Raw genomic sequence first — 114,364 nt, forward strand, 5'->3', positions numbered from 1 at the left:
GAGCAGCGGCGCTGCCCGCAAGATCAGCTTCACCGGATCCACGGCAGTGGGCAAGATTCTGCTCGAACAAGCGGCGGAGACGGTGATGCGGACGTCGATGGAGCTGGGCGGGAATGCACCCTTCGTCGTCATGGACGATGCAGACCTCGACCGCGCCGTCGACGGGGCCATGGTCGCCAAGATGCGCAACATGGGTGAGGCATGTACCGCTGCGAACCGGTTCTTCGTCCACCGCAGTGTGGCACAACGATTTTCGGATGCTCTGGCCGACCGAATGGGCGCGCTGAGGGTGGGCGCGGGTGCTTCTCACGGAACCGAGGTGGGGCCGCTGATCGACGACGCAGGTCGCGGCAAGGTACAGGCGCTGGTCGACGATGCTCTCGCGCGCGGTGCCCGCGCCATTGTCGGAGGTGCGGCTCCGGACGGGCCGGGCTACTTCTACCCACCGACCGTCCTGACCGATGTCGATACCGAATCGGATCTGATGTCGCAGGAAATATTCGGACCGGTGGCCGCCATCGTTCCCTTCGACACCGAGGACGAGGTCGTCGCGCTGGCCAACGACACCGAGTGGGGACTGGTCGGATACGTGTTCACCCAGGACATCGACCGGGCACTGCGAATGGGGGAGCGCCTCGAGGTGGGCATGGTGGGGCTCAACACCGGGCTGGTGTCGAATCCGGCAGCTCCGTTCGGTGGTGTCAAACAATCGGGACTCGGCCGCGAGGGCGGGAAGGTCGGAATAGACGAGTTTCTGGAGTACAAATACTTCGCGATTCCCCGCAGCTGAGGAAGGTTCTGATCATGCCCGGTTCGAGACGCCTGACACCGATCGACGCACGCAACACGTCGATGGTGATCGCGGATCAGATTCGCGATCGCATCATCGACGGGTCCTACGCGCCCGGAGAACAGATCAACGAGGCGAATGTCGCTGCGGAGCTGGAGATTTCACGTGGCCCCGTGCGAGAGGCGTTGCAGCGTCTGAATCAGGAGGGACTGCTCGTCAGCTACCGCAACCGCGGTGTGTTCGTCGTCGAGCTCAGCAGCGGCGACGTCGCCGAGATCTACCAGTCGCGCGCAGCGATCGAGGTCGGTGCGGCATGGACTCTGGTACATGGAGATCGTGCGCAGCTGATCAAGACCGCTGACGAACTCTCGGCCATCGTGATGCAGATGCAGCCGTTCATCGATCGGGCGGATTGGCGTGGCCTCGCCGAACGCGACCTTGCCTTTCACACTGCACTGGTAGCGGCCACGAGAAACAGCCGGATGTCGCGTATGTACGCCACGCTGGCGGCCGAGGCACGCATCTGCATGGCAAATCTCGAAACTGCCTACTACCGTCCCGAGGCCCTGGTCGAGGAACATCAGCTGATCGTCGATCTGCTGCTGGGATCGGATTGGGATGCGCTCGAGAAGGGCGTCCACGAACACATGGACACCGCCGTGCACGATCTGACGCGAGCCATGGTCGACGAACAGGCCGAGCAATCCGTACTCGCAACACCCGGGTAGAGCCTTCGGGCGCAACACAGCTTTAACACGGCAGCCCTTGCTCGCCGCCGGCACCAGCGGATAGCCTGATTGTCAACAATCTACTAAAAGACCTCCCGAAGGGGGTGCCCGTGAACGCCTCATCCGACGATGCCTACGTCACCGCAATCGGACCCGCACAGACTCCAGGACGGGCTGCTCCCGGCCTGGCTCGCTACCCGGACGTACCGAACAGCACGCCCATCACGTTCACCGACGAGGAATATGCCGACCGGCTCGCAGCCGTCCGTCAGCGCATGGCGTCGCAGAACCTGACTGCGCTGATCGTCACCGACCCCGCGAATCTCTACTATCTGCTGGGCTACAACGCACTCTCGTTCTACACCCCGCAAATGCTGTACGTGCCGCTGGACGGCGAGCTGTACTTCTTCGCTCGCGAGATGGATGCCAACGGTGCGTTCCGTACGTCGTGGTTGCCGCAGGACCACACCTTCGGATACCCGGAGACGTTCGTTCAGCGCAGAGACACCCACCCCTTCGTCTGGGTAGCCGCCAAGCTACGAGAGTTGGGGCTGGTGAACAACTTCGAGCACGGTCAAGTGGGACTGGAGATGGACTCGTACTACTTCAGCCCCAAGGCCTTCGAAGCGCTCGTCAAATCGCTACCCGAGTACCGGTTCACCGACTCGTACGAGTTGGTCAATTGGATCCGCGTGGTCAAGTCGCCGGCCGAGATCGCGTTGATGCGCGGTGCGGCGACGGTGTGCGAGGCCGCGATGTCGGCTGCGCACCAAGCGATTTCGGTGGGGGAGCGGCAGTGTGATGCCGCTGCCGCCATTATGAACGCACAGGTCCGCGGCACTGCCGACTTCGGCGGCGATCACCCTGCCATCGTGCCCATGCTGCCGACCGGAGCAGGTGCGGACACTCCGCACCTGACGTGGTCGGATCAACGGTTCGTCCGCGGCGAGACCACCGTCGTCGAGCTGGCCGGCGTGTTCCGGCGGTACCACGTTCCGATGGCTCGGACAATCGTGCTGGGCAAGCCGAGTCCGCGTCTGAAATATCTGGCGGAATCCACCGGTGAAGCGCTGAACGAGGTACTGGCAACGGTCCGCCCCGGGGTCACCGCAACCGAGCTGGCCCAGGTATGGAACGCCAGCCTGGCCAAGCACGGCCTCCACAAGCCGTCGCGCATCGGCTACTCGATCGGCGTTGCGTACGCCCCCGACTGGGGCGAGCGCACGGTGAGCCTACGCACCGACGACGAGACCGTCCTGGCCGAGAACATGACCTTCCACATCATCGGCGGCATGTGGATGGACGACTATGGATACGAGGTGTCCGAAGCAATCCGAGTCACAGACACCGGCGTCGAAACCTTCACCACATACCCCCGAGAACTACTGACGAAGGAGTGAGACATGACCACCTCCACCGCAGGCTCCACTCCTGACCAAAAGGGTCGTTCCGCAGGCTCCACTCCTGCAATTTCGGGTCGTTCCGCAGGCTCCACTCCTGCCATTCCCTGGGCCCTGCGCACCGACCAACTGGTGGGATCGGTGATCGACTCGTCTACATCGCTTCTCGCCGCCCAGAAACACGACATCGTCAGGTTCGCGATGGGATCTCCTGCAGCCGAGACGGTTCCGGCTGCGGCGTTCACCGAGATCGCCGGCAGTGTGCTCACAGCGGATGCTTTCGATTACGGTGCCACCGAGGGTGATCCGGGTCTGCTCGACGCGTTGTTGGCGTATCTCGAGTCCGTCGGCGAACCCACGTCCGAGGATCGGGTCGTCATCACCTCGGGCGGCATGCAGGGTCTCGACATCGCCTGCAAGCTGTTCGTCGATCCCGGTGATCTGGTCATCGTCGAAAGTCCCACGTACACCAACGGAACTGCCACCGTGCTGAGCTACGGCGGCGACATTCTCGAGGCACCGATGGACAGTGACGGTCTGATCGTCGAGGCGTTACCCGAACTCGTCGAGCGAGCCGGGCGTCTACCGAAGATGATCTACGTGATTCCGAACTTTCAGAATCCGTCCGGGGTCACGCTGTCACTCGAGCGTCGACTGTTGTTGATCGAGTTGGCACACCGATGGGGCTCGGTGATTCTCGACGACGATCCGTATGGCCTGCTGCGTTTCTCGGGGGACCCGATCCCGAGTTTCGGGGCTCTGAGTCCGGACGATCCGCTGATCTTCTCGGTGCGGACCTTCTCGAAGATGATCGCTCCCGGTCTGCGCGTGGGGTGGGTGGACGCGGCCCCCGAAGCGCGTCGGTTGATCGTCAACGCCAAGCAGGCGATGGACACCTGTACGAATCTTCCGGCACAGAGGATGGTGGCCGAATACATCCGGCGCGGGCTGCTCGAGGAGCACCTGAGGTCGCTGGCTGCGGTGTACCTACCGCGAAAGATCGCGATGCAGAACAGCATTGCGACACACTTCGGTGACGCGATGTCCACCACGGATCCCGACGGGGGCTTCTTCCTGTGGGCGACATTGCGTGGAAACGACCACGATTTCTCGACGCAGGATCTGTTCGAAACCGCACTGGCCGAGGGTGTTGCCTACATTCCAGGACCGGCGTTGTCGGTGGGCGGCAAGTTTCACGATTCGCTACGGCTGTGCTTCGCGTCGTCGACACCCGAACGCATCGAGGAAGGCATCAGGCGGTTGGCCGTCGCGGTGGACAAATCGAAGCATCTGCTCGCCTCCGACCCCACGCGATGACCGTCCCGAGTACCCAGGAGTCTCTGCTCGACACCATCGACGAGAACGAGATCGTCTCTCTCACAGCCGCGTTGATCGAGGCGGGCGGTGAAAATCCCGGCGACACCGAAGAAAAGTGCGCGAACATACTCGCGGAGCGATGTCGCGCACTGGGGTTCGACGTTCGCACGGTCGAGGTCGCTCCCGGCAGACCGAACGTGATCGCCTCGATCGGACCCGATGACGCCCCCGGGGTCCTGTTCGTCGGCCACTCCGACGTCGTTCCGGCGGGCACCGGCTGGACGACGGATCCGTTCACCGCGGTCGTGCGAGAGGGGCGCATGGTCGGGCGGGGAGCATGCGACATGAAGGGTGGAGTGGCCGCAGTGGTGGCCGCTATGGATGCGGTGAACCGTGCCGGTCTTGCAGATCGCTTCCCGATGACGTTGGCGTGTCTGGTGGACGAGGAAGACACGGGCTTGGGTATTCGAGCATTCGTGGCCGACCCGGGACCCCGTCGTTTCCAGTGTTGCGTGGTGGCCGAGCCGACGGACCTGGTGACCATCGTCGGTTGCCGAGGAGCCGCGAATATCGAGATCGACGTGCGCGGGCGTTCGGCTCATGCAGGTCGGCCGCGTAACGGTGCCAATGCGATATCCGCTGCCGCCCGCATCGTTGCCGTCATCGAGGACTGGCAGGTCGAATTGAACGAGAATCCACACGCCGAGCTCGGGCCCGCTACCTGGAACGTGGGAACCGTGACGGGAGGCACCGGTACGTCGATGGTTGCCGACCGGTGCGTGCTCACGGTCGACCGACGGTTGCTACCCGATGAGAGCGCTGCAGAGGTGGTGGACGACCTCCGAACGCGGATCGACGCGGCAGGCATCATCGGTTCGGGAATCGAGGTACATCTCGAGGTGTCGATGGAAATGCCGGGCTTTCTGACTGCTGCCGACGATGGATTGGTCACCACTGCAATGCAATCGGTTCGCGACATCGGATCTGCCGGTTTCACTGACATCTGGACGGCTTCGTGCGATGGTGGTTTCGTGGCACAGCAGATGGGTATCCGCACCGTCGTGCTCGGTCCCGGGGAGATCGAAATCCAGGCGCACCGGCCGGACGAATCCGTCGCCGTGCAGCAATTGACCGACAGCGCAAAGGCGTACGCATTGATCGCCACCAGAATTGCTGCGCCACCTGGTCTTTAGTTTTCCAAGAGGGGGTTGTTCGAGACGTGCGTCCGGCGTCGACGTAAAGTCGGACGCTGCGAAGTACCAAACCGACGCTCCACGTTGTCTTAAAGCGAGAGGTATTGGACCGTGACCGAAACTTCAGGGTCGGCAGCTTCGCCGACCGGATATCCGCCGAGTACCGACACACTCAGCGCGAACGAAACCAAAATTCTCCATCGCGCGATCGGCGGGTCCGCACTGGGCAACGCCGTGGAGTGGTTCGACTACGCGGTGTACGGCTATCTCGCCGTCTACATTGCCGCCAACTTCTTCCCGTCCGAGGACGGGGGAGCGAGCCTGCTCTCCACATTCGCGGTGCTGGCCGCGTCGTTCATCATTCGCCCGATCGGCGGCATCGTGCTCGGCCCACTCGGCGACCGCATCGGTCGTCAGAAGGTCCTCGTCCTGACCGTCTCGATGATGACGCTGGCCACGGCGGCGATCGGTGTGCTGCCGACATTCGACACCATCGGCATCGCAGCACCGTTGCTGCTGCTTGTTTGCCGATTGGTACAGGGCTTCTCCACCGGTGGTGAGTACGGCGGCGCAGCAGTGTTCATGGCCGAGTACGCGCCCGACAAGCGCCGCGGATTCTTCGGGTCGTTCCTCGAATTCGGAACCCTCGCAGGCACGGTGGGCGGTGCCACCCTGTGCACCCTGCTCAACGTCGGTCTCGGCGACGAGACCATGGAGGCCTGGGGCTGGCGCATCCCGTTCCTGGTGACGCTCCCGTTGGGCATCGTTGCGCTGTGGCTGCGGACTCGGCTCGAGGATTCTCCGGTGTTCGCCGAGGCGAAAGAAGACGGCGGCACGGTCGAAGAAGGTGCAGGCGGAGCCGTCACCTCACTCAAGGCCACCATGACGTACTGGCAGCGGATCCTGATCCTGATGGGATTCGTGCTGCTACTCAACATCGCTTATTACACGGTGCTGACATTCCTGCCCTCGTACCTCAGCGACACATTGGGGCACAGCACGACTCAGTCCAACTTCACTCTCGTGGCCATCATGATCATCATGATGTTGATCATCAACCCCATCGGCGCTCTGTCCGACCGGGTGGGTCGAAAGCCGTTGCTGCTGGTCGCCTGCGTCGGGTACTTCGTGTTCAGCGTTCCGTTGTTCCTGTTGATCATCAACACCGGACTGATCGGTCAGAGCATCGGCCTGCTCGGTCTCGGCGTGTTGCTGGTGATCATGTGCTCCTGCGTGTCGTCGACACTGCCCGCACTGTTCCCCACTCAGGTGCGCTACGGAGCGTTCGCGATCGGATACAACGTCTCGACGGCGCTCTTCGGCGGTACGGCACCGCTGATTCTGACGTTCCTGATCGACCGAACGGGTTCCAACCTGATCCCGGGCTGGTACATGATGATCGCAGCTGCCATCGCGTTCGTGCCGATCCTGCTGATGCCCGAAACCGCGGGCCGGTCGTTGCGCGGCACCCAGTGCCCCGGTGACAACGACGACGAGGTCGCTGCGTCCGGCGTCGAGCTCGTCGGCTACAAGAAGTAGAAGTGGCACCGACTCTCGTCGTTCTGCATGCCGGCGACCTTCCCGACGGACTCGAGTCCGTCGAGGAGGTCGCCGTCGTCAGATATGCCACGGCGGACACGCTGGCGGATGCGGTCGACGGTGCCGACGCGTTGCTGCTGTGGGATTTCTTCTCGCCTGCAGTCCGATCCGCCTGGCCGCGGTGCGATTCGTTGAAGTGGATCCACATCGCCGCTGCCGGCGTGGACTCGTTGATGTTCGACGAGTTGGTCGAATCCGATGTGGTCGTGACCAATTCGCGTGGCGTCTTCGATCGCCCGATCGCAGAGTTCGTGCTGGCTCAGATCCTCGCGTTCGCCAAGGATTCCGAACGCTCACGTGCACTGCAGCATTCGAAGATATGGCAACACCGCGAGACGGAACGTATCGACGGCGCGCACGCGATGATCGTGGGCACCGGAGCGATCGGTCGTGCCATTGCAAGTCTGCTGAGTGCGGTGGGGATGTCGGTCTCGGGCGTGGGTCGAACTGCACGAGAAGGCGATCGAGACTTCGGCACCGTGTACGCCAGTGATGATCTGGCGGTCCAGGTAGCGCGGGTCGACTATCTGGTTCTGGTTGCTCCTTTGACCGAACAGACGAGGGGTCTGGTCGACGCTTCGGTGTTGGCCGCGATGAAGCCCGGCGCGCGGGTGATCAACGTGGGCCGCGGCGAGCTACTCGACACCGATGCACTGCTCACGCATCTCGCTTCCGGACACCTCGCCGGGGCTGCGCTCGACGTCTTCGAGACCGAGCCGCTCCCGACAGATCATCCGCTGTGGGCGGCCGAGAACGTGGTCATCACGCCGCACATGAGCGGCGACGCGTCGGGGTGGAAGAGTCGTCTCGCCGACGTCTTCGTCGACAACGCGCAGCGATACTTCCGCGGCGAACAGCTGCACAATGTCGTCGACAAGAGGCTCGGGTTCGTGGTGTGACCGGTCTTGTGATGTGACTGTCAGTAGGCCCGCTCGTACTGCGGTGCCACGGCCGGAGCCATCTCCACACCGAGTTCGCGGGCAGCGCGCCGTGGCCAGTACGGATCACGCAGTAGCTCGCGCGCCAGCAGCACGGCCGTCGCCTCGCCCAGAGAGACGATGTCCTCCGCCTGCTTGGGCTCGGTGATCATGCCGACCGCAGCGGCGGGCATCGTGGTCTCGTTCTGGATACGCCGTGCGAACGGCACCTGGTAGCCGGGTTCGACGGGAATCTCGGCGCGTACGTTCCCGCCGGTGGACGTATCGACGAGGTCCACGCCGTGCTCGGTGAGTATCTGCGCCAGCGCGACAGTCTGATCAGAGGTCCAACTCGGAGCTTCCAAGTCGGCTGCAGCATCGGACTTCTCGGGCTCGTCGAGCCAGTCCGTCGCCGACAGACGGACGAACACCGGAAGCTCGGCAGGCCACACCTCACGGACCGCGTCGACCACCTCGATCAGCAGGCGGGTCCGTCCCGCGAAGTCGCCGCCGTAGGCGTCGGTGCGGGTGTTGCTGGCAGGCGAGAGGAATTGGTGCAGGAGGTATCCGTGTGCGCCGTGTATCTCGGCCACCTGGAACCCGGCCTTCAGTGCGCGCTGCGCAGCGTTACGAAAATCGTCGACGATCTTCGCGATGTCGTCGGCCGTCGCCTCCCGTGGTGTCGCGTAACGACCGAACGGTACGGCGCTCGGGCCCACGGTCTCCCAGCTCCGGGGATCCTCGGCGGGCAGCGATGTGCCACCGCGCCAGGGAGCCGCAGTCGAGCCCTTGCGGCCCGCGTGTGCCAACTGGATGCCCGGGACGGTACCGAACGACGAGATCTCGGTGACGATCTCGGCCAGTGCATCGGCCTGTGTGTCGTTCCAGATGCCCAGGTCCGACGGGCTGATTCGGCCCTCGGGGCTGACCGCTGTGGCCTCGGTGATGATCAGGCCGGCTCCGCCGATCGCGCGGCTCACCAAATGGGTGCGATGCCAGGCGCCCGCGACGCCGACGTTCTCGCCCGTCTCGTCGGCCGAGTACTGGCACATCGGTGCCATCCATACCCGGTTGGGGAAGGTGAGATCGCGCAATGTCAGGGGCTCGAACAGGGCACTCACAGGTGGTTCCTCCGGTCTGTCGGTCTCGACGTCGGTGACGTCGGCGATGTCCACGCTGTGCTGCAACGACGTGGAGATGCAGCTTCATTCCCAGGCCCTATTAGGGTGTAGCGCATGACTGCTTCCGTCTCGGCCGCATCGGTGCCGTCCACCGCCGACGAGCGCGAGAACGTGCACTCGGCCGCTCGCCGGGCCCGCGTCGCCTCACGTGCACTGGCGTTGCTGACCACTGCGGAGAAGGATTCGTTGCTGCACGCCGCGGCCGACGCCGTGCTGGCCTCGGCGGAGCCGGTGCTCGCGGCGAACGCCGCCGACATCGAGATCGCCCGGGCTGCGGGCACGGACGAGGGGCTGCTCGATCGGTTGCGGTTGACGGCATCGCGCATCGACGGCATTGCCGCCGGGCTGCGGCAGGTGGCGGGTCTACCCGATCCGATCGGCGAGGTCATCCGCGGATCGACGCTCCCCAACGGGCTCGAGATCAGGCAGATGCGGGTTCCGCTGGGCGTGGTGGGGATGGTCTACGAGGCGCGCCCCAACGTGACCGTCGACGCGTTCGGTCTGGCGTTCAAATCCGGCAACGCAGTGCTGCTGCGGGGGTCCTCGTCCGCGGCGCAGTCGAACGCAGCCCTGGTCGAGGCGCTGCAGGGTGCGCTCACGAGCCACGGGCTGCCGGAATCGGCGGTACAACTGCTCGGTAGTGCGGATCGATCGACGGTCACCCACCTCATTCAGGCCCGCGGTCTGGTCGATGTCGTGATCCCGCGTGGGGGAGCGGGTCTGATCGCCGCGGTCGTGCGTGATGCCACCGTTCCCACCATCGAGACCGGGGTGGGTAACTGCCACGTCTATCTGCATTCCTCCGCCGATGCCGAGACGGCCGAGAAGATCGTGCTCAACGCCAAGACCCGCCGGGTGAGCGTGTGCAACGCTGCCGAGACGGTGCTGGTCGATGCCGCGATCGCCGAAACCATGGTGCCGAGGTTGTTGCAGGCGTTCCAGATGCACAGTGTCACCGTGCACGGTGATCTACCGGGGTTGGTTCCCGCAGGCGACGACGATTGGTCGCAGGAATACCTCTCGCTCGACATCGCACTGAAGGTGGTGGACGGCATCGACGAGGCAATCGACCACATCGACCGATACGGCACCGGCCACACCGAGGCGATCGTCGCGTCGGACATCGGTGCTGCGCGCGAATTCACCCGACGAGTCGACGCGGCTGCCGTGATGGTCAACGCCTCCACCGCGTTCACCGACGGCGAGCAGTTCGGCTTCGGTGCCGAGATCGGCATCTCCACCCAGAAGCTGCACGCCCGCGGCCCCATGGGCCTGCCCGAGCTGACCTCGACCAAATGGACGGTGTGGGGCGACGGGCACGTCAGACCCGTCTGACCGGCCTGTAGCCACTCGACCCGCCAGACCCGATCTTCCAGGAGTTGTGACGTGGACCGTGCCCTACCGACGACACCACCGTTGTTCGCGAGCGTGAACGATGTTCAGGCCCGTCTGGCCGAGACGGGGTATCTGGCCGACAAGGCCACGGCCACATCGGTCTTTCTCGCCGATCGCCTCGGCAAGCCGCTGCTGATCGAAGGTCCCGCCGGAGTCGGCAAGACCGAATTGGCGCGGGCGGTCGCGCAGTCGACCGGAGCCGAACTGGTGCGACTGCAGTGCTACGAGGGCGTCGACGAGGCGCGGGCACTGTACGAGTGGAACCACGCCAAACAGATCCTCCGTATCCAATCCGGCTCCGGTACCGACTGGGACTCGACGAAGCTCGACGTGTTCTCCGAGGAGTTTCTGCTGGCACGGCCGCTGCTGCAGGCCATTCGCCGAACCGAGCCGACCGTGCTCCTGATCGACGAGACCGACAAGGCAGACGTCGAGATCGAGGGCCTGCTGCTCGAGGTGCTCAGCGACTTCGCGATCACCATTCCCGAGCTGGGCACGATCACGGCGGAGCGCACCCCGTTCGTCGTGTTGACCTCCAACGCCACGCGCGAACTGTCGGAAGCTCTCAAGCGCCGCTGCCTGTTCCTGCACCTCGACTTCCCCGACGCGGACCTCGAGCGTCGAATCCTGGCCAGCCGGGTTCCCGAACTGCCCGAGGCGATCGCGGAGCAGATGATCAAGACCGTCCGCGTGCTCCGAGGGATGCAGCTCAAGAAGTTGCCGTCGGTGGCCGAGACGATCGACTGGGGCCGCACACTTCTGGCCCTCGGCATGGACACTCTCGACGACGACGCGGTCCGGACGACGCTGGGAGTGGTGCTCAAGCATCAGTCCGATCAGGTGCGCGCCGCCGCCGAACTGCGGCTGAACTGACATGCTCGCCCCGCACGGAATTCCCGGGCATCTCGTCGGCTTCGTCGAGGCGTTACGCAAGCGTGGGATCTCGGTGGGGCCGTCGGAGACCGTCGATGCCGGACGAGTCCTGTCGGTGTTGGATCTGTTGGACAGAGAAGCGGTCCGCGAGGGGCTGGCCTGCGCGCTGCTGAGGCGTCCGACGCACCGCGGGGTGTTCGACGCGTTGTTCGACCTGTGGTTTCCGGTGGCGTCGGGTACCAGGGATTCGGGGCAGATCGACACCGCGCTGCCTCGCACCGAGACGGGCGAGGTCGACATCGATGCGTTGCGTGAACTGATCGTCGAACTGCTCTCGGACGACTCGGCGGAGGCGGCCGAACTGACCCAGATGCTGGCGGCCCAGATGGTCGAAGAGCTCGGTCAGTACAAGTCCTCGAACGGGCCGTCGTTCTCGGCCTATCAGGCGTTGCGTGATGTCGCTCCCGACACGCTGCTCCGCAAGATCCTCGACGGCCTGCTGGGCCGAAGTGACGATACGCCGGATCGGCCCACCGACGACTACGAGTCCGAGGTGGCCAAACGGACTGCAGCGCAACGCATTGCCGACCTACGCAAGATGGTCGAGAGCGAGACGAGGCGACGGTCGGCCGAGAAACTGGGCCGCGACCGGGTAGCGAGCTACGGTGTGCCGAAACTGGCGGAGGAAGTCGATTTCCTGCGTGCCTCGGACGCGGAGATGGTTGCATTGCGGCGTAACGTCGCACCGCTGGCGCGGTTGCTGGCCTCGCGACTTGCGGTGCGCCGCAGTCGAAGCAGGCACGGCTCCATCGATCTGCGACGCACCCTGCGCAAATCCATGTCGACCGGCGGTATTCCCATCGACCTGGTGGAGCGTAAGCCGCGTCGGGCCCGGCCGGAACTGGTTGTGCTGTGCGATGTCTCGGGGTCGGTGGCCGGATTCAGCAACTTCACCCTGCTGCTGGTGCATGCTCTTCGTGAACAGTTCTCCCGAGTGCGAATCTTCGCATTCGTCGATTCCACCGACGAGGTGACTCGGTTCTTCGATTCCGGGGCCGACCTCGGGGCCGCCATGAGCCGGATCGTGCGTGAAGCGGACCTGGTGACCTACGACGGCCATTCCGATTACGGGCATGCCCTGACGACGTTCGACGAGAAGTACGCGCAGGTCGTCACCAGCCGCAGTTCGGTTCTGGTTCTGGGTGATGCCCGGACGAACTATCGCGAACCGAAGCTGCCGGCGTTGGCCCGAATCGTTTCGGTGGCCAAGCACGCGTACTGGCTCAACCCCGAGCCCAAATCCCAGTGGGGATCCGGTGATTCGGCGGCCAAGGTGTATGCGGACGTGATTGCGATGCACGAGTGTCGATCGGCCCAGCAGCTCGCGACGGTGGTCTCACGACTGTTGCCGGTATGAGGCGTGTAACCGGTGTCGCTGCCACGGACGTAGAATCGTCGGTTGTGCAGCACGAATCCGGCCCCGGTGAGGACACGAACACCACGCCGACTCTCCGGTTGGGGGTCATGGGCGGCACTTTCGACCCCATTCACCACGGCCACCTCGTGGCTGCCAGCGAGGTGGCGGCAACGTTCGGTCTGGACGAGGTCATCTTCGTCCCCACCGGGACTCCGTGGCAGAAGGAGGGGCGGTCGGTCAGCCCGGCCGAGGACCGCTACTTGATGACGGTCATCGCCACGGCGTCGAATCCTCGGTTCTCGGTGAGTCGGGTCGACGTCGACCGAGAGAAGTCGACCTACACCGTCGACACCCTGAGGGATCTTCGATCGCAGCACCCCGATGCAGAGTTGTACTTCATCACCGGTGCCGACGCGCTCGAGTCCATCCTGACGTGGCAGAACTGGGAGGAGCTCTTCGAGCTCGCGAAGTTCGTCGGAGTGACGCGGCCGGGGTTCGAGCTCGGCGTCGATCATCTGGCCAACCATCTGCGATCGTTGCCCGCGGACACTCTCACATTGATGGAAATCCCGGCACTCGCGATATCGTCGACGGACTGCCGACGCCGCGCCGGTGAGAATCGGCCGGTCTGGTACCTCGTGCCGGACGGCGTCGTGCAATACATCTCGAAGAGGAATCTCTATCGACCACGAGGCGCGCAGCGCCTCGACGGATCCGTCACCATGTCGGAACCGGCGCCACAGAAGAAGCAACCGGCCGGGTCGGTCACCAGCGCAGTGACCGCAAACCCGAGCCATACGAGTGGGAGTACACCGAAGTGACTGCAACAGCCGAAGCCGCCGAAATGGCGCGTATCGCCGCGCTCGCAGCCGACGACAAACTGGCCAGCGACGTGGTGATCCTGGACGTCTCCGACCAGCTCTACATCACCGATTGCTTCGTGATCGCCTCCGCGCCCAACGAGCGTCAGGTCAACTCCATCGTGGAGAACATCGAGGACCAGCTTCGTGAGGCCGGACACAAGCCGGTCCGTCGCGAGGGCACCAGAGAGGGCCGCTGGGCTCTGCTGGACTACGCCGACATCGTGGTGCACGTCCAGCACAACGAGGAGCGCAACTTTTACGCGCTCGAGCGGCTGTGGAAGGACTGCCCGACGATCGAGGTTCCGGGCCTCGGTCAGCATCCGGCAGCGGAACCGGAGCAATGATCCGACGGCTCATCCTGCTCCGCCACGGTCAGACGGACTACAACGCCACCGACCGCATGCAGGGCCAGCTCGATACCGATCTGTCCGAACTGGGCCGCAGTCAGGCGAAGACGGCTGCCGCCGAACTGGCCGTCCGCGCGCCCATCCGCATCGTCTCGTCCGATCTCAAGCGCGCTCTCGACACCGCGGAAGCTCTCGGAGACGCGGCAGGAGTCCCGGTGTCGACGGACGAGCGGCTGCGGGAGACCCATCTCGGCGACTGGCAGGGACTCACCCACACCGAGGTGGACGACATCGCCCCCGGTGCGCGTCCGGCATGGCGTGCCGACGCAACCGTCGCCCCGCCCGGTGGGGAAAGCCGAATCGACGTCGCCAATCGCAGCGTGCCGCTGGTGCGGGAGCTCCTCGGCGGCGTCCCCGAGTGGGGTGCCGATGGCGACCAGCGGCCACTGGTGCTCGTGGCGCACGGAGGGTTGATCGCTGCCCTGACCGCAGCGTTGCTCGCACTGCCGACCGATCGGTGGCCGGTGCTCGGCGGCCTCGCCAACACCAGCTGGGTGCAGCTCGGTGCGCACGGCCCCGGCGAGAACCCGTCCTGGCGGCTCGACGTCTGGAACGCCTCGGCGCGGGTGGCCAGTGACGTCCTCTGAGGAGGCCGCCGCGCGCCCCGTGCTGCTCGTGCTGGCGGACTCGCTGAGCTATTACGGACCCGAGGGCGGGCTGCCGGTCGACGATCCTCGACTGTGGCCCAATATCGTTGCTGCAGAGCTGGATTGGGATGTCGAGCTGGTAGCCCGCATCGGCTGGACGAGCCGCGATGCGTGGTGGGCTCTGACCCAGGATCCGCGAGTGTGGGCGGTGATACCGCGGGCCGGTGCCGTCGTACTCGGAATCGGCGGCATGGACTCGTTGCCGTCGCCGCTACCGACCGCGTTGCGTGAGCAGATCCGCTACATCCGTCCGCCCGCACTTCGGCGGGTCGTTCGCGCGGGTTATCAAGCGGTGCAGCCGGTTCTGTCACATCTGGGTTGGCCGGTGGCGCTTCCGCCGCGACTGAGTGTCGACTACCTCGAGCAGACCCGCGCCGCATTGGCCTACGTGCGGCCGGAATTGCCCGTCGTCGGTACCTATCCGTCGGTGCATCGGTGCGACGCCTATGGGCGGGTGCATTCGGGGCGCGAGCCCGCGGTACGAGCCCTGCGTGCCTGGAGCGACGAAAATAGTGTTCCCATGGTCGATCTCGCGGAGGCAGTTCGTCCGAACATCGAGTCCGAGAACGCCAACCCCGACGGAATCCACTGGGGTTGGGACGCACACGTGGCTGTGGCCGACGCAATGCTGACGGTGTTGCGACCGGTGGCAGCGGCGGCAGCGATCCGGCACCCATGACCGTCGCCGTCGTCACCGACTCGTCGTCCTGCCTGCCCGCGTCCGTAGCCGCCGAGTGCGGTATCAGGGTGGCACCGCTGCATGTGTTGGTGGACGGCGTCGACCATCGTGAGGGTATCGACGAGATTCCCGAACAATCGACCGACGGAAAGCCGGTGACGACCGCGGGGGCGTCTCCGGGCGAGCTGACCGAGGTCTATGCCGCAGCTCTCGAACGCAGTCGCGGGGCGGGCGTCGTCGCACTACACATCTCCCGGGGCCTGTCGAGCACCTGGGAGGCTGCGCGGCAGGCCGCCGAGCAGATCGGATCGTTGGTGAAGGTGGTCGATTCCGGTTCTGCCGGAATGGGATTGGGCTACCCGGCGCTGGCAGCAGCGTATGCCGCAGCGGGTGGAGCCGGACTCGACGAGGTCTACGACGACGCTGTTCGCAGGTCTGCGTCGTCGAGATGTTTCATCGTCGTCGATCGATTGGATCACCTGCGCCGCGGCGGTCGTATCGGCACTGCCGCAGCCCTGCTCGGTACGGCCCTGGCGATGAAGCCGGTGTTGCACATCAGCGATGGTGCGCTGGTGTTGCGCGAGAAGACGCGAACCTCCTCGAAGGCACTGAGCAAGCTGGTGGACGCGGCAGCTGCCGCGGCAGCCGACATCGGTACGGATTCCGGGGTTGTCGTGGCGGTGCATCATATGCAGTGCGCCGAGCGAGCCGAGGACGTCTCTGGCATGCTAATGGCGCGTATCCCGAACCTGACCAGCGTCGACGTGCTGCCGTTCGGTGCGGTGCTCGGTGCACACGTCGGTCCCGGTGCCGTCGGCGTAGTCGTCGCTCCTGATCATCGGTAGGGCGTATCGAGCCGCGTCATCCACAGACTCTCGGTTGTGCACAGGGCAGTTCGCGACCACTGTTCGCCCCGGTCAGGTCCGTCGGGAGGGCGCTAGCGTCCTGAGACATGGGCGGCGACGACGATCGGGCACACACGGTGGCACGATTGAATTCCGTGCGGAGACAGAGTGATTCCGCGCGCACCGAGCCGCGCCGAGTCGACGAATTCGATGACCCCCAGGGCGAGCCGCCGATCGGGCAACCACAGGACGGCGTCGTGCATCCCGATCCGGAGTGGCTGCTTCCTGCCGCGCAGCGTCCCGAATCACCATGGTCGTCGTTGTTACCGCAGCCGTGGCGATTCGCGCGGGTGGATCCCGGCCGACCCGGTGTGAAGGCGTTGGCGGCGGCGGGTGTGTTCGTGGTCCTCGTCGCCGGCTTCGCGGTGTTTCGAGATGCGCCGACGCCTGCGCCCGCACCACCACTGGCGGTGGTCTCCACCGACGCCGCCGATGTCCGCGCGCCGGACTCGGCGTTGTCCGAATCCGGATCGTCGAGCCGGCCGCCGGACAGAACGGCCGGCACGGCACCGGTCGCGGAAACAGAACTTGTCGTCAGTGTCGTCGGACTCGTCGCGCATCCCGGTCTCGTTCGGCTGCAACCGGGCTCGCGCATCGCCGACGCTTTGGCCGCAGCGGGAGGGGCTGTGGAGGGTGCCGATCTGTTGGCGCTGAACATGGCAGCTCGGGTGTCGGACGGCGATCAGATCGTCGTGGGGTTGGTCCCGGCTCCGGCGGCCCCTCCGGTCAGCGGCACCACGTCGGGTCAGGGCGCAGGGCCCGACAGTGGTGCCGGTTCGACGACGGACCAGGCGGGCCCTGCCGCCGGCGGGGCAGTGGACCTCAATACGGCCACGGTCGCAGAATTGGATGCGCTGCCCGGTGTGGGACCGGTGACGGCAACGTCGATCGTGAGCTGGCGAGACACGAACGGCCGCTTCGTATCGGTCGATCAGCTCGCCGAGGTCGACGGTATCGGCCCGGGCCGGCTCACCAAGATTCGCGACCTGGTCCGAGTCTCGTGACCGGGGTGCCGTCGTCGACGGGCTCCGAGGAACCAGTTCCTTTCGACATCCGCCTGATTCCGGCGGCAGCGGCGTCCTGGTCGATCACTGCGACCGGTATTCTCGCCGGTTCGAGCGCGGCGGTGAAGGCCACGGTGGTGACGTGCGCGATCGTGGTGCTGGGAGCCGTTGTGCTGCAGAGGATCTCGAAGGGTCGAGCGGACACCGCGAGACACGTGTGGTCCGGGGCGGCCGCGGTGATCGTCGTGGCGTTGTGTTTCGGCGGTGCGATCTGGCTCCAGATGCGCTCGGTGGCGGAGCATCCAGTGGCTGCGGCCGCGCAGAATCGGGCATGGATCACGGCAGTGGTCGATCTCGAAGAAGATCCGCGGCGTCTGCCCGCGCCCGGGCCTCCGATGGTGATGTTGCAGGCGGAGATGACCCGCGTCGATGTCGGTGGCGAGGCGCTCTACGTCGGCGGCCGGGTATCGATCGTGGCGCCGGAGTCGCCGTGGTCGACACTGCTTCCGGGGCAACAGATCACGGTTCGGGGCCGGCTCGGGGTGCCCATGAGGTCCGATATGACCGTGGCCGTCATCCGAACGACCGGCCCGCCGGTGGCAGTACGTGAGCCCGGACCGGTCTCGTCGGCGGCGGGCTCGTTTCGCTCGAATCTGGCCGACGTGGCGCAGAATTCGCTGCCGTCGGATCGGGCAGGTCTACTGCCGGGCCTCGTGGTGGGCGATGTCTCGCGACTGGACGAGCAGATCGTCGAGAACTTCCGAGCCGCGGGTCTGACGCATCTGACGGCGGTGTCGGGTGCGAACTTCTCGATCCTGATCGGTGCCGTGCTGTTGGTGTTGCGCGCCATTGGGATCGGGCCTCGCGCGACCGTCGCGATCGCCTTCCTCGTACTGATCGCATTCGTCGTCGTGGCCCGACCGTCCCCGAGCGTGCTGCGCGCCGCGGTGATGGGGTCGATCGGTTTGCTGGCCTTGGTCACCGGCAGACGTAAGCAAGCGGTCCCGGCCTTGTGCGGCGCGGTGGTGGCACTACTCGGGTGGTGGCCGCGGCTGGCGGTCGATGTCGGATTCGTGTTGTCGGTGTTCGCCACCGCGGGGCTGGTGCTGGTGGCACCGATCTGGGTGGACTGGCTGCGGGCCCGGGGATGGCCCCGCGCAGTTGCGGAGGTGGTGGCGGTCGCCGCGGCGGCGCACGTGGTGACGGCTCCCGTCGTCGCGGCAATGGCGGGAACGTTCAGCGTGGTGGGTGTGGTTGCGAACGTACTGGTCTCGCCGGTGGTCGCTCCCATCACCGTGGTGGGCATCGTGACTGCGGTGTTGGCTGTGGTCAGTACCTCGCTCGCCGACATGACGGTGCAACTGGCATCGGCACCGTTGTGGTGGTTGATCACGGTGGCCGAGCGTGCCGCGTCGGTGCCGGCAGCATCGATCGTCGTTCCGGAGGGTGTCCGAGGAATCGCGGCGGCGACCGTCGGCACAGTCGTGCTCCTGGGCGCACTGCGATGGGCGTTGTTCCGCTGGGTGTCGGCCATGCTCGCGATCGCCCTTCTCGCGCTGTGGACCGCCCACGTCGTGTGGTGAGTGACGGGTCGAGCGGATGTCCGCGGTGTCGACGGCGCATGGCACGATCATGGTCGTGACTTCGAGTGTGGCTCCTCTGCATCTGGTACTCGGCGACGAGGAACTTCTGATGGATCGTGCGGTGGCCGCGATCGTCACGCAGGTGCGTGCGAATGCGGCGATCCCGGGGGAGGACCTGCCGGTCACCCGGCTGCGTACCGGTGACGCAAGTGCTCCCGAGCTCGCCGAACTGCTGAGCCCGTCGCTGTTCGCCGAGGATCGGGTCGTCGTACTCGAGGCGGCGGCCGAGGCGGGTAAGGATGCAGTCGCTCTGGTGCTCGATGCGGCTACCGACCCACCCGAGGGTGCCGTCGTGGTGGTCATGCATTCCGGCGGTGGCCGGGCCAAAGCGATGGTCGGTGCCCTGCAGAAATGCGGGGCTCAGGTCCATGAATGCGTCAAGCTCACCAAACCGGCCGAGCGGATCGATTTCGTTCGAGGCGAGTTTCGCGCGGCGGATGTCCGCGTCAGCGGCGAGGTGATCGAGGCTGTCGTCGAGTCCGTGGGCAACGAACTGCGTGAACTGGCATCGGCGTGTTCGCAGTTGGTCTCCGATACCGGAGGCAAAGTCGACCTTGGCGCCGTGCGCCGGTACTACTCGGGCAAGGCAGAGGTGTCAGGATTCGACGTTGCAGACAAGGCCGTGATCGGTGATCGAGCCGGCGCTCTCGAGGCGTTGCGGTGGGCGATGCACCGGGGAGTGGCGCACGTTCTGCTCGCGGATGCGCTTGCCGACGCCGTGCGCACCATCGCGCTCGTCGGCTCTGCCGGTCGCGGTGACCCGTTCCGCATGGCAGGCGAACTGGGAATGCCGCCGTGGAAGATCAAGAAGGCCCAGGGCCAAGCGCGCGGGTGGAACGGCCGTTCGATAGCGCAGGCCCTGCGCGTAGTGGCGCAACTGAACGCCGACGTCAAAGGTCAAGCAGCGGACGCGGACTACGCGGTGGAGCGAGCTGTCGCCGAGGTCGCCTCGTTGGGTGACCGCTAGCGGGGTGCCCCGCGCACGACAAAGCCCGCTGCGTCCTCGTCGGATGCAGCGGGCTCGGTCGAGCTCAGTACGAGATCAGAGCTTGTTGACTGCGAGAGCCAGTGCCGACTTCTTGTTGGCGGCCTGGTTCTTGTGGATGACGCCCTTGCTGGCAGCCTTATCGAGCTTGCGGCCGGCATCGAGGAGAATCTCGGAAGCCTTGTCCTTGTCGCCCGCAGCCTGTGCCTCGCGGAACGAGCGGATGACGGTGCGAAGGGAGGACTTCACCGACTGGTTGCGCAGGCGTGCACGCTCGTTGGTGAGAATCCGCTTCTTCTGGGACTTGATATTGGCCACGCGTAAAATCCTTCTCGTCTTCGTCGGTATTCCGGTCAGGGCGATCCATGCTGGAATGCCCGAAGTCTGCTGCTGAGCGTTGAGCCCAGCGCCGAAGATCGAGAATACCAGCACCGGACGGCAGAACCCAATCCGGAGTCGGGCTCCACAGCCGTTTCAAGAATTTAACGCTTCTACCGCGCCTAACTCCTGTCTCTGTAGCAACATTGGCAGCATGAGTCCGCGATCGGCAACGCATGCCGCCTCCAAGGCCAAAGCGACCAGAACGAAGTCAGCGGATCGTGTCGAACCCGATGCAGACGGGGTGTTCGGGGGGTACTCCGATGTCGGAAAGTACAGCCTCGCCTTCGACGAGATGTTCGACTCGGACGGACGTACCCGAACGCCGTACAAGGGAATCCACACGGCGCTCGCCCCGGCGAACGCAGTGGACCTGGACGCCAGATCGGATGCGCTCGGACGCGCGTTCGTCGACCAGGGCATCACGTTCTCACTGTCCGGCCAAGAACGCCCGTTCCCGCTCGACCAGGTGCCCCGAGTCATCGCAGCAGGGGAATGGTCGCGTCTCGAACGCGGCATCAAGCAACGCGTCAAGGCTCTGGAGATGTTTCTCGCCGACATCTACGGAGACCAGGAAATCCTGCGAGACGGCGTCGTTCCGAAACGGCTGATCACGTCGTGCGAGCACTTCCACCGTGAGGCCGTCGGCATCACCCCGCCCAACGGCGTACGTATCCACGTCGCCGGAATCGACCTCGTCCGCGACGCGCAGGGCACGTTCCGAGTCCTCGAGGACAACCTGCGTTCACCCTCGGGCGTCTCCTACGTCATGGAGAACCGCCGGACCATGGCCCGGGTGTTCCCGGACCTGTTCGCCAGTCACCGCGTGCGTGCCGTCGGCGACTACGCCTCGCACCTGCTGCGGGCACTGCGCGCATCGGCCGCCCTCAACGAGGCCGACCCGACCGTGGTGGTTCTCACTCCGGGCGTGGCGAACTCGGCGTACTTCGAGCACTCGCTGCTCGCTCGGCTGATGGGCGTCGAGCTCGTCGAAGGTCGAGACCTGTTCTGCCGAGACAACATCGTCTACATGCGCACCACCGAGGGTGAGCGTCAGGTCGACGTCATCTACCGACGAATCGACGACGACTATCTCGACCCCATGCAGTTCCGTCCCGACTCGGTGCTGGGAGTGGCAGGTCTGGTCAACGCCGCCCGCGCAGGCAACGTCGTCATCTCGAGTGCCGTCGGAAACGGCGTCGGCGACGACAAGCTCGTCTACACGTACGTACCGACGATCATCGACTACTACATGGGCGAGAAGCCGCTGTTGGCCAACGTCGACACGTTCCGGTGCTGGCTCGACGACGAGTGCGAGGAAGTCCTCGACCGCATCGACGAACTGGTGATCAAGCCGGTGGAAGGTTCTGGCGGATACGGCATCGTCTTCGGACCCGACGCCTCGCCGAAGGAACTCGCCACCATCAGCAAGAAGGTCCGCGCGGATCCGCGCGGCTGGATCGCCCAGCCCGTCGTACAGCTCTCGACGGTGCCGACGAAGATCGGCGATCGCTTGGTGCCCCGCCACGTCGACCTGCGGCCGTTCGCGGTCAACGACGGCGACGACGTCTGGGTGTTGCCCGGCGGTCTGACCCGGGTGGCGTTGCCGGAGGGGTCCCTGGTGGTGAATTCCAGCCAGGGCGGTGGCAGCAAGGACACCTGGGTGCTCGCCACTCGGACCTCTCAGGAGGAGCAGGAACTTGCCGGCGACGAGATCGTCAGCGTTCCGCCGGAGTCACCGATGGCCGAACAAGGCCCGGAGCTGACGATGGACCAACAAATGAATCAGCAGCAGCAGCAGCAACAGCAGCAGGCAACGAACTCGGACTCGAACGGCGGTGGACAGTAAATGCTCGCGCGCAACGCAGAGTCGCTCTACTGGATCGGGCGGTATGTGGAGAGAGCGGACGACACGGCCCGCATTCTCGATGTCACCGTCCACCAGCTTCTCGAAGACGCCACAGTCGATCCCGACCACACTTCGCGAGTGTTGTTACGAGTGCTCGGTTTCCAGCACGAGCCGGACGTCTCGCTCGACGTGTGGTCGCTTACCGAGGTCGTCGCCTTCAGCCGCGACGGATTGGGTTCGATCGTGGACTCACTGTCGAGTGCGCGCGAGAACGCCCGAGGTGCGCGTGAAGTCACGTCCAGTGAGATGTGGGAGTGCTTGAACACCACGTACAACGGATTGAACGAGCGCATCAGGGCGTCCAAGCGCACCGGCCCGGCCGAGTTCTTCAGCTACATCGAGGAGCGCGCCGCGATGTTCGCCGGTCTCGCGGACTCCACCCTCAGCCACGACGACGGCTACCGCTTTCTCCTGCTCGGTCGCTCGGTCGAGCGCATCGACATGATCGTTCGGTTGTTGCTCTCGCGAGCCGGTGACCGGCCGTCGTCGCCCGCTTGGGTCACTGTGCTTCGCTCGGCCGGTGCCCACGACACCTACCTGCGCACCTACCGCGGCGCGCTCGATGCCCAGCGAGTACTGGAATTCATGTTGTTGGACAGGCTCTTTCCGCGTTCGGTGTTCTACGCACTCAACGAGGCGGAACGATCTCTCGATCAGCTCGACCATCAGCCCAACAGTCGAGTCGGTGCGCGCGCAGAGGCTCAGCGTCTACTCGGTCGCGCTCGCAGCGAACTCGAATTCCTCCGTCCCGGTGAAATTCTCGACGATCTGCAGGAGCGCCTGCTCTCCCTGCAGGAAACCTGCCGTGAGCTCGGTGATGCGATCTCCAAGCAGTATTTCCACGCCGCTCCATGGGTGGCGTGGACGGACGCCGGCTCGGGAACATTCGAAGATCAATTGGAAGGTGAACTGTGAGCTGGCGTATGCGTGTCGTGCACACCACGGGCTATCAGTACGACGCACCGGTGACGTCGTCGTACAACGAAGCTCGACTGACGCCGCGAAGTGACAATCGGCAGAACGTGATTCTCAACCGAGTCGAGACCAACCCGGTGACGCGTTCCTACCGCTACACCGACTACTGGGGGACAGCGGTGACGGCGTTCGACCTGCACGCACCGCACACCGAGCTCGAGGTCACCGGATCGTCGGTGGTCGAGACCGATCCCTTCGTCTACCCGGACGAGAGTGCCTCCTGGGAGGAACTTGCGAGCGACCGGGTGATCGACCGCTTCAACGAGGTCCTCGACAACACCGAGTACGTGCCGAAGAACAGGCAACTCGCGTCGGTCGCGAAGAAGCTGTCGAAGGGTCTGCCGCCGCAGGAATCGGTCGTCGAGATCTCCAACTGGGTCAACCAGGAGATGTCGTACGTTCCCGGTACAACCGGTGTGCACACCTCGGCCGTGGAGGCCTGGTCGGAGAAGAAGGGTGTCTGTCAGGACTACGCCCACCTGACGCTGTTGATGCTGCGCAGCGTCGGCATCCCCAGTCGGTACGTCTCGGGCTACCTGCATCCGAAGAAGCAGGCCGCGATCGGTGCGACGGTCGAGGGCCAGTCTCACGCCTGGATCGAGGCCTGGACCGGTGCGTGGTGGGGTTACGACCCGACCAACGCCATCGCCGTCAACGAGCAGCACGTGTCGGTCGGACTCGGCCGTGATTACGCCGACGTCCCGCCGCTCAAGGGCATCTTCTCCGGCGGCGGTTCGACGGCTCTCGACGTGGTCGTGGAGATCACGCGACTGGCCTAGCGTCGTGCGCGTTTTGCGTACCCAGGGATACGCAAAACGCGCACGAGGTCAGTTCCAGCCGTAGTCCCGACGCAACCGATCTGCCACGGACTCGAACTGAGCTCTACCGAGGATTGCGCCTTCGCGACGAATACCGTCCTCGGGCACGTCGAGAACTCGGTCCAGACGAATCCAGCTCGGTCGCCCCTCGGCGTCCCACGCGCCGGATCCGATCGACTGCCAGTCGCGGTCGCCGTCGCGGCTGCTCTGGCTCGACAGCATCAGGCCGAGCAGATCGTTGCCCTCACGCCCGATGACCAGCACCGGGCGGTCCTTGCCCTGAGTGGCGTCCTCCTCGTAGGTGACCCAGGTCCAGACGATCTCACCCGGATCGGCCTTGCCGTCCAGATCGGGGGAGTACTCGACGGTCCGCGCCCGTTGGGCGGTCGGTCTGGTCTGCGACGCCACCGGACGGCCGGGGCGAGGTGCAGGAGCCGGCGTGCGCGACGCGCTTCCGGAGATCGCGTCCTTGCCCTTCTGCAGCGCACCGGAGTTCTGTAGTTGACGCAGTAGTCTCGGGCCCTCGCGCATTGCGATCTTGCCCAGTTCCTTGCCGAATCTGCTCCAGTTGCCAGCCATGCGGCGAGTGTAGCCATGGCGGCACCCCTGCAAACCGCCCTGACTCACCGGGCGACCAGCCACGACGGACAGCCGGGGACGGCGCACCGTTCCGCTCGTGGGACGATAGGAGAACCCGTTCGCTCATTTCGAACACGCCAGCCGAAGGATACGAGTGCCCAGCTTCGCCGACACGACGTTCACCGATCCGTCCAGGATCAGGAACTTCTGCATCATCGCCCACATCGACCACGGAAAGTCGACGCTGGCAGACCGGATGTTGCAGCTCACCGGCGTCGTCGACGACCGGTCGATGCGTGCGCAGTATCTGGACCGGATGGACATCGAGCGCGAACGCGGCATCACCATCAAGGCGCAGAACGTGCGTCTGCCCTGGGTAGTCGACGGCGAAGAATTCGTTCTGCACCTCATCGACACACCCGGCCACGTCGACTTCACGTACGAGGTTTCCCGCGCGCTCGAAGCGTGCGAGGGTGCGGTCTTGCTCGTCGACGCTGCTCAGGGCATCGAGGCGCAGACGCTGGCGAACCTCTACCTGGCTCTCGACAAAGAGCTCACCATCATCCCGGTGCTCAACAAGATCGACCTTCCCGCTGCCGACCCGGATCGCTACGCCGCCGAGATCGCGCACATCATCGGATGCGAGGCCGACGACGTGCTGCGGGTGTCCGGCAAGACCGGAGTGGGTGTCGAGGAACTGCTCAACGAGGTCGTCAAGCTCGTGCCGGCCCCAGTGGGCAATCCCGACGGCCCGGCCCGCGCAATGATCTTCGACTCGGTCTACGACACCTATCGCGGCGTCGTCACCTACGTTCGAGTGGTCGACGGTGCACTGAATCCCCGTGAGAAGGTCACGATGATGTCGACCGGCTCGACGCACGAGTTGCTCGAAGTCGGCATCGTCTCGCCGGATCCGAAGGCCACGAAGGGCCTCGGCGTCGGCGAAGTGGGATACCTGATCACCGGAGTCAAGGACGTCCGTCAGTCCAAGGTCGGCGATACAGTCACCACGTTCCGCAAGGGTGCGACCGAGCCGCTGACCGGCTATCGCGAGCCACGTCCGATGGTCTACTCGGGCCTCTATCCACTCGACGGCTCCGACTACCCGGATCTGCGCGACGCCCTCGAGAAGCTTCAGCTCAACGACGCGGCCCTGACCTACGAGCCGGAGACTTCCGTGGCTCTCGGATTCGGCTTCCGCTGTGGCTTCCTCGGGTTGCTGCACATGGAGATCACCCGCGAGCGGCTCGAGCGTGAATTCAACCTGGACTTGATCTCGACCTCTCCGAACGTCGTCTACCGCGTCGAGATGGAAGACGGTGCCGAGCACATCGTCACCAACCCGTCGTACTGGCCCGAGGGCAAGGCGCGGGAAGTGTTCGAGCCGATGGTCAAGTGCACCATCATTTCGCCGAGTGAGTTCATCGGTTCCATCATGGAACTCTGCCAGGGACGACGCGGAGAACTGGGTGGCATGGACTACCTGTCGGAGACTCGTGTCGAGCTGCGCTACACGATTCCGATGGCCGAGATCATCTTCGACTTCTTCGACATCCTCAAGTCACGTACTCGTGGATACGCCAGCCTCGACTACGAAGAGATCGGCGAGCAGAGCGGTGCGTTGGTGAAGGTCGACATCCTGCTTCAAGGCGAGGCCGTCGACGCCTTCAGTGCGATCGTCCACAAGGACGCCGCTGCGGCCTACGGCAACAAGATGACGACCAAGCTCAAGGAACTGATTCCGCGGCAGCAGTTCGAAGTGCCGATTCAGGCTGCTATCGGATCTCGCATCATTGCCCGTGAGAACATCCGCGCGATCCGTAAGGACGTGCTTGCCAAGTGCTACGGCGGCGACATCAGCCGTAAGCGCAAGCTGCTCGAGAAGCAGAAGGAAGGCAAGAAGCGGATGAAGACCATCGGACGGGTCGAGGTTCCGCAGGAAGCATTCGTGGCGGCACTGTCCTCGGAGTCCTCGTCGGACAAGCCGAAGAAGTAGGGACGGTCTTCCGCTCTCTGAAATCGTTGTAACGCAACCTTTCCAGCCCCGCACCGTGTTCTCGGTGCGGGGCTGGAGTGTTTGTGTGGGCTGGATGTTTGCGCGGGCCTATGCGATGTGGGGGCCTGCTCGGGCGTGGGATTGTCGGGGTTGTCGGTAGGGGTCGACAGTGGCCGGTGGGATGAACCAGGGGTGTTGGTCGGCGGCGATGAACACTTCCCAGCCGCTGTGGTGGATGAGTCGGTGGTGGAATCCGCAGAGGAGGACGAGGTTGTTCATGTCGGTGGGGCCACCATCGGCCCAGTGCCAGATGTGGTGTCCTTCGGTCCAGGCGGCGGGTTTTCCGCAGCCCGGGAAGGCGCAGCCGTGATCCCGGGCGGTCAGTGCGCGTTTCTGTTTCGCGGTGACGGTCCGGGCGGTGCGGGCGAGGTTCAACGGGTTCCCGTTCTCGTCCATGACGATGGCGGTGAGAAGGCAATCGCAGGCCAGTTGGCGGGAAGTGTTGCGCGAGAGCGGTCCCATCCAGGGCAGCCACCCGACCGACGTGCCGTCGCCGAACAGGTCGCGATACGCGCTGCGGTCGGCGGCGACTGGATCGGTGTCGGGTTCTGCTGCGGCGCGGGTGGTTTCGTCGTCGGTGATGTCGCTGTTGTTCTGGCTTTGGAGGTCCTGTAGTCGGATGTGCAGGTTGACGTGCGGCTTTTCGCCGCCTTCGGTGGGGCGGTTATTGGAGGCGAGGTAGCGGTCGAGGATGTGCCCGAATGCGTCGGCTCGTCTCTTTGCGGGGCTGCGGTCGTCTCCGACTTTTGGTGTCTCGGTGCCGTCGGCGGCGGGTCGGGGTTCGGTCAGCGGGGAGAGTGCGGTGAGCAGCTTCTCACCGGTGATCGCATCGAAATCGCCTTTCAACACCAGCCGCCCGTTCAAGGTCTTCGAGGCGAAGAGTTCGTTGCGGTCGGTGTCCTCGGCGGGTGGCTTCTTGCCGCCGAAGGTGTCTACGAGGCGGGTGATCGCTGCACGGATGCGGCCGGTGCGGGCTTCGGGCCCGGTGGCGGCGGCGATCAGAGCCTTACGTGCGACATCGCGCCCCTCTTGCGGCAGGTTCTTCGGGGGTGTTTCGGCGAAGGTGAGGATCAGGGCGGCGTGGTCGACGGTCATGACGGCGGTGTTCACGGCGTCGGCGATGTCGGGGAAGTTCTTCATGCCGCGGGCGAGGGCGACGATCTTGTTTGCTTTGGACGGTGAGAGCAGGGTGGTGGAGGTGAGCCAGCCGGCGGGTCCGGGGAAGCCGAGTTTCTCGCGTGAGACTCGGGTGTCGATGTCGGCGACGAGGGCAATCCGCCGGGCTTCGAGCAGTTGGATTCGGTGGGAGACCGCGGCGGCGTCGGCGAGGAGTTCGCTTTCGCTCAGTTGCCAGATCTCCGTGGTCATGGAAGCAAGTGTATCGAACAGGCGTTCGACGCGCAATGATGGTGCAATCGAAAACTATTGCTGTGCATAAGGATTGGGGATTCGAAGCCTGTCGGTGGTCCGTGATAACGCTCGGAGAGTACATTTCGAATCTGTGACGACGCCGATCTTGAAGAAATTGCGTGTTCCCGTTGTCGGTGCGCCCATGGCGGGCGGTCCGAGTACTCCCGAGCTCGCCCGGGCTGTCTCCGAGGCCGGCGGACTCGGAATGATCGCCGGCGCGCTGTTGACGCCGGATGTCCTTGCTGCGCAGGTGGATTCGATGCGTGGCCTGGTGTTCGGCGTCAATCTTTTCCTACCCGAAGAGCCGTCGGGCGCGGACGTCGACGCATACGCCGAGCACCTGGCACCGTGGTTCGAGCGATTCGACGCCGAACCCGGCGTGCTGAAACGCCGCGACGATTACTACCCGGAAAAATTCGCCTGGCTACTTGCCCATCCGGTGCCGGTGGTGTCGAGTACCTTCGCCACCTTCGATGCCGACGAGGTTGCCGTGCTGCATTCCGTGGGTACCGAAGTGTGGGCGACGGTGGCAACCGCCTCCGACGCGTCGATCGCCACCGCGAACGGTGTGGACGCGCTGGTGGTCCAGGGGCCCGAGGCGGGCGGGCACCGAGGCACGTTCGACGGGTCGGCTCCGGAACAGCCGTTGACGGAGTTGCTGGTCTCTGTGCGTGAGATCTCGGATCTGCCCAGAATCGCGGCCGGCGGGCTCATGGACGGCAACGATATTGCGCCGCTGCTGGATTCGGGTGCTGCCCATGCAGCACAGCTGGGTACCGCGTTTCTGAACACTCCCGAGGCGGGAACCAGGCCCGTGCACCGCGAGCAGCTGGGTAGTGCGTCGGGTACCGCCGTGACGAAGGCGTTTTCGGGCCGTCCTGCGCGAGGCTTGGTGAACGAGTTCATGCGCGAGAACTCCGAAGCTGCTCCGCTCGCGTATCCCGATCTGCATTACCTGACCGCGCCGATGCGCGCGAAGGCCGCAGCAGCGGGCGACCCGTCGGGACTGTCGATGTGGGCCGGGACCGGGTATCGCCGCGCTCAGGCGAAACCGGCGGCCGAGCTGGTCGCCGAATGGGCGAGGCAACTCGGCCGCTGAACCAGACAGCTCAGGGGTTGGCGTGGGCAGGCTGGAAGTGTCCGGACGCCTGAGCCTCCTCGGCTCGGATGACGTGCACCACCGCGTTGATCAATGCCAAGTGCGTGAATGCTTGCGGGAAGTTTCCGAGGTGACGGCCGGTGCGATGGTCGATTTCCTCGGCATAGAGCTTGAGTGGGCTCGCGTAGCCGAGTAGCCGTTCGCAGAGATGCTTCGCACGGGGCAGCTCGCCGATTTCCACCAGGGCAGATACCAGCCAGAACGAGCAGATCGTGAACGTTCCTTCCTCACCGGCCAAGCCGTCGTCGGTGGTGTCGGTTCGGTAGCGCAGAACCAAGCCGTCCTCGGTCAACTCGTCGGCGATGGCGAGTACCGTGGCGCGGATCCGCTCGTCGTCGGCCGGCAGGAATCGCAGCAGCGGTGCCAGTAGCAACGACGCGTCCAGCGACGGGTCGCCGTAGCGTTGCGTGAGTACTCCGCGCGAGTCGGTGCCGTTCTCGAGAATGTCGGCCTTGATCTCGTCCGCGATCTCGTTCCACTGGTCCGAGTAGTCCTTCTCGCCGTGGATATCGGCGAGCTTCGCACCGCGATCGAGCGCAACCCAACACATCAGCTTCGAGGACGTGAAGTGCTGGGGCTCACCGCGTACCTCCCAGATTCCGCGGTCGGGTTTGCGCCAGTTCGCGATCGCTTCCTCGACCTGCCTTTTGAGCAGAGGCCACAGGAATTCCGGGACGTGCTCGCGCGACTTGACGTGTAGGTACACCGAGTCGAGCATGGTGCCCCAGATGTCGTGCTGCTCTTGGTCGTAGGCCCCGTTGCCGATACGTACCGGCCGCGCGCCGTCGTATCCGGACAGGTGCGGAAGCTCGCTCTCGTCGAGGGTCTTCTCGCCGCCGATGCCGTACATCACCTGCAGCGGATTGACCTCGCCGTTCGCCGTCGTCGCCACGTCGGACATGAACGCGAAGAAGTCGTTGGCTTCACGGTCCAGTCCGAGCGTGTAGAGGCCCCACAGTGCGAACGTCGAATCGCGGACCCAGGTGTAGCGGTAGTCCCAGTTGCGTTCTCCGCCCGGCGTTTCCGGGAGTGACGTGGTCGACGCCGCCAGCAGGGCACCGGTGGGCGCGTAGGTCAGGCCCTTGAGTGTCAGCGCACTGCGCTGCAGGTAACCCCGCCACGGGTGATCGGGGAACCGGCCGATGGTGATCCACTGCCGCCAGCACTCGGAGGTGCGCCACATCTTGCTGGCCGCTTCCTCGAACGTCTGCGGTGCGGGGAGATCGGACCACGACAGCGCGACGAAAATGTTGTCGCCCTCCGTCATTCGGGTTCGCGCGCGTGCTTCACGGCCCTCGATACCGATTCGAAGATTGGTGGTCAATTTCAGAGTGGGCTGGTCACCGTCGGCACTCGCCTCGCAGGTTGCGGTGGTCTCCTCGTACACCTTGCCGGTGTACTCCCATGTCGCGGGTGCCCGATGGTAATCGAAGGCGGGCTCGCAGCTCATCTCCAATTCGACTGTGCCGCTGACACATTTGATGGTGCGAAGCAGGATGTGCTCGGCGTCCCAGTCGCTCGGTGCGCGCTTGTGTGTTCGAGAACGCTGATCGGTGTTGTGCCAGGGGCCCATCACCAACGCGTCACGCACGATGAGCCACCCGGTCTCGGTCTGCCAGGTCGTCTCCACGATGAGGCCGCCGGGCAGGTATCGACGAGCGGCGGGTACCGACTGACCGTACGGCCCGACGCGGAAGTGGCCCGCGCTTCGATCGAGGACGGCACCGAAAATACTGGGGGAGTCGGGCCGCGGTACGCACATCCATTCGACGGAGCCGTTTCGGGCGATGAGGCACGTCGTCTCGCAGTCCGAGAGAAACGCGTAGTCGTCGATGGGCGGAAACGCGCTGCGGTAGGAGACCAACGTGGACACCGGCGCATCGGTGCTGCCCAACGCACCTTGGACTTCTGTTCCGCCCAGGCCTGGATGTCCCGAGCCCATGGCCGGCTCCTCGGCGACCGGGGGCACGGGCGAGACCTCATCGAATGCCGTCATGGCGTAATCATCGACCGATACGTGGCAGCCGTCCACTGAGGGGCTGTACTCGGCGTGGCGCGGCTCGGGTAGGGACCTGGTTTAGGCTGCGAGGATGGAATCGTTCGCGCGGTGGTGGGACGGCGTCGAGCTGTGGGTGACGGGCCTGCCGTTCGTTCCGCAGTCGGTGGTCGTTCTCGCGGTGCTCGTTCCTGTTGCGTTCGTCTCGGCTCGGGTGTTCGACCGCGTGTTGGCAGTGATCCTGCGCGTATTGGGCCGTGACGCCAGCGCAGCACGCGAGGCCGAGTTCTCGGCCTCGACGTCTACGACGAAGGATGGACTGTAATGCCGCGGTCTCGGGTGACATGGGCTCTGATCGCACTGCTGGCGTTGGTCGTCATCGCGTGGTTGATCACTCGCTGATACTTACGCGTCGTGCACGTGCGCGACTCCTCTGATTAGAGTCGGTTCGGAACCTCTGCTAGATTCCTGACCGTGTCTTCTGCCGCCGAGTACCGCGTCCGCCACCAGTTGGCGTTGATTGCTGTCGGCATGTTGGCAGTCGCCGATATCGACTGTTGTTGATTCTTTCCTTCGCGAATCGATTTCGTCGATCCACTGTCGCCGCGTAGTGCAGTGCGTCCGCACGACGGACCGTAGTCCGTGCCCCCAGTTCGCTGCTGCTCCGGCCGGGTCCTGACTGCTGCGGTCGTTCAGCGCGAAAATTCTTGCGTGTCTTGTGTTCCTTCCTCATCGTCACACCATCATGAAAGGCCTTCGCAATGAGGCATCGTTCTCGTTATCTGCTCACCACGTTCGCAGCTGTGGGAACTCTTCTGCTCACCGCCTGCGGCGGCGGTTCGAGCGACGTTGTCGGGGGCGGGTCGGACACCGCGAGTGGTCCGGCGCTGACACTCGTCGGCTACGCAGTGCCGAAGAACGGCTGGGACGCAATCGGTCCGGCGTTCGCGGCCACCGAGGATGGAGAGGGCACGGCGATCAACGCCGACTACGGCGCATCGGGAAATCAGTCTCGCAAGGTCGCCGACGGCGCGCCTGCGGACATCGTCAACTTCTCCGTCGAGCCGGATGTCACTCGACTTGTCAAGGCGGGCAAGGTCGACGAGAACTGGAACCAGAATGCGTACGGCGGGGTGCCGTTCGGCTCGGTGGTGACCATCGTCGTCCGTGAGGGCAATCCGAAGAACATCCAGACGTGGGACGACCTCGTCAAGCCGGACGTTCAGGTCATCAGCCCGAGCCCCCTCAGCTCCGGATCGGCGAAGTGGAACCTGCTTGCGCCGTACGCCGCCAAGAGCAACGGCGGCCAGGACAAGCAGGCCGGTCTCGACTTCGTCCGTACGCTCGTCGGTGATCACTTCCCTGTCCAGCCCGAATCAGGCCGCGCCGCAACCGAAGCGTTCCTGCAGGGTCAGGGCGACGCGCTGCTGAGCTACGAGAACGAGGCGCTTCTCATCGAGGAGCAGGGGCAAAAGGTGGAGCACGTGGACGTGCCCGTCACCTTCCGCATCGACAACCCTGTGGCAGTGATCAACAGCAGTGCGAACCTCGAGCGTGCCAATGCCCTGAACGACTTCGTCTACTCCGACGAGGGCCAGAAGATCTGGGCCGAGGCAGGCTTCCGGCCGACCAACCCGGAGATCGCCGCCGAGTACGCGGACAAGTTCTTCACGCCCGAAAAGCTTTACACCATCGACGATCTCGGAGGCTGGACTCAGGTCGACGCCGACCTGTTCGGCGACAACGGCGCAATTGCGACGATCTATCAGGAAAGTACTCGGTAGATGACATCGTCGACCGGTGAACCCGCGGCCCCGGGTTCGATCGTCCCGCACAGTGCGACACCTCGGTTTCGTGCTGGGCGGGAAGGTCGCAAGTTCCGGGGCCCCGGTTCGGTGGGTCCGCTGGGTCTCGGTGTCGCCGTTCTGTGGCTCAGTGTCATCGTGCTGCTGCCGTTGGCGGCGTTGACCGTTCAGTCGTTCGACGGCGGCCTCGGTGGTTTCTGGGATGCGGTCACCGAGACACGTGCCATCGCCACGTTCAAGGTGACTCTGCTGGTGTCCGTGGCCGCCGCCGTGATCAACCTGTTTCTCGGCACTCTGATCGCGTGGGTTCTGGTGCGCGACGAGTTTCCCGGCAAGCGTTTCGTCAATGCCCTGATCGACCTGCCGTTCGCGCTGCCGACCATCGTGGCGAGCTTGGTGTTGCTGTCGCTGTACGGACCGTCGAGTCCGATCGGCATCGTCTTCAACGCCACCAAGCCTGCGGTCGTCGTGGCTCTGCTGTTCGTCACGCTCCCGTTCGTGGTGCGTGCGGTGCAGCCGGTGCTGATAGAACTCGACAAGGATGTCGAAGAGGCGGCCGCATCGCTGGGTGCGAACAACTGGACCATCTTTCGGCGCATCGTGTTGCCGGTGCTGCTTCCAGCTGTGCTCTCGGGTGGCGGGCTCGCGTTCGCCCGTGCCATCGGCGAATTCGGGTCCGTGGTGTTGATCGGCGGCAACATCCCCAACGACACGCAGGTCGCTTCGCAGTACATCCGTGAACTCATCGAGTACGACCGGCCGATCGACGCAGCCGCAATCTCCGTGGTGCTGTTGGCAATCGCCTTCGCTGTGCTGTTCGTGCTCCGCATCATCGGCAACAGGTTGGCCAGACGGGAAGAGCAGATCTCGTGAAAATCGGTCTCCCGGTCAAACTGTCCCTGCGTGCCGTCGCACTGATCTATCTCGCTGTGCTCGTGCTGTTCCCACTCGGTGCCATCCTGTTTCGTACCTTCGAGGACGGGGTGGTGGCGTTCTGGGAGCAGATCACCACTCCCGCCGCGCAATCCGCACTCCAATTGTCGCTGTTGATCGTGGCGATCGTCGTTCCCATCAACGTCGTGTTCGGAATCGTCACGGCGTTGGCATTGGTACGCGGACGATTCCGCGGCAAGGGGATACTCGAAGCGATCGTGGACCTGCCGTTCGCGGTGTCGCCGATCATCACCGGCGTCGCGCTCATCCTGCTGTGGGGTGCCAACGGATGGTTCGGTGGCATCGAAAGCCTCGGTTTCAAGATCATCTTCGCGTTACCCGGCATGGTCATCGCGACGATATTCGTCACCTTGCCGTTCGTCGTTCGCGAAGTGGAACCGGTCCTGTACGAAATCGGTGAAGAGCAGGAGGAGGCTGCCTCGACCCTGGGTGCGAGTACCTGGCAGACGTTCTGGCGAATCACGTTGCCTGCCATCCGTTGGGGACTGACCTACGGCGTGGTGCTCACCGTCGCACGTTCGCTCGGAGAATTCGGCGCGGTCATCATGGTCTCCACCAACCTGCCCGGCATTTCCCAGACGCTCACACTGCTGGTCAATTCACGGTACGAGGACTTCAATCAGCAGGGCGCATATGCGGCGTCCACATTGCTCATGGCGATCGCCGTCATCGTGCTGCTGCTGATGACGGTTCTCGACAAGAAGAGGACGAAGTAATGACCGAGACATCTTCCGAGATCGAGATCTCCGTGGTCGGCGCGAACAAACGCTACGGCGATTTCGCAGCCCTCGACGACGTCAGCATCGACATCCCGAAGGGCTCGTTGACGGCGCTGCTCGGACCCAGTGGCTCGGGCAAGTCCACGCTGCTTCGATCCATCGCAGGCCTCGAGCAGCTCGATACGGGCCGAGTGGTGCTGGCCGGCCAGGACGTCACCTGGGTGAGCCCGCAGCGTCGCGAGATCGGGTTCGTGTTTCAGCACTACGCCGCGTTCAAACACTTGACGGTGCGCGACAACGTCGCGTTCGGCTTGCAGATCCGCAAGCGTCCCAAGGCCGAAATCGCCAAGAAGGTCGACGAACTGCTCGAGATCGTCGGTCTGGCCGGTTTCCAGGGCCGCTACCCGGCGCAGCTGTCCGGAGGGCAGCGCCAACGTATGGCGCTGGCACGTGCACTCGCCGTCGACCCGCAGGTTCTCCTCCTCGACGAGCCCTTCGGGGCCCTCGATGCCAAGGTGCGCGCAGATCTACGGACGTGGCTGCGCCGATTGCACGACGAGGTACACGTCACCACCGTGTTGGTGACCCACGACCAGGAAGAAGCGCTCGACGTCGCCGATCGAATCGCGGTGCTGAACAAGGGCAGAATCGAACAGGTCGGCACCCCGGAGGATCTCTACGATCGCCCTGCCAACAACTTCGTGATGTCGTTCCTCGGTCAGGTGGCCAAGCTGAACGGACTTCTGGTGCGCCCGCACGACATTCGTGTCGGACGCGATCCGTCGTTGGCGCAGGCGCAGGCGAGTGGAACGGCAGAATCTGCCGGGGTGACGCGGGCCGTCGTCGAACGGGTCGTACGCCTCGGCTTCGAGGTGAAGGTCGAGCTGAAGAACGCGGCCACCGGCGAGTTGTTTGCGGCGCAGATCACGCGCGGCGACAGCGAGGCGCTGGGGTTGCACGAGGGCGAAACCGTGTACGTCCGTGCCACCCGGGTTCCGACGATCACGGATACGACCGAATCAGCTCCGGTGCACTGAGCGGACGAGCAGCACTGTTCGTGCTACGCGATCGAGCGAAAGTGTGCGAGAGCTGCGTCGTAGCGCTGGGAGGCGAGCTCGGCGACTGCCGGATGAGGGCCCAGGACGTCGGCGTACGTCACGTTCGGGACGTCGTCCAGCACCTGTGAGATGCGGTCGGTGAGCCTCCCGGGTGCCAGGAACCAGGGAGCCACCACGATCCGGGTGGCTCCCAGCGCGTGCAACTGCGCGACCGCGTCCAGTGGAGACGGATCGACGGACGTGGCGAAACAGGTGACAACTCCCGCCCAGCCGGTGCCGGACAGCAGTTCGTTCGCCACTCCGCGGCTACGGTCGTTCGCCGAGGAATCGCTCGATCCGACGGCAGCCAAGGCGACGCCGACGGTCGAATCGCCGAGCACCGCGCCGGCGTCGAGAACACGATCGCGAACGGCGTCGACGAGAAGTCGGTCGTCGCCCAGCACCTCGGACTGACCGATCGATACGTGCGGATGCCGCACCCGCGCTGCATCCAACAATGCCGGCAGGTCCACCCGGGCGTGGAAAGCACTGCCCAACAGCAGCGGCACCGCGACGATGCGAACATGCCCGGCATCGGCCAGCTCGTCGAGGACCTGCTCGACACCAGGCTCACTGAGATCGAGAAACGCGACGCGGACATCGAGATCCGGGCGCCGTCGACGCAGGACGTCGACGGCGCGGCGGATCGTCTCGCTCGAGCGGGGATCGCGGCTGCCGTGCGCTACCGCGAGCAGAGCCGTCACGCTGGAACTGCCGACCCCAGCTCGACAGCAGCCAGTGCGTTACCCACCAGGCCTGCCGCCAGTGTGTTGCCACCGGCCGGATCGATCAGCAAGAAGCTACCGGTGTGCCTGTTGACGGCGTAGTCGTCGGCCACGATCGGCTCGGCAACGCGAACCGAGATGCGTCCGATCTCGTTGAGCTCCAACGACTCCGGACCTTCGTGTGCAGTGAGGTCCTGCTCGTCGAACCGTTCGATCAGTGTCCCGACGATGGCCTGGGTGGTGCGAGTGCCGTGCTTGAGCAGCAGGCGCGCGCCCGGGCGAAGTGGCTTCTCGGCGAGCCAGCACACAGTGGCCTCGAAGTCGCCGATCGGCTCCGGTGCATCCTGCGGTGAAGCGATGGTGTCGCCGCGGGACACGTCGACGTCGTCGGCGAGGACGAGGGTGACGCTACGGCCCGCATGCGCCGTACGCAGCTCGCCGTCCGCGGTGTCGATGCGCTCGACGGTTGTCCTGGTACCCGAGGGCAGGATGACGACCTCGTCGCCGACGTCGACGGAGCCTGCTGCGACCTGGCCGGCGTATCCGCGGTAGTCCGGGAATTCCGCTGTGCGCGGCCGGATCACGTACTGCACGGGGAAGCGCAGACCTACCCGGTGCGGTTCGGCGTCCACCGGGACCGACTCGAGGTGCTCGATGAGGGTGGGACCGTCGTAGTACGGGGTCTTGTCGGATTTCACTGCCACGTTGTCGCCGTGCAACGCCGAGACGGGGATTTCGATGACGTCTTCGCTGGACCAGCCGAGCGAGGAGGTCAGCGAATTGAATTCGGCCGAGATGTCGGCGAATACCGTCGCGGGGTCTTCGACCAGGTCGATCTTGTTGACGGCGAGCACCAGGCGTGGAACACCGAGAAGTGCGAGAACCGCCGCGTGCCTGCGGGTCTGGGTGATCACACCTTTACGGGCGTCGACGAGCAGGATGACCAGTTGAGCAGTCGACGCACCGGAGACGGTATTGCGGGTGTACTGAACGTGTCCGGGAGTATCGGCGAGAACGAACGAGCGGTGCGGCGTCGCGAAGTAGCGGTAGGCGACATCGATCGTGATGCCCTGTTCGCGTTCCGCGCGTAGGCCGTCGACGAGGAGTGACAGGTCCGGAGTAGCCAGACCCTTGTCCACGGACGCGCGCGTGACGGCATCGATCTGGTCTGCGAGAACGGATTTGGTGTCGTACAACAGGCGTCCGACCAGAGTGGACTTGCCGTCATCGACGCTGCCCGCGGTGGCGAGGCGAAGAAGCTGCGTTCCTGTGCTGCTCATCAGAAGTATCCTTCTCGTTTGCGATCTTCCATGGCAGCCTCGGAGACGCGGTCGTCGCCGCGGGTGGCTCCGCGTTCGGTCAGTCGTGACGCCGCTACCTCGGCGAGGATTGCCTGATTGTCGGCAGCCTCGGACAGGACGGCACCGGTGGTGGATCCGTCGCCGACGGTGCGGTAGCGCACCGACAATGTCTGCAGCTCTTCGCCTTCGGCCGGTCCGCCCCAGACGCCCGGCGTCATCCACATGCCGTCGCGCTGGTACACCGGGCGCTGGTGGGCGTAGTAGATGCTGGCCAACTCCACGTCGTCGCGGGCGATGTAGCGCCAGATGTCGAGTTCGGTGAAGTTGCTGAGCGGGAACACGCGCACCTGCTCGCCGGGGGAGTGCTTGCCGTTGTACAGGTTCCACAGTTCCGGACGCTGCTTCTTCGGCTCCCACTGCCCGAATGCGTTGCGCAGCGAGAAGATTCGCTCTTTGGCGCGGGCGCGCTCCTCGTCGCGTCGGGCACCGCCGAACACGGCGTCGAACCGGTTCTCGGAGATCGCGTCGAGGAGGGGGACGGTCTGGAGCGGGTTGCGGATGCCGTCGGGGCGCTCGGTGAGACGTCCGTCGGCGAGGTACTCCTCGACGCTGGCCACGTGCAGGCGCAAGTTGTACTTCGCGACGACGTGGTCGCGGAAGTCCAGCACCTCCTGCAGGTTGTGACCGGTGTCGACGTGCAGCAGTGCGAACGGCAGGGGAGCGGGCCAGAAGGCCTTGATCGCCAGATGCAGCAGAACCGTCGAGTCCTTGCCACCCGAGAACAGAATGACGGGGCGCTCGAATTCGCCGGCCACCTCTCGGAAGATGTGGATGGCTTCGGATTCGAGTGCGTCGAGGGTGTCGAACCGATCTGCATCGAGATGGGTTCGTCCGACGGTGGCCGTCGTGAGGTCGAGTGTCATGAGGCGTGCAACCCGCATTCGGTCTTGGCCTTGCCGGCCCATCGACCGCTACGTGGGTCGGCGCCGGGGGCTGGTTTGACGGTGCACGGTGCGCACCCGATGGACGGATATCCCTCGTCGACGAGGGGATTGACCAGAATCGAATGTTCGTCGATGTAGGCCTGCATCTGCTCGTCCGACCACGGTGCGATCGGGTTGATCTTCACCAGGCCGAAGGCGTCGTCGAACGAGATGAGCGGGGCGTTGGCCCGGGTGGGGGCCTCGACCCGACGGATGCCGGTGACCCATGCGCTGTAGTTCGCCAGCTCCTTCTTCAAGGGTGCGACCTTGCGCATCGCACAGCAGCGATTGGGCTCGCGGGCGAACAGGTCCTTGCCGTCGATCGCATCCTGTTCTGCGACAGTCTTCTCGGCGCGGGCGTTGACGACGTGAACGCCGTAGACGGCCTCGACGGCGTCGCGCGTTCCGATTGTCTCGGCGAAGTGGTAGCCGGTGTCGAGGAACAACACGTCCACTCCGGGATGAACCTGTGCAGCGAGGTGAACGAGAACCCCGTCCTGCATGTTGGAGGCGACGATGAAGTCGCTACCGAAGGTGTCCTCGGTCCATTGCAACAACTCGAGCGGGCTTGCGCCGTCGAGCTCACTGGCACCGCGCTCGGCGATGTCCTTCAGTTGGTCGACCGTCAAATTCAGTCTGGTACTCATCGCAAATCCGCCTCGTCTGCTCGCACGGCCCATTGAGCGAACCGTTCGCCGTCTTCGCGGTGCTTGTCGAAATTGCGCACCACTCTGTCGATGTAATCTCCCAGCTCGGAGCTGTTGACCTTGTGCTGACGTAATTTTCGGCCGAACGCACTGTCCAGGCCGAGGCTGCCTCCGAGGTGAACCTGGAAACCCTCGATCTGATTCCCGTCCCCGTCGTCGACCAACTGTCCCTTGAACCCGATGTCTGCGATCTGCGACCGCGCGCACGAGTTGGGGCAACCGTTGATGTTGATGGTGATCGGCACATCGAGTCGGCTGTTGATATCGGACAGTCGCTCTTCGAGCTCGGGAACCAGAACCTGTGAGCGCTTGCGGGTTTCGGCGAACGAGAGCTTGCAGAACTCGATGCCACTGCACGCCATCAGATTCTTGCGCCAGTGCGAGGGCCGGGCAGGCAGGCCCAACGCGTCGAGATCGGAGATCAGCTGCTCGAGCGTCTCGTCCGGAACATCCAGCACGATCAGCTTCTGATACGGCGTGAATCGGACGCGATCCGACCCGGCCTTTTCGGCGGCGTCGGCGACGGCCGCGAGGATGGTGCCGGACACGCGACCCGCGATGGGCGCGACACCGACGGCGTTGAGCCCGTTCTTGAGCTTCTGGATCCCGACATGATCGCGGGGCCGAGCGGGCTTCTCGGGAGCCGGGCCGTCGATGAGCTTGCGGTGCAGGTACTCGTCCTCGAGGACCTGTCGGAACTTCTCGATGCCCCAGTCCTTGATGAGGAACTTCAGGCGCGCCTTGGTGCGAAGCCGGCGGTAGCCGTAGTCACGGAAGATCGAGACGACGCCTTCCCAGACGTCGGGAACGTCCGCCAGCGGAACCCAGACGCCGACTCGCTGCGCGAGCATGGGGTTGGTGGACAGGCCGCCGCCGACCCACAGGTCGAGTCCTGGCCCGTGCTCGGGGTGGTTCACGCCGATGAAGGCGACGTCGTTGATCTCGTGCACCACGTCCTGCAGACCCGAGATCGCGGTCTTGAACTTGCGCGGCAGATTCGAGTACTCGGGCTTGCCGATGTAGCGCTCGACGATCTCGTCGATGGCCGACGTCGGGTCCAGAATCTCGTCGACCGCTTCGCCCGCGAGTGGGGAACCGAGCACCACACGCGGGCAGTCTCCGCATGCCTCGGTCGTCTTCAGGCCGACTGCTTCGATTCGACGCCAGATCTCGGGGACGTTCTCGACCTCGATCCAGTGAAACTGGACGTTCTCGCGATCGGAGAGGTCTGCGGTGTCGCGGCCGAACTCCTTCGAGATCTGAGCCAGGGTGCGCAGCTGCTCCAGATTCAATGCACCGGCATCGCACCGGATGCGCATCATGAAGTACTTGGCCTCGAGCAGGTCGATGTTGTCGTCACCGGTGAAGGTGCCGTCGTAGCCCTGTTCACGCTGGGTGTAGAGACCCCACCAGCGGAACCGGCCGCGCAGATCGCCCTTGTCGATGCTGTCGAAACCCTGCTTCGAATAGATGTTCTCGATGCGGGCGCGCACGTTGAGCGGGTTGTCGTCCTTCTTGGACTGCTCGTTGGCGTTGAGTGGCTCTCGGTAGCCCAGAGCCCACTGGCCTTCGGCGCGACGCTTGGTCGGCCGCGGCGCTCGCTCTCGCGGTGTGGCGGAGGCAGCGTCGGTGGTCGCGTCGCTGGTCGACGACATGCAATGCTCCTGCATCTTGGGGTGCGGGCCGGTCCTGATCGTTGCGCAGAAGTGCGCTCACGAGATGGTGCGGAACCGGTGGATCGAATGGACGTGCTCGAAGGAGGCTGGGTCAGCAGCCGGTCGTGTGTCGACACGACGCGCTGCAGACACGGCCGAGATCGACATGGCGGCGCGCCACGAGTCGAATTCCTGAGTCGGTCACGGGTGTCATTGTGCCACGTCATCGACCGGGTGCCGACCGCGGCAGACTATTTACCCCGAAATCTCGGTAAATAGGCTGGCAGGGTGCGAGTCGGGTGTGCACGACGCCGTGGGCGGCGGGTGGATCGGGCCCACGGTGAACTCTGGGACACTGGAGTTCGTGAATACCGTCGTCGATACCTCCTCAGTCTTCGAGCTTCCGTCCGGCGCATTCGACGGAGTGGGGGAACGTGCGTTCGGGATCTATGTGCATGTGCCCTTCTGCGCCACGCGATGCGGGTACTGCGACTTCAACACGTATACGGCCGGTGAGCTGGGCACATCGGCGTCGCCGCAGTCCTGGTTGGAGGGCCTGCGCAGAGAACTCGACGCTGCGGCGAACCTGATCGGAACGGGCACGGGTCGAGTACCGACGGCCGACACCGTGTTCGTCGGGGGTGGGACGCCGTCGTTGCTCGGCGGCGACGGCCTTGCGGACGTACTGGGCGCGGTTCGGTCGAGCTTCGGGCTGTCCGACGATGCGGAAGTGACCACGGAATCGAACCCGGAATCGACGTCGCCTGCCTTCTTCGAGCGGTTGCGCGACGCGGGGTTCACGCGGGTGTCGTTGGGAATGCAGTCCGCGGCGCCGCACGTTCTGGCGGTTCTGGACCGCACCCACACTCCGGGACGAGCGGTGGCCGCGGCGAAGGAAGCGTCCGCAGCCGGCTTCGAGCATGTGAACCTCGACCTGATCTACGGAACGCCGGGCGAGCGAGACAGCGATCTCGACCAATCCCTCGCTGCGGTGCTCGACGCGGGTGTCGACCATGTCTCCGCGTACGCACTGATCGTCGAGGACGGCACCGCCATGGCGCGAAAGGTGCGTCGAGGTGAGTTGCCCGCACCCGACGACGACGTGTTGGCGAGCCGATACGAGCGCATCGACACGGCCATGAACGCGGCGGGCCTGTCCTGGTACGAGGTATCGAACTGGGCCGCCGATGCCGATGCGCGTTGCCGGCACAACATCGGCTACTGGGACGGCGGCGATTGGTGGGGTGCCGGGCCGGGAGCGCACAGCCACATCGGCGGCACGCGATTCTGGAACGTCAAACACCCGGCCACCTACGCCGATCGGCTCGCCGCGGGCGATCTGCCGGTGCAGGGCAGTGAACTGCTCACCGCGCAGGACCGTCATCTCGAAGAACTGATGCTGACCGTGCGTCTGCGCTCAGGAGTGCCGATGAGTCTGCTGGGGCCGACCGAGCTCGCAGCCGCCGAGCAGACCGTGGCGGACGGGTTGATGGTGCAGCGAGGCGATCACCTCGTGCTGACCGACCGCGGCCGGTTGCTCGCCGACGCCGTGGTGCGCACCATCGCCGCGGCCTGAACGACCTGGTTCAGGCTGCAGTGTTCTCGGTGCCCTCGTGTTCTCGGGGCCCTCGTATCGTCAGGCTCCGAGGGCGTCGTAGTCGAACACTCTGGCGTGCAACACCGTTCGACTGCGCAGCGCCGCCCGGACAGCACGATGGAGGCCGTCCTCGAGGTAGATGACGCCTCGAAACTGCACAGCATGGGGGAACAGGTCGCCGTAGAAGGTGGAGTCCTCGGACAACAACCGGTCGAGTTCGAGCACCTTGGTGGTGGTGACGATCTCGTCCAAACGCAGTTGCCGTGGCGGGATTCTCGACCAGTCCCTGATGGACAGGCCGTGCTCCGGGTAGGGCTTTCCGTCTCGTACACCCTTGAAGATCATCGCGAGCCTCGAACCGCTGGACCGAATCGAAAGACAGTTTCCACTCGGACCACAGTAAGGCCTTGCACGAGCATGCGTTCCTCGGCTACTAGACTCGAGCGGCGATTGGCAACGAGAACGGAGGTGGGCACCGATGTCGAGCACCGACGACAGGCGGTTCGAGGTTCTACGAGCGATCGTGGCGGACTACGTGTCCACTCAGGAGCCCGTCGGTTCGCGCGCTCTGGTCGAGCGTCACAACTTGGGTGTGTCGAGTGCGACCGTGCGCAACGACATGGCCGTCCTCGAGGCCGAGGGCTACATCGCTCAACCGCACACCAGCTCCGGGCGAGTGCCGACAGACAAGGGCTACCGCCAGTTCGTGGACCGGATCGCCGACGTCAAACCGTTGTCACCGGCCGAGCGCCGCGCCATTCTGGAGTTCCTCGAGAACGGCGTCGACCTGGACGATGTGCTGCGCCGCGGTGTTCGTCTACTCGCTCAGCTGACTCGGCAGGTAGCCGTTGTTCAGTACCCGACGCTGTCGGCGTCCTCGGTTCGACATCTGGAGGTCGTCGCTCTCACACCGGCTCGGCTGCTGTTGGTGCTCATCACCGACTCGGGCCGGGTCGATCAGCGCATCGTCGAACTCGGTGACGTCATCGACGACGAGAATCTGGCCCAGCTGCGACGGTTGCTCGGCGGCGCACTGGAAGGCAAGCGGCTGGCAGCGGCGTCCGCAGCCGTGGCCGAGCTGGCCGAGAATGCACCTCCCGCCCTGCGTGACGCGATGATTCGTTCGGCCACGGTGCTGGTGGAATCGCTCGTCGAGCATCCCGAGGAGCGGTTGGTTCTCGGCGGGACGGCCAATCTCACGCGCAACGCGGCGGATTTCGCGGGCGATGCAGGGTTTCCGGGATCGCTCCGGGCGGTACTCGAAGCGCTGGAAGAGCAAGTGGTGGTGCTCAAGCTGCTCGCCGTGACGCAGGACACCCGCACCGTCACCGTGCGTATCGGCGAGGAGACGCAGGTCGAGGAGATGCGCGGAACATCGGTGATTTCCACCGGATACGGCTCTGCTGGCATGGTCCTGGGAGGGATGGGCGTTCTCGGCCCCACCCGAATGGACTATCCAGGAACAATCGCGTCGGTCGCGGCGGTTGCCAGGTACATCGGCGAGGTCTTGGCCGAGCGCTGACACGAGCCGAAGACCTATCGTCGGCCGCGGAGCACGGCGGCCGCGACACAGCATCAACGAACGAGATTCATCTTCTAGGACGAAAGAGACGACGTGGCACGGGATTATTACGGGACTTTGGGCGTCGGCCAGCAGGCGACGGACCAGGAGATCAAACGCGCGTACCGCAAACTGGCGCGAGAGTTGCACCCGGACGTGAACCCGGACGAGGCCGCACAGGCCCGGTTCAAGGACATTTCCACCGCATACGAGGTGCTCTCCGATCCGGAGAAGCGTCGAATCGTCGACCTCGGCGGTGATCCTCTGCAGCAGGGCGGCGGCGGTGGTGGCGGCGGATTCGGTGGTGCCGGATTCGGCGGTGGCCTCGGCGACGTATTCGAGGCGTTCTTCGGCGGTGGCGCAGGCGGTGGGCAGCGCGGACCCAAGGGACGCGTGCAACCCGGAGCCGATTCGCTGCTGCGAACCAAACTCACCCTCGACGAATGCGCCACGGGCGTCACCAAGCACATCACCGTCGACACGGCGATTCTGTGCGATCTGTGTACCGGCTCGGGCACCAACGGCGACTCCAAGCCCGTACGGTGCGAGACCTGTGGCGGTGCCGGCGAAGTGCAGTCGGTGCAGCGCTCGTTCCTCGGCCAGGTCATGACCAGCCGTCCGTGCCCCACCTGCCGCGGTGCAGGCGAGACCATTCCGGATCCCTGCCGCAAGTGCGGCGGCGACGGCCGGGTGCGCTCGCGTCGGGACATCTCGGTGAAGGTCCCGGTCGGCGTGAGCAACGGCATGCGCATCAGGTTGGCCTCGCAGGGCGAGGTCGGGCCGGGTGGCGGACCCGCAGGCGATCTCTACGTGGAAATCGTCGAGCAGCAGCACGAGGTGTTCGTCCGTGACGGCGATGATCTGCACTGCACCGTTCGCGTCCCGATGGTCGACGCGGCCCTCGGTACGTCGGTGACGGTCGACGCCATCATCGACGGCCCGACCGAGATCTCGATCGAGCAAGGGACACAACCGAACTCGACGACGGTGCTGCGCGGGCACGGGATGCCCAAGCTCCGTTCCGGTATCCGCGGTGACCTGCACGCCCACCTGGAGGTCATCGTGCCGACCAAGCTGGACAGCAAGCAAACCCATCTGCTCGAACAGCTCAAGACCATGCGCGACCGCGATTCGGCGGAGGTCGTCACCACCGGTTCGGCGCACAGCGGTGGCCTGTTCTCGCGGTTGCGGGAAGCCTTCAGCGGGCGCTGACCCATGGCCCCCACGGTCTTCTATCTCACTCCGCTGCCGGCCGTGGGAGAGCTTGCCGTGCTCGACGGCAAAGAAGGTCATCATGCCGCGACCGTGCGGCGAATCCGAGTCGGCGAGCGGCTGCTGCTCAGTGACGGTGCCGGCGGACTGGCCGACACGGTCGTCGTCGGTGCCGAGAAGAACCGACTCGAACTGACGGTGCAGGCGCGCACGGATATGCCGCGAGCCACTCCGACGGTGACGCTCGTGCAGGCCTTGCCGAAGGCGGACCGCTCGGAACTGGCGATCGAGCTGGCTACCGAGGCCGGGATCGACGCCGTGGTGCCGTGGCAGTCGGCTCGATGCGTCGCTCGCTGGGAAGGGCCCAAGGCGACCAAAGGGGTCGCGCGCTGGCGGAGTACCGCCGCCGAGGCGGCCAAGCAATCGCGTCGCGCATACATCCCCGAGGTTTCCGAGTTACACGATTCACGCTCGGTGTACGCCCTGGTGAACCGCATCGTGGCGAGCGGCGGCATCGTCGCCGTGCTGCACGAAGCGGCCACCTCGGCCTTTCGCGACCTGCCGTTCGATTCGGTGCCCGAGGTCGCGATCGTCGTCGGACCCGAGGGTGGCCTCGACGACCGAGAAATCGCCGCTCTGACCGAGGCAGGCGCGACCCCGGTGGTGCTGGGCCCGACGGTGCTGCGAACCTCGACGGCCGGAGCCGTCGCGTTGGGAGCCCTGGGCGTTCTGACGACCCGGTGGTCCCAACTCCCGCCCGACTTTCCGAACGCATGAGTGCACGCATCAAGATCGCGTACGGAGATCATCCGGAACAATTCGGCCACCTCTATCTTCCGTCCGCGCCGGTCACGCCCGCGACACCGGTGGTCGTGATCGTGCACGGTGGATTCTGGAGTGGGCAGTACGCGTCGAATCTGGGCACCCAGTTCGCCCGAGCTGTCGCCGGAGCCGGTGCGGTGGCCTGGAACATCGAGTACCGACGCGTCGGTGCGGGCGGGCACTGGCCACAGATGCAGGCCGACGTGCGCGCCGCACTCGACGCCGTGGCCGGGGTGGTACAGCACCATGCCCCGGTCGGTGTCGACGATGTCCGCGTCATCGGGCACTCGGCGGGCGGACACCTGGCGGTGTGGCTCGGCGGTGAAACCGACACAACCGTCCGGCCGTCGCGCATCGTCTCGCAGGCAGGTGTCCTCGATCTCGAGCCGCGCGGGGCGTCGGGACGTACCAATCCGGCGGTCGAGTCCCTGCTGCAGGCCCGCCACGAAGACGAGCCCGAGCTGTACCGGTCGGCCTCGCCCCTGGCCCGGCTACCGATCGGCATCCCGACGATCTGTCTACACGGATCCGACGACCTACAGGTCCCGGCTTCGCAGAGCTCCGGATACGTCGAGGCCGCACGGGCCGCGGGTGACGACGTGGAGCTGGCGATCGTGCCGGGCGAAGACCACTTCGCATTCCTGGACCCGGATTCGCGGTGCTGGGCGCTCTCGTTCGAGGCCGTCCTCGGCGAGCGCCGGGGGTAATAGGAATGCGCATCGATCTTGCGGCGCTAAACTTGGTCCGAGCGCGACACTGACGGACGCCGTCGAAAACATCAGCGTCACCAGTCGAAACAAGAGAGCAGGCCATAGCCACCACGTGAGTGAACACAGCGAATTTCCCGCCGAGCGCGACGTTCGGTCCACCCTGGAGCTCGCCCCCGAAGCAGTGATGCCGCTGCTGGGACAATCCGACGAGAACCTCCGGGCGCTCGAGCAGATGCTGACGGCCGACATCCACGTACGAGGAAACGCCGTGACGCTCACCGGGAAGGTGCCCGATGTGGCGTTGGCCGAGCGGGTGATCACCGAATTGGCGGCACTGGCCAAACGCGCTCAGCCACTGACTCCCGATGCGGTGCGCCGGTCGATCGCCATGCTCACCGAGGGGGTGTCGGATTCTCCCGCCGAGGTGCTGAGCCTGGACATTCTGTCGCGTCGAGGCAAGACCATTCGGCCCAAGACGTTGAACCAGAAGCGCTATGTGGACGCGATCGATGCCAACACGATCGTGTTCGGAATAGGTCCTGCCGGAACGGGCAAGACCTACCTGGCCATGGCCAAGGCGGTACAGGCATTGCAGACCAAGCAGGTCAGCCGCATCATCCTGACGCGGCCCGCGGTGGAGGCAGGTGAGCGTCTGGGCTTCCTGCCCGGAACCTTGCACGAGAAGATCGACCCGTATCTGCGTCCACTGCACGACGCCTTGCACGACATGATGGACGACGAGGCCATCCCCAAGCTGATGCAGGCCGGGGTCATCGAGGTCGCGCCGCTCGCCTACATGCGTGGCCGTACCCTCAACGACGCGTTCATCATTCTCGACGAGGCGCAGAACACCACGGCCGAACAGATGAAGATGTTCCTCACGCGGCTGGGATTCGGATCGAAGATCGTCGTCACCGGAGACGTGACACAGGTCGACCTGCCCGGCGGTGCCCGCTCAGGCCTTCGTGCGGCGTCGGAGATTCTCACCGATGTGGACGACATTCATTTCGCGCAACTGACCAGCAGTGACGTGGTGCGTCACCGGCTCGTCTCGGAAATCGTCGACGCCTACGAGCGCTTCGAGTCCGCATCGGAAGGCGTCATCGCGAACCGAGCGCAACGCCGTACGGGTGGGCCGCGTTCGGCGAGAAGATGATTGAGGCGTACGGAAACGGTAATGCAGGCAACGAGAGCGTGGGTAGTAGCTAGATGAGTATCGAAGTGTCCAACGAGTCGGGGATGGACGTCTCCGAGCCCGAACTGGTCTCGGTCGCACGGTTCGCGATCGCCGGCATGGACGTGCACCCCGCTGCAGAACTGTCCATGGTGCTGGTGGATTCGGCGACCATGGCAGATCTGCACATGCGCTGGATGGATCTGCCCGGCCCCACCGACGTCATGTCCTTTCCGATGGACGAGCTCGAGCCGGGCGGTCGTCCCGATGCTCCCGAGCCCGGACCGGCGATGCTCGGGGACATCGTGCTCTGCCCGTCCTTCGCAGCGGACCAGGCCGCCGCAGCAGGGCATTCGCTCGAACACGAGCTCGCACTGCTCACCGTGCACGGCGTGCTGCATCTGCTCGGCTACGACCACGCCGAGCCGGACGAAGAGAAGGAAATGTTCGAGCTGCAGAACCGTCTGCTGGCCGAATGGTACGAGGACGTCAGGCGGGCGGAACAGGCTGCCGAACAGGCCGTTCGAGACGCTCGGCTGCTCGGCAAGGCCGGCTTCGTCGACGGTCTCGACCGATGATGTGCGTGTTCGGACCAGCGGGAGCGCGGGGTCCTAGCGCGTGAGCAGTGCTGCCGCACTCATAGTCTTCGCCGTTCTGCTGGTTCCTCTCGGCGGCTTGTTCGCCGCAGTCGATTCGGCCCTGAACACCGTCTCGCGGGCGCGAATCGAAGACATGGTCAAGGACGAGCGACCGGGTGCCACCGGCCTCGTCGTCGTGGTTGCCGACCGCCCGCGGTACGTCAATCTCATGGTGCTGCTTCGTATTCTGTGCGAAATCGGCGGCACGGTGTTGCTCGCAGGCGGCCTGACCCAATTGATCGACTCGACCACCGCGCTCGTGATCACCGCTGTGGCAATGGTATTGGTCAGTTACGTCGTGATCGGCGTCGGTCCGAGAACGCTGGGTAGGCAGAACGCGTACTCGATCGCGCTCGCCGCAGCGTTGCCGTTGCGCGCCCTCGGCTGGCTCCTCGGGCCGATCAGCAGGCTGCTAATCCTCATCGGTAACGCGATCACCCCGGGCAAGGGATTTCGCAACGGCCCGTTCGCATCCGAGATCGAGCTTCGTGAGCTCGTCGACATGGCTCGCGAGCGCGGAGTCGTAGCCGACGACGAACGCCGAATGATTCAATCGGTGTTCGAGCTGGGCGATACCTCCGCCCGCGAGGTCATGGTGCCGCGGCCCGAGATGGTGTGGATCGAATCCGACAAGTCGGCTGGTCAGGCGACGTCCCTGGCCGTGCGCAGTGGGCACTCCCGCATCCCGGTGATCGGCGAGAACGTCGACGACATCGTCGGGGTCGTCTACCTCAAAGACCTTGTGCAGCAGACGTATTACTCCACCGATGGCGGGCGAGGCGTACAGGTCTCCGAACTGATGCGTCCGGCGGTGTTCGTGCCGGACTCCAAGCCGCTCGACAGTCTTCTCGCCGAGATGCAGCGGGACCGAAACCATATGGCGTTGTTGGTCGACGAGTACGGCGGCATCGCGGGCCTGGTGACCATCGAGGACGTCATCGAGGAGATAGTCGGGGAGATCGCCGACGAATACGACTCGGACGAGGTAGCACCCATCGAGCAACTCGAAGACGGACGGTTCCGGGTGTCCTCGCGGGTACCGCTCGAGGATCTGGGCGAAATATTCGGTATCGACATCGAATCCGAGGAGGTCGATACCGTCGGCGGACTCCTCGGCTACGAGCTCGGCCGCGTGCCGCTGCCCGGTTCCGAAGTGACCACTCACGGGCTGTTGCTGCGCGGCGAGGGTGGAGCCGACCCGAAGGGCCGCGTCCGCATCACCACCGTGCTGGTCGAAAAGCTCGAACCCGACGAAGAATCCACCGAGGACGACGACTCGTCGGACGTCACTCACCAACACTGAAATCTGGAGGTGCTCGATGTCCGAGCAACACACCGAAGAGTTCCGATCCGGATTCGTCTGTTTCGTAGGCCGGCCCAACACCGGCAAGTCCACCCTGACCAATGCACTGGTGGGGTCGAAGATCGCCATCACGTCCTCGCGACCCCAAACCACGCGCCACACGATCCGCGGCATCGTCCACCGTGACCACGCGCAGTTGATCCTGGTCGACACCCCGGGGCTGCACCGACCGAGAACGCTTCTGGGCCAACGCCTCAACGACCTGGTGCAGGACACCTACTCCGAGGTCGACGTCATCGGACTGTGCATCCCCGCCGACGAGAAGATCGGACCGGGCGACCGATGGATCCTCGAACAAGTGCGGCACATCGCGCCGAAGACCACCCTGATCGGCATCGTGACCAAGATCGACAAGGTCAAGAAGGAACGCGTCGTACAGCAGTTGATGTCGTTGTCGAAGTTGCTGGGCGAGAATTCGCACGTGATCCCGGTATCGGCCGAATCCGGTGAGCAGATCGAGAAGCTCGTCGACCTCCTGGCCTCCGAATTGCCGCCGGGTCCCGCCTTCTATCCCGACGGGGAACTGACGGACGAGCCGGAGGAAATCCTCATGGCCGAGCTGATCCGCGAGGCAGCGCTCGAAGGTGTCCGCGACGAGCTCCCGCACTCGCTGGCAGTGGTCATCGAGGAGGTCGTGCCGCGCGAGGGCCACGACAACATGCTCGATGTGCACGCGATCCTGTACGTCGAACGGTCCAGCCAGAAGGCCATCATCATCGGCAAGGGCGGCTCGCGACTCAAAGAGGTCGGCACCGCGTCGCGACTGCAGATCGAGAAGCTGCTCGGTACCCGCATCTACCTGGATCTGCACGTCAAGATCGCCAAGGACTGGCAGACCGACCCCAAGCAGATGGGCAAGCTCGGTTTCTGACGTGCCCTGACGAGCAGGCTACGAGGTGTCGCTCACCCGGTTCCACCACGGCTCGGGGCGTCGGCGATGCCACTGCAGTACGTTCTCGAGTTGAGCGGCGACCGACACCAACAGCGGTTCCGTGGACTCGTGCCCCATCAACTGCAGTCCGATCGGTAGGCCGCTCTTGGTAAGACCCGCGGGCACATTCACGCTCGGCCAACCGAGGACGTTCCACGGCCACGTGTACGGGCAGTGTTCGGTGATCACACGGTCGGTGTCGGCGTTGGAGATGCCGTCGATGGCGTCGAATCTCGGGGGCGGCGTGGCCGTCGTCGGGGCGAGCACGATGTCGTAGTCGTCGAAGAACCGGCCGATGCGGCGGGCTATCCGTGGCTCAGCCGCGCGGGCCGCCCGCAGTGGTGCGCCGGCGAGGGCTCGTCCGCTCCTCGCGTTGGCTCGGGTGCGTGGGTCGGCCAGAGACGGGTCGGGCAGGCGGTCGAGCCAGGCCGCGACCCCGGCCAACGACCGCGGTAAGAAGTTGAGCCCCAACAACATTCCGTACGCTGGATCGTCGACGACAACGCGATGGCCGAGCAACCGCAGCACGGCAGCCATCTCGTACGCCGCAGCCGCGATCTCGGGGTCCAGCGCCGCGGGTGTCGGGATGAACGGCTTGCGCAGACTCAACGCGATGCGCAGGGAACCGGGGTCGCGGCCGACGGCGTCCGAGACGGTCAGCGGAGTCGGCCGGTGCAGATCACCGTCGTGTCCACCGGAGACCACGTCGAGAAGCAGGGCTGCGTCGGCCACTGTTCGGGCGAGCGGTCCGATGACGGTGATGCCGTTGAACGCCTCTGCATCGGGCCAGGTGGAAATCCGGCCGCGCTGCGGCTTGATGCCGACGAGGTTGGTCCACGACGCCGGGATGCGCACCGAACCGGCACCGTCGGAACCCAAAGCGGCGGAGACCAATTCGGCTGCTACCGCGGCAGAACTACCACCGGAGGAGCCGCCCGGAGTCCGGTCTCGATGCCACGGATTTCTCGTGTGGCCGAACGATCCGCCCGTGAACGGCCATTGCCCGAGTTCGGGACTGTTCGTCTTTCCCACGATGATCGCCCCTGCCGCACGCAGTCGGCGGACCACCTCGGAGTCCTCGGTGGCAGGAGGAAACCGGCCCGCGCAGCCGAAGGCGGTCGGTTCGCCGACGATGTCGACGTCGTCCTTGACTGCGATCGGAACGCCGAGCAGGGGAGCAGACGTGCCCGCAGCGATCAGCCGATCGGCTTCGGCAGCTTCGGCGAGTGCGGCATCGCGGCGCACGATCCGGAACGCGTTGAGGGTGGGTTGGCTGCGTTCTATGCGGTCCAGCGCAGCGGTGACCACCTCGACCGAGGTGACGCGTCTCGACGCGAGTTCGGCAGCCTGGGCAGCGAGTGTCGACCGATGGAAATCCACGTGTGCACAGTATCGACTCACTGTCAGCGCGGGAACGATCTTCGTCGACGCCCGCGTGGGACACTGGAGAGCGTGAGGCCATACCGTGACAACGCAGTCGTCCTGCGCCAGCACAAGCTGGGTGAGGCCGATCGCATCGTCACGTTGCTGACCAGGGAGAACGGTATCGTTCGTGCGGTGGCCAAGGGGGTGCGCCGCACCAAGTCGAAGTTCGGCGCACGGCTCGAGCCGTTTGCCCACATCGACGTCCTGCTCTATCCGGGACGCAACCTCGACATCGTCACCCAGGTGCACACGGTCGATGCGTTCGGTGGAGACATCGTCGCCGATTACGGCCGATACACCACCGGCTGTGCAGTCCTCGAAACCGCCGAGCGTCTGGCCGGCGAAGAACACGCACCTGCGCAGCGCCTGCACCAGCTGACCGTCGGCGCGCTGCGTGCCCTTGCGCAGCACGTACGGCCGCCCGAGTTGGTACTCGACGCGTATCTACTGCGCGCGATGGGTTTCGCCGGATGGGCTCCCGCACTGACGGACTGCGCTCGATGCGCTGCGGTGGGGCCGCATCGTGCGTTCCACGTCGCCGCAGGTGGCGCTGTGTGCGTGCATTGCCGACCTCCGGGATCTGCGACGCCATCGACCGGTGTGCTGGATTTGATGGTGGCCCTCGAGCGAGGGGAGTGGGACTACACAGTCACCACCTCCGATGCGGTCCGGAAGCAGGCCAGTGGCCTGGTGGCGGCTCATCTGCAGTGGCATCTCGAACGCCAGCTCCGCACACTTCCGCTCATCGAGCGCTCACACCCGCACCAGGTGCCGCTGGCCCAACCTGACTCCGTGTTCGCCTACACCGTCGGGCAGGATGGGGACCGTGATTCGACGACGCGAGCCGCAACACCGGCCTGACGAACGGCCGGCGGTCCGCCCGCCGGATCCGCACCCCTCGGGTGCGCGGCCGCCGATCTTGCAGCCGGAACTGATTCCTCGTCACGTCGCGCTGGTCATGGACGGTAACGGCCGGTGGGCTCAGGATCGTGGATTGCCGCGAACCGCAGGGCACGAGCAGGGCGAAGCAGTACTGATGGATGCCGTCTGTGGCTGCATCGAAATCGGTGTGCAGTGGTTGTCTGCGTATGCCTTCTCGACCGAGAACTGGAAGCGCAGTCCCGACGAGGTCAAGTTCTTGATGGGCTTCAATCGCGACGTGATCCGGCGTCGACGCGACGAGATGAACGAGATGGGTGTGCGGGTGCGCTGGGCCGGTCGGCGACCGCGACTGTGGGGCAGCGTCATCAAGGAACTCGAAGTGGCCGAGGAGCTGACGAAGCACAACACTGTGATGACGCTGACGATGTGCGTCAACTACGGCGGGCGGGCTGAAATTGCCGATGCCACAAGGGAAATAGCGCGTCAAGTTGCCGCAGGGAAGATCAACCCGGAGAAGATCACCGAGGCGACCGTCGCGAAATATCTCGACGAGGCGGACATGCCCGACGTCGATCTGTTCCTGCGTCCCTCGGGGGAGCAGAGAACCTCGAACTTCCTGCTGTGGCAGTCGGCGTACGCGGAGTTCGTGTTCCAGAAAAAACTGTTCCCCGATTTCGATCGTCGCGACCTGTGGGAGGCCTGCATCGAATTCGCGTCGCGGGACCGACGATTCGGTGGAGTGAAATATGAGTGACGATGTATCGGGCCTGACCTTGCAGACGCGGGCTCAGTTGGCGCTGGCGCAGTTCGCCACGGTGACGGTGGGCGAGGAGGGCTCCCTGGGATTCGACTATGCGGGTGCTCTGTGTTCGCTTCGGGCGGTCCAGCTCTCACCGGAACTGGAGGTGCTCTCGCTCACCGCGGTGCTGGCGTGGGACAGGCCGCTCGAGACCGCACTGCACAAGAAGGTGGCCGATCGCAACGCCGATTCGCAGTTCGGCGCGATTTCGGTCAACACCCACGACAAGTTCGCAGATGTGTTGTTGCGCTACACCTTTCCGGCCAACGGGTTGGACGACGAAGCGATGTTGACGATGTTGATTCTGGTGCTCGCCGGGGTCGAGAAGGCCCGCGAGGGTTTGCTTCCCTGAACGGTCGTCTAAGGTAAGCCTTTACTTACTCACGTGAAGGTGGTTGCAATGGCGGTACGTGTGTCCAGAATGCTGACGACAGTGGTGGCGGTGATGGCCATCGGCGCGTCCGCGACTGCCTGCTCCACAGCAGACCCCGACAACAGCGCGGCCCAGTCTGCGGACGGTGTCTTCCCGGTCGTCATCGACCACATCTACGGCAGCACGACCGTTCCCGAGAAGCCCGCCCGCATCGTCACGCTCGGGGTGTCCGACGCCGACGCCGTCATCGCGCTCGGAACCGTCCCGGTCGGAAACACCGGATACACCTTCTACGAGACCGGACTCGGTCCGTGGACCGACGAGTTGGTGGGCGACGCACCACTGACGCTGCTGGGCTCGGAGTCCGAACCGAACTTCGAGCTGATCGCTTCTCTGCAACCGGATCTGATCACCGGGCTGAACGCCGGCTTCGACGAGGCCACCTACGCGCAACTCAGTGACATCGCCCCGACCGTCGCTCGACCGGCCGGATCGGCGGCATACGCCGTCGATCGCGAGGTGGCCACCGACACCATCGCCCGGGCGATGGGCGAATCCGATCGTGGCAAGGAACTGAACGCCCAGACCACGGCTGCACTCGAACAGGTTCGAGCCGCACATCCGGAGTTTGCGGGTAAGACTGCCGCCGTGGTACTTCCGTACGACGGTCAGTTCGGCGCATATCTGCCCGGGGACGCGCGGGGGACGTTCGTCACGTCATTGGGCTTCGGGATTCCGGCCCCGATCCTGGCCGAGGACAACGGAACCAACTTCTTCGTTCCGGTCTCGGCCGAGAACATTTCCACGCTCGACGCCGATGTGGTGCTCTATCTCGGCACCGGCGACGACATCGACGTCGTGGCCGAGAACCCGATCTTCGGAACGCTGACAGCTGCTCGCAACGACGCGATCGTTCCGTTGTCCACCGATCAGCGCGGGGCGATCACGTACAACTCGGTGCTGTCCATTCCGTTCGCCATCGATTCGGTGGTGCCTCGCCTGGCGGGTGCGGTGGGGTGAGAGCTGTTCAGTGACCGGCCGTGCTGCACTGACTGCAGGTGCCGAATATCTCGATGGTGTGGCTCACGTCGGTGAAACCATTGGACTCGGCGACACTCTGCGACCACTTCTCGACGGTGGGACCCTCGACCTCGACGGTGAATCCGCATGCTCGGCACACCAGGTGGTGATGATGGCCCGAGGAGCAACGCCGGTAGACCGACTCGCCGTTGTCGGTACGCAGGACGTCGACCGTTCCTGCGTCGGCAAGGGTCTGCAGTGTGCGGTACACGGTGGTCAGGCCGATCCCCTCACCGCGCTTGCGCAGCTCGTCGTGCAGATCCTGCGCGGACTTGAACTCCTCGATGGTGTCGAGCAGATCCGAGATCGCACTGCGTTGCTTCGTGGCTCTTACTCCGACTACGACGGGTCGTCTCGGAGTGGCGGTATCGGTTGTCTTCTCGGTCACAGGTTTCGGCCTTCCTCGGCGTGAGCCACGGCGTCGACGACGATGTGGGAGAGGTGGTCGTCGACCAGTCTGTACAGGACCTCGCGGCCGTTGCGTTCTCCGCGCACCACGCCGGCGGCCTTGAGGACCCGCAGATGCTGGCTGATCAACGGCTGCGTCACACCGAGGGCGACGACGAGTTCGTGAACGCAGCGCTCGGATTCTCGAAGCTGCAGCACGATGGCGATCCGAACCGGTGCGGCCAGTGCACGCAGGATGTCACCGGCCGCGGCCAAGGTCTCTTTCGGCGGGAGCAAAGCCGGGGGAGCGGCGGCGAACGGGTCGTCGTGCACTGGGCGTTCCGGATCCTGCAGGTGCGCCGCTGTCTCCATCGACGGATCGGTTCTGTGGGTGTGCACCGTGGACATGGCTGCGGCTCCTTCGGTCACCGGTCGGTTGTCGAATTCTCCCTGCACGGTCGACGTCATGAACTCAGGTTAGTGCAGTCATCGTTATTGCAAATCATATTCATTGTGATATGCACAGGTGCGCATGTCAATTTCGGTGCCCGACCGCTGTTCGGAATCGATGACCGAGCCAGATAGTCTGATCAGGGCGAAAACCGCCCACGTCACCTCTTACACGATGTAACCGAAGATGGAGAGCTCCGCCAGTGGCACCCAAGTCCAAGGTCGAAACCGTCGCCAACCTCGCCAAGCGCAGAGGTCTCGTCTACCCGTGCGGCGAAATCTACGGCGGTACGAAGTCGGCCTGGGACTACGGTCCGCTCGGCGTCGAGCTCAAGGAGAACATCAAGAAGCAGTGGTGGCGCAACATGGTCACCAGCCGCGACGACACCGTCGGGCTCGACTCGTCGGTGATTCTGCCGCGCCAGGTCTGGGAGGCCTCCGGCCACGTCGAGACGTTCTCCGATCCGCTCGTCGAGTCGCTGCACACCCACAAGCGCTACCGTGCCGATCACCTCATCGAGGCCTACGAAGAGAAGCACGGCCACCCGCCCGAGAACGGCCTCGCCGATATCCGCGATCCGGAGACGGGTGAGCCCGGTTCGTGGACCGAGCCGCGCGCATTCTCCGGCCTGCTCAAGACCTTCCTCGGCCCGGTAGACAACGAAGAGGGGCTGCATTACCTGCGCCCCGAGACCGCTCAGGGAATCTTCGTCAACTTCGCCAACGTGCTGACGACCTCACGCAAGAAGCCGCCGTTCGGCATCGGCCAGATCGGCAAGAGCTTCCGCAACGAGATCACTCCCGGAAACTTCATCTTCCGCACGCGCGAGTTCGAGCAGATGGAGATGGAGTTCTTCGTCAAGCCCGGTGAGGACGACGAGTGGCATCAGTACTGGATCGACTACCGCATGAAGTGGTACACCGATCTCGGCATCGACCCGGAGAACCTTCGCCTGTACGAGCACGCCAAGGAGAAGCTGTCGCATTACTCCAAGCGCACCGTCGACATCGAGTACCGCTTCGGTTTCCAGGGCAGCGCGTGGGGTGAGCTCGAAGGCGTCGCGAACCGTACCGATTACGACCTGACGGTGCACTCGAAAGCGTCGGGCCAGGACCTGAGCTACTACGAGCAGGCCACCGACACCCGGTACACCCCGTACGTCATCGAACCGGCGGCAGGCCTGACGCGTTCGCTGATGGCGTTCCTCGTCGACGCGTACACCGAGGACGAGGCTCCCAACGCCAAGGGCGGTGTCGATAAGCGTGTCGTGCTCAAGCTCGATCGCCGTCTTGCCCCCGTCAAGGTAGCGGTGCTCCCGCTCTCGCGTAACGCAGATCTGACGCCGAAGGCGAAAGACCTTGCGCAGCAACTGCGTCAGTACTGGAACGTCGAATTCGACGACGCCGGAGCAATCGGCCGCCGCTACCGTCGTCAGGACGAGATCGGTACCCCGTTCTGCATCACCGTCGACTTCGACACCCTCGACGACCACGCCGTCACCATCCGAGAGCGCGACACGATGGCACAGGAGCGCGTGGCTCTCGATCAGGTCGAGGGCTACATCGCGTCCCGACTGATCGGCGCGTAGAGCTGTAGGCAATCGACAGGGCCCGATCTCTCGATGAGAGATCGGGCCCTGTCGCATGTCTCGGTCGGATTCAGAAGCGGCCGCCGCCTCCGCCGAAGCCGCCGCCTCCGCCGCCTCCGCCGAAGCCCCCGCCACCACCGAAGCCGCCACCGAAGCCGCCTCCGCCGCCGCGCAGCACGCTGTTGATCAGGATCCCGCCGAGTACGGCGCCTGCAACGTTGCCGCCGCTGCTACCGCCGCGTGGGCCGTGCCGATTTTCCCAGTTCTGTACATCGGATTGGGCGATCTGCGATGCGCGCGAAGCCAATTGACTGGCGGCATGCGCGTGCTTGAGAGCCTCGTCGGGATTTTCCGCTTCGAGCTGCCGAGCTGCACCGAGATGCCGTTCGGCTTCGGACAACCGCGTTCGAGCATCGGCACCCACGCCGCCGCGTCGGGTCGAGATGTAGTCCGCAGCAGCAGTGATCTGCGCCTGGGCAGCGGCGATATCGCGTTCCAGACGCGCCCGCAGCTGATCCTCGGCGGCCTTCTCCGCCGACGCTTCGTCGACGATCTTCTCGAGTTCGGAATCTGCTGCGGCAAGGGCGGTGTAACTACCGAGCGGATCGCTCGACTGTGCCGTCTCGGCGTTCTTCAATGCCGTCTGTGCCGCAGTCATCGCCGCCTGCAGTTCGGTGCCGCCGTGTTCGGCCAGTCCGCGAGCCTGCTCGATGTCCCGGCGGACGTCCGCGATGGCGTCGGGCAGGGTGGCTATTGCGTGCCGTATGTCGTCGCGGGCGTGGTCGACTCCGTCGAGCAGTGACTTCGCCTGATCGACGGCTCGTTCCGCGGTCCGAATCGCCGTGACGGCCGGGCCCTGCTTGCCGGGCGGCAGTGCTGCGGCCTTGCGGCCGGCTTCGATGTTCTCCTCGGCCAGCGCAACTCGATCCTTGGCCATCGTGACGTTGTCGGCAATCGATTTCAGTGCGGTCTCGGAGAATTCCGAATGCAGTTGCGCGAGTACGGCTTCGGACTGCGGAATGCGCACCGTCAAGCCGATGATGGCTTGGGTGAGCTCGTCGAGATGCGAACCGGCGTTCATGACGAGGTCGCGGAATCCGTCGAATTCCTCGACCCGTGAGTCGAGCTCGCGATCTGCCTGGCCGCACGAGGAAATGATCTCGACGAGCATCGCCCGGCGCTGATCGGGGGTTTCGGGGATGGCGTCGTCGAGGCGCTGACGGATCTCGAAGGCGGAGGCCAGAGCTTTCTTTGCGTTGTCGTACGCCGTGATGAACGGAGCGGCTGCCGAATCGCCGAATTCGCCTCGGGCCAGGGTCAATTCCTCCTCGCTGGCCCGTACGGCGTTGTCGGTCTCGATCAGAATTTCCTTGGCGCGGGTGTCGAGAACGTCGATCGGGAACTGGGCCAATGCTGCCGGGTCGCTCGGGTCGATCTTCGCCACCGCTTCCACCTCGGCGGCCACTCGAGCCTTCTTGCGCCGTGAGGAGTAGACAACAGCTCCGCCGCCTGCAACGGCCAACACACCGACACCGATCAGCAGCGGTGCCGACGACCCACCTCCACCGCTCGACGCATAGGCCTCGCCGAGAGCGCCGGCCGCAGCTATGGCCGCTCCCGACCAATCTTCTTCGCCCAGTGCAGGTTCGACGTCGTTGACGCGAATGTCGTCCTGCTCGGCGGTGGTGATCTGCGACAGTCCGGTGTTGACGCCGAGGTAGTACGACCGATCGACAGTTGCTACTGCGAGCAGGACGTCACGCTGGCCGAGATCGCTCCGTTGATATGTCTGTTGGGCCCAGTTCGCCGCCGACATGTTGTCGAAATCCGCGACGTAGGTGACCCACAGCCTGACCTGGCTGCCGCCGTACAGGTCGTCGATGGCGGTTTGTACCTCGGCCAGTGAGTCCGGATCGAGTGCCTGCACGTTGTCGGTGATCTGGGTGGCGAGGCGCGAGGGTGCCTCGGCGGAGGCGACGCCGGGGGCGAGGAGAACCGCAGCGAACAAGGTCAGAGCACCTGTTGCGGTGAGGCGACGGAATCGATGGACCGACCTACGGACTGTGGCGCTGGAGTGCCGCCGGTGCTGGACTGCCATGCGCTGAAATCTACCGGCTCCAGCGTGTCCGAAACGAGCAGGTCGATCCATGACAGTTGTCATCGTGCAATCGTGACGCTCGGTCGAGGTGGTCGGGCTCGGATCGCAGCAGAGTAGCTGTCATGACAACAACGAAGGCAGTCGAACTGCGAGGCGTCACGAAGACATACGGATCGGTCCGTGCGGTGGACGGGATCGACCTGTCCATCGAGCCGGGCGAGGTAGTCGCCTTCCTCGGACCGAACGGTGCCGGCAAGACCACGACCATCGACATGATGCTCGGCCTGGCCGCACCCACCACCGGGACGGTATCGGTGTTCGGCGGAACTCCGGCCGACGCCATCGCTCAGGGGCGCATCTCGGCGGTGATGCAGACCGGCGGACTTCTTCGCGACCTGACCGTCCGCGAAACCGTCGAACTGACCGCGGCCCTGTTCGCCCGAACTCGGTCGGTGAAGGAAGTGCTGACTCGGGCCGGCATCGCCGACATCGGCGACCGACGAGTGGCCAAATGCTCCGGCGGCCAGCAACAGCGACTGCGATTCGCGCTTGCACTGTTGCCCGACCCGGATCTGCTGGTGCTGGACGAGCCGACCACCGGCATGGACGTCGAGGGTCGTCGTGACTTCTGGAACGCCATTCGCCAGGACGCGAGTACCGGCCGAACAGTGCTGTTCGCAACGCACTACCTCGACGAGGCCGATGCCTACGCCGACAGAATCGTCCTGGTGCGGCACGGCAAGATCGTCGCCGACGGCAGCGCCGCCGAGGTCAAGAACCTCGCGGCGGGACGTACGGTCACCGCCACTCTGCCCGGTGTCGACCGGTCCACCTTGCTCGCTCTTCCCGGAGTCGACCGGGTCGAGACGCGCGGTGACCGGGTGATCGTGCACGGACGCGACTCCGATTGCGTTGCCCGCTACCTGCTCAACGACGCGCATGCGACCGATCTCGAAATCGTCTCGCGCAACCTCGAGGACGCCTTCCTCGCCCTGACCACCGATGCCGACACCGAACTCGCCGGGAGTATCCGATGACCACGACCTCGCCCCGCCCCACCGCTGCCAGAGCCGTTGCGTACGGCGGATTTTCGCCCACGTTCCTCGGACTCGAAATCCGTCGACTGTTCCGGAACAAGCGCACGTTGGTCTTCACGTTGGTCATGCCGCCGGTGTTCTTCGTCATCTTCGGGACGCAGTCGGACTACCGGACCAACTACCCTTTCGCGCACGGCAACGTCACGGGCTACATCGCCATCAGCATGGCCGTCTACGGAGCGATGCTGGCCACCACCAGTGGGGGAGCGATGGTCTCCGTCGAACGCGCTCAGGGCTGGAGCAGGCAGCTGCGACTTACTCCGCTCAAACCTGTCGCTTACATCGTCACCAAGATGCTCGTCGCCATGACGATGGGTGCTGCAGCGATCGTCGTGGTGTTCGTCGTCGCGGCATTCTTCGGAGCCGACATGCCGATCTGGGTGTGGCTCGCGTGCGGAGTGATCGCGTGGCTCGGATCTGCGGTGTTCGCCGCATTCGGGTTGTTCATGGGGTACCTGCTGCCCTCGGAGAACGTCATGCAGATCCTCGGACCGGTGCTGGCCTTCCTCGCCCTGGCCGGCGGATTGTTCGTCCCGCTCGGTGACAGCGGCTGGTTCCCGATGCTGGCGAAGTTCACCCCGCTGTACGGTCTGGCAACTGTGGCCCGCGCTCCGTTCACCTCGGCCGACGCAGGGATCCTCGCCGTCGCAGTGGTGAACCTGGTGGTGTGGGCGGTGGTGTTCATCGCGGGAGCGGCGCTGCTGTTCCGGAAAGACACCAAGCGTGCCTGACGCGGAAACCACCGATCGTGTCGCCCACGGAGATACCGTGGGCGACATGACCACGTTCACCGCCGACCTGCCGGAGGGGCGGGTCTGGCGATACGGCTGGATGTTCGGAGCCATCTGGCTGATCTACCTGATCTATCCCTTGAACGAGATTCTGTCCTTGGAATCTGTGGCGGCACGGGTCCTCGGTATTGCCGCTATCGTCGGGTTCGGTGTCGTGTTCACGGCCACCTTCTGGCGCTTTCGCAACGGTCACCGTCGCGGACACCCGCTGCCGGTACGGCAGGCATGGATCGCGCTCGCGGCAATGCTGGCCCTGACCGCGGCGATGAGCGCACTGATCGGAACCACCGGTTTCGGCGCAACGATCTACATCGCAGTCCTGGCGATGATGACGCTGCCGGTTCGGCAGGCGTGGACGTTGGTCGCGGTGATGGTGGTCGCGATAGAAGTAGCACCGCGGGTCATCCCGTCCTGGGAGCCCGACAACTTTTTCGCGTTTCAGTTGCTGATCAGCTCGGCCGCTGCGTGGGGTATCACTCAGGTCTTCCAGCGCAACCACGAATTGGCCGTGGCGAGGCAGCAATTGGCGGATCTGGCCATCGTCGCCGAACGTGAGCGGATGAGCCGAGACGTGCACGACATTCTCGGGCATTCCTTGACCGTCATCACTGTCAAGAGCGAACTGGCCGGCAGATTGCTCGAGATCGATGCTGCCCGAGCAGCTGTCGAGATCGCCGAAGTGGAAACTCTTGCAAGGCAAGCACTGGCCGACGTTCGCAGCACTGTCGGCGGCATGCGACAGATCGACATCGGTACCGAACTGGCAAGCGCACGAACAGCTCTGGTGGCCGCCGCCATCGATGCCGAGCTGCCCGCGGATGCCGACGTCGTTCCACTGCGACACCGCGAACTGTTCGGCTGGGTCCTGCGTGAAGCGGTGACCAACGTGGTCAGGCACTCCCACGCACAGCACTGCCGAGTGACGCTGACGCCGTCGAGCATCTCCATCGTCGACGACGGATGCGGGCCGGCCGAGGAGAACTGCGGAGGAAACGGGCTCCGCGGGTTGGGCGAACGCGTGAGCGCTGCCGGTGGTTCACTGACGGTTTCCCGGGTTCCGACCGGCGGATTCAAGGTGGAGGTCTCGGCACCATGAGTATCAGACTGTTGCTGGCCGACGACCAGGCGCTGGTGCGCGGTGCCCTCGCAGCATTGTTGGGGCTCGAACACGACCTCGACATCGTGGCCGAGGTGGGACGAGGCGACGAAGTGGTGGCGGCAGTTCTCGAACACCGACCCGACGTCGTGCTGCTCGACGTGGAAATGCCGGGCAAGAACGGCATCGACGTCACCGCCGAGCTGGCCCAGGTGGTACCCGAGTCGAGAGTGCTGATCGTCACGACGTTCGGCAGGCCCGGATATCTGCGCCGAGCGATCGACGCCGGAGCCTCCGGATTCGTCGTCAAGGACACCCCGGCCAAGCAGTTGGCCGACGCCGTACGACGGGTCCACATGGGTCTGCGCGTCGTCGATCCCGCGCTGGCGACCGAGACGCTCACCGAGGGCGTCTCCCCGCTGACCGCCCGTGAGCAGGAAGTTCTTCGCGCAGCGTCGAAGGGTGGAACGGCCGGTGCCATCGCGGCACAGGTGCACCTGTCGGAGGGGACGGTGCGTAACCACCTGTCGTCGGCGATCGGAAAGACCGGCACCAGCACCCGGGCCGAAGCGGTCCGAGTCGCCGAGGACCGTGGGTGGCTCTGACCTCCCGAGGCGCGCCGTGACCGCCGAAGATGCGCGGGCCTGGCAAACTCGAGGGGTGAATTCAACTCTCGACCGAGATTCGTACGGCGACCCGTACGACGACCGGTATGCCCCGGACCCCGGTCCCGAGCGGCTGGGCTTCTTCGGAACGCTCGGACGCTGGACGGGTCGGTTGGTCGCGGGAGTGATCCTGATGGCCCTCGTCCTGGTGGCAGGCACCGCGGTGCGTGTGTGGCAGGTGGCTCGGATCGACGACCATACTGCGGCGGACGCCATCGTCGTACTCGGTGCGGCGCAGTACAGCGGTACGCCCTCGACGGTGTTCGAGGCACGCTTGGCGCAGGCGGCCTCGTTGTACGAGCAGGGCATCGCTCCCGAGATCGTCACCGTCGGCGGCAAGCAGGAAGGTGACCTGTTCACCGAGGCGGCGTCGGGTCGCAATTACCTGATAGAGCAGGGCGTGCCTGCCGACGCGATCGTCGCCGTCGAAACGGGATCGGACACTCTCGAAAGCATCGAAGCCGTCAGCGCCACGCTACGAGATCAGGGCAAGACATCGGTGGTACTGGTCAGCGATCCGTGGCACTCGCTGCGCACCCGAACCATGGCGCGCGACGCCGATCTCGACGCGTGGACCTCGCCCACCCGCACCGGGCCTGCCGTCTACACCCGCGAGTCGCAGGCGCACGGAATAGCCAGGGAGACAGGCGCTCTGCTGTGGTACCAGTTGACGCACTTCACCGCAGACTTCTCCTACACGGCAGGCCAGTAGATGACCGGCACATACTCCGAGCACGACGTCGAACGATTCGTCACCGAACCCCCGAAGACCGCGGGGCTTCGATCCGGGGCGGACAACGCATCGCATCGCAGTGCGTTCGCGCGAGATCGAGCGCGGGTCTTGCACTGTGCTGCCCTGCGTCGTCTTGCGGACAAAACCCAGGTGACCGGGCCCCGTGACGGCGACACCCCGCGCACCCGGTTGACGCATTCGCTCGAGGTCGCGCAGATCGGGCGGAGCATCGCGGAGGGGCTCGGCAGCGACCCCGATCTGGTCGATCTGGCGGGCTTGGCACACGACATCGGCCATCCTCCCTACGGACACAACGGTGAGCGGGCTCTCGACGAGGTGGCCCAGGACTGCGGCGGATTCGAGGGCAACGCGCAGAACCTGCGCATCCTGACCGGCCTCGAGCCCAAGATCCTCGACTCCGACGGCAACAGCGCGGGACTCAACCTCACCCGCGCCGCCCTCGACGCCGCGATGAAGTACCCGTGGACCAGGCCCGCGCCGGGCGCGAAATTCGGTGCGTACGATGACGACTCGGCCGTTCTCGGCTGGGTACGCGACGGTGCACCGAACCAGCACAAGTGCCTCGAAGCACAGACCATGGATTGGTCCGACGACGTCGCCTACTCGGTGCACGACGTCGAGGACGGCGTCATCGACGCCAGAATCGATCTGCGCGCACTGTCCGATCCGATCGAGCAGCGGGCACTGGCTGAACTCGGTGTCTCGGAATTCCGCGGACTCGACGTCGACGAACTGATCGAGGCGGCGAGCCGATTGTCCAAGATGGACGTCGTCGTCGCGGTCGGCAGATTCGACGGGACCCTCACCGCTTCCGTGGCGCTCAAGCACATGACAAGCGAGCTGGTCGGGCGATTCGCCACGGCTGCCATCGACGGAACTCGCCAGAAGTACGGCACGGCAGCGTTGACGCGATACGACGCCGATCTCGTGGTGCCGTCGATCGTCGCGTCCGAAGTGGCTCTGCTCAAGACGATGGCACTGCGCTACGTCATGTCCGACGCCGGGCACAAGATCCGACAGGAACGCCAACGTGACCGAATCCATCGCGTCGCCGAGTGGTTGATGCGCTCGGCTCCGGGCGAACTGGACCCCATCCTGGTGCCGGCATGGCAGCGGGCCGACAGCGATGCGGAACGGACCCGAGTGGTCGTCGACCAGATCGCGTCGTACACCGAAAGTCGACTCGAACTCATCGACAAGCGGTCGCTCGGAGCTCAGGCCAGCTGGGGCTGACCGCGCCGCCGACCGAATGTGGGTAGGTCCGGATCGGGACTAGACTGCCCTTTGTGGCCGGCCGAATTCCTGAACGTGACATTGCCGCCATTCGCGAACGCACACGGATCGAAGACATAGTCGGCGACTACGTCTCGCTCAAGCGCGCGGGCGGCGATTCCATGAAGGGGTTGTGTCCCTTCCACGACGAGAAGTCCCCGTCGTTCCATGTTCGGCCCAACCACGGTCACTACCATTGCTTCGGCTGCGGCGAAGGTGGTGATGCCTACTCCTTCCTCCAGAAGATCGAGCACATCTCGTTCGTCGAGGCCGTCGAGCAACTTGCCGATCGGCTGAACTACTCGATCTCCTACGAGGGCGGAGGGCCATCGGTCCAACGTGATCGAGGGACCCGCGCGCGCCTGATCGCCGCGAACGCGGCGGCTCAGGAGTTCTACGCCGGCCGGCTCAGCGGGCCCGATGCCCAGGCCGCACGGGACTACCTGACCGAACGCAACTTCGACGGCCACGCCGCGCTGGCCTACGGCTGTGGATACGCACCCGACGGCTGGGACACCCTCACCAAACACTTGCTGGGCAAGGGCTTCGAGGCCAAGGAGATAGTCGACGCCGGCCTGGCGACCCCGGGCAAACGCGGAACACCCATCGACCGTTTCCGGCGTCGGTTGGTGTGGCCGATTCGCAGTCAGAGCGGCGACGTCATCGGCTTCGGCGCACGCAAACTGTTCGACGACGACACGATGCCCGGGAAGTACATCAACACTCCGGAAACGATGCTCTACAAGAAGTCTCAGGTGTTGTTCGGGCTCGACCTGGCCCGCAAGGAGATCGCGAAGTCGCATCAGGCCGTCATCGTCGAGGGCTACACCGACGTCATGGCAATGCACTTGGCCGGCGTCAAGACCGCGGTGGCGTCCTGCGGTACCGCCTTCGGCGAAGATCACCTCGCGATGCTGCGCCGACTGATGATGGACGACAGCTACTTTCGCGGTGAGGTGATCTACACCTTCGACGGCGACGACGCCGGCCAGGCCGCGGCCATGAAGGCATTCGAGGGCGATCAGAAGATTGCCGGGCAGACGTTCGTCGCCGTCGCACCCGACGGAATGGACCCGTGCGACCTACGCCTGAAGTCCGGTGACAACGCCGTTCGCGATCTCGTGGCCAGGCGTACACCGATGTTCGCCTTCGTCGTCAAATCGCTGCTACGGGAGCACGATCTGGACACACCCGAGGGGCGCGTCGAAGCGCTCAAACGCACTGTTCCGGTGGTCGCGCGAATCAAGGACGCCTCACTACGGGACGAGTACGCCAGGCAGCTCGCCGGGTGGACCGGTTGGGACGACACTGCGATGGTGCTCGCTCGCGTGCGCGACGAGGCGAAGAAGGGTGCCCGAGGCGACACGAGCGGTAAGCGCGTGCCCTTCGAGAAGCGGCATGCAGCCCCGGCGGAAGCCCCCGCCGGGCCGCCGCGTCCGAACCCCACCGATCCGACGCTGTGGCCGCAACGAGAGGCCCTCAAAGCGGTGCTGCAGATGCCCGCGGTCGCCGGCACCGTCTTCGATTCGCTGCCGCCCGAGAGCTTTCACCATCCGGCGTACGCGGCGGTGCGTGATGCCGTGGCCGCGGCCGGCGGCACTGCCGCGGGCCTGGGCGGTGGGGAGTGGGTCGACGCGGTCGCGAAGCAGGCCAAAGACGCCGTGGTGGTGTCATTGGTGACGGAGCTGGCCGTCGACCCGATGCGCGTGGCCGACGACGCTCTCACGCGCTACATCTCCGGTGTGCTCGCCCGGCTTCAAGAGGTGTGGGTGGGCCAACAGGTCGCCGAACTGAAGTCCAAGCTTCAGCGAATGTCGCCCGCCGAGAAGCCGGACGACTACAACGCCCTGTTCGGTGATCTCATCGCCCTCGAGCAGTACCGCCGCAGCCTGCTCGAACTCGCCGTCGGAAGCGTTGCCGAGGTCGGTTAGCGCCGCAGCTGATCGCGCGGGACGAAAACCTGGTCTTCGTTGTCGACCGGCTTCATCGGCTCGAGTCTCGGCTGCGTGTTCAGGGAGTCGGACAACTTCTGACGGCCGACCTCGATAGCTTTCTTGGTGGCCGGGCTCGACGCGACGGCGCTGGCCGTCTTGCGAATTGTCTCGTACCTGCCCCGTCCGGCCTTGGCTCCCAGCACATATGCAGCTCCAGCCGCCAGTACCAAACGAATCATCAGTGGGTCCTTCCGTAGAGCGTGCGGCCGTTCTTCCATCTTGCCCGACGAACCTCGAACAGGGCGATTCGGTACTCGGCGGACCCTGCTTCGGCGCTCACGTGGGCCCGATTTGGTACTCACAAGGGGGTGTGCGCTATTGTTTCCAACGGCTCGCACGAGAGTGTGACGCCGCAAGGTAATCCCCCATAGCTCAATTGGCAGAGCATTCGACTGTTAATCGAAGGGTTCCTGGTTCGAGTCCAGGTGGGGGAGCGCAGTCCCCGTCCGGCTTGTCCGGGCGGGGATTTTTGCTGTCCGGGGTCGGCCGCCCCGCGACGTCATCGACCGGCGAGAACGTACCGGACATGTGGTACCGAGAGTTCCGGACAGCTATCAGATCGTGACCGAATCTTCTGTATATCGAACGAATGAATCAGGCCGCCCGATGCCAGTTTTGTCGGTGTCTCGCGACATACTGTTCGAGCGATCCGGGACGCTCGGAAGTGCTGGAAAAAAGCCGGATCGGTCGGGTTCAAAGGGGCTTTGAAGTGAGTTTGAGTTACGCATCAACCGTTCCACGCCAGCTCGTGCATCGCCGCTCTCCGGCGGACGTGCTGTTGACCGACTACGAGACGGTCGACGGTACGCATCGTGCGGCGGTACAGCTGCCGACGTCCCACCGCATGTTCATGCCGGTACGTCGCACCCACGATTCGTTGATGATCGCCGAGGCGCTCCGGCAGGCAGTAAGCCTGTTCTGTCACGTCGAACACGACGTCCCGCTCGATCATGTGGTCTACATCGAGCACTTCAGGTTCGACATTCTCGACCTGCTGTCGGTCGACAACATCGACGATTCGCTTGTCGCCGAGTCGATCACGACCGACCGCACATTCGAGGACGAGTCTCTGGACAACCTGAAGCTGTCGGCTCGACTGCTCAACCGCGGTCAGATCGTCGCCTCCGGAACGGCGTCCGTGCGGCCCATCGGACCGGACGTCTACTCCAAGGTCCGCAAGCCGACCATGGCCGACCCACACTTTCGGTACCTTCCCGCCGGAACCGAGGTGGTGGAACCGGCCGGCGTCGGCCGCCTCGACCCCTCCGATGTCGTACTGGCCCGTCATACGTCGGACGGGACTCTTGTCGTTGCACCCGATCCGCGGAACCTGGCGATGTTCGATCATTCGGTGGAATACCTACCGGGCGTCACCATGCTCGAAGCCGCCCGTCAGGCGTTGCGTTTGGCCACCGGTTGCGTGGAACTGGATTTCACGTCCCTCGAGGTCAGGTTCATGGGGTTCGCCGAATGGGCCAACCCGTGCACGGTCATCGTCGACAGCGACACGACCGACGGCATTCATCGCATCCAGTTCGAGCACGACGGGGTCGTGCTCTCCGCGATGTCCGTCACCGCGACACCCGAACCGTGGCTACCGCTCAGCGATCGTTCCAGTCGATGAGCGGTGCATCGGCTACCGATCGAATCCTGGCCAGTCGTCGGCGAGGGACGACCGACGGTAGAAGCAGGTTCCACATCTCGGTCATTCGAAGCTGTAGGTCGGCGCGTCCGGTGAGCATCTCCGACACGGTCTGAACTCCGGTGAACGATGCGACGATCATCCTGGCGAGTGCCGTCGTGTCCACGTCGTCGACGATGTCGCCCTCGGTCCGGGCGCGCTCGGTCAACGTCGCGATCATTCCGATCCAGTCGTCGAACGATTGCGCATTCGGATTCTGAGCCGTCGTCGATTCCAACGTCAACCGCATGCCGCCACGTGCGATGGCGTCGGTCTGAAGCTGACGCGCCAACTCCTTGGTGATCAGGATCAGGGCATCGATCGCCTTCGGCGTGCTCTCCATGATGGTGACGGTGGCAGCGGTGGCAAGAGCCATCTGTGCCTCGATCACGGCCTGCGCCAGATCTTCCTTCGACGAGAAGTGGAAGTACATCGCACCCTTGCTGACGCCGGCGTTGGCGATGATGGTGCTCAGACTGGCTGTGCCGTAGCCGAACTTGTCGAAGCTCGAGGCGGCTCCCACGAGTACGGCCTGCCTGGTCGATTCTGCGCGCTCTTGCATCGGTAGACAATAGCTGGTACCCGCTTTGACGGCACTCTTCGAGTCAAAAGACGGCTAATCACCGAAAATCGGTGTCGATACCCAAGGGCCGAACCGTGCGGGCCTGCTCGAATGGTGATGCGGGATGACGGTGAGCAAGCGAATCGATGGCACGCTGATCACATGGTCAACAAGAGCGCGGGCATTCTGCTGTTTCGTGTGAACGCCGACGTGGCGGAGGTGCTGATCGCTCATCCCGGCGGCCCGTTCTGGGCGCGGAAGGACGACGGTGCCTGGTCGATAGTCAAGGGGGAGTTCACCGAGGCCGAAGACCCGTGGACCGCGGCTCAGCGCGAATTCCGCGAGGAAGTCGGCGTCGATGTGCCGGCAGGCAATCCCATCGAGCTCGGCACCGTCACACAGCGCGGCGGGAAGATCGTCACCGCGTTCGGGATCGAGTCCGACCTCGATGTCTCCACTGCGATGAGCAACACATTCGAGATCGAATGGCCGCCGAAATCCGGACGGATGCAATCGTTTCCCGAGGTAGACCGCATCGAATGGTTTCCTGTGTCGCTGGCGAGGACAAAGCTCCTGGCCGCACAGCACCCATTTCTCGACGCTGTGGATGCCATTGTGGAGGCGCGCTAGTTTCGGCGTCGAATCCACGGGTATCCGGCGGCCGGAAACGACGGCCGCGGATGCAGGGTGGGAATTGGAACATGACACCGATGGAGACGACCGACGCCGACACGGCTCGCGTGGAAACGGCTCTGCTGGAAGGTCAGTGGGCAGGTCGGATCGTGGCCTCGGGGTTCGTGGCTCTGGCCACCGGCCTGTCCTGGATGTTCGCCGCGTCCGCCATGATCGGCTAGCAATACGAGACCGTTCGGTCGATACTGCTCAGCGACTACTACGAAGGGCAGTGCAGTGACCGACGGAATTGCGTCAGCAACCCCACCGGCGATCGAGGTACCCAAGCGCGCCTGGCAAGCCCTGGTTGTTCTGTTGCTGGGAATGTTCATGGCCCTGCTGGACACCACCATCGTCAACGTCGCACTGCCGACGATCAGCACGACGCTGGAGGCGTCGGAATCGGTTCTGTCGTGGATCATCTCGGGCTACGCGCTCGCATTCGGCCTGGCCCTGATTCCGGCGGGCAAGGTGGGTGATCGGATCGGGCACAAGTGGGTGTTCTTCACCGGTCTCGCTCTGTTCACGGTGGCCAGCTTCGCGTGCGGACTCGCTCAAGACGATCTGCAGCTGGTGGTTGCCCGAGTGGTTCAGGGTCTGGCAGGCGGAATGTTCGTTCCCGCTGTCACAGCGTTCATCCAACTGCTGTTTCCAGGTCCGGTGCGCGGCAAGGCATTCGCGATCATGGGTGCGGTCATCGGAGTATCGACCGCGTTGGGACCGATAGTCGGCGGGTTGATAATCCAGGCTTTCGGTGAGGAGAACGGCTGGCGGTTGGTCTTCTGGGTCAACCTGCCGATCGGCATCGTCGGTCTGATCGCGGCAGCGGTTCTGCTGCCGAAGAAGGATGAGTCCGAGCCGGCTGCGAGGCCTGGCATCGACTGGCTCGGGTTGGTGCTGATCTCCGCCGGCCTCATTGCGCTGCTCGTACCGCTGATCGAAGGTCAGGAACTCGGGTGGCCGTTGTGGACCTACGCGACCATCGCAGCAGGCGTGGGACTGATTGCGGCGTTCGGCTGGTGGGAGGTGATCCACACCGGTCGTGGACACAATCCGCTCGTGCCGCCGCGACTGTTCACCCGACCGGCGTTCACCGGCGGTGTAATTCTCGCGCTGGTGTACTTCGCGGCGTTCACCAGCATCTTTTTCACCATCTCGCTGTTGTGGCAGACCGGGCTCGGCAACACCGCCCTGTCGTCCGGCTTGGTCTCGATACCGTTCGCGATTGGCAGCATCATCGCGTCCTCGCAGAGCAACAAGCTCACGATCCGTCTCGGCCGCACCGTGTTGATCCTCGGCGCTTCGCTGGTGTCGATCGGCTTGATCTGGCTGTGGATCATCTTGGCGACCAGTTCCGCCGACACCATTTCTCATTGGACGTTGCTGGTCCCGTTGTTCATCGCCGGCCTGGGCAACGGCGCGTTCATCGCTCCCAACGCGCAGTTCATCGTCGCAACCGTCGACCGCGACGATGCGGGGGCCGCGAGCGGCGTCATCTCGACCATGCAGCGTGTCGGCTCGGCGATCGGCATTGCGGTCATCGGCAGTGTGCTGTTCGGCTCACTGACCATCACCGGCCCCGACACCGTGGGATCCGGCTTCTTGCACGGTGCCGCGATGGCAATGGCCGTCAGCGCCACGTTCAGCGTCGTTGCGTTGGCGTTGGTGTTCGCTCTACCGAAAAAGGTTCAGAGCGCTCACTGATCTCGGCTCGTTCAGCTCGACAGGCCCTTGCCGTGCCGCTGAACGACCGTCGATGCGAGATCGGCGATCTTGACATTGAGATCTTGCGACGATTTACGGAGCAGTGCGAACGCTTCTTCGTCGGATACTTTGTGCAGCGCCATGATCAGGCCGATCGCCTTGCCGATCTCACGGTTGCTCTCGAGGCCGTCACGCAATGTCGATGCCTCTTGGCCGTTCAGCATGGCCCCGACCGTCACAGATGTGAATGCAGTCAGGATGACGGCTTTGTCGGCGGTGTCGGCATCGAAGGCACCCGCGGTGTCGGTGAACAGATTGAGAGCACCCACCTTCTGCTCGTCGACCTTGAGGCGGAACCCCATCGCTCCCCGGACCGGCGTGCGGTTCAGGACACCCCGAGCCATCGCAGGCCACTGCGTGGGGCTGCGGAAATCCGGCTCGAGTTGGACGGCCTCGGTGGTCAGCGCATCCAAGCACGGTCCCTGACCTGTGGCGCGTTCGATGTCGTCGACGACGCGTGCCACGTCATCCGAGGCCGCGACGGTGACGGCCTTTCCGTGCCGTAACAACATGAGACTGGCGTGATCGCAGTGAGGGACAACCATCGTGGCGGCGTTGCAGATAGCGGTGTAGACATCTTCTGCGCTACTGCCTCGGTACACGATGTCGGCCAGAGCGGCGAATACAGTTGCCGGGTCGGTCGACGGAGCGTCGAACTGTTCGTCGTCGGTCATTGCTTCTCCCGTCGTGTGGCGCATGCCGGGCAAACCGGTTGCGCAGCACATCAACCGTACCGCCCTGCGCCGGGGTCCCTGCACCAACGGGCTGGCAGTAGCCTCATGTCGTGAGCAATGCGCAGGAATCTACGGGGTTCGAGTACGGCCACGACGGCCCGAAGTCCATCGTGGTGGGCGTCGACGGTTCGGATTCGTCCTGGCGGGCCGCCGCATATGCCGGAGGACTGGCCCGTAGGCAACAATCGCTTCTGGTGCTGGTCTACGTGCAGCCCATCGTCACCGCGTCGTGGGGCCAGGCGGGAATCTCGATGGTGGAAACGGGCCGACAGATCGCCGACGAACTCCTCGACTACATCAGAACGTCGGTGGCCCGATTCGGAGAGCGAGAGCAGGTTCGCTGGGAATTCCGCACTGCGCAGGGTGATCCGTACAACGGACTCGTCGCGGTAGCCGATGGACTCCGCACCGACGCGGTCGTGGTGGGGGCCTCCGAACGCGCCGGGCACCGATTGGCGGGCTCTGTGGCAGTGCGACTGGTCAAGGCGGGACGCTGGCCGGTCACAGTGGTGCCGTGAAGGCTCGAATTCCAACCGATCGGCGGTTTTCACTGTAAAAATAGGCAGTCACCTCGTCGGATGCGAGGCGCATGTGGTGCGGTTCTCGGATTCGGGGAGTTCCATGGCTGGTCTGTCGCGTCGTCAATTCGTCACTCGGGTGGGAACCCTCGCCGCGGCTTGGGGAATCGCACCGCAGGTTTTGGGTCACACCCTTGTCGCTCGTGCGCAGCCGGCTTCTGGAGAGACAGATGTCGGCGGAACGCTGGCGCAGACCATCCTGAGATCGTCGACCGGTCCCGGTCGGTACCGTGTGCTCGATGCGGGTCCGGGGGAGCCCTACGTCGCTCGCCTCGACATCCTCGGGCGGGCACCCCGCGCGTCGCGGGTGCAGTCCAGGCGGTCGTTGCTCTACCTGGGGCACCTGTCGGACATGCATGTCATCGATGCGCAATCGCCCGGCCGGATCGAGCCCATGATCGTCTCCGACCATGCAGCGTGGGGCTCGGCGTTTCACCCGCAGGATCCGCTGACCGTGCACGTCACCGCCGCGATGGTGAAGGCCTTTGCGGATGCGCGAATCAGTTCGGTCACCGGCGCTCCCATGGGGGCCGCGGTTGTCACCGGTGACAGCGCCGACATGCATTCTCATCTCGAACTTCATTGGTACATAGACGTTCTCGACGGCGTGGCGGTCCGGCCTACGAGCGGCGCATCCGACGTCTTCGAGGGTGTGCAGGCGTGGCCCGAGGCGCAGTGGGCGTATCGGCCGGGCGACCCGTCCGGAGGATCGTTCGGGGACTACGGATTTCCGACGCTTCCCGATCTGCTGACGCAGGCGACGGCGGGGACCGTCGAATCGGTGGGGCTACCCGTCCCCTGGTACTCGGTCTACGGCAATCACGACACGTTGTTGCTCGGCACGTTCGATCTCTCCTCACAGCTGCATGCCCTCGCGGTCGGCGGACGCAAGGCGTACACACTCGAAGCGACGGCCACCTCGGCATTGGCCGGGTACGCATCGACGGGTAGTCCGCTGCAGAGGATGGTCGATGCGCTCGGTGTCGGATCCGGTGCCCGTCCCGGGTTTCGAGCAGTGTCGGCGGATCCGGCTCGGTACCTCTTCGAGCAGCGTGAGTCCATGCAAGAGCACTTCGAGACGACTCCCACCCCAGGGGCGATCGGGCACGGATTCACCCAGCACAACCTCGACTCGGGTGAAACCTGGTGGGCGGCGGACCCGACTCCGAATGTTCGCACGTTCGGACTCGACACCTGCAACGCCGTCGCCGGCCATCGACGGGGCGGTGCCCGAGGATCAGTTCGACTGGCTCACGCGGCAATTGGAGAAGGCGCAGGCCGAGCGCAAGCTCGTTCTGATCTACACCCACCACAACAGCCTGACCCTGGAGAACCGAGCACAGCGGCCGGGCCAGTCGGTGAAACTGTACGGCGCAGACCAATTGATCGATCTGCTTCTGAAATATCCTGTGGTGATCGGTTGGCTCAACGGTCACACTCACCAGAATCAGATCCTGGCGCATTCGCGAGACGGACGAGGGTTCTGGGAGATCACCACCGCGTCGTGCATCGACTTTCCGCAGCAACAGCAGGTGGTGGAGATCGTCGACAACAGAGACGAGACATTGTCGCTGTTCACCACGGTGCTCGATCACGCGTCGCCGATCACGCCCGGAAACAGTGGCAGCTACCTGGACCTCGCTTCGCGTAGTCGTGAGTTGGCTGCGAACGACTGGGCCGAGAATCCGCTGATGCGACGAGGTTCGCGACTCGATCGCAACACCGAGCTCCTTCTGCCCGCTCCGTTCGACCTGAGCACCATCACCGACGCCGCTCTGGAACAGCAACACCTCGACGAGCACGCCAGACTGATTGCGTACGAGACGAGGCAGGGGCGATGAACGGTGTTCGTAGACAGCTCATCACGGTGGCGGCAGTGCTGGCATGCGCGGGGTGCTCGCAGACCGCTGCGCTCGCGCCGGTCGGGGGAGCGGAACTCGGTAACCTCCGCTACGCGGTGAACGACGTTCTGTTCGAGCAAGGAATCGAGATCCTGGTTGCGCCTGTGTGCTCGGGCACCGGGGCGGACATCGAATGTGCCGGGACGACAACCGGTAACGAGACGATTACCGGTACGGCCACGTCCGACGATGCCAGTACCGTCGAAGTGAAGGTCGGCGCAACCGTTCTCTACTCGGGTTCGGTGCAGGACGTGCTCGATCGCAATTCGACGGTCGGTGCGCCGTGAGAGGGATGCTGCTGCTCGCATCGGTAGCGATCGTCTCGGCTCTGATTCAGGCGCTGACAGTGGTGGGGGATCCGGTTCCCGCCTTATCCCTCGGATTCGCCGCGTTGGTCGTCGTTTCCGCAGCAACGGTGGTGTGCGCCCTGTGGTTCATCGCCTCGATAGCACTCGACGTGGTGGACGGTAATGCGTCGGGCGCATCGAGCCGGACGTGGCGACGACCGCGGGTACTGGCGTGGTGCGTGGTGCTGACCGGGATGGCCGTTGCGCTCGCGATTCTCTTCCCCTTGCTCCCGGCTGTCGTCATAGTCATTGCGCTGCTGATACTTCCAGCGGCAGTGGACGGTGGCCGAAACCCTCTGCGCGCTGCACTACACACCGTGAAGCAATCCCCGTGGCGCTGTACCGCAGCGGCGGTCATCACGATCCTCGCCTACCTACTCGGCTGGGTGGTGGCACTCGTGCTGGGATTCTTCGTCACCGGCGTCGTGGCGGCATTCCTGACGTGGCTGTGGTTCGGGGCCAGTGCTGCTGCGCTGCTGTTGTATTGGTCGGCTTTGTATCGCACGGTGGTAGGGACTTGAGCGGCGCTCGCGAAACGGCTCCACTCAGCCGCGGGCACGTCGACCGATCGAGGCCTCGGCCACGATCTGATCGATTCGACCTGCACGAGTGTCGTCTCGAACGGCGCTGACAATCCACCACAGCATCTGTTTACGGGCGCTGGGAGGGAAGTCGTCCCAGTTGTTACGAGCGTCTGGGTCACGGTCGAGTGCCGTTTTCAGCTCGAGTGGTTCTTCGAGGTTCTCGACCGGATCGGAAATCGTCCACCACCCGTTCGATTGTGCGGCAGCAATTGCACGGCGACCTGCGTCGGCCATGAGGCCGCGTTCTTCCATATCGGCTGCGCGTTCCCGGTTGAGCCCGGTCCACGGGCTCTTGGGTCTGCGCGGTGTGAACAGCTGCAGGCCCCGGTCCTCGTCGAGAATGCTGCTGGTGGAGTCGATCCAACCGAAGCAGATGGCTTCCTCGACAGCCGCGGGATAGGGGCAACGGGGTCGGTCGGTACCGGTGCGCCATGAACAGAGCCACACACCTCGGGACGAGCTGTGATTGTGCGACAACCAGGATCGCCACTGCGCCCGCGTCTCGGCATGGATGATCGGGTAGTCGAACTTCCACGTCGGGGGATGGGCTGACGTGGGCGGCGGCGAATCGGGAGCAGTCATGGCCTCGCGCGATCGGCTCGATCCGGTGTTGCCTCGCTCTGGTTCCACATCGCTACAGTGTGCCCACAATCGAGGACATCCGCTGTCCGCGATGGCTCGCACAGTTCGACGGCCGGCTCGTGGTGGGGCGGGCGGGGCTCGAACCCGCGACCAATGGATTATGAGTCCACGGCTCTAACCGACTGAGCTACCGCCCCAATCCCGTACCAGGTACGAGCCAGCAGAATCGTACAGAATCACGCCGTCTCGTGGTTCCATCGGGGGCGATACTTGGCCCTCACCTGCACCGGAACGCCGTTGAGAATCGCGTTCGCCGAGACCGCGTCGACTCGGGCTGGGTCGGTGATGTCGTTGACGCTCGGTCCGGTGACAGTGGTGGCGACCGAGAGCTGCACGCCCGGGCGCTGATGACCGAATCCGTGCGGCATGCTCACCACCCCGGGCATCATCTTGTCGGATGCCGCAACCTCGATGTCGACGGTACCGGCCGCGGAGGTGACCGACACCATCGAACCGTCCTCGATCCCGCGCTGGAGGAGATCGTTCGGGTGCGCCAGAAGCTGATGTCGCGCTTTGCCTTTGGTGAGTCGAGCGGTGTTGTGCATCCACGAGTTGTTGCTACGTAGATGTCGTCGACCGATCAGCAGGAGCTCGTCGTCCTTGGGAACCGCGCTCGAGTGCATCAGGTCCACCAGGGCGGGCAGTTCACCGACCACGACGTCCTGGATCAATTGAACGCGCTTGCCCTTGGTCTTCAGCTTCTGGGGAAAGCCCGGACGCAGCGGTCCCAGATCGATGCCGTGCGGGTTGGCTCGAAGCTTCCTCAGCGACAACCCTTTTCGTCGGCTACGGAGCAGGATGTCGAGAGTGCGAGCAGGGGACAGGCGCAGACGGGCCTCGCCGATGACGCTCTTCGGAGTCAGTCGTGCCTTCAGACGATCGACGGTGGAACCTGCCATGCGGTTCTTGTAGCGCAGTGACAAGTCTCGGAAGATCTCCCAATCATGCTTGGCATCAACCTGTTTGGGTAGAACTGCAGGCATGTACTTGGCAGTGTTGTGTACCGCGAAGGAATTGAAGATCAGATCGTAATGATCGCGTTCGAGGGACATCGTCGGCGGCAGAATCACGTGAGCGTGACGCGAGGTCTCGTTGATGTAGAAATCGAACGACACCATGAAATCGAGTCCGGCGAAGGCCTCGTCGAGGCGACTGCCGCCGGGCATCGACAGCACCGGATTGCCGGACAGGACGGCCATGGCACGGATTTGGTCCTGACCCTCCGTGGTGATCTCGTCGACGAGCGTCGAACAGGGATACTCGCCGGCGAACTCCGGAAGATCGCGAACACGGCTGCGCCACTTGTCGAAATGGCCACGACCGACGATGCCCTGCGAGATCAGATCGATTGCCGGATCGGTCACCATCGCACCGCCCGGGCGGTCGAGGTTGCCGGTGATGATGTTGAGTACCTGGATCGCCCACTGGCACACCGTGCCGAACTGCTGCGTCGACACCCCCATCCTGCCGTACGCCACCGCGGACTCCGCCGCAGCGAAATCCCGGGCGAGTGCAGAGATGTCGTCTGCCGACATGCCGACGATCGGTGCCACCGCCGCCGGCGTGAATTCGGCGACCAGATCGGCCAGTCGATCGGCACCATCGACGTAGTCGGCGACACGGACGGAGCCGTCGGCGACGATCGTGTGAATCATCGCCAGCAACAGCAGCGCGTCACTGCCGGGACGAACGAAGAAGTGGGTGTCGGCAATATCCGCCGTTTCGGTCTTACGTGGATCGACCACTACCAGTCGGCCACCCCCCTTACGAAGTGCGCGGGCTCTTTTGGCGAAGTCGGGCACCGTCATCATGCTGCCGTTGGAAGCCATCGGATTGCCGCCGAGGACGAGGAAGAAATCGGTTCGATCGATATCCGGAATCGGCAGCAGAAGCTGGTGGCCGTACAGCAGATGGTCGACGAGCTGGTGCGGCAACTGATCCAAGGACGTCGCCGAGTAACGATTGCGAGTGCGCAGCAGCGACGTGAACGGAATGCCGTGGGTCATCGCGCCCATCGAATGCACGTTGGGATTGCCCTGATAGAGGCCGACCGCATTGGATCCGTACTTCTTCCGCGTCGAGACGAGGCCGTCGACGACGAGGTCGTACGCCTCATCCCAGCCGATCTTCTCCCACTTTTCTCCCACCCGCTTGACCGGCGTGGTGAGCCGATCGGTGTCGGCATGAAGGTCGATCAGCGACAGAGCCTTGGGGCAGATATGGCCCCGGGAGAGCGGGTCCTTCTCGTCGCCGCGGATCGAGACCACCGTCTTGTTCTCCACCGTGAATTCGAGACCGCAGATCGCCTCGCACAGATTGCACGATCCATACACAACCGACATCGCATTTCTCCCATTCCTGTCGTCCGAGACTAGCCCGGCGGGGGACCGATCCACCGGCATCGACGGACAATTAGGCTTTGGGGTCGTGACTACCCTCGATCTCACTGCCTCGTGGCCCGTCGACCATGTCAGTGCTGCCGTCATCACCGACGCCGGAGTGCGGGAGGAGGTGGGGGACACCGCGCGCGTCTTCGAGCTGGCGTCGGTCACCAAATTGCTCACCGCCTATGCGGTGTTGGTTGCCGCGGAAGAAGGCGCTGTCGAGCTCGATCAGCCGGCAGGGCCGGAGGGGTCGACTGTGCGGCATCTGCTGGCGCATGCCTCGGGACTGGCGTTCGGCGAGCGGAAGGTGCAGGCTCCTGCCGGCACCAAGCGGATCTACTCGAGCGCCGGATTCGAGGTCTTGGCCGAGCTCATCGAAGAAGAGTCGGGAATTGCCTTCCCCGAGTACTTGAACGAGGCCGTCTGCGGACCGCTCGGGATGGTCGACACGTCGCTGCCCGGGTCGGCCGGTCACGGTGCCCGTTCGTCGGTTGCAGACCTGACCAGGTTCGCCGCGGAAATGTTGCAGCCGAGTCTCCTCGCGTCGCAGACATTCTCTTCGGCCGTCGACGTGCAATTTCCCGGACTGAACGGAATCGTGCCCGGGTACGGATCGCACAAGCCCTGCGACTGGGGTCTGGGGTTCGAGCTGCGCGGTGACAAGACCCCGCACTGGACTGGGGGCAACAACTCGAGGGCCACGTTCGGTCACTTCGGACAGGCCGGGACGTTCCTCTGGGTGGACCCGTCGGTGAGGATCGCGTGCGTGGTGCTGACCGATCGGAACTTCGGAGATTGGGCCAAACCGTTCTGGCCCGAGCTCTCCGACGCCGTCCTGGCCGGGTGAAACACCACCGTTCACAGATTGCACTGGCGCAACAGGGGTAACTCGGGGCACACTAGTACACACACTCGTTGAATCGCTGCAACCAGTTCGAGCATGTCGAGGTCGTTGGGGAAGACGTCCCTCGTCGAAGCTGGAGGTAGTGCAATGCGTGGATCGAACCAATTCGCAGATGCGACGTCGGGTGTTGTGTACATCCACTCGTCGCCCGCTGCGCTGTGCCCGCATGTCGAATGGGCGTTGTCCGACGCCCTCGATTGCCGTGCCAATTTGAAGTGGTCCGCGCAGCCGGCATCCGACGGACAGCTGCGTGCCACCACGGACTGGATCGGGCCCGTAGGCACCGGAGCGAAGCTCGCCGGCATCCTGCGCTCCTGGCAGATGCTGCGTTACGAGGTGACCGAAGACGCCAGCGAAGGCGTCGACGGCGAACGGTTCTCGCACGTACCCGGATTGGGTCTCTGGCGCGGATCGACGAGTGCCAACGGGGACGTGGTGCTCGGCGAGATGCGACTGCGCGCGCTGATGGAGAACAACCAAGGCAACCTCGCCGCCGCAGTGGAGCACGCGCTCGGCTCGGATTGGGATGCCGCGCTCGAGCCGTTCCGCACCGGAGGCGCAGGAGCAGAAGTGACCTGGCTCAGCCGCAACGTCGGTTAGCAGCGGTTGCCGAGGATTCGTCACGGCGGTAGTTTCGCGTTCGTGCCTGGGGTAGGCATGTGGGAACGACCGTGGAGTGGTGAGTTGGATGTTGTCGACCGGAAAAGTGATTCGATTCGACGAGTTCAAGGGGTACGGGTTCGTAGCGCCGGACGAGGGCGGCGAGGACGTGTTCATCCACGTCAACGATCTGGACTTCGACAAACGACTGTTGGCACCGGGAGTACGCGTCGAATACGTTGCCGTCGACGGTGACCGGGGTCTCAAGGCCACCGAAGTTCAGATCATCGACGGGCCGACGTCGACCGCTCTGGTCACCCGGCACAAACCCGACGTCCCGTTCCACAACACCGCACCCGTCAGTGGTCACCAGCGCCACGACGACGCAGGCGCGGACGTCCTGTCCGAGGCGGACTTCACCACCGAGCTGACCGAGCAACTACTGACGTCGAACGGCACGCTGACCGCTGCGCAGATACTCGACGTGCGATCGGCCGTCGTTCGACTGGCCCACGATCACCGATGGATCCAGGGCTGACCGACCTCGTTTGCCCGTCCTTTGACCTCGTTCGCCCGCCCCCTATGTGAATCAATGTGGCTTTCATGCACATGGAGTGCCTGAAAGGCGCATTGATCCCAACCGGGGTGGGTTCCCAACCGGGGTGGGGTCTCGGGGCAGGGCTGACGGACCGCAGGAAGTAGCGGTCGACGTCGATCAGAGTGGGATGTTCTTGTGATTTCCGCGAGCCGCAGGTGCTGCGGCGAGGGCCTTCGCAACCGTGCTTCGGGTCTTGCTGGGCTCGATGACCTCGTCGACGACGCCGATGGCCACGGCGCGATCGACACCGCCTGCGATGCTCTCGTGCTCGACGGTGAGGCGGTCGTGCAGTGCCTCTCGCTCTTCTTCCGGTGCGGCGGCGAGCGCCTTCTTGTGCAGGATGCCGACGGCCGCCTTCGCGCCCATCACGGCGACCTCGGAGCCGGGCCAGGCGTAGACCGCGGTGGCACCGAGTGCGCGGGCATTCATGGCGATGTACGCGCCGCCGTAGATCTTGCGAGTGACCAGCGTGACGCGGGGGACGGTGGCCTCGGCGAACGCGTGCAGCAACTTCGCTCCGCGGCGAACGACGCCTTCCCATTCCATGCTGACACCCGGCAGGTAGCCCGGAACGTCGACGACCACAATGAGCGGAATGCCGAAGGCGTCGCACAGGCGAACGAAACGCGCTGCCTTCTCGGCACTTTCGGAGTTCAGGCAACCTCCGAGTCGGATGGGGTTGTTGGCGATCACGCCCACGGTGCGGCCACTGATGCGGCCGAGCCCGATGACGATGCTGCGAGCCCAGCCACCCTGGAACTCCTCGAACGTCGATTCACCTTCGACGTTGTCGAGCAGTTCGTGAATGATCGGGTGCACGTCGTAGGCACGACGATTGGATTCGGGCATCAGTGCGCGTAGATCGGTGTCGCCGTGTTCCGCGGCGGCGATGTCGAACACGCCCTGCTCGCAGAACATCGACACCAGACGGCGGGCGCGGGTGAACGCGTCCATCTCGCTGTCGGCGACGATGTGGCACACGCCGGACTTCTTGTGGTGCGTGTCGGGGCCGCCGAGCGACTCCATATCGACCTGTTCGCCGGTGACGCTGCGAACGACGTCGGGTCCGGTGACGAATACGCGTCCCTCGGGAGCCATGATGACGACGTCGGTCAAGGCGGGACCGTACGCTGCACCACCGGCTGCGAAACCGAGGACGACGGAAATCTGCGGGACGAGGCCGGACGCTCGAACCATGGCTTCGAACACGAGTCCGACGGCATGGAGAGCCTCGACGCCCTCGGCGAGGCGAGCACCACCCGAGTGCCAGACGCCGACGATCGGGGCGCGCTGTTCGATGGCGGTGTCGATCGCGGCAACGATGTGCTTGCAGCCGTCCACTCCCATGGCACCGCCCATGACGGTGGCGTCGGAGCAGTAGGCGATGGTATGGACGCCGTCGATTTCGCCCGATGCGGCCAGAATTCCCGACTTGTCCCGATCATGCAGGGGGACAGTGGTTCCGGCGTCGAAGAGCTTTTCGAGGCGGGTGAGGGGGTCGCGCGGATCGGTAGAGGTGCCGGATCGTGTGACAGGGGCCAGAATGGTCATCGCGTTGTCCTTCTTCAGGGCCCCTGGCGGGGGCGAGGCCCGAGCCGGGACCGTCCGTCGAAAGAACGGCCCCAGCTCGGATCATGCACTGCGAGAGCGGGATTCGCTGAGTCGAGAAGTCGACTCAGTGGATCACGCCTTACCGAAGGCGAGCGCTACGTTGTGCCCACCGAATCCGAACGAGTTGTTGATCGCGTAGTCGATCTGTCCGACGCGGGGCTCGCCCTTGACGACATCGAGATCGATTTCGGGATCCTGGTTCTCCAAATTCAGTGTGGGAGGGATGATTCCCTCTCGCACTGCCAGCACCGTCAGTACCGACTCGAGGGCACCGACGGCACCGATCGAGTGGCCCAGAGCGGATTTCGGTGCGTACACCGCTGCGTGATTTCCGACTGCCTTGTTGATCGCCAGCGCTTCGGCGGTGTCTCCGATGGGAGTTGCCGTTGCGTGGGCGTTCACGTGGGTGATGTCGGACTTCTGCAGGCCTGCGGTCTCGATGGCGCGCTGCATCGCACGCGCGGCACCCTTGCCCTCGGGGTCGGGGGCCACGAGGTGGAACCCGTCCGAGGTGATTCCGGCACCGAGCAGGCGGGCGTGAATCGTTGCGCCGCGTGCCTTGGCGTGCTCCTCGGTCTCGATGACCATGAGCGCACCCGCTTCACCGAAGACGAAGCCGTCACGATCCTTGTCGAACGGACGTGACGCACCCTTCGGGTTGTCGTTGTTGGTGCTCATCGCCCGCATCATGGAGAAGCTGGCGATCGGAACCGCGTCGATGTATCCCTCGACGCCGCCGGTGACGACCATGTCCGCGTCGCCCATCACGATCATCCGCCATGCATGCGCAATGGCTTCCGATCCCGAGGAGCAGGCGGAGACGGGCGTGATGACGCCGGCTTGTGCTTTGAGCTCGAGCCCGACGACCGCTGCTGGGCCGTTCGGCATGACCATCTGAACGGCGAGCGGGGACACCTTGCGGTAGCCGCCGGCCTTCATCTTGTCGTTGGCGTCGATGAGAGAATCGCCGCCACCGAGTCCGGTGCCGATCGACACGCCGAGGCGAAGGGGATCGACGTCGGGCGAGCCGGCGTTCTTCCAGACCTCACGACCGAGCACCGTGGACAACTGCTCCACGTAGCTCAGGCGACGGATCTCGACCCGCGAGAGCAGACTCTGCGGGTTCACCGCGAGGTGTCCGCCGATCCGCACGGGCAGGTCGTACTCGGTGACGAAATCGTCTTCCAGAGTGCCGATTCCGCTTTCGCCGTTCAGCAGACCCTTCCACGTGGCATCGACGTCACCCGCGAGTGACGTGGTCGCAGCAAGGCTGGTGACGACGACACTGGGGAAGCGTCCGTTGGCGGTGGATGGGTTGGTCATGGGTCGTGTCACTCGCTCGCGGAGTCGTCGAGCTTGGCCTTGATAGCTTCTGCGGCTTCGGGGTTCTCCGCTTCGAGCTTCTGGATGTAGTTGACGGCGTCGCCGACGGTGCGCAGACCTGCGAGGTCTTCGTCGGGGATCTTCACGCCGTACTTGTCCTCGGTCTGCACTGCGATCTCGACCATGGAGAGCGAGTCGATATCGAGGTCGTCCACGAAGGACTTCTCGATGGTCACCTCGGACGGTTCGATGCCCGTGACCTCCTCGATGATCTCTGCAAGTCCGGCGATGAGGTCTTCCTGGCTGGCCACTGTTGTGGCTCCCTTCTCTTCTGTGTCGAACGCCGAAGTCATGTGCTTCGAGACGCGATTGTGCATTTCTGCCACTCGGGGAGTGGAAGTCGATCCGCAGTACCGAGACTGCGGTGTGAAGGTGACCGAGCTATCCGAGCTCGGCCAATGCGGCGATGTCCGCCGGTGTCTTCAGGCCGAGGTTGGGCACGCCGCGCAGTTCACGCTTGGCGATACCGACCAGTGCGCCTGCCGGGGGCAGCTCCGCAAGTCCGGTGACCTGCGCGGTACGCAGGTACGCGCTGCACAGGTCCCACCGCACGGGGCGGGTGACCTGGGCAGCAAGTTTGGTGAGCGCATCGGCACCCGATGCGACCGGCTGACCGTCCGAGTTGGACAGCAAGGTGTGCGTCGGCTCGGACGGGGTGATGGCGGCTGCGGCCGCGGCGACGGTGTCGCCTGCCGATGCCATGTACTTGGTGTGGAAGGCACCTGCGACCGGGAGTGCTCGGACCCGCGCCTTCTCGGGTGCGCTCTCGGCCAGTTCCGCCAGCTTGGTCAGCAGACCTGCGGCAACGATCTGACCGGCTGCGTTGACGTTGGCCGGGGCGAGATCGAGTTCTTCCAGCCGGGCCAGAACTGCGGCTTCGTCGCCGCCGAGCACGGCGGACATGCCGGTGGGTTCGAGGGCGCAGGCCTTGGCCATCGCAGCCCCGCGCACCGCCGCCAGAGATACCGCGTCGTCGGAGGAGATCACGCCGGCAATGGCCGCAGCCGCGAGCTCGCCGACCGAGTGGCCGGCCACGATGGCGTCCTCGGGGAACAGTCCACGCGAGGCAATTTCCTCGAAAGCGAGTAGGGCCGACGCCACGACCAGTGGCTGAGTCACCGCAGTGTCGGTGATTTCCTCGGCGGTGGCGGTGGTGCCGAGTCGCACGAGATCCAGGCCGGAGGCCTTGGACCACAGCGCCAACCGATCGGCCGCGCCCGGGATTTCGAGCCAAGGCAGCAGCATGCCGGGAGTCTGGGAGCCCTGACCGGGCGCAAGCAACGCAATCACAGAGTTAAGGGAACACTGTCGGGCCCCTCATCAGTGATGTCGCGCTCGATGAACTCTCGACAAGCAATTTGTGGGAACCCTACAAATTCCCTCGTGGAGACCCGCTATCGCCGGAAGGCGGTTCGGCGTTACGTAACCACTTCACCAAATGTGACCTGTGTGACATATGGGGCTGGATATGTCGGTTCGTGATGCGTTCGAGCCAACCTACCTACCGTTGCCGCGACCCGAAGGACGTACGCATCGCGTGGGTGAGTGGGATCACGACCGGTCACCTCGGCGATGCGCTTGAGCCGATACCGGACGGTATTTGGATGAACAAACAGCTGCCGAGCGCAGGTTTCCACCGCACCGCCGCAGTCGAGATACGCGTCGAGCGTGTCGGCCAAACCCGAACCTGCCGCGGCCAACGGCACGACGACATGATCGTTGAGAGCCGAGATAGCTGCCCCGTCGTTCAGCAATGCTCGTTCGGGCAGCAACTCGCCGGCGTGAACCGGACGCGGCGCGCCCCGCCAGCCCGCCACGGCCTGCATGCCGGCAAAAGCCTCCACCGCGCTCGAGTGAGCTGCGCCCAGCGTGCGGGTGGTGGGACCGATGACGACCGGGCCGTCGGAGAAGTTCTGCAACATGTCGTCGATGAACGCGTGATGCGCCGCGGTGTCGTCGAGCTGGCCACTGACCACCATCACCAATCGGGTCCCCTGGACCACCGCCAAAGCAGCTCGACCGTGCTTCTGAGCGACGGAGTGCACGGTGCCCACCACGGACACGCCGCGATCCTCCGGGGGAGTGCCCACCAATACCGTCGCAGGCGCAGTGGCGTCCCAATTCAACGTGGCGGCTCGGGAAAGCATGTCCGATCCCGTGTCGCCGCGGACGACGGCGTCGACGACGAGCGCTTCGAGGCGGGTGTCCCATGCCCCTCGTGACTCGGCTGCACTCGCGTACACGGACGCCGCTGCGAACCCCAGCTCGCGTCCGTACCGCAGCACGGCCTCGGTCAGCGCGACCAACTGCTGGTCGTTGCGCGCAAGCGCGGGGAGCCACTGCTCGAAGAACTCCATCGCCACCCGGACCATGTCGACGGTCTGACGCAATGTGAGGCGTCGGGCAAGGTCTTGCGGGATCACTTGGAAGGCGTCGAGGCTGAATCGAATGTCGCTGTTCGGGTTCTTGAGCCATTCGAGGAAGTTGTCGACGGCCGTCTGAATCAGCAGCTGGACGCTGGCCCGTTGGGCGGCGTCGAGGTCCCCGAAGAACGGCAACTGGCCCTGCATCGTGGTCACTGCCTCGGTCGAGAGGCGGCCGGAGAACTGTTTGACGCGTCGCAAGAGGGCGTCGGGCAAGGGATCGCGCTTCTGGCGCGAGGGGGCCAACGAGTTGACCGGAAGGTGGACCTCGTTGTCGGTCGTGAGCGAATCACGGGTGGGGGAGTCACGGGCCGGGGATTCACGAGCCAACGACTCGCGCAACGCCTCACGGTAAGCGTCGCGCCGGGAGACATCACGCGCGGACGAACTGTCCGGTGAATCGTTTTTCGCATCGGACATAAGGAGAACCTACGCCCGACCCCCGCCCACCTCGCGCTGGACTCTCGTCGCGAGGTGGAACGGGGGTCGGCCGATCACGGCGAAGACCTACGCCGAGCCGGTATCGGCGTACGACGTCGGAGCTGCGGTGACGTCGTCGATCTTGTACTTCTCGGCAGCCTCGATGGCCTTGGACTTGTCGATCTCGCCCGATGCCGCGAGAGCGGACAGTGTGGCGACGACGATGGACTCGGCGTCGACGTTGAACACCCGTCGTGCAGCCGGTCGGGTGTCGGAGAAGCCGAAGCCGTCGGTGCCCAGGGTGACGTAGTCGCCCGGAACCCACTGGCGGATCTGATCCGGCACGGCGCGCATCCAGTCGGAGGACGCGATGACCGGGCCGTTGGCATCGGCCAGAGCCGAGGTGACGAACGGAACGCGCTTGTCGGCACCCGGGTTGCGCAGCGACTCCTTCTCGGCTTCGACGCCGTCGCGGCGCAGTTCGCCCCACGAGGTGACGGACCATACGGCCGAACGCACGCCCCACTCCTCGAACAGCAACTCACGTGCCTTACGTGCCGAGACGATGCCGACGCCCGACGCCAGCAACTGTGCCTCGGGTCCGTCGCCCTCCTGCGGTTCCGCGAACCGGTAGATGCCCTTGAGCAGCCCCTCGACGTCGAGGTTCTCGGGCTCGGCCGGCTGTACGTACGGCTCGTTGTACAGGGTGATGTAGTAGAAGATGTTCTCGCCGCCGAAGCCCTCGACACCTTCGGTTCCGCCGTACATGCGACGCAGACCGTCCTTGACGATGTGCGCGATCTCGTACGAGAACGCCGGGTCGTAGGCCACGGCCGCGGGGTTGGTCGACGCCAGCAGCAGCGAGTGACCGTCGGCGTGCTGGAGACCCTCACCGGTCAGCGTGGTGCGACCTGCCGTGGCACCGAGCACGAACCCGCGGGCCATCTGATCCGCGGCAGCCCAGAGACCGTCGCCGGTGCGCTGGAAACCGAACATCGAGTAGAAGATGTACAGCGGGATCATGACCTCGCCGTGCGTCGCGTACGAGGTACCGACCGCGGTGAACGACGACGTCGAGCCTGCCTCGTTGATGCCCTCGTGCAGGATCTGACCGACCGAGCTCTCCTTGTAGGCGAGCATCAGTTCCGAGTCGACCGAGGTGTACAGCTGGCCGTTGCGGTTGTAGATCTTCAGCGACGGGAACCACGAGTCCATACCGAACGTGCGGGCCTCGTCGGGAATGATCGGCACGATTCGGTGGCCGATCTCCTTGTCTCGCAACAGCTCCTTCATGACGCGCACGAGCGCCATGGTGGTGGCGACTTCCTGCTTGCCCGAGCCCTTGCGCAGCGTCTTGTACGTGTCGTCGCCGGGCTGCGGCAGTGGCTTGACGTCCACGCGGCGCTCGGGGACGAATCCGCCGAGCTTGCTGCGACGATCGAGCATGTACTGGATCTCGGGAGCGTCCGCACCGGGGTGGTAGTACGGCGGCATGTACGGATCCTTCTCGAGCTCCTCGTCGGAGATCGGGATGTGCTGGAGATCGCGGAACGTCTTGAGATCGTCCAGCGTCAGCTTCTTCATCTGGTGCGTGGCATTACGGCCCTCGAAGTGCTTGCCGAGGGTGTAGCCCTTGATGGTGTGCGCCAGGATCACCGTCGGCTGGCCCTTGTGCGACATCGCAGCCGCGTAGGCAGCGTGCACCTTGCGGTAGTCGTGGCCGCCGCGCTTGAGGTTCCAGATCTCGTCGTCCGAGAGATCCTTGACGAGCTCCTTCGTGCGCGGGTCGCGGCCGAAGAAGTGATCGCGGACGTAGCTGCCGTCGTTGGCCTTGTAGGTCTGGAAGTCGCCGTCGGGCGTGGTGTTCATGAGGTTCACCAGTGCGCCGTCGCGGTCCTTGTGCAGCAGCGAGTCCCACTCGCGGCCCCAGACGACCTTGATGACGTTCCAGCCGGCACCGCGGAAGAACGACTCCAGTTCCTGGATGATCTTGCCGTTACCGCGCACCGGGCCGTCGAGACGCTGCAGGTTGCAGTTGACGACGAACGTGAGGTTGTCGAGGCCCTCGGTGGCGGCCACGTGCGCGAGTCCACGCGATTCCGGCTCGTCCATCTCGCCGTCGCCGAGGTACGCCCACACGTGCTGATCGGAGGTGTCCTTGATGCCGCGGTCGTTCAGGTAGTGGTTGAAGCGCGCCTGGTAGATGGCGTTCATCGGACCGAGGCCCATCGACACCGTCGGGAACTCCCAGAAGTCCTGCATCAGCCGCGGGTGCGGGTAGGACGGCAATCCGCCGCCCTCGTTCACGTGGCTCGCTTCCTGACGGAAGCCGTCCATCCGCTCGGCCGGGATGCGGCCTTCGAGGAAGGCGCGGGCGTAGATGCCGGGGGAGGCGTGGCCCTGAATGAAGATGTGGTCGCCGCCGCCCGGGTGATCCTTGCCGCGGAAGAAGTGGTTGAAGCCGACCTCGTACAACGCAGCCGACGACGCGTAGGTCGAGATGTGGCCACCGACGCCGACGCCCGGACGCTGTGCGCGGTGCACCATGATCGCGGCGTTCCAGCGGATCCAGGCGCGGTAGCGGCGTTCCATCGACTCGTCGCCGGGGAACCACGGCTCGTTCTCGGTGGGAATCGTGTTGACGTAATCCGTCGATGTCAGCGACGGGAGCGCGACGCGGCGCTCGCCTGCGCGCTCGAGCAACCTGAGCATCAGGTAGCGAGCGCGGTTGGGGCCGGACCTCTCCAACAAGCCGTCGAACGATTCGATCCATTCGTTGGTCTCGTCGTTGTCGATATCGGGCAGGTACGACGCGACACCCTCACGGATGACGCGGACCCGGCCGTCCGAGCCCTTCTTGCCTGCAGACGATGTGTTCTGCCGTTCGCCGCTGTTCACTTCGGACAACGTGTGCACTCCTCAATGTGGCGGACGCTCGGTGTGGCGCCCGGTCCGGTAGCTCGCCCCTGTGACGGCGATCTACATTCCTCGTTCTCGTGATTCCTCCCCAATCCTGCCGCATCTCGTCGGTTCTGGTAGTACAGAGGTCCGATACCCACCAGTAGAAATTTATGTACGCAATTTCGGCGCGGTCAGCTTGCGCGAACGGCTTCGACCCTGTTCGCTTTGTCTACTGCACCCACAATTCAAGGAGGTCACCACCGTGGTCGCCGCGGCGGACGCTCAGAACTACGCTCAGAAACTTGGCATCACTCGCGACATGGTCGTTCAAGAGCTGGGCTGGGACGAGGACACCGACGATGATCTGCGCGCCGACGTAGAAGATGCGATCGGTGGCGAGACCCTCGACGAGGATTCCGACGAGGTGATCGATGTCGTACTGCTGTGGTGGCGCGACGGAGACGGTGACCTGGTCGATGCACTCATGGATGCCATCGGTCCGCTCTCGGACGATGGAATCGTGTGGGTCCTCAGCCCAAAGACCGGCATGTCCGGTCATGTGGAGCCCAGCGAGATTGCCGAGTCCGCTCCGACAGCCGGATTGACGCAGACCTCTGCGGCCAATCTCGGTGACTGGATCGGAAGTCGATTGGTTCAGCCCAAGACCCCTGCCAGCAAGCGGTAGGCCCATGCTCGACACAGGAAGACGGTTCTAGATGCCGATCGAGGTTGGCGCTGTTGCGCCCGACTTCACCCTCAAAGACCAGAACAACCAATTGGTCACGTTGTCGTCGTACCGGGACGTGAAGAACGTTCTGCTCGTGTTCTATCCACTGGCCTTCACCGGAACGTGCCAGGGCGAGCTGTGCCGAGTGCGCGACGAGCTACCGACATTCGAGAACGACGACACCGCGATCCTGGCGATCTCGGTAGGTCCGCCTCCGACCCACAAGATTTGGGCAGCAGAGCAGGGTTACACCTTTCCGCTGCTGTCCGACTTCTGGCCACACGGTGAAGTGGCTCAGGCGTACGGCGTGTTCAACGACAGCGCAGGATTCGCCAATCGTGGAACCTTCGTGGTTGACAAGTCCGGAATCATCAGATTCGCCGAAATGAACGGTCCCGGGGAAGCCCGAGACAGTTCATCGTGGGCTGAGGCACTCGCACAGGTGAGCTGACCTGCGGAATTGTAGTTAGACAGCAGACACGATAAATTTCTCCAAGCGTTCCGGTGGCCCGGGGATGTCCCCAGGCCACCGGTGCTCGGGCGTATAGCTCAGCGGTAGAGCTCTGGTTTTACACACCAGCGGTCGGGGGTTCGAACCCCTCTGCGCCCACCATCACGAAATTCTCGCGGCTTCCCGAACCTCCCGCACGATCTGCTGCGCCCGATGTTCTTCGGGCAGTCGGTCACCCTTACCGAATACCTTGTGACGCAATGTGCCCGGTGTGTATTGGGTGCGATAGACACCCCGCCGCTGCAATTCTGGAACGACGAACCGAACGACATCCTCGAACGTTCCCGGGGTGATGGCGTACGCAAGGTTGAATCCGTCGACGTCGGTCTCGTCCACCCACTCCTGCAATTGGTCTGCGACTTCGCCGGGGGAGCCGACGATGCGCGGACCGGCACCGCCGATACCGCCCCACTCGGCGATATCGCGGACCGTCCATTCCTTGCCGTCGGCACCGATGGATTGGAACGACGCGACGAACGACTGAATGGCGTTGCTCTCGACATTGCCGAGCGGCTCGTCGAGCGCATACCGCGACAGGTCGACGCCCATCCAACCCGACATGAACACCAACGCACCCTCGGCACTGGCATACGACCGATACTCGTCGTGCTTGGCACGGGCGAGTTCGGACGTCTCATCGGTCACAATGGTGAGCAGCTGATAAATCCGCGCCGAATATGGATCACGGCCGGCATCGCGCAGGGCTCGACGGATACTCGAAACCGTCTGTGCCAGAATCTCCTTGGTGGGTGCGCCGACGAAGATCGCTTCGGCATTCTGCGCCGCGAACCGTACGCCGCGCGGCGACGCGCCGGCTTGGAAGATCACCGGCGTCCGCTGCGGTGACGGCTCGGCCAGGTGGATACCCGGCACCGTGAAGTGCTTGCCGCGGTGGCCGATTCGATGCACCTTGGTGGGGTCGGTGAACACGCCGGTTTCGCGATCACGGACCACCGCGTCGTCGTCCCACGAGGCCTCCCACAGCTTGTAGAGCACCTCGAGGTATTCGTCGGCGTGGTCGTAACGATCGTCGTGCTTCAGCTGATCGTCGTGGCCCATGTTCTGCGCCGCCGACGGCAGGTACCCGGTGACGACGTTCCACCCGATGCGGCCGTTGGTCAGATGATCGAGCGTCGAGAGCCGTCGCGCGAACGGATACGGATGCTCGAAACCGGTACCCGCAGTGATGCCGAAGCCCAGATGCTGCGTGACCGCGGCCTGCGCGCTGACAAGCAGCAGCGGGTCCGACACCGGAATCTGCGCACCGTGCCGGATGGCTGCGTCGTGATTGCCGCCGAACACGTCGTACGTGCCGAGGACGTCGGCCACGAACAGGCCATCGAACAGCCCGCGCTCCAACAGCTTCGCAAGATCGGTCCAGTAGCCCAGTTCCTTGTACCGCCACGACTGATCGAGCGGATGACGCCACAGACCGGGGGACTGATGCGCAACGCAATTCATGTCGAAGGCATTGAAACGGATCTCGCGTGGCACTAGGAAACTCCTTCGGCAGGGCAGTCTTGACGAACATGCAGCGGTGCGACGCTACCGACGACCCAGGTCGGTGGGAACAGTTCGGATCGTGATGAGTCGATAGCTGGTCAGCAGTGCTCCGATACCTCAGTGTTGCGCAGTCACATCAGCGAAAGAAGCGTCGGAGCATGATCGAAATAGCTCAATTGACCAAGACGTACGGGACGGGGGAGAACACGACCGTCGTCCTCGACCGCTTGGAATTCACGGTGCAATCCGGCGAGATTCTGGCCGTGGTCGGCCCCAGCGGTGCAGGCAAGAGCACGCTGGCCCAATGCATCAACCTGCTGACGCGTCCTACCTCAGGCTCGGTGATCGTCAACGGAGACGACCTGACGTCGTTGAATGCCAAGCAACTTCGAGTCGCGCGGCGTCGCATCGGCACGGTGTTCCAGTCGTCGAGCCTGCTCTCGCGTCGAACGGTGGCGGATAACGTCGCCTTGCCGCTGGAGTTTCTCGGGGTCACGAAGGCCGAGACGGCCAGGCAGGTGGGAGAGCTTCTAGACCGAGTGGGTCTGTCCGACAAAGCAGCTCGTTATCCGTTTCAGCTCTCGGGCGGACAGCGTCAACGAGTGGGAATTGCGCGAGCGTTGGCCCTGCGGCCCTCGGTGCTGCTCTCCGACGAGGCAACGTCCGGCCTGGATCCGCAAACCACCGAATCCGTGGTCGAGTTGCTGCGCGAACTTCGTCGCGACCTCGACCTCGCCATCGTGTTCATCACCCACGAAATGGATACCGTTCTGCGAGCCGCTGATTCGGTGGCCAGGCTCGATCACGGCCGCATCGTGGAATCCGGGAAGCTGGTCGATCTGCTGACCGACCACACGTCGGCGCTCGGCAACGAGCTGCGCCCCAGGCGTGACGATGCACAGGCCGCAGCCGGCGACGTGCACTGGAACGTCACCTACGATTCGCCCGACGTTCCGCAGGACTGGATCGGGCGGCTGGGCCAGGATCTGGGCGCACCGGTCGCGCTGTTGGGAGCCTCCGTGCAAGTAGTGGCCGGAGTGGCCGTCGGCAGCGCCTCGCTCGGCATCGGTGTTCGCCTGAGTGGGCGCGTCCCCGGTGCACTGAGAGCGCTGGGGTTGTCCGGTTCGCCGCTCACCGAGCAGCCGATTCTCGAGGCCGCGTCGTGATCCCAATCGTGGCCGCAGGCAACAAGGTTCCGGTCGACGAGCTGCCTGCTCTGCTCCTGCCTGCGCTCGGCGACACCCTCACGATGGTCGGGATCGTGATGTTCATCGTGGTGCTCGTCGGTGTGCCGCTCGGAGCGGTGCTGTTCAACCTGGGCCCCGGCGGGCTGTTCGAGAACCCGGTGTTCCATGCGCCGATCAGCTGGATCGTCAGTATCGGGCGGTCGTTGCCGTTTCTGATCTTGATGGCTGCGTTGGTTCCGGTCACGCGATGGATCACCGGAACCAACATCGGCATCGCAGCCGCTGTGGTGCCGATGTCGTTGGCGGGCATCGCATTCTTCACCCGCATCGTCGAGAACTCTCTGCGCTCGGTCCCGACGTCGGTGGTCGACGTTGCCCGGGCGTCCGGCGGTTCCACGCTGCAGGTAACCACCACGCAGCTGTCCGAGGCGCTGCCGTCGATCATCGGGGGCCTGACCATCAACGTCATCGCCATGATCGAATACTCGGCCATCGCCGGCACCATCGGAGCGGGCGGAATCGGTTACGTCGCAGTCACGTACGGATACCAAAGATTCGATCACACCGTCATGATCGCCACGATCGTCATCCTGATTCTCACCGTCGCCGTCGTGCAGCTCGTCGGTGATGCACTCGTTCGCTACACAACACCTCATCAGCGCGCATTGCGCACTGCCTGAACCGCATTCGAAAGGTCCAACCCATCATGACAACGTCCACCGAAGCGCACGGCTTCGAGCTGAAGAACCGTCGGAAAGCGCCCTGGATCATCGGGGCCGTCGTGCTGCTGATCGCCCTCGCCGTGGTTGTCCGCATCGCGTTCTTCGGCGACACGGCATCGGCCAACGAAACCGCGGGCGCAACACTCGTCGTCGCCACTGCCGAAGGCAATGCATCCGAGCAGGCACTCGTCGAATTCGTCGCCGACCAGGTAGCTCCCAAGTACGGCATCACGGTTGCATTCCGCGGACTCGCCGACAGCAACACCATCAACCGCGCAGTGAGTGAGGGCGAGGTGGCCGCCACGGTGTACCAGCACAAGCTGTGGCTCGGACAGGTACTCGAATCCAACCCCGACTTCCAGGAAGAGGCCGCAACCCCGGTGTTCCGTTGGGGCTTCGGGCTGTGGTCAGACAAGTACTCCGACCCAGCGCAACTGCCGGACGGCGCAACGGTCTCGCTCTATTCCGACCCGGCCAACGAAGCACAGGGCCTGTGGGTACTCGAACGAGCGGGTCTGATCACTCTCGACCCGGAGGTGGACAAGTCGACGGCCACCCAGAAGGACATCGTCGGTAACCCGAAGAACCTGAAGTTCACGTTGCTGGACTTCGCCGCGCAATCGCGGGCGCTGCCGGATCTTGATGCAGCAGTGGGCTATACCGAGTACTACCTCGCGGCCGGCATTCCCGTCGAGAAGCAGATCTTCGCGCCGCCTGCACCGGACGAGTTCGCCGGGCAGCTGACCATCGGTAGCCGTTGGGCCGATACGGACAACATCAAGAATCTCGTGGCGGCCTTCGAGGATCCTGCTGTGCAGGAGTTTCTGGCCACCGACCCTCGGGTGAAAGACATCTTGCTACCACTGCAGTAGCGGCTAATCTGCCCGACGGACCACTGGTGGCCGTCGGGCAGACTCGTGAGTGTTACGTTCGGTCGGAAGACGACACGATGTGAGGCGGACGACGTGACCCGGTACGAATCGTTGACAGGTTTACTCGACGAGCGGTACTCATGCCGGCAGTTCCTGCCGAAGCAGGTATCACGCGACGTGCTCGAGCAACTGCTGACCGCTGCCCAGCGAACTCCCTCCTGGTCCAACACCCAGTCGTGGCAAATAATCGTGACCGAGGGCGATGCCACGCGAAAGTTCTCCGAGGCCTTGGTGGAACATGTGGCGTCCGGTGTGCCGCAACCGGATTTTCCGTTTCCGGCCAACTACAACGCCTTGCACCGGGCACGTCGTCGTGAGTGTGGCGGTGCGCTCTACGAGAGCATCGGCGTGGTCAAGTCCGACACCGAGGCGACGACGCGTCAGTTCATTCGCAATTTCGAGCTGTTCGACGCCCCACACGCGGCAATCATCACCACCGATGCGGACCTGGGTGTCTACGGTGCCGTCGACTGCGGGCTGTATCTGCAGACGTTCCTGCTGGCCGCGCAGAGTCTCGGCTTAGGCGCGATAGCGCAGGCCGCGCTCGCCGCGTACTCGCCGTTCGTCCACGAATGGTTCGATATCCCCGATACCCGCCGCGTGGTAGCCGGCATCTCGTTCGGCTACCCCGACGAGAGCCACCCGATCAACGGATTCCGCACCAGCCGTGCACCGTTGAGTGAGACGGTGACCTTCATCAGCTGAGGTGTGACGGCGTCAGCTCTGGAGCCGACCAACCAGTTCCATACCCAGATCCGTGCCCGATCGCCAAGCGCTTTCCACCCTGGGCGCGCCGGATTCACACCATTGATCGCCTGCGAATCCGACGAGTCGCCCGTCCCGCAGCTCGAGCGCAAAGGTGGAATCATGTTGCGCCGCAGGCTTTGCGAACGTCCAGCGATGGGCATGCGTCCAGTTGGGTGCCGTGGAGATTACCGACAGTTTGCGTAGCGCGTCGAGGACCGGGGCGATCACTGCGTCGGGATCGGCGAGGTGCTGCTGAGCCCGCTCGGGGGTCGTGTGAACCACCAGCACGGGCGCACCGTCACCCCGCCGGGCACCGTCGTCGACGACGAACGCGATATCGGGATGATCGTTGACGAAGGCCGCGTCGCGGAACGGCACATCCAACCCGTCGAATCCACATGCCACCGCGATAACCGGTTCGTAATCGACGGCGTCGGGGACTGTGGTCAGTCGAGTCGCTTGAGGATCGGGCATCGCAACCACGACGTGGCCGTCGGGTAGGTCGGTCAACTCGGAGGCACCTTCGATGTCGAAGTCTGCCAGCAAGTCTCGCACCAGAGAACGGAGTCCGTTCGGGGTGGCCCATCGAACCGGGCCGGTGGTGGTGCACGGCGCGGTATCGGGCTTGAGGATGCCGAAGGTGTTGGCCCACTGGCGCGCGAGGCCCCTCGACTCCCAGTCCGACACCACCGTCGCGAAATCCTGATCGCGGACGGTGAAGTAGCCGGCACCCAGATCGACACGACGCCCGTGAAGCTCGGGGGAGGACATCCGTCCGCCCGGTGCACGTCCACGATCGACGATGCGGAACGGAACGCTCGCCGCGCGCAGTACTCGGGCACAGGCGGCACCAGCGATGCCCGCGCCGACGATGGTGATCGAGTCCGTGGAGCGCCCAGCATCGACAGTCATGTCGTCAGTATGCCCGGCGGGGGCCGCGCCTAAGCCCGCCGTATGTATTACTGATTGTCTGGACAATTCGGTCACCCGCTGCGGAGGGCCCGGCCTTGTGTTGAACTGTTGAAATGGCAATTACGGATAAGCCAGATACCGGAGAGCACGGACTGGGAACCAGTCTCAAACCACGGCACGTGACGATGATCTCGATAGCCGGAGTGATCGGTGCCGGACTGTTCGTCGGCTCTGCCAACGCCATCGCCACCGCAGGACCTGCGGTGTTGTTGGCCTACTTCTTCGCCGGACTCCTCGTCATCTTGGTGATGCGCATGCTCGGGGAAATGGCCACCGCCAACCCCGACACAGGTTCGTTCTCGACGTATGCGACCCGGGCACTGGGACATTGGGCCGGCTTCTCCGTCGGTTGGTTGTACTGGTGGTTCTGGGTATTGGTGATCCCCGTCGAGGCGACCGCCGCTGCCGCCATCCTCACCAACTGGCTGGGCGGTGCCCAATGGATGTGGGCTCTGATCATCGTCGTCGCGCTCACCGCCACCAACTTGATCAGCGTCGGCAACTACGGCGAGTTCGAGTTCTGGTTCGCGTTGGTCAAGGTAGTGGCCATCGTCGCGTTCATCGGCCTCGGCATCGCCGCCATCCTGGGCTGGCTGCCGAACTCCGAAGTCAGTGGCGTGGACCAACTGTGGGCCTCCGGCGGCTTCATGCCGCTCGGCTTCGGCGCGGTGATCGCAGCCATGCTGACGACGATGTTCTCCTTCATGGGATCCGAGATCGTCACCATCGCTGCCGCCGAGTCCAAGGATCCTGCAAAGGGCATCACCCGTGCCACCAACTCGGTGATCTGGCGTATCTCGATCTTCTACTTCGGATCGATCTTCGTCATCGTCGCACTCGTTCCCTGGAACGAATTGGACCCAGCAACCGGCTCCTACCAGTATGTGCTGTCCAAGATGGGAATTCCCCACGCGGAGACCATCATGGACATCGTCATTCTGACCGCCGTGGCGTCGTGCCTGAATTCGGCGCTCTACACCGCGTCGCGCATGCTCTACTCGCTCGGCGATCGCGGCGATGCGCCGCGCTCAGTCAAGAAGATCACCGCCAACGGGGTGCCGTGGGTTGCCGTCATCGCCTCGATGGTTCTCGGCTTCCTCGCCGTGGTCGGAAACTACATTCTTCCCGAGAAGCTCTTCACCTACCTGCTCGCGACGACCGGTGCCGTGGCTCTGTTCGTCTACCTGGCCATCGCCAGCAGTCAACTGGTGCTGCGTCGCCAACTCGATCGCGACGGCGAGCGCCCAGCCGTTCTGATGTGGCTCTACCCGTGGCTCACCTATTTGGCCATCGGATTCATCGTCTTCGTCTTGGTGATGATGGTGGTACGGCCGGAGCAACGATCGTCGATCCTCCTCTCGGCGGTGCTGGCGGCAGTGACGGTGATCGGCGGAATCATCGTTCAACGCCGAAACACGCGGCGCGACAAGGTTGCCGCCCGCGTGTCCGGTGACTAGGCCTAGATTCCGGCGTACACCTGGCGGTACAGATCGACGATCTGCTCAGCCGTCGGAACGACCGGATTGTTACCGGGGCTGCCGGACGCGAGAGCCTGCTCGGCCATCAGCGGCAACAGGTCGTCCCACGTCGACTTGTCGATGCCGAACGTCTCCGGAGTGGGAACTTCGACCTCACGGCACAGCGTGACGATGGCGTACTGCAACTTGCCTCCGGCAACCGCGTCCGAATCGGCTTCCGATGCCGCACCGAGGGCGCGGGCGCAGTCGGCGTAGCGGGACTGGGCTCCGCCGATGGAGAAGGCTGTGACGGCAGGCAAGAGCATCGCATTGGACAATCCGTGTGCGACATGGAAATGCGCGCCGATCGGTCGACTCATCCCGTGGACCAGACAGACACTGGCGTTGGAGAACGCCATTCCCGCCTGGGTGGACGCATGCATCATGGCCTCGCGTGCCTGCCGGTCTTCTCCGTCTCGATACGCCCGAAGCAGCGACGTTCCGATGGTGCGAATTGCGCTGAGCGCCAAGCCGTCGGAGATGGGGTTGGCCTTCTTGCTGACGTATGCCTCGATGGCGTGTGTCAGAGCGTCGACGCCGGTATCGGCGGTCAGACGCGCCGGCATCGACATCGTCAGCTCGAAGTCGATGATCGACGCGATCGGCAGAAAGGACAGGCCGGGGCACAGCATCTTCTCGTCCGAGGCCACGTCGGTGATGATGGTGAACTGCGTTGCCTCCGAACCACTTCCCGCGGTCGTCGGAATGGCGATGATCGGAAGCGCCGGACCGGTGGAGAGCACCGGGGCCTTGAAGTCCCGCATAGTCCCGCCCTGAACGGCGAGAATGGCCAACGCCTTGGCCGTGTCCATCGGACTGCCGCCGCCGAACCCGATGATCGAATCGGCCGAATGCTGCTGCACCGCTTCGAGACCGGCGACCAGAGAATCCGTCGTCGGATCGGGCACAGTGCCCGAGAACAGAGCAGGCGACTTACCGGCCTCGGTCATGATCGTCATCAGTCGATCGGCCGAGCCGTTGCCTGCCATGAACGCATCGGTGACGAGTAGGGGACGAGATACGGCCAGGTCGGTCAGTACCGTACCCAGCTCCTCGACAGCACCGCCGCCGAGTTTCAGAAAACGTGGAAACGAGATATTGGCAACCATGGAGTGCTCCTTCGCGGTATCTCCATGTGCGTGGAACTTCGTAGTGGGCTACGAAGTTCCACGCACATGGGCTTTGTAGAACTCAGTTGTTTGCAGGAAAGCCGAGATCGATACCGCCGTGGCTGGGATCGAGCCAGCGACTGGTGACGGCTTTACCCCGCGTGAAGAAGTGCACTCCTTCGGTGCCATGAGCGTGGCTGTCGCCGAACAGACTGCTCTTCCAACCGCCGAAACTGTAGTACGCCATGGGAACGGGGATCGGCACATTGACACCGACCATGCCGACCTCGACCTCGTTCTGGAACCTCCGCGCCGCCCCGCCGTCGTTGGTGAAGATCGCCGTGCCGTTGCCGTACGGATTGTCGTTGATCAGGGTGAGGGCTTCGTCGTAGGTGTCGACACGGACGACCGAGAGCACGGGACCGAAGATCTCGTCGGTGTAGATGCTCATGTCCGGTGTCACATGGTCGATGAGCGTGGGGCCGAGCCAGAATCCGTTCTCTCCGCCATCAGCCTTCACTCCGCGGCCGTCGACGACGATCGTGGCACCGGACGCCTCGCCCGCGTCGACGTAGGACGCAACCTTGTCGCGGTGTACCTGGGTGACGAGCGGGCCCATGTCGGCACCGCGGGTGCCGTCGCCGGTGACCAGTGGCGTGGTGCGTTCGGCGATTTTGGCGACGAGCTCGTCGGCGATCTTCCCGACGGCCACGAGAGCCGAGATGGCCATGCATCGCTCACCCGCCGAGCCGAAGCCGGCGTTGACCATGGCGTCCGCGGCCAGGTCGAGATCTGCATCGGGGAGGACGACGGCATGGTTCTTGGCACCGCCGAGGGCCTGAACACGCTTGCCGTTGGCGGTACCGGTGGAGTAGACGTACTGAGCGATGGGCGTCGATCCGACGAAGGAGACCGACTTGATCTTCTTGTTCTCGAGCAATTCGTCGACGGCCTCCTTGTCTCCCTGCAGCACGTTGAACACGCCGTCGGGCAGGCCTGCTTCGGCCCAAAGCCGCGCGAGCCAGATGCTGGCACTCGGGTCCTTCTCCGACGGCTTGAGCACGACGGTGTTACCGGCGGCGATCGCGATGGGGAAGAACCACATCGGCACCATGGCAGGGAAATTGAAGGGGGAGATGATGGACACCGGCCCGAGCGGCTGACGAATCGAGTAGACGTCGACTCCGGTGGATGCATTCTCGGTGTAGCTGCCCTTGAGTAGGTGGGCTATACCACAGGCGAATTCGACCACTTCCTGACCACGAGAAATCTCGCCGAGGGCGTCCGAGAGCACCTTGCCGTGCTCGGCCGTGATGATCTCGGCCAGCTCGTTCTTCTTGGCGTTGAGCAGTTCTCGGAAGGAGAAGAGGATCGAGGTGCGCTTCGCCAGGGAGGTGTCGCGCCACGCGGGAAAGGCAGCTGCGGCGGCGTCGATGACGGCGCGGGCATCGCTCCGGTCGGCGAGCGTGAGGGTGCCGGTGACCTCCCCGGTGGCGGGGTTGGTGACCGGTGACGTCCGATCGGAAGATCCGGAAAAAGTCTTACCATCGAGCCAGTGTGAGATGACGTCGGTCAACGTTCGTTCCTTCCATCGGTGTGTCTCGAGTCTCATTGGGATCGATGCACATGTCAAAGGCCAAAATCGCAGACTGCCGTGCATAAATGCACAGGGGGATAAGGTGGGCGAGTGTTCAACCCAGACCACCTTCGCTATTTCCTCGAAGTGTCGAGAACGGGACGTCTGACCGACGCGTCTCGAACACTCGGCGTGGACCACACCACGGTCGGTCGGCGTATCACGGCACTCGAAAAGTCCGCAGGACAGCGACTTTTCGACCGAACCCCGACGGGATGGCGATTGACCGAGGCGGGGCGCAGGCTGGTCGGGTACGCCGAAACCGTCGAGTCCACGCTGATCGCCGCCTTCGAGGATCAGACATCCGATACCGGATCGCTGCGGGGGACGGTGCGTATCGCGGCCCCGGACGGATTCGGTGCCTTCGTTCTCACGCCGAAATTGGGTGCGCTTCGCGACAAGCATCCCGATCTGGATATCGAACTCGTCACCGCCACCGAGCACAACTCGTTGGCCACCAGGGAATTCGACATTGCGATCACGTTGGAACGGCCGTCGCCAAGGTTGGTGGTGGCCCGGCAACTGGCGACCTACACCCTGGCGCTCTATGCCGCCGGGCGGTACCTGGCTGCGCAGTCGACGATCGACTCGGTCGACGGTCTGCGTGGGCACACCCTGATCTCCTATGTGGATGCGCTGCTCGACGTTGCGCCGCTACGCATCCTGGATTCGATCCTGCCCGATGGTCGGGCGCAGATTCAGACCAACAACATCACCGGCCAGTGGATCGCGGCGCGGTCCGGCGTGGGAATTGCGCCGTTGCCCAGCTACATCGGCGAACCGGACGACACGTTGATTCCGGTGCTGCCGGGCCTCGTCTCGGTCGAACGCACCTACTGGACGGTGATTCCGCGGGAGCTGACGGGGTTGGCGCGGGTGAAGGTGGTGGACGACTTCATCGGATCGGTCGTGGCCGAGGAGCCCCACATGCGTGCGGTGCCCGTCGGTCGATAGTCGCGGTCACTAAATGCACGAGATCGACGGTGGCCGTTGAATTTTGGACGTTCTATGTGTCCGGCGTCTCGTGACGACAGACACACGTGACGCCGACCTCAAAGCAGTGGGAATCGCCCTACCGACGGGTAACAATCTGTTTCGGAACACGTCGGCCACGGCACCGCCGCGGCAGGCCCACAACGATTCTTGGGGGAATCATGAGCATGTTCGTAGTAGCAGCAATCGGTTTCGTCGGTATGGCCATCGCCTTGCTCAACGACGGAAGCGACATCGACTTCAGGAGCCGTCAGCTGTCCGGCGCGTACAACCGGCGCTGGGCCTGACCCGTACCGATTCCGCACACCGGATGGCCGGTGGATAGATTCGTGCGATGTGGACACACCCCCGAGCGATCGGATTGCTGGTCGGATACGGCCTGGATCGAGTGTTCACAGACCCACAGCGATGGCATCCGGTAGCAGGATTCGGAACGGCTGCCCTTCGCGTCGAGGCTCGGCTCTACCGCGACAACAGGATTGCGGGTGTCCTCCATACCGCCGTAATGGTCGGAGGCGTCACCGCACTCGGAATCGCGTCCACGCGAGCAGTGTCGCGTCTCGGCCCACCGGCCGAGGCCGCTCTGGTGGCTACCGCGACGTGGGCCGCGCTGGGCGGAACATCGTTGTCGGTAGTAGGTCGCTCGATGGCCGATCGCCTCGACCGAGACGACCTGCCCGGCGCACGCGCATTGCTCCCGTCACTGTGCGGGCGTGACCCGGCATTCCTCGACTCCGACGGGCTGGCGCGCGCGGCACTCGAATCCATTGCCGAGAACACATCCGACGCGACAGTCGGTGTCGTGGTGTGGGGAGCCCTGGCCGGCGTACCGGGAATCCTGGCGTACCGAGCCAGCAACACACTCGATGCAATGGTGGGATACCGGTCTCCGAAATACCTACGTTTCGGATGGGCCGCCGCACGCCTCGACGACGCGCTGAACCTGTTGCCGGCACGAGTCACGGGTGCGGCGACCGTTCTCGCGGCACCGCTGGTGCAGGGTTCTGCGGCACACGCGCTACGGGTGTGGCGACGCGACGCGTCCCGTCATCCCAGCCCCAATGCCGGGGTGCCGGAAGCCGCGTCGGCGGGAGCGCTCGGACTACAGCTCGGTGGGCGCACTCAGTACCGGCACGGCGTGGAGATCAGGCCGACACTCGGCGACGGGCGAGCGCCCACGGCACGGGACCTTCGACGAGCAGTCGCTCTGTCGACGCGGGTGCAAGAACTCGCGACGGCCGCGTCAGCGGTTCTTGCCGTATCGATCCGCCAAGCGAGGATCCGTCGGCGTTCTCGCCTGTGATGCCGCGCGGGCCCTGGCGCGCTTCTCGCGTCGGGTCGGAAGAGTGAATTCTTCTTCGTCGTCCGGCGCGGAATCGTCGTCGGACGTCGGGTCGGACTCATCGGACATCGCGTCGGCCATCTCGGTTCGAGACATGCGTCGCTCCCGCAGCTCGGCGCGGACGAAATACGCAAGACCCAACGGTGCCATGATGCCGAACGCCAACCACTGCAGTCCGTAGGAAAGATACGGGCCCGCATCGGTCTGCGGTAGTTCGATGAGCCCGAGGCCACCGGGCTGGCCGTCGTCGAGCTGCAGATACCCGTCGATCGCGTCGACGCCGACCGCTGCGCCGATCTGCTCCGGGTTGATGTTGTACACCTGCAGGCGGCCGTCCTCCTGGATCGGCTCACGTGATGTTCCTTCGGCCTGACGAACGCGGGCATCGAGAGTGACCGGGCCTGTCGGAGCTGCCGCGAACTCGGGCGGTCGCGTTCCCTCCACCGGGAGCACGTATCCGCGGTTGACGAGAACAGTAGGGCCACCGTCGATGACGAACGGAGTGATGACCTCGTACGCGGGCTGCTCACGAATGCTGCGCAGCCGCACCAGGGCGTCGGAATTCTCCACGTAACTGCCCTGCGCGATCACCCGCCGCCATTCGTCGTCGGCCGCGAATCCGTTTCCGGTGAGAACGTCGGTGATCGGCACCGGATCTGCCCCGACCGATCGGGTGATCAAGTCGTTGCGTGCTGAAGTCGAGGTGTTCTTGCCCAGCTGCCACGGAGCGAGCACGCTGAAGCACAAGAATGCGAACGCCAGCGCGACGGCGGCCAGCACCAACCACTTCGGACGCAGCAAGAACCGTAACTTCTCCACCCCACCACGGTAGCCGGGTCAGGCAGTCAGCCGAGACCGCGCCCAATCGATCAAGCCGGGCACGGCATCCTCGATCTGTTCTCGCACCTCGGTGAACGCAGAATCCGACGAGTAGTAGGGATCTGCGACCGACGCATCGTCGGCGTCGGGATCGAACGAACGCAGCAGCTGCACCCGATCGGCCGGTGCACCCAACTGCAGTAGAGATCGAGCGTGGCCGGTGTCGAGAGCAACGATCAGATCGGCAGCGAGGTGGTCCGGTCCCACCTGGTTCGCTTCGTGTTCGCTCTCGTAGCCGTGCGCATCGAGTTCCGCGACCGTCCGCGGGTCTGCCCCGTCGCCGACATGCCACCCGTCGATTCCCGCGCTCAATACGCGGACAGCGTCACCCAGACCCGCCTCGCGTAGGTGTGCGGCGAACACCTTCTCGGCCATCGGTGATCGACAGATGTTTCCGGTGCACACGAACGTCACATGCAGTGGCTCGCTCACCGCGACGCCTCCGTGTTCTGCTCGAGCACGACGGCCAGTTCGTCCATGCTCGACGCGGTGAACGCGGCGTCGTCGCTCTCACCGTCGATGCCGTAGCCCCATTCCACGTAGACCGCCGGAATTCCGAACCGGGCCGCGCCGTGCACATCGTGGTCGCGGTCGCCGATCATGATCACGCCTGCGGTGCCGCCGTCTGCGGATTCGACGGGATCGATGCCGAGATTGGTCAACGAGTGCGCGATGACGTCGGATTTCGCACGTCGCGACCCGTCGTTGCTGGCACCGCCGATGAAGTCGAAGTACCGGGACAACCCGAAGTGGTCGAGAATCCGGACGGCGAAGCGCTCCGATTTGGACGTCGCCACGCCCAGCCGAACACCGCGCTCTTGCAATCGCGTCAGCACTGTCTCGATGCCGTCGAACGCGGTGTTCTCGGCCCAACCCCGCTCGTCGTAGCGGTCGAAATAGGCGGCGAGCGCGCGCTGAGCTGCCTCCTCGTCCAGGCCCATCGAGCGCAGAGTGTCGATCAGCGGTGGACCGACGACGAGAGAAAGTTGCTGTTCGGTCGGTTCGGGAGCACCGACCGAGGCCAGCGCGTGGCGAAATCCTGCGTGAATTCCCGGCGCAGAATCGGTCAACGTTCCGTCGAGATCGAACAGGACAACGGATGCGGGCAGAGCGGCAGACATGGCCTGAGCCTATCGGTGCACGTGACGGCTAGGCTCGTCGCGATGTCCGATACAGCGTCCGGCCCCGATGCACTTCTCCGTCATCACGGAGATCTCGAGGTCGGCTCGGGCCTCGTCGACTTCGCCGTCAACGTGCGCGGTAACGGTCCGCCGCCGTGGCTTCGTGATCGGCTCGCTGCAGCACTGGACTTGCTCGGGTCGTATCCATCGGGGGCAGCCGAGCGGGCGGCGCGGGAGCAGGTTGCTGCACACCACGGACGCGAGCCGGACGAGGTACTGCTGCTCGGTGGCGGAGCCGAAGGATTCGCGATGCTGCCGCGGCTCGAGCCGGCCCTCGTGGCAACCCTGCATCCGTCGTTCACCGAGCCCGACTGGGTGCTCGAGCAGGCCGGCATTCCCGTGCATCGGGTGTTACTCCCGCCGCCGTTTCTGCTCGATCCGGGCCTGGTGCCCGAGGCCGCCGACATGGTGATCGTCGGCAATCCCACCAATCCGACGTCGGTGCTGCATCCCCGAGAAGAAGTACTCGGTCTGCGTAGGCCCGGCCGCACGGTCGTGGTCGACGAAGCATTCGCCGACGCAGTGACGGGAGCAGGAGAATCGGTCTCCTCGGACAGCGTCGCGGACGTGCTGGTACTCCGAAGCCTGACGAAGACGTGGGCATTGGCGGGGTTGCGGTGCGGCTACGCTCTGGCCCATCCCGACGTACTCGAACGAATGCAGCGGGGCCGTGCGCACTGGCCACTCGGCACTCTGCAACTCGAAGCAATCCGTGCCTGTACCGAGCCGTTCGCGGTCGAGCAGGCCCGAGCCGACGCCCTGCGTATCGACGCCGAACGTGACGCCATGATCGCGAGACTGACCGCACTCGGTCTCGACATTGCCGGACCGGCGCGAGCGCCGTTTCTTCTGGCGCGGGTCGATGACGCCGACGGGATCCGAGAACGTTTGCGCACGAGGGGAATTGCGGTTCGGCGCGGCGACACGTTTCCCGGACTCGATCGCAACTACCTACGCGTCGCCGTACGGGACTCGGCACACGTCGACATACTGGTGCATGCGTTGAACACCGTTCTGTGAGGAGAGCAATCGGCATGGCAGTGACTCTGGCGAGCGTTATGGAGGTTCTCGACAAGGCATACCCGCCTCGATTGGCCGAGAGCTGGGACTCAGTGGGATTGGTATGCGGAGATCCGGATTCCATTGTGCGACAAGTGCTCTACGCCGTCGACGTCACCCCGGCCGTCGTGGACGAGGCCATTTCCTGGGGTGCCGACCTCATCGTCGCCCATCACCCTCTGCTGCTCAAAGGAGTCGATTCGGTTGCGGCCGACACCGCCAAAGGCTCGGTGATCCACCGCCTGATCAAGGCCGACTGCGCGCTGTTCACCGCCCATACCAACGCAGACTCGGCCGATCCCGGTGTCTCCGACGCACTCGCGTCGGCCCTCGGTGTGATCGACACCAGGCCACTCGATCCCATTCCTGCTCCGGCGCACGACAAATGGGTCGTATTCGTGCCGTCCGCCGACACCGCGGCGGTGCGCCAGGCGCTGTTCGACGCCGGAGCCGGTGAGATCGGCGACTACAGCGAAGCGAGTTGGCACACCGAGGGGCTCGGCCAGTTCCGGCCGCAGCCCGGTGCTCATCCGACGCTCGGTGTCGTCGGCGAAGTCCACACCGTGACCGAGGACCGAATCGAGGTGGTGGCATCCCGGGCCGACCGCGCCCGGATACAGTCCGCGCTCAGGCGCGCGCATCCGTACGAGGAGCCCGCGTTCGATGTCTTCGAATCCGCGGCCCTACCGTCGTGCACCGGTTTGGGGCGGATCGGACGATTGCCTGATCCGATGACGCTCGCCGAGTTCACCGAGGTCGTCCGAGACGCTCTGCCGGCCACCAGCTGGGGAGTGCGAGCGGCGGGCGATCCGGACGCGACGGTGTCGATCGTCGCCCTGTGCGGGGGAGCAGGGGACTCGTTCCTCGCAACCGTCGCGCGGACCGACGCCGACGTCTATGTCACGTCCGATCTCAGGCATCATCCCGTCGACGAGCACCTGAGGGCGGGTGGGCCCGCGGTGATCGACACGGCCCACTGGGCGTCGGAGTTCCCGTGGTGTGCTCAGGCGAGGGGCGTCGTGGACGCCGAATTCGGCGAGACGGAGGGCTGGAGCAGCAGGGTCAGCGATGTGCGTACCGACCCGTGGACGCTGTGACCGACGAACCCCGCGACCGGGGAGTGCACGGATCCGGCTCGGTACGTTCTGCGCAGCCGGTAGGGTAATCGGAATCAACTTCCATAGTCGCAGGAGTCATCAAGCGTGAACGTCGATCCCAAAGTCCAGGCCTCGCTACTCGAATTGGCCGGTGTGGATACCGAACTCTCGCAGATCGCCCATCGCCGAAAGACCCTCCCCGAGCAGCAGGAGGTCGACAAACTCGAGGCCGAGCGCATCACCCGCAAGGATGCTGCCGTTACGGTGCAGATCTCGATGGACGACCTCGATCGCGACATCCGCAAGCTCGAGGGCGAAGTCGATGCCGTTCGCCAGCGCGAGGCGCGCGACAAGAAGATGCTCGAGAGCGGCACGATTGCGCCCAAGCAGATGACCGAGCTGCAGCACGAGCTGGGCAGTCTCGAACGGCGGCAGAGCATCCTCGAGGAAGAACTGCTCGAAGTCATGGAACAGCGCGAGGCCAGCGAACGCGACTACGAACACGCCGGGGCGCAGCTGACGCAGATCGAGGACGAAATGGTCGACGCCGGTCGTCGCCGCGACGACGCTGTCGCAGATCTGGACGTCGCCGAGAAGCGGAGCGCCGAGCGTCGCGAGGCATTGATCTCGGGTATGCCGGCCGATCTGCTGGCTCTGTACGAGAAGCAGCGCGCACTGACCGGTCGAGGCGCAGCATTGCTGCAGGCCCGCCGATGTGGCGCATGCCGAATCGAGCTCGATCGCAACGAAATTGCGAGCATTGCCAACAAGCCTGCCGATGCTCTGGTTCGTTGCTCGGAATGCAACGCAATCCTGGTGCGCACCAAGGAGTCCGGAATTTGAGTGCCGCGCAACGGGTCGTCGTCGAAGCCGACGGCGGCTCCCGCGGTAACCCGGGGCCTGCCGGGTACGGAGCCGTGGTGTTCTCGGCAGATCGCAGCGAGGTGTTGGCCGAACGCCGGGAGGCACTGGGAATCGCAACGAACAACGTGGCCGAGTACAGGGGCCTCATCGCCGCGTTGACCGCGGCCGCGGACGTGGGTGCCCGTGAGGTCGAGGTTCGGATGGATTCCAAACTCGTCGTCGAACAGATGTCGGGACGCTGGAAGGTCAAGCATCCCGACATGATTCCGCTCAATCGCCGAGCGGCGGAGCTTGCTCGCACGTTCGATCGCGTCACCTTCCAGTGGATTCCGCGGGAGCAGAACTCACACGCCGACGGTCTGGCGAACGAGGCGATGGACGCCGCGGCCAAGGGGATCGACCTTCCTGATCTGCCCGATTCCGAACCGGCCGCGAAGCAACCCGCGGCGGCCCCCGGGTGGACCGGTGCAGTGGGCGACCCCACTCGAATGTTGTTGTTGCGCCACGGCCAGACCGCGCTGTCGGTCGACCGGCGATACTCCGGCCGCGGAAATCCGGAACTGACCGAGCTGGGGGTTCGACAGGCCACCGCTGCGGCGGTAAGGCTCGGCCGACACGACGACATCGCAGCGATCGTGTCGTCCCCTCTCGGCCGCGCCCGACAGACCGCCGACGCCGCGGCAGGTGCACTCGGACTCGATGTGACCACCGTCGACGATCTGACCGAAACGGACTTCGGCGACTGGGAAGGTCTGACCTTCGCAGAGGCGAAAGACCGCTATCCCGAGCAACATCGGGCCTGGCTGGGCGACACCTCGGTGACCCCGCCCAACGGTGAAAGTTTCGACGCAGTGCGCACTCGAATCGAATCGGCCCGCGATCGATTGATCGAAGACTATGCGGGTAAGACGATCGTCGTCGTGACACACGTGACGCCGATCAAGACACTGCTGCAACTGGCACTGGACGTCGGACCGTCACTGCTCTACCGAATGCACCTGGACCTCGCGTCGCTGAGCATCGCCGAGTTCTACCCCGACGGCGGGGCATCGGTGAAATTGGTCAACGACACGTCTCACCTGACCTGATCCTGCGGAGGTGCGGGTCTCAGATCTGCAGCGCCAGCCACAGGCCCGCCACTGCTCCGACGATGGTCAACGGGGTCGTGATGACGCCGAGAATGGTGAACGTCCTCAGATCCGCCGGCTCGTCGTTGGCCGATGCGACGCGTCGCCACAACATGATCGCCAGTGAACCGACGTAGGTAAGGTTGGGCCCGAGGTTGACCCCGATCACCATGGCCAGCAACAACGCCGGGGGAGCGTCCGCGCCGAAGGCCGCCAGCAGCAGCAATGTAGCGGGCAGGTTGTTGACGATGTTCGACGCCACCGCCGCAATGGCAGCTGCGGCCAACAGGGACGCGAAGGTGGTGTCCGACGGCAGAATTCGCGCCAGCCAGTCGCCGATCGGGCCCGTCGTCACGCCGAGCACGACAATTCCGAGAAGGAAGACGAAGCCACAGAACGGCAGATCGGCACCGCGCAGAATCGCGCGAGGCGTGGTGTGGCGAGCTCGAAGTGCCGGGATCGCGAGCGCAATCGACCCCACGGCAGCCACCCAGAACGGTTCGATATCGAACAGTCCTGCCACGGCGAAGCCGATTAATGTCGCGCCGAGGATGACGAGTGTGCTTCGCGGTGCTGGGACGTCGTCAGTGCTGTGTTCGGTCGCGGAGTCCGTCGGTGTCGCAGTGCGGGTCAGATCCTTGCGGAAGAAGATCAGGAACACCGCCAGTTCGATGGCGACCGCGAAAATCCACGGTAGCGCCATCAGTGCGGTGAAGTGAAGGAAGGTCAGGCCCGTCGCAGCGAAGGCCAGCAGGTTGGTCAGATTCGACACCGGCAGCAAGGTCGACGCCGAATTGGACAGGTGCGCAGTGGCGTAACTGTGTGGACGCGGCGACATCCCCAGGATCCGAGCGGCACCGATGATGGCCGGTGTCAGCAGAACAACGGTCGCGTCGAGGCTCAGTACGGCTGTGGTGGCCGCGGCAGCGGCGAACACGAGGGTCAGCAGTCTGCGGGGGCTGCCCTTGGATCCGCGGCGTAGCTTCGCAGCGATCCAGGTGAACACACCGAGGGCATCCGACAGATGCGCCAGGATCAGGATGAACGCCAAAAAGACGACGGTGGGTGCGAGTTCGAGTACCTGCTCACGGGCGGCGTCGAGGCTGACGAGGCCGACGAGAAGAACCACTGCGGCCGCTGGAAGTGCAGCAACGATCTCGGGTAGTCCCCGGGGGCGAACGATGGCGAAGACGAGAACGGCGGCGACCAATGCCGCAGCGAGAACGGTCACGCGAGAATCTTCACGAGAGTGCGGACGTTCCGCGTGGTGGTCGTGGCCTTGTACTTCGCCTTCGCCGTGGCTTTTCCGAACGTACTGTCGGTGGTGTTGCCCTTGCGCACCTCCCAGTAGAGCACCCTGTTCCCCTCGGCAATCCTCTCGAGATCGGGGTCGAGTTCCACTGTAAGAGCGGACAATTCGGTCAAATGGCTATCGTCGTTACCGAACACCACATAAGGATGCCAGCCCTCCCGTTCGGCGTCGAACGGGTAGGACTCCACTATCGCCCTCAGTGTCGGGACGTCGAGTACGACAACCCAGGCTCGGTAGCCGAACGTCTCGGCGAGCGTGCTCTCCACCTGTGCTTTCAGGGCGGCGGCCGCCAGCGGCGACTGCAGCAGTACGTTGCCGGTCGCCAGAATCGTGCGGACATTCGTGAAGCCGGCCGAGGCCAGAGCTGCGCGGAGGTCGACCATCTTGATGTTGATGCCGCCGACGTTGATGCCGCGCAGCAGCACAACCCATTCACTCATGGAAGGAACTGTAGTGAAGCGCACGAGAACAACCATTGAAGTCAGTAGTTAGTAACCAGTAACTTGGCGGCATGGCGCAGAGAGGACGGATGACAGGCCCGGAACGACGGCAGCAAATACTGCGGATAGCGGCAGACGAATTTGCAGCGTCCGGACTGCACGGCGGTTCGACCGACAGGATCGCCCGCGAAGCAGGGATCACCCAGGCCTACATCTTTCGAATATTCGGAACCAAGAAGGCACTCTTCTCCGAGCTGGTGGTCGCGTCGTTCGACCGTGTGGCGGATGGGATGCGCGAGGCCGCAGGTACTGCCACCGGTCAGCAAGCCTTGGCCTCGATGGGGGAGTGCTATCACGCCATGCTCGAGGATCGAACCTCACTACTGCTGCAGCTGCAGGGGATCGCCGCGTGTGGCGACGAAGAGGTGCGCGACGCCGTTCGAGAGGCGTTCGGCCGGATGTGGAACACCGTCGTAGAGGTCACCGGTCTCGATGCGGTGACCGTCAAAGCGTTTCTGGCGTTCGGCATGCTGCTCAACAGTGGCGCGGCCCTGCAGATTCATGACGTCGACCAACCCTGGGCGAACGGAGTGGGCACTCGTATCCACGCCGGATTGTTCGACCACATCACGAGCGAGACGAACCGTTGATCTCCGGCTCCGAGCACGACGAATCACGAATGCTCGTGCCTTCTCTGTTGTTCGTCGGAGTCGTCGTCGCCGCTGTCGGTAGCCTCGGTGCCCCGCTGATCACCAGCGTCGCAACCACTTTCGACGTCTCCCTCTCCAGTGCACAGTGGACGTTGACGTTGGCTTTGTTGACCGGTGCCGTCACGACACCGGTTCTGGGCCGCCTCGGATCGGGTCCGCATCGACGGGCAGCAATCCTCGGGACACTGGGCGTCGTCTCGGCCGGAGGCATTCTGACCGCACTGCCGCTGTCCTTCTCCTGGCTGCTCCTCGGCCGCGCAGCCCAGGGAGTGGGACTGGCCCTGACTTCGATGCTGATGGGTGTGGTGCGAGATCATCTGTCCGACAAGCGGTCCGGATCGACCATTTCTTTGTTGTCGGTCGCGTCTACTGCGGGTGTCGGTGTGGGCTATCCCTTGTCGGGGTTTCTGGCCGAGCACGGCGGTCTACGGCTCGCATACGGATTCGGTGCTGCGATGACGGTCATGGCGTTTGCGGTTGCTCTGCGAGTTGTTCCTGTCTCGACGCGCACGCGCGCGACGCGCATCGACGTTCCGGGTGCGGTGCTGCTAGCGCTCCCTCTCACACTGGTGCTCGTTCTCATCAGTGAGACCGCGCTGTGGACGAGCCGCCCCTGGACGGCGGGGGTGCTGGCTGCCGTCTCGGTCGTCGCTGCGGGCATGTGGGTGCGTGTCGAACTGAGAAGCTCGGCGCCGCTCGTCGATCTTCGGTTGTTTCGTCACAGGGCCGTGGTCGGAGCGAACGGCGCAATGTTTCTCGGCGGCATCGGCATGTATCTGCTGCTGACCCTCGCTACGCGCTTCGCGCAGACGCCTTCCGGTGCCGGATACGGTTTCGGCCTCGACGTGTTCGCGGCGGGCCTCGTCCTGGTTCCGTTCTCGGTGTTCGGATTTCTCGCCGGCAAGCTGGTACCCAGAGCGCTGCGTCGGGTGGGGGCAGGCAGCGCGCTGACGGTCAGCGCACTGATCGTTCTGGTGGCTCTCGCCTTGTTCGCCGGTACCCGCGCCGGCGTCGGTGAACTCTGTGCGGTGATGGCGATTCTGGGTTTCGGAGTCGGAAGCTTTTCGGCCGCGCTGCCGGCCGTCGTGCTGCCGGTGGTGCCCTCTGCGGAGACCTCGAGCGTCATGAGTGTCAACCAGGTGGTGCGCAGTGTCGGATTCTCTTTCGGAAGCGCGATCG

113 protein-coding genes and 3 tRNA genes (2 of these 116 cut by a window edge) are annotated in these 114,364 nt (G+C 64.5%); 79 read left to right on the forward strand and 37 right to left on the reverse strand.

Features of this window, described 5'->3' with window-relative positions; genetic code table 11:
- The 7 genes from QM588_RS05540 to QM588_RS05570 form a co-directional block, all read left to right on the forward strand.
- Positions 1-790 carry the 3' portion of an NAD-dependent succinate-semialdehyde dehydrogenase gene (locus QM588_RS05540; RefSeq protein WP_283312082.1) on the forward strand. It extends 686 nt beyond the left edge of the window, so the window shows 790 of its 1,476 coding nt (coding positions 687-1,476); its start codon lies off the left edge, out of view; its stop codon occupies positions 788-790.
- 14 nt (positions 791-804) lie between these two features.
- Complete coding sequence (locus tag QM588_RS05545) at positions 805-1,518, forward strand: GntR family transcriptional regulator (protein WP_027497540.1); 714 nt, start codon at positions 805-807, stop codon at positions 1,516-1,518.
- A 221-nt stretch (positions 1,519-1,739) separates the two neighbouring features.
- A complete protein-coding gene (locus QM588_RS05550) occupies positions 1,740-2,918 on the forward strand; it encodes a M24 family metallopeptidase (protein ID WP_283312356.1) in 1,179 nt (392 codons plus the stop codon).
- 3 nt (positions 2,919-2,921) lie between these two features.
- Positions 2,922-4,235: an aminotransferase-like domain-containing protein gene (locus QM588_RS05555; RefSeq protein ID WP_283312084.1), complete on the forward strand. Its 1,314-nt coding sequence runs from the start codon at positions 2,922-2,924 to the stop codon at positions 4,233-4,235.
- On the forward strand, positions 4,232-5,428 hold the full coding sequence (locus QM588_RS05560; protein WP_283312085.1) for a M20 family metallopeptidase: 1,197 nt from the start codon (positions 4,232-4,234) through the stop codon (positions 5,426-5,428). The genes QM588_RS05555 and QM588_RS05560 overlap by 4 nt, the downstream gene beginning before the upstream one ends.
- Before the next feature lie 111 nt (positions 5,429-5,539).
- Positions 5,540-6,967, forward strand: a complete 1,428-nt coding sequence (locus tag QM588_RS05565) for an MFS transporter (RefSeq protein ID WP_283312087.1) — start codon at positions 5,540-5,542, stop codon at positions 6,965-6,967.
- A gap of 2 nt (positions 6,968-6,969) precedes the next feature.
- Positions 6,970-7,926: a D-2-hydroxyacid dehydrogenase gene (locus QM588_RS05570; RefSeq protein WP_283312088.1), complete on the forward strand. Its 957-nt coding sequence runs from the start codon at positions 6,970-6,972 to the stop codon at positions 7,924-7,926.
- A gap of 20 nt (positions 7,927-7,946) precedes the next feature.
- Here QM588_RS05570 and QM588_RS05575 read toward each other — a convergent pair whose 3' ends face one another.
- Positions 7,947-9,065, reverse strand: a complete 1,119-nt coding sequence (locus QM588_RS05575) for an NADH:flavin oxidoreductase/NADH oxidase (protein WP_283312089.1) — start codon at positions 9,063-9,065, stop codon at positions 7,947-7,949.
- 114 nt (positions 9,066-9,179) lie between these two features.
- On the opposite strand from QM588_RS05575, the gene QM588_RS05580 reads away from it, so the two are divergent.
- The 11 genes from QM588_RS05580 (at position 9,180) to holA (ending at position 19,925) form a co-directional block, all read left to right on the forward strand.
- On the forward strand, positions 9,180-10,460 hold the full coding sequence (locus tag QM588_RS05580) for a glutamate-5-semialdehyde dehydrogenase (RefSeq protein ID WP_283312090.1): 1,281 nt from the start codon (positions 9,180-9,182) through the stop codon (positions 10,458-10,460).
- A gap of 51 nt (positions 10,461-10,511) precedes the next feature.
- The gene (locus tag QM588_RS05585; RefSeq protein ID WP_283312091.1) at positions 10,512-11,393 is read left to right on the forward strand and encodes an AAA family ATPase; all 882 of its coding nucleotides are present in this window, start codon (positions 10,512-10,514) and stop codon (positions 11,391-11,393) included.
- A 1-nt stretch (position 11,394) separates the two neighbouring features.
- Entirely contained in the window at positions 11,395-12,810 is a 1,416-nt protein-coding gene (locus QM588_RS05590; RefSeq protein ID WP_283312092.1) for a vWA domain-containing protein, read from the forward strand.
- Between the two features lie 107 nt (positions 12,811-12,917).
- Positions 12,918-13,631, forward strand: coding sequence for a nicotinate-nucleotide adenylyltransferase (gene nadD, locus QM588_RS05595; RefSeq protein WP_442972877.1), 714 nt, complete (start codon positions 12,918-12,920; stop codon positions 13,629-13,631).
- Entirely contained in the window at positions 13,628-14,017 is a 390-nt protein-coding gene (gene rsfS / locus QM588_RS05600; RefSeq protein WP_283312094.1) for a ribosome silencing factor, read from the forward strand. Before nadD ends, rsfS begins: the two co-directional genes overlap by 4 nt.
- Entirely contained in the window at positions 14,014-14,667 is a 654-nt protein-coding gene (locus QM588_RS05605) for a histidine phosphatase family protein (RefSeq protein ID WP_283312095.1), read from the forward strand. Before rsfS ends, QM588_RS05605 begins: the two co-directional genes overlap by 4 nt.
- Positions 14,654-15,406, forward strand: a complete 753-nt coding sequence (gene octT / locus QM588_RS05610; protein ID WP_048318610.1) for a diglucosylglycerate octanoyltransferase — start codon at positions 14,654-14,656, stop codon at positions 15,404-15,406. The genes QM588_RS05605 and octT overlap by 14 nt, the downstream gene beginning before the upstream one ends.
- On the forward strand, positions 15,403-16,251 hold the full coding sequence (locus QM588_RS05615) for a DegV family protein (RefSeq protein ID WP_283312096.1): 849 nt from the start codon (positions 15,403-15,405) through the stop codon (positions 16,249-16,251). Before octT ends, QM588_RS05615 begins: the two co-directional genes overlap by 4 nt.
- 107 nt (positions 16,252-16,358) lie before the next feature.
- The gene (locus tag QM588_RS05620) at positions 16,359-17,315 is read left to right on the forward strand and encodes a ComEA family DNA-binding protein (RefSeq protein WP_283312097.1); all 957 of its coding nucleotides are present in this window, start codon (positions 16,359-16,361) and stop codon (positions 17,313-17,315) included.
- The gene (locus tag QM588_RS05625) at positions 17,312-18,898 is read left to right on the forward strand and encodes a ComEC/Rec2 family competence protein (RefSeq protein WP_283312098.1); all 1,587 of its coding nucleotides are present in this window, start codon (positions 17,312-17,314) and stop codon (positions 18,896-18,898) included. Before QM588_RS05620 ends, QM588_RS05625 begins: the two co-directional genes overlap by 4 nt.
- Positions 18,899-18,947: 49 nt before the next feature.
- The gene (holA, locus tag QM588_RS05630; protein ID WP_283312100.1) at positions 18,948-19,925 is read left to right on the forward strand and encodes a DNA polymerase III subunit delta; all 978 of its coding nucleotides are present in this window, start codon (positions 18,948-18,950) and stop codon (positions 19,923-19,925) included.
- 75 nt (positions 19,926-20,000) lie between these two features.
- Here the strand turns inward: holA and rpsT are convergent, their stop codons facing one another.
- A complete protein-coding gene (gene rpsT / locus QM588_RS05635) occupies positions 20,001-20,261 on the reverse strand; it encodes a 30S ribosomal protein S20 (protein ID WP_027497522.1) in 261 nt (86 codons plus the stop codon).
- A 355-nt stretch (positions 20,262-20,616) separates the two neighbouring features.
- Between rpsT and QM588_RS05640 the strand changes: the two genes are divergently transcribed.
- From QM588_RS05640 to QM588_RS05650, 3 genes are read left to right on the forward strand one after another with little or no spacing between them, the layout of a single operon-like run.
- Positions 20,617-22,170, forward strand: a complete 1,554-nt coding sequence (locus QM588_RS05640) for a circularly permuted type 2 ATP-grasp protein (protein WP_230073984.1) — start codon at positions 20,617-20,619, stop codon at positions 22,168-22,170.
- Complete coding sequence (locus tag QM588_RS05645) at positions 22,171-23,145, forward strand: alpha-E domain-containing protein (protein WP_027497520.1); 975 nt, start codon at positions 22,171-22,173, stop codon at positions 23,143-23,145.
- An 8-nt stretch (positions 23,146-23,153) separates the two neighbouring features.
- Entirely contained in the window at positions 23,154-23,984 is an 831-nt protein-coding gene (locus QM588_RS05650) for a transglutaminase family protein (protein WP_283312358.1), read from the forward strand.
- A 48-nt stretch (positions 23,985-24,032) separates the two neighbouring features.
- On the opposite strand, the gene QM588_RS05655 is transcribed toward QM588_RS05650, so the two are convergent.
- A complete protein-coding gene (locus QM588_RS05655) occupies positions 24,033-24,602 on the reverse strand; it encodes a type II toxin-antitoxin system PemK/MazF family toxin (RefSeq protein WP_048318614.1) in 570 nt (189 codons plus the stop codon).
- Between the two features lie 148 nt (positions 24,603-24,750).
- Between QM588_RS05655 and lepA the strand changes: the two genes are divergently transcribed.
- Positions 24,751-26,598: a translation elongation factor 4 gene (gene lepA, locus QM588_RS05660; protein WP_045194648.1), complete on the forward strand. Its 1,848-nt coding sequence runs from the start codon at positions 24,751-24,753 to the stop codon at positions 26,596-26,598.
- A 108-nt stretch (positions 26,599-26,706) separates the two neighbouring features.
- On the opposite strand, the gene QM588_RS05665 is transcribed toward lepA, so the two are convergent.
- Positions 26,707-28,026, reverse strand: a complete 1,320-nt coding sequence (locus QM588_RS05665; RefSeq protein ID WP_283312101.1) for an HNH endonuclease signature motif containing protein — start codon at positions 28,024-28,026, stop codon at positions 26,707-26,709.
- 133 nt (positions 28,027-28,159) lie between these two features.
- Here QM588_RS05665 and QM588_RS05670 point away from each other — a divergent pair, with 133 nt between their 5' ends.
- On the forward strand, positions 28,160-29,167 hold the full coding sequence (locus QM588_RS05670; RefSeq protein WP_283312103.1) for a nitronate monooxygenase: 1,008 nt from the start codon (positions 28,160-28,162) through the stop codon (positions 29,165-29,167).
- 10 nt (positions 29,168-29,177) lie between these two features.
- On the opposite strand, the gene QM588_RS05675 is transcribed toward QM588_RS05670, so the two are convergent.
- The gene (locus QM588_RS05675) at positions 29,178-31,223 is read right to left on the reverse strand and encodes a glycoside hydrolase family 15 protein (RefSeq protein ID WP_283312104.1); all 2,046 of its coding nucleotides are present in this window, start codon (positions 31,221-31,223) and stop codon (positions 29,178-29,180) included.
- A 94-nt stretch (positions 31,224-31,317) separates the two neighbouring features.
- Between QM588_RS05675 and QM588_RS05680 the strand changes: the two genes are divergently transcribed.
- The 6 genes from QM588_RS05680 (at position 31,318) to QM588_RS05700 (ending at position 35,738) form a co-directional block, all read left to right on the forward strand.
- Entirely contained in the window at positions 31,318-31,548 is a 231-nt protein-coding gene (locus tag QM588_RS05680; RefSeq protein WP_135042251.1) for a hypothetical protein, read from the forward strand.
- 149 nt (positions 31,549-31,697) lie between these two features.
- Positions 31,698-31,787, forward strand: coding sequence for an Ms4533A family Cys-rich leader peptide (locus QM588_RS25740; protein ID WP_310180897.1), 90 nt, complete (start codon positions 31,698-31,700; stop codon positions 31,785-31,787).
- A gap of 197 nt (positions 31,788-31,984) precedes the next feature.
- A complete protein-coding gene (locus QM588_RS05685) occupies positions 31,985-33,007 on the forward strand; it encodes a sulfate ABC transporter substrate-binding protein (RefSeq protein ID WP_283312105.1) in 1,023 nt (340 codons plus the stop codon).
- Positions 33,008-33,901, forward strand: coding sequence for a sulfate ABC transporter permease subunit CysT (cysT, locus tag QM588_RS05690; RefSeq protein WP_283312106.1), 894 nt, complete (start codon positions 33,008-33,010; stop codon positions 33,899-33,901).
- On the forward strand, positions 33,898-34,698 hold the full coding sequence (gene cysW, locus QM588_RS05695) for a sulfate ABC transporter permease subunit CysW (RefSeq protein ID WP_283312108.1): 801 nt from the start codon (positions 33,898-33,900) through the stop codon (positions 34,696-34,698). The genes cysT and cysW overlap by 4 nt, the downstream gene beginning before the upstream one ends.
- Entirely contained in the window at positions 34,698-35,738 is a 1,041-nt protein-coding gene (locus QM588_RS05700; protein ID WP_283312109.1) for a sulfate/molybdate ABC transporter ATP-binding protein, read from the forward strand. Before cysW ends, QM588_RS05700 begins: the two co-directional genes overlap by 1 nt.
- A 23-nt stretch (positions 35,739-35,761) precedes the next feature.
- Here QM588_RS05700 and QM588_RS05705 read toward each other — a convergent pair whose 3' ends face one another.
- The 5 genes from QM588_RS05705 to QM588_RS05725 are packed head-to-tail and all read right to left on the reverse strand — an operon-like array spanning position 35,762 to position 41,169.
- A complete protein-coding gene (locus QM588_RS05705; RefSeq protein WP_283312110.1) occupies positions 35,762-36,502 on the reverse strand; it encodes a sirohydrochlorin chelatase in 741 nt (246 codons plus the stop codon).
- Positions 36,499-37,803, reverse strand: a complete 1,305-nt coding sequence (locus QM588_RS05710) for a sulfate adenylyltransferase subunit 1 (RefSeq protein WP_283312112.1) — start codon at positions 37,801-37,803, stop codon at positions 36,499-36,501. Before QM588_RS05710 ends, QM588_RS05705 begins: the two co-directional genes overlap by 4 nt.
- Positions 37,803-38,747 carry a sulfate adenylyltransferase subunit CysD gene (cysD, locus tag QM588_RS05715; protein WP_027497507.1) on the reverse strand — a complete coding sequence of 315 codons (945 nt, stop codon included), beginning with the start codon at positions 38,745-38,747 and terminating at the stop codon, positions 37,803-37,805. The genes QM588_RS05710 and cysD overlap by 1 nt, the downstream gene beginning before the upstream one ends.
- On the reverse strand, positions 38,744-39,454 hold the full coding sequence (locus QM588_RS05720; RefSeq protein ID WP_283312114.1) for a phosphoadenylyl-sulfate reductase: 711 nt from the start codon (positions 39,452-39,454) through the stop codon (positions 38,744-38,746). The genes cysD and QM588_RS05720 overlap by 4 nt, the downstream gene beginning before the upstream one ends.
- A complete protein-coding gene (locus QM588_RS05725; RefSeq protein WP_032374560.1) occupies positions 39,451-41,169 on the reverse strand; it encodes a nitrite/sulfite reductase in 1,719 nt (572 codons plus the stop codon). Before QM588_RS05725 ends, QM588_RS05720 begins: the two co-directional genes overlap by 4 nt.
- Before the next feature lie 364 nt (positions 41,170-41,533).
- Here QM588_RS05725 and hemW point away from each other — a divergent pair, with 364 nt between their 5' ends.
- Entirely contained in the window at positions 41,534-42,745 is a 1,212-nt protein-coding gene (gene hemW, locus QM588_RS05730; protein ID WP_283312115.1) for a radical SAM family heme chaperone HemW, read from the forward strand.
- Positions 42,746-42,805: 60 nt separating this feature from the next.
- Here the strand turns inward: hemW and QM588_RS05735 are convergent, their stop codons facing one another.
- Complete coding sequence (locus QM588_RS05735) at positions 42,806-43,111, reverse strand: type II toxin-antitoxin system VapB family antitoxin (RefSeq protein WP_027497503.1); 306 nt, start codon at positions 43,109-43,111, stop codon at positions 42,806-42,808.
- 133 nt (positions 43,112-43,244) lie between these two features.
- On the opposite strand from QM588_RS05735, the gene hrcA reads away from it, so the two are divergent.
- From hrcA to era, 8 genes are all read left to right on the forward strand, one after another.
- Positions 43,245-44,288 (forward strand): heat-inducible transcriptional repressor HrcA, encoded by a 1,044-nt coding sequence (gene hrcA / locus QM588_RS05740; protein ID WP_094664593.1) that lies wholly within the window; start codon positions 43,245-43,247, stop codon positions 44,286-44,288.
- A 93-nt stretch (positions 44,289-44,381) separates the two neighbouring features.
- Entirely contained in the window at positions 44,382-45,539 is a 1,158-nt protein-coding gene (dnaJ, locus tag QM588_RS05745; RefSeq protein ID WP_027497501.1) for a molecular chaperone DnaJ, read from the forward strand.
- A 3-nt stretch (positions 45,540-45,542) separates the two neighbouring features.
- Positions 45,543-46,316, forward strand: coding sequence for a 16S rRNA (uracil(1498)-N(3))-methyltransferase (locus tag QM588_RS05750; RefSeq protein WP_283312118.1), 774 nt, complete (start codon positions 45,543-45,545; stop codon positions 46,314-46,316).
- Positions 46,313-47,068 carry an alpha/beta hydrolase family protein gene (locus QM588_RS05755; protein WP_283312119.1) on the forward strand — a complete coding sequence of 252 codons (756 nt, stop codon included), beginning with the start codon at positions 46,313-46,315 and terminating at the stop codon, positions 47,066-47,068. The genes QM588_RS05750 and QM588_RS05755 overlap by 4 nt, the downstream gene beginning before the upstream one ends.
- A gap of 163 nt (positions 47,069-47,231) precedes the next feature.
- On the forward strand, positions 47,232-48,227 hold the full coding sequence (locus QM588_RS05760; protein ID WP_442972878.1) for a PhoH family protein: 996 nt from the start codon (positions 47,232-47,234) through the stop codon (positions 48,225-48,227).
- 53 nt (positions 48,228-48,280) lie between these two features.
- Entirely contained in the window at positions 48,281-48,823 is a 543-nt protein-coding gene (gene ybeY / locus QM588_RS05765; protein ID WP_283312122.1) for an rRNA maturation RNase YbeY, read from the forward strand.
- 40 nt (positions 48,824-48,863) lie between these two features.
- Positions 48,864-50,186 carry a hemolysin family protein gene (locus QM588_RS05770; protein WP_027497496.1) on the forward strand — a complete coding sequence of 441 codons (1,323 nt, stop codon included), beginning with the start codon at positions 48,864-48,866 and terminating at the stop codon, positions 50,184-50,186.
- A 16-nt stretch (positions 50,187-50,202) separates the two neighbouring features.
- The gene (gene era, locus QM588_RS05775; protein ID WP_027497495.1) at positions 50,203-51,117 is read left to right on the forward strand and encodes a GTPase Era; all 915 of its coding nucleotides are present in this window, start codon (positions 50,203-50,205) and stop codon (positions 51,115-51,117) included.
- A gap of 18 nt (positions 51,118-51,135) precedes the next feature.
- Here the strand turns inward: era and QM588_RS05780 are convergent, their stop codons facing one another.
- Positions 51,136-52,557: an amidase gene (locus tag QM588_RS05780; RefSeq protein WP_283312123.1), complete on the reverse strand. Its 1,422-nt coding sequence runs from the start codon at positions 52,555-52,557 to the stop codon at positions 51,136-51,138.
- Between the two features lie 72 nt (positions 52,558-52,629).
- Here QM588_RS05780 and recO point away from each other — a divergent pair, with 72 nt between their 5' ends.
- The 4 genes from recO to QM588_RS05800 are packed head-to-tail and all read left to right on the forward strand — an operon-like array spanning position 52,630 to position 55,676.
- Entirely contained in the window at positions 52,630-53,463 is an 834-nt protein-coding gene (gene recO / locus QM588_RS05785) for a DNA repair protein RecO (RefSeq protein ID WP_283312124.1), read from the forward strand.
- Entirely contained in the window at positions 53,429-54,238 is an 810-nt protein-coding gene (locus QM588_RS05790; protein ID WP_027497493.1) for an isoprenyl transferase, read from the forward strand. Before recO ends, QM588_RS05790 begins: the two co-directional genes overlap by 35 nt.
- Entirely contained in the window at positions 54,231-54,635 is a 405-nt protein-coding gene (locus QM588_RS05795) for a hypothetical protein (protein ID WP_283312125.1), read from the forward strand. The genes QM588_RS05790 and QM588_RS05795 overlap by 8 nt, the downstream gene beginning before the upstream one ends.
- 48 nt (positions 54,636-54,683) lie before the next feature.
- The gene (locus tag QM588_RS05800) at positions 54,684-55,676 is read left to right on the forward strand and encodes an iron-siderophore ABC transporter substrate-binding protein (protein ID WP_283312127.1); all 993 of its coding nucleotides are present in this window, start codon (positions 54,684-54,686) and stop codon (positions 55,674-55,676) included.
- A 7-nt stretch (positions 55,677-55,683) separates the two neighbouring features.
- On the opposite strand, the gene QM588_RS05805 is transcribed toward QM588_RS05800, so the two are convergent.
- Together QM588_RS05805 and QM588_RS05810 are read right to left on the reverse strand one after the other, a co-directional pair.
- Positions 55,684-56,124: a Fur family transcriptional regulator gene (locus QM588_RS05805; RefSeq protein WP_283312129.1), complete on the reverse strand. Its 441-nt coding sequence runs from the start codon at positions 56,122-56,124 to the stop codon at positions 55,684-55,686.
- A complete protein-coding gene (locus QM588_RS05810; RefSeq protein WP_442972879.1) occupies positions 56,121-56,531 on the reverse strand; it encodes an ArsR/SmtB family transcription factor in 411 nt (136 codons plus the stop codon). The genes QM588_RS05805 and QM588_RS05810 overlap by 4 nt, the downstream gene beginning before the upstream one ends.
- A gap of 245 nt (positions 56,532-56,776) precedes the next feature.
- Here QM588_RS05810 and QM588_RS05815 point away from each other — a divergent pair, with 245 nt between their 5' ends.
- Positions 56,777-58,162 carry a glycine--tRNA ligase gene (locus tag QM588_RS05815; RefSeq protein WP_027497488.1) on the forward strand — a complete coding sequence of 462 codons (1,386 nt, stop codon included), beginning with the start codon at positions 56,777-56,779 and terminating at the stop codon, positions 58,160-58,162.
- Between the two features lie 70 nt (positions 58,163-58,232).
- On the opposite strand, the gene QM588_RS05820 is transcribed toward QM588_RS05815, so the two are convergent.
- Complete coding sequence (locus tag QM588_RS05820) at positions 58,233-60,260, reverse strand: TPM domain-containing protein (RefSeq protein ID WP_283312131.1); 2,028 nt, start codon at positions 60,258-60,260, stop codon at positions 58,233-58,235.
- 122 nt (positions 60,261-60,382) lie between these two features.
- On the opposite strand from QM588_RS05820, the gene QM588_RS05825 reads away from it, so the two are divergent.
- From QM588_RS05825 to dnaG, 7 genes are read left to right on the forward strand one after another with little or no spacing between them, the layout of a single operon-like run.
- Positions 60,383-61,297: an ABC transporter ATP-binding protein gene (locus tag QM588_RS05825; RefSeq protein WP_283312132.1), complete on the forward strand. Its 915-nt coding sequence runs from the start codon at positions 60,383-60,385 to the stop codon at positions 61,295-61,297.
- Positions 61,294-62,088, forward strand: a complete 795-nt coding sequence (locus QM588_RS05830) for an ABC transporter permease (protein WP_027497485.1) — start codon at positions 61,294-61,296, stop codon at positions 62,086-62,088. Before QM588_RS05825 ends, QM588_RS05830 begins: the two co-directional genes overlap by 4 nt.
- A gap of 46 nt (positions 62,089-62,134) precedes the next feature.
- Positions 62,135-63,244, forward strand: coding sequence for a sensor histidine kinase (locus tag QM588_RS05835; RefSeq protein WP_283312133.1), 1,110 nt, complete (start codon positions 62,135-62,137; stop codon positions 63,242-63,244).
- Complete coding sequence (locus QM588_RS05840; RefSeq protein ID WP_027497483.1) at positions 63,241-63,849, forward strand: response regulator transcription factor; 609 nt, start codon at positions 63,241-63,243, stop codon at positions 63,847-63,849. Before QM588_RS05835 ends, QM588_RS05840 begins: the two co-directional genes overlap by 4 nt.
- A gap of 55 nt (positions 63,850-63,904) precedes the next feature.
- The gene (locus tag QM588_RS05845) at positions 63,905-64,621 is read left to right on the forward strand and encodes a YdcF family protein (RefSeq protein ID WP_283312135.1); all 717 of its coding nucleotides are present in this window, start codon (positions 63,905-63,907) and stop codon (positions 64,619-64,621) included.
- On the forward strand, positions 64,622-65,896 hold the full coding sequence (locus QM588_RS05850) for a deoxyguanosinetriphosphate triphosphohydrolase (protein WP_283312136.1): 1,275 nt from the start codon (positions 64,622-64,624) through the stop codon (positions 65,894-65,896). It begins immediately after the preceding gene.
- Between the two features lie 53 nt (positions 65,897-65,949).
- The gene (gene dnaG, locus QM588_RS05855) at positions 65,950-67,866 is read left to right on the forward strand and encodes a DNA primase (RefSeq protein WP_283312137.1); all 1,917 of its coding nucleotides are present in this window, start codon (positions 65,950-65,952) and stop codon (positions 67,864-67,866) included.
- Here the strand turns inward: dnaG and QM588_RS05860 are convergent.
- Entirely contained in the window at positions 67,863-68,108 is a 246-nt protein-coding gene (locus QM588_RS05860; protein ID WP_283312138.1) for a hypothetical protein, read from the reverse strand. The two genes, dnaG and QM588_RS05860, sit on opposite strands and share 4 nt — an antisense overlap.
- Before the next feature lie 182 nt (positions 68,109-68,290).
- On the opposite strand from QM588_RS05860, the gene QM588_RS05865 reads away from it, so the two are divergent.
- Positions 68,291-68,363, forward strand: a tRNA-Asn gene (locus tag QM588_RS05865).
- A gap of 275 nt (positions 68,364-68,638) precedes the next feature.
- On the forward strand, positions 68,639-69,553 hold the full coding sequence (locus tag QM588_RS05870) for an AfsA-related hotdog domain-containing protein (protein ID WP_283312139.1): 915 nt from the start codon (positions 68,639-68,641) through the stop codon (positions 69,551-69,553).
- Here QM588_RS05870 and QM588_RS05875 read toward each other — a convergent pair.
- The gene (locus QM588_RS05875) at positions 69,531-70,172 is read right to left on the reverse strand and encodes a ScbR family autoregulator-binding transcription factor (RefSeq protein ID WP_283312141.1); all 642 of its coding nucleotides are present in this window, start codon (positions 70,170-70,172) and stop codon (positions 69,531-69,533) included. The genes QM588_RS05870 and QM588_RS05875 overlap by 23 nt on opposite strands.
- Before the next feature lie 162 nt (positions 70,173-70,334).
- Between QM588_RS05875 and QM588_RS05880 the strand changes: the two genes are divergently transcribed.
- The 3 genes from QM588_RS05880 (at position 70,335) to QM588_RS05890 (ending at position 72,548) form a co-directional block, all read left to right on the forward strand.
- Positions 70,335-70,802: an NUDIX domain-containing protein gene (locus tag QM588_RS05880; RefSeq protein ID WP_283312142.1), complete on the forward strand. Its 468-nt coding sequence runs from the start codon at positions 70,335-70,337 to the stop codon at positions 70,800-70,802.
- Positions 70,803-70,882: 80 nt separating this feature from the next.
- Positions 70,883-71,026, forward strand: coding sequence for a hypothetical protein (locus tag QM588_RS05885; RefSeq protein ID WP_161631816.1), 144 nt, complete (start codon positions 70,883-70,885; stop codon positions 71,024-71,026).
- A gap of 55 nt (positions 71,027-71,081) precedes the next feature.
- Positions 71,082-72,548: an MFS transporter gene (locus QM588_RS05890; protein WP_283312143.1), complete on the forward strand. Its 1,467-nt coding sequence runs from the start codon at positions 71,082-71,084 to the stop codon at positions 72,546-72,548.
- A gap of 11 nt (positions 72,549-72,559) precedes the next feature.
- Here the strand turns inward: QM588_RS05890 and QM588_RS05895 are convergent, their stop codons facing one another.
- Complete coding sequence (locus QM588_RS05895) at positions 72,560-73,282, reverse strand: GAF and ANTAR domain-containing protein (protein ID WP_283312144.1); 723 nt, start codon at positions 73,280-73,282, stop codon at positions 72,560-72,562.
- A 110-nt stretch (positions 73,283-73,392) separates the two neighbouring features.
- On the opposite strand from QM588_RS05895, the gene QM588_RS05900 reads away from it, so the two are divergent.
- Positions 73,393-73,860: a universal stress protein gene (locus QM588_RS05900; RefSeq protein WP_032384559.1), complete on the forward strand. Its 468-nt coding sequence runs from the start codon at positions 73,393-73,395 to the stop codon at positions 73,858-73,860.
- Between the two features lie 492 nt (positions 73,861-74,352).
- Here the strand turns inward: QM588_RS05900 and QM588_RS05905 are convergent, their stop codons facing one another.
- Positions 74,353-74,481, reverse strand: coding sequence for a hypothetical protein (locus QM588_RS05905; RefSeq protein WP_283312145.1), 129 nt, complete (start codon positions 74,479-74,481; stop codon positions 74,353-74,355).
- 608 nt (positions 74,482-75,089) lie between these two features.
- On the opposite strand from QM588_RS05905, the gene QM588_RS05910 reads away from it, so the two are divergent.
- From QM588_RS05910 to QM588_RS05920, 3 genes are read left to right on the forward strand one after another with little or no spacing between them, the layout of a single operon-like run.
- On the forward strand, positions 75,090-75,761 hold the full coding sequence (locus tag QM588_RS05910) for a hypothetical protein (RefSeq protein ID WP_283312146.1): 672 nt from the start codon (positions 75,090-75,092) through the stop codon (positions 75,759-75,761).
- Positions 75,758-76,108 carry a hypothetical protein gene (locus tag QM588_RS05915; protein WP_032382772.1) on the forward strand — a complete coding sequence of 117 codons (351 nt, stop codon included), beginning with the start codon at positions 75,758-75,760 and terminating at the stop codon, positions 76,106-76,108. Before QM588_RS05910 ends, QM588_RS05915 begins: the two co-directional genes overlap by 4 nt.
- Positions 76,105-76,689 (forward strand): hypothetical protein, encoded by a 585-nt coding sequence (locus QM588_RS05920; protein WP_283312148.1) that lies wholly within the window; start codon positions 76,105-76,107, stop codon positions 76,687-76,689. The genes QM588_RS05915 and QM588_RS05920 overlap by 4 nt, the downstream gene beginning before the upstream one ends.
- A gap of 24 nt (positions 76,690-76,713) precedes the next feature.
- Here the strand turns inward: QM588_RS05920 and QM588_RS05925 are convergent, their stop codons facing one another.
- The 3 genes from QM588_RS05925 to QM588_RS05935 form a co-directional block, all read right to left on the reverse strand.
- Positions 76,714-77,382, reverse strand: coding sequence for a YdeI/OmpD-associated family protein (locus QM588_RS05925; protein WP_283312150.1), 669 nt, complete (start codon positions 77,380-77,382; stop codon positions 76,714-76,716).
- A 72-nt stretch (positions 77,383-77,454) separates the two neighbouring features.
- Positions 77,455-77,531, reverse strand: a tRNA-Ile gene (locus tag QM588_RS05930).
- A 39-nt stretch (positions 77,532-77,570) separates the two neighbouring features.
- Positions 77,571-79,736, reverse strand: coding sequence for a molybdopterin-dependent oxidoreductase (locus QM588_RS05935; protein WP_283312151.1), 2,166 nt, complete (start codon positions 79,734-79,736; stop codon positions 77,571-77,573).
- An 85-nt stretch (positions 79,737-79,821) separates the two neighbouring features.
- Between QM588_RS05935 and QM588_RS05940 the strand changes: the two genes are divergently transcribed.
- The 3 genes from QM588_RS05940 to QM588_RS05950 all read left to right on the forward strand — a co-directional run bounded on the left by QM588_RS05940 (position 79,822) and on the right by QM588_RS05950 (position 81,820).
- Complete coding sequence (locus tag QM588_RS05940; RefSeq protein WP_283312152.1) at positions 79,822-80,625, forward strand: serine hydrolase domain-containing protein; 804 nt, start codon at positions 79,822-79,824, stop codon at positions 80,623-80,625.
- 144 nt (positions 80,626-80,769) lie between these two features.
- Complete coding sequence (locus tag QM588_RS05945) at positions 80,770-81,282, forward strand: DUF3145 domain-containing protein (protein WP_032368158.1); 513 nt, start codon at positions 80,770-80,772, stop codon at positions 81,280-81,282.
- Positions 81,283-81,370: 88 nt separating this feature from the next.
- Complete coding sequence (locus QM588_RS05950) at positions 81,371-81,820, forward strand: cold-shock protein (protein ID WP_032368157.1); 450 nt, start codon at positions 81,371-81,373, stop codon at positions 81,818-81,820.
- 177 nt (positions 81,821-81,997) lie between these two features.
- Here the strand turns inward: QM588_RS05950 and QM588_RS05955 are convergent, their stop codons facing one another.
- The 6 genes from QM588_RS05955 to aceE all read right to left on the reverse strand — a co-directional run bounded on the left by QM588_RS05955 (position 81,998) and on the right by aceE (position 90,624).
- On the reverse strand, positions 81,998-83,431 hold the full coding sequence (locus QM588_RS05955) for an acyl-CoA carboxylase subunit beta (protein WP_032368156.1): 1,434 nt from the start codon (positions 83,429-83,431) through the stop codon (positions 81,998-82,000).
- 132 nt (positions 83,432-83,563) lie between these two features.
- Positions 83,564-84,814 carry a KasA/KasB family beta-ketoacyl-ACP synthase gene (locus tag QM588_RS05960; RefSeq protein WP_027497449.1) on the reverse strand — a complete coding sequence of 417 codons (1,251 nt, stop codon included), beginning with the start codon at positions 84,812-84,814 and terminating at the stop codon, positions 83,564-83,566.
- Positions 84,815-84,822: 8 nt separating this feature from the next.
- Positions 84,823-85,167 (reverse strand): meromycolate extension acyl carrier protein AcpM, encoded by a 345-nt coding sequence (gene acpM / locus QM588_RS05965; protein WP_045841363.1) that lies wholly within the window; start codon positions 85,165-85,167, stop codon positions 84,823-84,825.
- Positions 85,168-85,255: 88 nt separating this feature from the next.
- The gene (locus tag QM588_RS05970) at positions 85,256-86,164 is read right to left on the reverse strand and encodes an ACP S-malonyltransferase (RefSeq protein WP_283312154.1); all 909 of its coding nucleotides are present in this window, start codon (positions 86,162-86,164) and stop codon (positions 85,256-85,258) included.
- 128 nt (positions 86,165-86,292) lie between these two features.
- On the reverse strand, positions 86,293-87,717 hold the full coding sequence (locus QM588_RS05975) for a PucR family transcriptional regulator (RefSeq protein WP_283312155.1): 1,425 nt from the start codon (positions 87,715-87,717) through the stop codon (positions 86,293-86,295).
- A gap of 87 nt (positions 87,718-87,804) precedes the next feature.
- Positions 87,805-90,624 (reverse strand): pyruvate dehydrogenase (acetyl-transferring), homodimeric type, encoded by a 2,820-nt coding sequence (aceE, locus tag QM588_RS05980; protein ID WP_283312156.1) that lies wholly within the window; start codon positions 90,622-90,624, stop codon positions 87,805-87,807.
- A 256-nt stretch (positions 90,625-90,880) separates the two neighbouring features.
- Here aceE and QM588_RS05985 point away from each other — a divergent pair, with 256 nt between their 5' ends.
- From QM588_RS05985 to QM588_RS05995, 3 genes are all read left to right on the forward strand, one after another.
- Positions 90,881-91,303, forward strand: coding sequence for a DUF3052 domain-containing protein (locus QM588_RS05985; protein ID WP_027497444.1), 423 nt, complete (start codon positions 90,881-90,883; stop codon positions 91,301-91,303).
- A gap of 31 nt (positions 91,304-91,334) precedes the next feature.
- Complete coding sequence (locus QM588_RS05990; protein WP_027497443.1) at positions 91,335-91,796, forward strand: peroxiredoxin; 462 nt, start codon at positions 91,335-91,337, stop codon at positions 91,794-91,796.
- Positions 91,797-91,883: 87 nt separating this feature from the next.
- Positions 91,884-91,958, forward strand: a tRNA-Val gene (locus tag QM588_RS05995).
- Here the strand turns inward: QM588_RS05995 and QM588_RS06000 are convergent.
- Complete coding sequence (locus tag QM588_RS06000) at positions 91,959-93,350, reverse strand: LLM class flavin-dependent oxidoreductase (RefSeq protein ID WP_283312157.1); 1,392 nt, start codon at positions 93,348-93,350, stop codon at positions 91,959-91,961. It lies immediately after the preceding tRNA gene.
- A gap of 167 nt (positions 93,351-93,517) precedes the next feature.
- Between QM588_RS06000 and QM588_RS06005 the strand changes: the two genes are divergently transcribed.
- From QM588_RS06005 to QM588_RS06020, 4 genes are all read left to right on the forward strand, one after another.
- Entirely contained in the window at positions 93,518-94,525 is a 1,008-nt protein-coding gene (locus QM588_RS06005) for a methionine ABC transporter ATP-binding protein (RefSeq protein ID WP_283312158.1), read from the forward strand.
- Entirely contained in the window at positions 94,522-95,226 is a 705-nt protein-coding gene (locus QM588_RS06010) for a methionine ABC transporter permease (RefSeq protein WP_283312159.1), read from the forward strand. The genes QM588_RS06005 and QM588_RS06010 overlap by 4 nt, the downstream gene beginning before the upstream one ends.
- Before the next feature lie 26 nt (positions 95,227-95,252).
- Positions 95,253-96,140: a MetQ/NlpA family ABC transporter substrate-binding protein gene (locus QM588_RS06015; protein ID WP_283312161.1), complete on the forward strand. Its 888-nt coding sequence runs from the start codon at positions 95,253-95,255 to the stop codon at positions 96,138-96,140.
- 93 nt (positions 96,141-96,233) lie between these two features.
- Positions 96,234-96,905: a nitroreductase gene (locus tag QM588_RS06020; RefSeq protein ID WP_283312162.1), complete on the forward strand. Its 672-nt coding sequence runs from the start codon at positions 96,234-96,236 to the stop codon at positions 96,903-96,905.
- A gap of 12 nt (positions 96,906-96,917) precedes the next feature.
- Here QM588_RS06020 and QM588_RS06025 read toward each other — a convergent pair whose 3' ends face one another.
- Positions 96,918-97,859: an NAD(P)/FAD-dependent oxidoreductase gene (locus tag QM588_RS06025; RefSeq protein ID WP_283312163.1), complete on the reverse strand. Its 942-nt coding sequence runs from the start codon at positions 97,857-97,859 to the stop codon at positions 96,918-96,920.
- 113 nt (positions 97,860-97,972) lie between these two features.
- Between QM588_RS06025 and QM588_RS06030 the strand changes: the two genes are divergently transcribed.
- Positions 97,973-99,376, forward strand: coding sequence for an amino acid permease (locus tag QM588_RS06030; protein ID WP_283312164.1), 1,404 nt, complete (start codon positions 97,973-97,975; stop codon positions 99,374-99,376).
- 2 nt (positions 99,377-99,378) lie between these two features.
- Here QM588_RS06030 and QM588_RS06035 read toward each other — a convergent pair whose 3' ends face one another.
- Positions 99,379-100,545 carry an iron-containing alcohol dehydrogenase gene (locus QM588_RS06035; RefSeq protein WP_283312165.1) on the reverse strand — a complete coding sequence of 389 codons (1,167 nt, stop codon included), beginning with the start codon at positions 100,543-100,545 and terminating at the stop codon, positions 99,379-99,381.
- Between the two features lie 82 nt (positions 100,546-100,627).
- Positions 100,628-102,157, reverse strand: coding sequence for a CoA-acylating methylmalonate-semialdehyde dehydrogenase (locus QM588_RS06040; RefSeq protein ID WP_283312166.1), 1,530 nt, complete (start codon positions 102,155-102,157; stop codon positions 100,628-100,630).
- A gap of 75 nt (positions 102,158-102,232) precedes the next feature.
- Here QM588_RS06040 and QM588_RS06045 point away from each other — a divergent pair, with 75 nt between their 5' ends.
- The 3 genes from QM588_RS06045 to QM588_RS06055 all read left to right on the forward strand — a co-directional run bounded on the left by QM588_RS06045 (position 102,233) and on the right by QM588_RS06055 (position 104,477).
- Positions 102,233-103,135 carry a LysR family transcriptional regulator gene (locus tag QM588_RS06045; RefSeq protein WP_283312167.1) on the forward strand — a complete coding sequence of 301 codons (903 nt, stop codon included), beginning with the start codon at positions 102,233-102,235 and terminating at the stop codon, positions 103,133-103,135.
- A 200-nt stretch (positions 103,136-103,335) separates the two neighbouring features.
- Positions 103,336-103,461, forward strand: coding sequence for a hypothetical protein (locus QM588_RS06050; protein WP_283312168.1), 126 nt, complete (start codon positions 103,336-103,338; stop codon positions 103,459-103,461).
- Positions 103,462-103,508: 47 nt separating this feature from the next.
- Positions 103,509-104,477 carry a cobalamin biosynthesis protein gene (locus QM588_RS06055; RefSeq protein WP_283312169.1) on the forward strand — a complete coding sequence of 323 codons (969 nt, stop codon included), beginning with the start codon at positions 103,509-103,511 and terminating at the stop codon, positions 104,475-104,477.
- On the opposite strand, the gene QM588_RS06060 is transcribed toward QM588_RS06055, so the two are convergent.
- The 3 genes from QM588_RS06060 to QM588_RS06070 are packed head-to-tail and all read right to left on the reverse strand — an operon-like array spanning position 104,418 to position 106,516.
- The gene (locus QM588_RS06060; RefSeq protein WP_283312170.1) at positions 104,418-105,335 is read right to left on the reverse strand and encodes an SURF1 family cytochrome oxidase biogenesis protein; all 918 of its coding nucleotides are present in this window, start codon (positions 105,333-105,335) and stop codon (positions 104,418-104,420) included. The two genes, QM588_RS06055 and QM588_RS06060, sit on opposite strands and share 60 nt — an antisense overlap.
- 18 nt (positions 105,336-105,353) lie before the next feature.
- Entirely contained in the window at positions 105,354-105,827 is a 474-nt protein-coding gene (locus QM588_RS06065) for a low molecular weight protein-tyrosine-phosphatase (RefSeq protein WP_283312171.1), read from the reverse strand.
- A complete protein-coding gene (locus QM588_RS06070) occupies positions 105,824-106,516 on the reverse strand; it encodes an HAD-IA family hydrolase (protein WP_283312172.1) in 693 nt (230 codons plus the stop codon). The genes QM588_RS06065 and QM588_RS06070 overlap by 4 nt, the downstream gene beginning before the upstream one ends.
- A gap of 42 nt (positions 106,517-106,558) precedes the next feature.
- On the opposite strand from QM588_RS06070, the gene cobC reads away from it, so the two are divergent.
- The 4 genes from cobC to QM588_RS06090 all read left to right on the forward strand — a co-directional run bounded on the left by cobC (position 106,559) and on the right by QM588_RS06090 (position 110,684).
- Complete coding sequence (gene cobC / locus QM588_RS06075) at positions 106,559-107,596, forward strand: Rv2231c family pyridoxal phosphate-dependent protein CobC (protein WP_283312173.1); 1,038 nt, start codon at positions 106,559-106,561, stop codon at positions 107,594-107,596.
- 14 nt (positions 107,597-107,610) lie between these two features.
- A complete protein-coding gene (locus QM588_RS06080; protein ID WP_283312174.1) occupies positions 107,611-108,732 on the forward strand; it encodes a Nif3-like dinuclear metal center hexameric protein in 1,122 nt (373 codons plus the stop codon).
- A 105-nt stretch (positions 108,733-108,837) separates the two neighbouring features.
- Complete coding sequence (locus QM588_RS06085) at positions 108,838-109,575, forward strand: zinc ribbon domain-containing protein (protein ID WP_027497425.1); 738 nt, start codon at positions 108,838-108,840, stop codon at positions 109,573-109,575.
- On the forward strand, positions 109,572-110,684 hold the full coding sequence (locus QM588_RS06090; protein ID WP_283312176.1) for a bifunctional RNase H/acid phosphatase: 1,113 nt from the start codon (positions 109,572-109,574) through the stop codon (positions 110,682-110,684). The genes QM588_RS06085 and QM588_RS06090 overlap by 4 nt, the downstream gene beginning before the upstream one ends.
- 19 nt (positions 110,685-110,703) lie before the next feature.
- On the opposite strand, the gene QM588_RS06095 is transcribed toward QM588_RS06090, so the two are convergent.
- Both QM588_RS06095 and QM588_RS06100 read right to left on the reverse strand, forming a co-directional pair.
- A complete protein-coding gene (locus QM588_RS06095) occupies positions 110,704-111,954 on the reverse strand; it encodes an SLC13 family permease (RefSeq protein ID WP_283312177.1) in 1,251 nt (416 codons plus the stop codon).
- Complete coding sequence (locus tag QM588_RS06100) at positions 111,951-112,475, reverse strand: DUF1697 domain-containing protein (RefSeq protein WP_283312178.1); 525 nt, start codon at positions 112,473-112,475, stop codon at positions 111,951-111,953. Before QM588_RS06100 ends, QM588_RS06095 begins: the two co-directional genes overlap by 4 nt.
- A 71-nt stretch (positions 112,476-112,546) precedes the next feature.
- On the opposite strand from QM588_RS06100, the gene QM588_RS06105 reads away from it, so the two are divergent.
- Together QM588_RS06105 and QM588_RS06110 are read left to right on the forward strand one after the other, a co-directional pair.
- On the forward strand, positions 112,547-113,125 hold the full coding sequence (locus tag QM588_RS06105) for a TetR/AcrR family transcriptional regulator (RefSeq protein WP_283312179.1): 579 nt from the start codon (positions 112,547-112,549) through the stop codon (positions 113,123-113,125).
- A 35-nt stretch (positions 113,126-113,160) separates the two neighbouring features.
- Positions 113,161-114,364, forward strand: the 5' portion of a protein-coding gene (locus QM588_RS06110; RefSeq protein WP_283312181.1) for an MFS transporter. 161 nt of this gene lie beyond the right edge of the window; only the first 1,204 of its 1,365 coding nucleotides appear in the window; the start codon lies at positions 113,161-113,163; its stop codon lies beyond the right edge, outside the window.

This window comes from Rhodococcus sp. IEGM 1354, from assembly GCF_030056855.1.
Taxonomy (GTDB): Bacteria; Actinomycetota; Actinomycetes; order Mycobacteriales; family Mycobacteriaceae; genus Rhodococcoides.

Excerpts from the sequence above, each read along its gene's own strand:
- QM588_RS06050 (WP_283312168.1), top strand. The coding sequence starts at position 103,336 with ATGAGCATGTTCGTAGTAGCAGCAATCGGTTTCGTCGGTATGGCCATC.
- QM588_RS05975 (WP_283312155.1), bottom strand. The coding sequence starts at position 87,717 with ATGTCCGATGCGAAAAACGATTCACCGGACAGTTCGTCCGCGCGTGAT.
- QM588_RS05895 (WP_283312144.1), bottom strand. The coding sequence starts at position 73,282 with ATGACCGACGACGAACAGTTCGACGCTCCGTCGACCGACCCGGCAACT.
- QM588_RS05680 (WP_135042251.1), top strand. The coding sequence starts at position 31,318 with ATGGAATCGTTCGCGCGGTGGTGGGACGGCGTCGAGCTGTGGGTGACG.
- QM588_RS05655 (WP_048318614.1), bottom strand. The coding sequence starts at position 24,602 with ATGGCTGGCAACTGGAGCAGATTCGGCAAGGAACTGGGCAAGATCGCA.
- QM588_RS05640 (WP_230073984.1), top strand. The coding sequence starts at position 20,617 with ATGTTCGACTCGGACGGACGTACCCGAACGCCGTACAAGGGAATCCAC.
- QM588_RS06015 (WP_283312161.1), top strand. The coding sequence starts at position 95,253 with ATGACAACGTCCACCGAAGCGCACGGCTTCGAGCTGAAGAACCGTCGG.
- QM588_RS05720 (WP_283312114.1), bottom strand. The coding sequence starts at position 39,454 with ATGAGTACCAGACTGAATTTGACGGTCGACCAACTGAAGGACATCGCC.
- QM588_RS05560 (WP_283312085.1), top strand. The coding sequence starts at position 4,232 with ATGACCGTCCCGAGTACCCAGGAGTCTCTGCTCGACACCATCGACGAG.
- QM588_RS05955 (WP_032368156.1), bottom strand. The coding sequence starts at position 83,431 with ATGACCATTCTGGCCCCTGTCACACGATCCGGCACCTCTACCGATCCG.
- QM588_RS05915 (WP_032382772.1), top strand. The coding sequence starts at position 75,758 with ATGAACGGTGTTCGTAGACAGCTCATCACGGTGGCGGCAGTGCTGGCA.
- hrcA (WP_094664593.1), top strand. The coding sequence starts at position 43,245 with ATGTCGAGCACCGACGACAGGCGGTTCGAGGTTCTACGAGCGATCGTG.
- QM588_RS05825 (WP_283312132.1), top strand. The coding sequence starts at position 60,383 with ATGACAACAACGAAGGCAGTCGAACTGCGAGGCGTCACGAAGACATAC.
- QM588_RS05755 (WP_283312119.1), top strand. The coding sequence starts at position 46,313 with ATGAGTGCACGCATCAAGATCGCGTACGGAGATCATCCGGAACAATTC.
- QM588_RS05735 (WP_027497503.1), bottom strand. The coding sequence starts at position 43,111 with ATGATCTTCAAGGGTGTACGAGACGGAAAGCCCTACCCGGAGCACGGC.
- QM588_RS05555 (WP_283312084.1), top strand. The coding sequence starts at position 2,922 with ATGACCACCTCCACCGCAGGCTCCACTCCTGACCAAAAGGGTCGTTCC.
- QM588_RS05945 (WP_032368158.1), top strand. The coding sequence starts at position 80,770 with ATGCGTGGATCGAACCAATTCGCAGATGCGACGTCGGGTGTTGTGTAC.
- QM588_RS05710 (WP_283312112.1), bottom strand. The coding sequence starts at position 37,803 with ATGAGCAGCACAGGAACGCAGCTTCTTCGCCTCGCCACCGCGGGCAGC.
- QM588_RS05835 (WP_283312133.1), top strand. The coding sequence starts at position 62,135 with ATGACCACGTTCACCGCCGACCTGCCGGAGGGGCGGGTCTGGCGATAC.
- QM588_RS05650 (WP_283312358.1), top strand. The coding sequence starts at position 23,154 with ATGCGTGTCGTGCACACCACGGGCTATCAGTACGACGCACCGGTGACG.
- holA (WP_283312100.1), top strand. The coding sequence starts at position 18,948 with ATGGTCGTGACTTCGAGTGTGGCTCCTCTGCATCTGGTACTCGGCGAC.
- QM588_RS05700 (WP_283312109.1), top strand. The coding sequence starts at position 34,698 with ATGACCGAGACATCTTCCGAGATCGAGATCTCCGTGGTCGGCGCGAAC.
- QM588_RS05590 (WP_283312092.1), top strand. The coding sequence starts at position 11,395 with ATGCTCGCCCCGCACGGAATTCCCGGGCATCTCGTCGGCTTCGTCGAG.
- QM588_RS05880 (WP_283312142.1), top strand. The coding sequence starts at position 70,335 with ATGGTCAACAAGAGCGCGGGCATTCTGCTGTTTCGTGTGAACGCCGAC.
- QM588_RS05830 (WP_027497485.1), top strand. The coding sequence starts at position 61,294 with ATGACCACGACCTCGCCCCGCCCCACCGCTGCCAGAGCCGTTGCGTAC.
- QM588_RS05665 (WP_283312101.1), bottom strand. The coding sequence starts at position 28,026 with ATGACCACGGAGATCTGGCAACTGAGCGAAAGCGAACTCCTCGCCGAC.
- QM588_RS05935 (WP_283312151.1), bottom strand. The coding sequence starts at position 79,736 with ATGTCGGTTGTGTATGGATCGTGCAATCTGTGCGAGGCGATCTGCGGT.
- cysD (WP_027497507.1), bottom strand. The coding sequence starts at position 38,747 with ATGACACTCGACCTCACGACGGCCACCGTCGGACGAACCCATCTCGAT.
- QM588_RS05545 (WP_027497540.1), top strand. The coding sequence starts at position 805 with ATGCCCGGTTCGAGACGCCTGACACCGATCGACGCACGCAACACGTCG.
- QM588_RS05675 (WP_283312104.1), bottom strand. The coding sequence starts at position 31,223 with ATGACGGCATTCGATGAGGTCTCGCCCGTGCCCCCGGTCGCCGAGGAG.
- QM588_RS05960 (WP_027497449.1), bottom strand. The coding sequence starts at position 84,814 with ATGACCAACCCATCCACCGCCAACGGACGCTTCCCCAGTGTCGTCGTC.
- QM588_RS05990 (WP_027497443.1), top strand. The coding sequence starts at position 91,335 with ATGCCGATCGAGGTTGGCGCTGTTGCGCCCGACTTCACCCTCAAAGAC.
- QM588_RS05885 (WP_161631816.1), top strand. The coding sequence starts at position 70,883 with ATGGAGACGACCGACGCCGACACGGCTCGCGTGGAAACGGCTCTGCTG.
- QM588_RS05795 (WP_283312125.1), top strand. The coding sequence starts at position 54,231 with ATGAGTGACGATGTATCGGGCCTGACCTTGCAGACGCGGGCTCAGTTG.
- QM588_RS05750 (WP_283312118.1), top strand. The coding sequence starts at position 45,543 with ATGGCCCCCACGGTCTTCTATCTCACTCCGCTGCCGGCCGTGGGAGAG.
- QM588_RS05645 (WP_027497520.1), top strand. The coding sequence starts at position 22,171 with ATGCTCGCGCGCAACGCAGAGTCGCTCTACTGGATCGGGCGGTATGTG.
- QM588_RS05725 (WP_032374560.1), bottom strand. The coding sequence starts at position 41,169 with ATGTCGTCGACCAGCGACGCGACCACCGACGCTGCCTCCGCCACACCG.
- QM588_RS05820 (WP_283312131.1), bottom strand. The coding sequence starts at position 60,260 with ATGGCAGTCCAGCACCGGCGGCACTCCAGCGCCACAGTCCGTAGGTCG.
- QM588_RS06070 (WP_283312172.1), bottom strand. The coding sequence starts at position 106,516 with ATGTCTGCCGCTCTGCCCGCATCCGTTGTCCTGTTCGATCTCGACGGA.
- QM588_RS05685 (WP_283312105.1), top strand. The coding sequence starts at position 31,985 with ATGAGGCATCGTTCTCGTTATCTGCTCACCACGTTCGCAGCTGTGGGA.
- QM588_RS06105 (WP_283312179.1), top strand. The coding sequence starts at position 112,547 with ATGGCGCAGAGAGGACGGATGACAGGCCCGGAACGACGGCAGCAAATA.
- QM588_RS05850 (WP_283312136.1), top strand. The coding sequence starts at position 64,622 with ATGACCGGCACATACTCCGAGCACGACGTCGAACGATTCGTCACCGAA.
- QM588_RS05800 (WP_283312127.1), top strand. The coding sequence starts at position 54,684 with ATGGCGGTACGTGTGTCCAGAATGCTGACGACAGTGGTGGCGGTGATG.
- ybeY (WP_283312122.1), top strand. The coding sequence starts at position 48,281 with ATGAGTATCGAAGTGTCCAACGAGTCGGGGATGGACGTCTCCGAGCCC.
- QM588_RS06005 (WP_283312158.1), top strand. The coding sequence starts at position 93,518 with ATGATCGAAATAGCTCAATTGACCAAGACGTACGGGACGGGGGAGAAC.
- acpM (WP_045841363.1), bottom strand. The coding sequence starts at position 85,167 with ATGACTTCGGCGTTCGACACAGAAGAGAAGGGAGCCACAACAGTGGCC.
- QM588_RS05580 (WP_283312090.1), top strand. The coding sequence starts at position 9,180 with ATGACTGCTTCCGTCTCGGCCGCATCGGTGCCGTCCACCGCCGACGAG.
- nadD (WP_442972877.1), top strand. The coding sequence starts at position 12,918 with ATGGGCGGCACTTTCGACCCCATTCACCACGGCCACCTCGTGGCTGCC.
- QM588_RS05875 (WP_283312141.1), bottom strand. The coding sequence starts at position 70,172 with ATGCAAGAGCGCGCAGAATCGACCAGGCAGGCCGTACTCGTGGGAGCC.
- cobC (WP_283312173.1), top strand. The coding sequence starts at position 106,559 with ATGTCCGATACAGCGTCCGGCCCCGATGCACTTCTCCGTCATCACGGA.
- QM588_RS06040 (WP_283312166.1), bottom strand. The coding sequence starts at position 102,157 with ATGAGACTCGAGACACACCGATGGAAGGAACGAACGTTGACCGACGTC.
- QM588_RS06100 (WP_283312178.1), bottom strand. The coding sequence starts at position 112,475 with ATGAGTGAATGGGTTGTGCTGCTGCGCGGCATCAACGTCGGCGGCATC.
- QM588_RS05910 (WP_283312146.1), top strand. The coding sequence starts at position 75,090 with ATGTTCGCACGTTCGGACTCGACACCTGCAACGCCGTCGCCGGCCATC.
- QM588_RS05810 (WP_442972879.1), bottom strand. The coding sequence starts at position 56,531 with ATGTCCACGGTGCACACCCACAGAACCGATCCGTCGATGGAGACAGCG.
- QM588_RS05615 (WP_283312096.1), top strand. The coding sequence starts at position 15,403 with ATGACCGTCGCCGTCGTCACCGACTCGTCGTCCTGCCTGCCCGCGTCC.
- QM588_RS06030 (WP_283312164.1), top strand. The coding sequence starts at position 97,973 with ATGGCAATTACGGATAAGCCAGATACCGGAGAGCACGGACTGGGAACC.
- QM588_RS06055 (WP_283312169.1), top strand. The coding sequence starts at position 103,509 with ATGTGGACACACCCCCGAGCGATCGGATTGCTGGTCGGATACGGCCTG.
- era (WP_027497495.1), top strand. The coding sequence starts at position 50,203 with ATGTCCGAGCAACACACCGAAGAGTTCCGATCCGGATTCGTCTGTTTC.
- QM588_RS05840 (WP_027497483.1), top strand. The coding sequence starts at position 63,241 with ATGAGTATCAGACTGTTGCTGGCCGACGACCAGGCGCTGGTGCGCGGT.
- QM588_RS05950 (WP_032368157.1), top strand. The coding sequence starts at position 81,371 with ATGTTGTCGACCGGAAAAGTGATTCGATTCGACGAGTTCAAGGGGTAC.
- QM588_RS06025 (WP_283312163.1), bottom strand. The coding sequence starts at position 97,859 with ATGACTGTCGATGCTGGGCGCTCCACGGACTCGATCACCATCGTCGGC.
- QM588_RS05605 (WP_283312095.1), top strand. The coding sequence starts at position 14,014 with ATGATCCGACGGCTCATCCTGCTCCGCCACGGTCAGACGGACTACAAC.
- QM588_RS06035 (WP_283312165.1), bottom strand. The coding sequence starts at position 100,545 with ATGGTTGCCAATATCTCGTTTCCACGTTTTCTGAAACTCGGCGGCGGT.
- cysT (WP_283312106.1), top strand. The coding sequence starts at position 33,008 with ATGACATCGTCGACCGGTGAACCCGCGGCCCCGGGTTCGATCGTCCCG.
- QM588_RS05620 (WP_283312097.1), top strand. The coding sequence starts at position 16,359 with ATGGGCGGCGACGACGATCGGGCACACACGGTGGCACGATTGAATTCC.
- QM588_RS06080 (WP_283312174.1), top strand. The coding sequence starts at position 107,611 with ATGGCAGTGACTCTGGCGAGCGTTATGGAGGTTCTCGACAAGGCATAC.
- QM588_RS05860 (WP_283312138.1), bottom strand. The coding sequence starts at position 68,108 with ATGATTCGTTTGGTACTGGCGGCTGGAGCTGCATATGTGCTGGGAGCC.
- QM588_RS05905 (WP_283312145.1), bottom strand. The coding sequence starts at position 74,481 with ATGTCGGCGCTGTCACCGGTGACAACCGCGGCCCCCATGGGAGCGCCG.